This is a genomic window from Paraburkholderia fungorum, assembly GCF_046027605.1.
In the GTDB taxonomy this organism is placed as follows: domain Bacteria; phylum Pseudomonadota; class Gammaproteobacteria; order Burkholderiales; family Burkholderiaceae; genus Paraburkholderia; species Paraburkholderia fungorum_F.
The window spans coordinates 1-82,431 of record NZ_JAQQEF010000033.1 but is presented as its reverse complement, the minus strand read 5'-3'; the positions used below and the strand labels follow the sequence as shown (position 1 = coordinate 82,431).

The following is an 82,431-nucleotide window of genomic DNA, read 5'->3' as shown; positions in this document are numbered from 1 at the left end:
TACGCGCACGGTCTGACGCACGTTCAGCGCGTTGCCGAAGCCCGTGTCGGCATCGACGATCAGCGGCAGCGCGACCGCGTCGCGAATCCGCGCGCAATGCTCGGCGACTTCGGCAAGGCCGATGAAGCCGAGATCGGGCAGCCCAAGCGACATGTTGGTGACGCCCGCGCCCGTGATGTAGATCGCTTCGAAGCCGGCGTCTTCAATTACGCGCGCGCTCATTGCGTTGAAGGCGCCCGGCACGAGCAGGCCCTGGCGTTGGTTGACCTTGGCGCGGAAGGCGGCGCGGCGGTTGGCGGATGTGCTCATGAGACTGTCTCCAGAGAGGAAGTGGTTGATAGAACGCCGAGGTGATTTTGCAGGAAGCGTGCCATTTGCCGGCTTGCTAGGTTTGCGTCGAATAATCAAAAGCTTAGTCTGGTAAAGAGCGTTGCCGCGCTTCATGGCAGAATGACGGCATGTTCCGTGAAACGTTTCATGGAACGTTTCAACTGCGGGCGGAGCGTCCCAGTGTCCATTTTCACGTCATCGCTTGCGAATTCTAATTCTGGCCGCCCAGGCGTCGCCCTGGTCAGTATCAGCCGGTTGCAATCGCTTTGCGAGGCCGTCGTACCGCGTTATACCGGGCGGACCAGGTTCTTTTCCGTTCGCGAGGGCTATGGCGCCGCCGTCACGGCCCTGCAGGCCTATGTCGACGCCGGCTCGGTGGATGTCGTGCTGGCCGCCGGATCGAACGGTGCCTACCTGCGCGACAACCTGAGCGTGCCGGTGGTCATGGCCAAGGTGAACGGCTTCGACGTGCTGAGCGCGATCACCCGCATCACGACGGCCTGGCCCGGCGCGCAGATCGGTCTGGTCCTGCACGAAACCATCTCGCGCGAACTCGCCGACCTGAATGCATGGCTGAATGTCGGCCTGAAACAGCGCGCCTACCGCTCGATCGACGAAGTGCGGCGCGCCGTCGGCAACCTCGCGGCTGAAGGCTGCAGCGTGATCATCGGCCCCGGGATGGCCTGCGATTTCGCCCAGCAGGCCGGTCTGGAGATTGTCTTTCTGTACTCGCTGGGCGCCGTCGAAGAAGCCGTCGAGCGCTCGGTCGAGCTGGCGCGCGTGAGCCGCCAGAAGGAGTCGAAGCGGGTTCGCCTGAATACGATCGTCGCTCATCTGCGCGACGGCGTGGCCGCCTTCGACGACGCCGGCCGACTCGAGGCGGTCAATCCGGCAATGCTAGATCTGCTCGGCCTCGAGCGCGAACAGGGCGTCCCGGCGCAATTGACGCGCGCCATCGGGCCATTGCTGCGCGGGACGCTCGAGCATGACATGCCGGTCGAAGAACGTATCGAGCAGATCGGCGGGCGCGCGCTGATCGTCAACTGTGTGCCGATCGTCGAGCAGGGCTTGCGTTCGGGCTCCGTGGTCACGGTGCAGGACGCGCTGGTCGCGCAGCGGATCGACCGCTCGCTGCGTACCAGCCAGCGGCCGAAGCATCTGGTCGCGCGGCACCAGCTGGGCGATCTGGTGGGCAATTCGGCGGCGCTCGAGCGGGTGCGGCGGCTCGCGCGCGCGGGCGCGCCTCACGATGCCACCGTGCGATTGAGCGGCGAAAGCAGCACGGGCAAGGAACTGGTCGCGCAGGGCATCCACAATGCCAGCCGGCGCCGCGGCAATCCGTTTGTCGCCTTCAATTGCGCGGCCTTGCCTGAAGGCCTGATCGAAAGCGAATTGTTTGGTCATGAGGAGGGCGCATTCACCGGCGCGCGCCGGGGCGGCAAGCCCGGCCTCTTCGAGGTTGCCCACACGGGGACGATCTTCCTCGACGAAGTCGGCGAGATGCCGGCGGCGCTGCAAAGCCGGCGGCTGCGGGTGCTGCAGGAGCGCGAAGTCATGAAATTCGGCTCGGGGCGCGCGACCCCTGTCGACGTAAGGGTAATTGCCGCCACCCATCGCGATCTGCACGCGCTGGTCGAGCTGGGCGTGTTTCGCGCGGACCTGTATTTTCGTTTGAATTTGCTTCAGATAGAATTACCGCCGCTGCGCGAAAGACGTGGCGATGGCGCGCCGCTGGCGCCGCACCTGTTGAACCGCAGCGCGCTCCAGTATGGGCTGTCGGGTGCCGCGCTGGAGCGGGTGCTGGCCTTCCTTGCGCCCTTGTTCGAGCAGTATGCGTGGCCCGGCAATGTGCGGGAGCTGGAAAATCTGCTGGCGCGCGCCGCGATTTATCTGAGCGATTCGGACAGCGAAGGCTGGCAGGATCTGCAGGTGGTCTTTCCGGAATTCGGGCGGATGCAGCAGAAGGAGGCTTTGAAAGGGCCAGTTGCAACGGCACCTGCGACCGCTGACACAGCCGATCGCACGCCACCCACCCGCGAGGACGCGCTACGCGTGCTCGAACAGACTGGCGGCAATCGCGCCGCAGCAAGCCGGGCACTGGGAATCGGTCACACGACCTTGTGGCGGCTCCTGAAGGACTGATGCGGTGCAATAGTCATCGGTCGGTGAATAAATAGCGTCAAACTATCGCTATCATTAAAACACTCTGCTTTACCTATTAAGCAGTGTCTGACATACTGACTCCACTTTCCAACCACTTCGAAAGAGGACTCAGTAAATGCCGATCATCAATAGTCAAGTCAAACCGTTTAAGGCACAGGCTTATCACAATGGCGATTTCCAGACCATCACTGAAGAAAGCCTGAAGGGCAAGTGGTCGGTTTTCGTTTTCTACCCGGCTGACTTTACGTTTGTTTGCCCGACTGAACTGGGTGACCTGGCCGATCGTTACGCCGAATTCAAGAAGCTTGGCGTGGAAATCTACAGCGTCTCGACCGATACGCACTTCACGCACAAGGCATGGCACGACACGTCGGACACGATCCAGAAGATCAAGTACCCGATGATCGCTGACCCGACCCTGGCAATCTCGCGCAATTTCGACGTGCTGATCGAAGAAGAAGGTCTGGCACTGCGCGGCACGTTCGTGATCAATCCGGAAGGCGAGATCAAGCTGGCCGAAATTCACGACAACGGCATCGGCCGTGACGCTGGCGAACTGCTGCGCAAGGTGCAAGCTGCGCAATACATCGCGGCTCACCCGGGTGAAGTTTGCCCCGCCAAGTGGACGCCGGGCGCAGAAACGCTGACCCCATCGCTCGACCTGATCGGCAAGATCTAAGGTCTAAAAGCCTCTAGCAGTAGGCGCCTCACGGCGCACCGCCGTGCGGACCGCTTCTTACAGCGGTTCGCGCGTCCCCGGGCTGCGCGCCTCCTATCCGGATGCGTGCGGCGGCCGGGACCCAACACCCTCGCCACGGAATCGGAAGCCATGCTGGACGCCAATCTCAAGACTCAATTGAAAACCTACCTCGAAAAGGTTAGCAGGCCTATCGAGATCGTCGCCTCGCTGGACGACAGCGCGAAATCGCAAGAGCTGCTGGCATTGCTGAACGATATCGCGACGTTGTCGGAACGCGTCACTGTGCTCGAACGCCGCGGCGACGCAGAGCGCAAGCCGTCGTTCTCGATCGGCGAGCCGGGCAAGGAAGCGGGCATCCGCTTCGCCGGCATCCCGATGGGCCATGAATTCACGTCGCTCGTCCTCGCGCTTTTGCAGGTCGGTGGCCACCCGGTCAAACTCGAAGATGCGGTGATCGAACAGATCCGCAATCTCGACGGCGACTATCAATTCGAAACGTATTTTTCGCTGTCATGCCAGAACTGCCCGGAAGTCGTCCAGGCACTGAACGTGATGGCGCTGATCAACCCGCGCATCCGCCACGTGGCGATCGACGGCGCATTGTTCCAGAACGAAGTCGAAGCGCGCCAGATCATGGCGGTACCGACGATGTTCATGAACGGCGAAGTGTTCGGCCAGGGCCGTAGCGGTGTGAAGGAAATCCTCGCCAAGCTCGACACCAACGCCGGTGCGCGTGCGGCCAAGGAACTGGAAAAGAAGCCGGTGTTCGATACGCTGATCGTCGGCGGCGGCCCTGCGGGCGCGGCTGCGGCGATTTACTCGGCGCGCAAGGGGATTGCCACGGGTGTCGTGGCGGAACGCTTCGGCGGCCAGGTGCTCGACACGCTGGCGATCGAGAACTTCGTCTCCGTGACCGAAACCGAAGGGCCGAAGTTCGCCACGGCGCTCGAACAGCACGTGAAGAGCTACGAAGTCGACATCATGGACGTGCAACGCGCTGAAGCGCTGATCCCGGGCCGCATCAACGAAGTGCGTCTGGCAAACGGCGCGGTGCTCAAGGCCAGAACCATCATTCTGGCGACGGGCGCCCGCTGGCGCGAAATCAACGTGCCGGGCGAGCGCGAATACCGTAACCACGGCGTGGCGTACTGCCCGCATTGCGATGGCCCGCTGTTCAAGGGCAAGCGCGTTGCGGTGATCGGCGGCGGCAACTCGGGCGTGGAAGCGGCAATCGACCTCGCGGGTATCGTGCGTGAAGTGACGCTGTTCGAATTCGGCGCGCAACTGCGTGCCGACGAAGTGCTGCAACGCAAGCTGCGTAGCCTCGCCAATGTGACGATCGTCACGCAGGCACAAACCACGGAAATCACCGGCGACGGCAAGAAGGTCAACGGTCTGGTCTATAAAGACCTGCGTTCGGGCGAAACGAAGAGCATCGAGCTCGAGGGTGTGTTCGTGCAGATCGGTCTCGTGCCGAACACCGAATGGTTGAAGGGCACGGTCGAGTTGTCGAAGCACGGCGAGATCGTTGTCGATGCACGCGGCGCAACGTCGGTGCCGGGCGTGTTCGCCGCCGGCGACGTGACCACGGTGCCGTTCAAGCAGATCGTGATTGCAGTGGGTGAGGGCGCGAAGGCATCGCTCTCCGCGTTCGATCACCTGATCCGTAATAGCGACGCGGACGAAGTGGTGAGCGAAGCAGAGGCTGAAGCAACAGTCTGATGATTTTGTTTGAGTAGTAGACGGCGGCCTTCGGGCCGCCGTTTTTTTTGTCAGTTTTTGTCAGATACGCTCCCGTATCAATGCGGATCTGGTCTTCTGGTCGGGCCGGTCGACTGCAAAAAACCTAACGGGAAGTGCACCGTAACAGGCTGACAAACACCCGTTTCATTCACTCGCTCCAACCACGCTACGCGCGCTGGCGTAGCGAACCTTTTGTTTGGAGTCCTTCACCTACGCCAATTCCTTGGCAATCCCACCCGCCAGACCCTATAAATCTGGGAGTCGGGCAAGGTCTCGCCGGCATGCGCACCGGCTGGCAAGCGTAACGCCTGCTACCGCCGGGCGACATAAAACAGGGAGGGAGACAATGGCAACGTCGCAAGCGGCCCCCGCTCGGTGGGTCGACGGTAAGCGCTATCTGTGGCTGCTCGGTGCGCTCACCATCACCTTGCCGCTGCACGCCGCCAATCTGGCGTTGCAGACCGGCTGGCCGATTTTCTGGTGGTTCGGGCCCATTTTCGTGTTTGGCATTATTCCCGTGCTCGACTATCTGATTGGTGACGATCCGGGTAATCCGCCCGAAGAGGTCGTCCCCACGCTCGAACGGGAACGCTACTATCGTCGCGTGGTGTACCTGGCCACCTTCATCGAATATGTTTCGTTTTTCGGCGCGCTGTGGATTGTCGGCACGCATTCCCTCAGGTGGTACGACTATCTAGGCTTTGCGCTCTCGCTGGGGGCGGCGACTGGCGTCTCGATCAATACGGCGCACGAGCTCGGCCACAAGACCGATGGCTTCGAACGATGGCTCGCCAAGGTCACGCTGGCGCCGGTCGCGTACGGTCATTTTTTCGTCGAACATAATCGAGGCCATCATGTGCGGGTGGCGACGCCGCCGGATCCGGCGAGCGCGCGCTACGGCGAATCGTTCTGGCGTTTTCTGCCACGCACGGTGTTCGGCAGCATCGCATCGGCGTGGCGCCTCGAAAAGCAGCGGCTCGAACGCCTCGGCAAATCGCCCTGGACATGGCGCAATGAAGTCCTGCACGCGTGGGCCATGACTGTCGTGCTGTGGGGCGCGATGATCGCGCTGTTCGGCAAGACGGTGATTCCGTTTCTGCTGATTCAGGCTGCGTACGGCGCCTCGCTGCTCGAGGTGGTCAATTATCTGGAGCACTATGGGCTCGGTCGCAAGCAACTCGGGAACGGCCGTTATGAGCGCTGCCAGCCGCAGCATTCGTGGAACAGCAATCGCATCGTAACCAATCTGTTCCTGTATCAGCTGCAACGTCACGCGGACCATCATGCGAATCCGACGCGCTCTTACCAGGCGCTCCGTCATTTGGATGGCGCGCCGCAATTGCCCTCCGGTTACGCGACCATGATCATGCTCGCGTATGTGCCGCCACTCTGGTTTCGCGTGATGAACCCACGCGTGGTCGCGCATTATCAAGGCAATATGGCGCAGTCGAATATCCGGCCGGCAATTCGTGAACGCGTGTTGGCGCGGTTCGCTGGCTAGTACGGAGTGCTTCATGTAAGAAAATCCGCCTGGCGACTGCCTGGCGGATTTTTTTGCGCTCCCGCGCAGTCCGGCAGCATGGATTGACAAGTCGGCGCAACGCGTTCGAGGGCGTATCGAACGCTCGCAGTAGAGCCTTAACGACGGTCGATCGAGTACCGGCCCGCGCCTGTCACGCACAGTAGCAGCAGTCCACCCATGATGCTGATGTTCTTGTAGAAGTTGATCATGTTCGCGTATTGCATTGCACCCGTCATGTTCCAGTAGTGGTGGCCGATGATCGCCGCACCCAGCGTATAGAGTGCCAGCAGCAGCGCGAGCGGCCGCGTATAGAAGCCCACCAGCAACGCAATGCCCACCACAAACTCCATCACGACGGCTATGACTGCCGACAACTCAGGCACCGGCGCCCCGCTCGACGTCATGTAAGCGACGGTGCCGGAAAAGCCGGTTAGTTTCGACCAGCCGAACATCACGAACAGCACCATCAACAGGATGCGGGCGACGAGAATGACTGTGTCTTTCTGGTTTTCAAACAGTGTATAGCGCATGATTTTTCTCGGTAGATTAGGAAGGGCGCGGCACGCCGCAAGACTTCGCGGCGTGCCGCGCTCAAGGCGGCCAGATCGACAGGATCAAGCCGCTTAAGCCCACAACTCCGACATTTCGATGTTACGCAAATCGAACACCAACACCTCCGCGTCGTGACCTTGCGTGAAGGTCAGGGCTTCTTCGCCGCGGACCCGCGCGCCGTCACCTTCGCCAAGTTCGACACCGTTCACCGTGACGCTGCCGCGCGCCACATGGATATAAGCATAGCGATTGCTGGCCAGTTCGAGGCGCGCGGTTTCGTCACCGTCGAAGAGACCGGCATAAACCCGCGCATCCTGTTGCAGCACCAGCGAGTCTTGCGCGCCGTCCGGTGACATCACGAGCCGCAAGACGCCGCGCTTCTGATCCGCGCCAAAGTGGCGTTGCTGATAGCGCGGCGCGGTGCCTTTCTGCGCCGGCGCAATCCAGATTTGCATGAAGTGCACCGAGTCGCTCTTCGAATGGTTGTATTCGCTATGTGCGACCCCGGTTCCCGCGCTCATCAACTGGATGTCGCCAGGCACGATCACCGAGCCGGTGCCCATGGTGTCCTTATGCTCGAGCGCGCCTTCCAGCACGTACGAAAAGATCTCCATGTCACGGTGCGGGTGCTTGCCGAAACCTTGCGCCGGAGCGACACGGTCGTCGTTGATCACGAGCAGGTCGGAAAAACCGTTCTGCTTCGGATCGTGGTAGTTCGCGAAGGAAAACGTATGACGCGAGCTGAGCCAGCCGTGCTCCGCGCGGCCGCGTTGATTGGCGTGTCTGATATCGAGCATCGTATTTCTCCTTGGGTTCTGTTGTGCGATCCGGCCAGATGTTTGTCCGCGATCCATGAATGACAGTGTAGGTCAATCTGGATGCGTATAATCTCTGCTTAAACGGAAACACTGTCTCGTTGGAGTGGACAATACGATGCAAATCGATGATATGCGGATCTTTGTCGCTACGGTCGACGCCCATAACTTCACCGCGGCGGCGAAGCGGCTGGCGCTGTCGAAGCAGTTCGTCAGCCGGCGCGTGATGGCGCTCGAAGAGTCGCTCGGTGTGCAGCTGCTGATCCGCAATACCCGCAAGCTGGCCGTGACCGAGCTCGGTCAGGAGTTTTACGAGCGTGCCAAACGGATTCTCAGCGAGGTGGAAGACGCCGAACAGGCGATGTCGCTGCGGCGCGCCGGGCCGCGTGGGCTGTTGCGGGTCAGTGCGCCGATGTCATTCGGGATGATGCATCTATCGCCGTTGATAGCGAACTTTTTACGCGAGCATGACGATGTGCGCTTCGATATGGAGTTGAGCGATCGCACCGTCGACGTGGTGGGCGAGGGGTTCGATATGGCGATCCGGATCGGCACGTTGCCGGATTCCACGCTGATCGCGCAGAAGCTTGGCGACGTCAGAATGGTGGCGTGTTGTAGTCCGGGGTATGTGCGGCGGCGTGGCGCGCCGCGTCATCCTGCTGAGCTCGCGCGGCATTCGTGTTTGCTGTATGGGCATGGTGGGGTTGTGAGTTGGGATTTTGTTGTTGATGGGGTTTCGAAAGGGTTTGAGGTGGAGGGGCCGCTGCGGGCGAATAATGGGGAGTTGATTCGTGATGCGGCAGTAGCTGGGTTAGGGATTGTTCGGCTTCCTGATTTTATTGTTGCTGAGGCGCTGGCTGGTGGTCAGCTTGTGACCGTGTTGGAGGAGTTTTTGCCAATGGCAGTTACCGTTTATGCGGTTTATCCGCAGCATCGGCAGAGTTCTGTGGCGGTGAGGGTTTTTGTGGAGTTTTTGAGGGAGGGGTTGGGGGGGTGATTGTTTTTTTGCCTACGGCGTTGGACTTTGCTTGATCTGGATTTTGGCCTGTCCTTGATTTCTTAGTGGTCTATTAGTGTTGCCCCTGTGCGGGGCGGCACTTACTTTCTTTGCCGCCGCAAAGAAAGCTAAGCAAAGAAAGCGGCTCAACCCGCCAGCTCATAAGCGGGGCCCCCGCACAGCCGCGGTAGTGGTGCATCTGGAATCCGTGTTCTCGCACATTTGGCGCAAGTGACAAAGGGCTCATACTTCCCGCCTCGCACTTCGTGCTCTTCAGAACGGATCATCGGAAAGACCGGCTGTCGCCTATCTGTGCCCTCGCACATTCGGCGTGAGTGACAAAGGGCTCATACCTCTCGCCTCGCACTTCGTGCTCGCCGGAACGGATCATCGGGGGGGGGGCGGCGTGGGCGCCGCTTCGCTTTAGCCGTTCCGGAATATGAAGCTGTAGCCATTCAGCGCGGGGACGCCGCCCAGGTGCGCGTACAACACGCGTGAGCCCTCCGCGAATTCGCCGTTTCTCACCTTGTCAATCATGCCGTGCATCGATTTGCCCTCGTAGACCGGGTCGGTCAATACGCCCTCCAACCGCGCGCAGAGACGAATCGCCTCCAATGTCCCCGCGTTCGGCAACCCGTATTCCGGACCGCCATAGCGCTCGTCCAACACCACATCCTCGCCCGTGATGTCGCGGCCAAGGTCGACCTTTTCCGCCGTCTGTTTCGCGATTCGGATGATCTGGTCGCGCGTTTGCCCCGGTTTCGCTGATGCGTCGATCCCAATCACGCGCTCGGCACGCCCGTCAGCAGCGAAACCCACCACCATGCCGGCTTGCGTGCTGCCCGTCACAGAGCACACCACGATGTAGTCGAATTTGAAGCCCAACTCGGCTTCCTGCTGGCGAACTTCCTCCGCGAAACCCACGAATCCCAAGCCGCCCAGCGGATGGTCGGAGCAGCCGGCCGGGATCGCGTACGGCTTGCCGCCCGTCGCTCGCACGCTCTCCAATGCGTCCTCCCAACTCTTGCGAAAACCAATGTCAAAGCCGTCGGCAACCAGCCGGACGTCAGCGCCCAGAATGCGCGACATCTGAATGTTGCCGACGCGGTCGTACACGGCGTCCGAATAATTCACCCAGTTCTCCTGCACCAGCACACACCTCATCCCCAGATGCGCAGCAACAGCCGCCACCTGACGGGTCTGGTTCGACTGGATACCCCCAATCGACACCAACGTGTCACAACCCTGCGCCAATGCCTCGGGAATCAGATACTCAAGCTTGCGCGTCTTGTTGCCCCCGAACGCAAAGCCGCTGTTGCAGTCCTCGCGCTTCGCATACAGATGCACCTTGCCCCCCAAATGCTCGCTCAAACGCTTCAGCGGCTGGATCGGCGTCGGACCAAAAGTCAGCGGGTAACGAGGGAATCGTTGCAGGTTCATGGCAGCTCCGAGTGGTGGATTCAACGCGAGCAGGAAGTCGTCGCGCTAAACAAATGGTAGGGAAAAGCGGTCGAAATGAGCTTGCAAAGAAAGTCCATTCGACATAATTTGGAAACTCCATACCTCACCAAGGCTTAATAAAAAGCCAAGCGGAAGCCAATGAACGCAATAAAAGTTCGTGTTGTTCCGGCGGCGGCACCCGGAAAGACCGGAAAGGCTGGAAAGACCGGAAGAACCGCGAGAGCCGCTAGAGCCGTAGCGACAACAGCCACCGCAACCGCCGTAGCCGAGCCGCTTCACATGCTCGATCGCATCGACCGGGCGATCTTGCGTCAGCTGCAAACCGATGCGTCGATTTCGAACGTCGCGCTCGCGGCCAAAGTCAAACTGAGCGCGCCGGCCTGTTTGCGGCGCGTCGAGCGCTTGAAAGAGTCCGGCCTGATCCGCGGCGTCGTCGCGTTGATCGACCCGAAGGCGGCGGGGGCGGGCATGCTGGTCATCATCGGCGTGGTGCTGGATCGATCCACGCCGGAGTCGTTTGCCGAGTTCGAGAAAGCGGCGCAGAAAGTGGCGGGGTGCATGGAGTGCCACGTCGTCACCGGCGAGTTCGACTATTTCATGACGATCCGCACTCGCGATAGCGACAGCTTCAATCGTCTGCACGCGGAGCAGTTGCTGTATCTGCCGGGCGTCCGGCAAATCCGCTCATTCATGGTGCTCAAGGAGATCCTGTCGACCACGAAGTTTCCGTTGTAATCGCCGCCGTCGTATAAAAAAGACGCGCATGCTGTCATAAATCCCCCGGCTGGCCGACTCAATGTCGAGACCACTCGCGGGCGGTGCATCAGCGCCAGAACGGGTGAACGGTGCGGACTTTCCGGGACGATCATCATGACTTGCAACAGACGGTTATTCTTCAGGTTAATCGGCGCGGCGTCGCTCGTCGGCAGTACCGCGACCTGGCGCACGGCAGGCGCGGCGGAGATGGGCGCGGCGGCGGCCTACGAAGTGGCGCACAGCGACGCCGAGTGGCACAAGCTGCTCACGGACGCGCAATACCGCGTGCTGCGCGAAGCCGGCACGGAGCGGCCGTTCAGCAGCCCGCTAAACGACGAGCACCGTGACGGCACATTCGCGTGCGCGGGCTGCGCATTGCCGCTGTTTTCATCGAAGACGAAGTTCGATAGCCGCACCGGCTGGCCGAGTTTCTGGCAGCCGCTGGATCATGCGGTCATCACGCATACCGACAAGTCGTTCGGCATGACGCGTGACGAAGTACTATGCCGGCGTTGCGGCGGCCATCTGGGTCACGTATTCGACGACGGCCCCAAGCCGACCGGCCTGCGCTATTGCATGAACGGCCTCGCTTTAACTTTTACGCCCGCAGCGCGCGGGACGAGTTGATCGAATCGGGACGGACATCATGAACATCGAGAAACGCATCATCGGCAAACCGGCCCGCTCGCGAGTGGCCGCTGTCGCGCTTTCAGTGGGGCTCGGTGCGCTGGCGCTGCTGCTGGCGCAGCGCATGGCGTTTTCGTCGGAGACCGGGGTGGTCATTGCACCGCCCGCGCTCGATGAACCGATCTCAGCCACGACCGCGCACGAAGAAACCGCCGTGTTCGCGGGCGGCTGCTTCTGGGGCGTGCAGGGCGTGTTCCAGCACGTGCGGGGCGTCACCAGGGCGGTGTCGGGTTATTCGGGCGGCCAGCGCGACACCGCGCAGTACGAGACCGTCAGCGGCGGCGACACCGGCCATGCTGAATCCGTGCAGGTCACGTTCGATCCGGCCAAGGTCACTTACGGGCAGTTGTTGCAGATCTATTTCTCGGTGATTCAGGACCCAACCGAGTTGAACCGCCAAGGGCCGGATAGCGGCACGCAATACCGTTCAGCGGTGTTTCCGCTGAATGACACGCAGCGTCATGTCGCGCAAAGCTATATCGCCCAACTCGAGAAGGCACATGCTTTCGCCGCGCCGATCGTCACGAAGACGGAGCCGTTCAAAGGTTTCTACCCCGCTGAGTTCTACCATCAGAATTACCTGACACTGCATCCCAACTCCGCGTATATCGCCCTCTACGACGTCCCGAAAGTCGCCAACCTGAAGCGGCTGTTTCCGAATCTCTATCGCGAGAAGCCTGTGCTAGTCGAAGCGGCGCAGTAAGACCCGATTTTTGTGCCTGTATTCTGCCTGTCATTGCCGCCGCGGCGAGCTTGTCCTCGCCGTTGGTTCGTCCTTAGGTTTTACCGTCCGAGCTGCCGCTCCAGCGACCAGGCCCGCATTTTGCACAGGGTCGTGCGTCGGCAAATCTTTCGCACGTCGCTGTTCATACAAAAGCCCAATTTACGGGGTGGCATCAGCTTCGAATAGTGCGTTTTGCCGGGAATGCGTGTTGTCTGCTGAAAAAATTACACACCGTGCGTGGCAGTGTGGCGGTCGTCCCGATGCTTTTAATCCATCTGGACACTCGGGCGAGACATAAACCCTTCGCGATAGGCGAGAACGGAGGCTTCTGGTGTTGAACAGCCGTAGAAAGCGGATCGGCGAGATCCGCAATAAACAAACAAGCATCGCGGCAACTTCTCTGGTCGTCGCGACCATCGGCGGAATTGCCGCTTTACCGCATTCGGCTCTAGCCCAGACACCTTCGCCATTGGGCGAATGGCAGTACTCTGTGGGCATTCCGCTGCAAAAGATGTGGCAGCCGACTATTCCGGACTGGCAGGTGCGCGTCGGCGCGGCGACGTCGTTCCAGCCGCGTTATGAGGGCTCCGACCGTTATCACCTGATGGCCGGTCCGAGCATCGACGTGCGCTACAAGGACCTCTTCTTCTTTTCGAGCGGCGAGGGCCTCGGTGTCAACTTCGCGCAGGGGCAGAACTGGCGCGCGAGTCTCGCGGCGGTCTACGACCTCGGACGCCGCGCTCACGACGATGCGCAGGAACTGAATGGCATGGGCAACATCAATCCGGCGCCGGGCCTCAAACTCTCCGGCGAATATGTCGTGTCGAAGGATTTCCCGCTGGTGTTGCGTGCCGACGTGCGACGCTACTTCGGCGGATCGAATGGCTGGATCGGCGATCTGGGCGCTTATATGCCGATGCCGGGCAGCACCAAAAATTTCTTCTGGTTTGCCGGGCCGAACGTGTCGCTCGCTGACTCCAACTACATGAACAGCTGGTACGGCGTGAATCAGAATCAGGCGGCGCACTCGCAATACTCGCAGTACCACGCGAGCGCCGGCTTCAAGTCGGTGGGCTTCGGCATTAGCGCAGTGTGGCTGTTCGACAAGCACTGGTTTGCCACCGCGGACGGCGCATTTGAACAACTCGTGGGCGGTGCTGGCAATAGTCCGCTTACACACACACGCGCCACCGGTGTGGCCGATATCTCCATTAACTATCGCTTCTGATACAGCGTTTTCGCATCTGAGAGCGTATGAAGCAAAGGCGTGCCATTGCGGCGCGCCATAATAACGTGCGCTGGAGGACTCGCGCGAGATCCTGCTCAGGTTAATTCGCGGGAACATGGTTTGCTGCTTTCTTCTGATGCGTTAGACCGGATATTCCCCCCGGCGCGCCCGAATGCAAGGAGCACATCCCCATGGCAGGTAAAACGAATCCGCAGAAGCCCGCAGCGAAGCCTGCGCAGGCCAACGATCCGAAATCGAAGGATCTCGATCAGTTTCGAGTCTCTCCGGAAGGTCAGGCGCTGAGAACCAACCAGGGCGTGAAAATCGCCGACAACCAGAACACCCTGCGCGCGGGTCCGCGCGGTCCCTCACTGCTTGAAGATTTCATCATGCGTGAGAAGATCACGCACTTCGACCATGAACGGATCCCTGAGCGGATTGTGCATGCACGCGGCTCGGCGGCGCATGGCGTATTTCAGGTGTACGAGTCGATGCGCGAGTACACCAAGGCCGCGTTCCTGCAGGACCCGAACGAGCAGACGCCGGTCTATGTACGTTTCTCGACGGTGCAGGGCCCGCGCGGCTCGGCCGATACGGTGCGCGACGTGCGCGGCTTCGCGGTGAAGTTCTACACGCAGGAAGGTAATTACGATCTGGTCGGCAACAACATGCCGGTGTTTTTCATTCAGGACGCCATCAAGTTTCCCGACTTCGTGCATGCGGTAAAGCCGGAGGCGCCGAATGAAATGCCGACTGGCGGCTCCGCGCACGATACCTTCTGGGACTTCGTGTCGCTCGTGCCCGAGTCCGCGCATATGGTGCTGTGGACCATGTCCGACCGCGCGATTCCGCGCAGCCTGCGCACCATGGAAGGCTTCGGCATTCATACGTTCCGCTTCGTGAATGCAGAAGGCAAGGCGCGTTTCGTCAAATTTCACTGGCGTCCGGTGCTGGGCTCGTACTCGCTGCTATGGGACGAGGCGCAGAAACTCGCCGGCAAAGACCCGGATTTCCATCGGCGTGATCTGTGGGAGGCGATCGAACGGGGCGACTTCCCCGAATTCGAACTGGGCGTGCAGATCGTTGAGGAAGCCGACGAGCATAAGTTCGATTTCGACCTGCTCGATCCGACCAAACTGATTCCGGAAGAAGTGGTGCCGGTGAAGATCATCGGCAAGATGACGCTCAATCGCAATCCGGACAACTTCTTCGCCGAGACCGAACAGGTCGCGTTCCATCCGGGCCACATCGTGCCGGGTCTGGATTTCTCGAACGATCCTCTCTTGCAAGGGCGTTTGTTCTCGTACACCGACACGCAGATCAGCCGCCTTGGCGGGCCGAACTTCCACGAGATTCCGATCAACCGCCCGGTGTGCCCGTTCAATAACAATCAGCGCGATGCGATGCATCGCCAGGCAATCAATGTCGGGCAGGCCTCGTATGAGCCGAATTCGGTGAGCGGCGGCTGGCCGAAGGAAACGGATCCGGCACCTTCGGATGGAGGGTTCGAGAGCTATCAGGAGCGCGTGGAGGGCACCAAGATTCGGGTGCGCAGCGACTCGTTCGCCGATCATTTTTCGCAGGCCGCGCTGTTTTACAACAGCATGTCCCAGCCCGAGAAAGATCATATCGCCGCCGCGTATCAGTTCGAACTTGGCAAGGTCACCAAGCCGGAGATTCGCGCGCGCGTGGTGAACGAGATTATCGCCAACTTCGATGCGGGGCTTGCAGCGAAGGTTGCCGAAGGACTAGGCTTGCCCGCCCCGAAGAAAGGCACGGCCAAGCTCACGGGAACAAAGGCGTCGCCGGCGCTGAGTCTGCTCAATCGCGTGAAGCCCGGCATCAAGACCCGCAAGATCGCCTTGCTGGCCGCGCCCGGTTCCGATGGCCCGGCCATCAGGAAGCTGCAACAGGCGCTGAAAGGCGAGGGCGCGGCGCCGATGCTAATTGCACCGACGCTTGCCGCCATCGACGGCATGGCGCCGGACGCAACCATTGCCGGCTTGCCGTCGATCATGTTCGACGCGGTGATCGTGGTGGGCGGCGAAGCGGGTGCGAAGACGCTGGCGAAATCGGGCGATGCGCGGCACTTTGTGCTTGAAGCGTTCAAGCATCTGAAGGCGCTTGCGGCGATCGGCGCGGGCCGCGAGGTGCTGGCTGCGGCCCACTTGCCGGACCATGCGGACGGCGTGGTCAGCGGCGACGACAAGCAGGCGGCCGATGTGCTGAAGAACTTCATCAAGGTGGCAGAGCAGCATCGCGTGTGGTCGCGTGCCGCGCAGGCGGAGACGGTGCCGGCGTAATGACGGCATGACTCGCGTATCAGGTTTGGCTGGGCATGGCGGCTCTTCAAGCAGCCGCATTGCTTAAGCGGAACTGGCCGGTGCGAACCGGCCAGTTTTTTACGTGCTGAAATGACGAGACCGAAGGTTACGGATTGACTCGCATCTCATGCAGCCGATGGGTATTCTTCGGTGCCGCGGCAGCGGAAGCCGCGGCTGCCGACACGCCAGCGGGACCTTCAGGAATATCGCTGGGCCGCGAGGCCTGCGCGGTTTGCGGATAGAGCACGAGGAGGACGCGCAGCACGCCATTGGTCCAACCGAAGCCATCTTGCAGCGGATACTCGCCGCCGCCCGCGGCGACACCCGGCGTGGCCGCATCGACGTCGTACTTCTCGACCAGTTTGCCGGTGTGCTGATAGTAGGAGACGTTGGTCCTGATCCAGCGCGTGGCGATGGTCTGCGCGAGGACCGGTTCGCTATAGCGGCGCAAGCCGATTACTGCCAGATATTGCAGAGGTGCCCAACCGTTCGGCGCATCCCATTGCTGACCACTGTTCACCTGCGTGGTGGCGAGCCCGCCGGGGCGCAGCAATTCGCGCTGCACGGTGGCGGCAACGGTCTTCGCCTGTTGGCGGCTCGCTACACCCGTGTACAACGGATAGACCGTGGCGGCGGTGAGGCGATGCGCGAGTGTGCGATGCACGAAGTCATAGTCTCCGAACGCTTGCAGTTTGGGGTCCCACAGCACGCGCCGGATGGCGTCTGCTCGCGTGGCGGCGCGCTGCTCCAGATTTTCCGCATGCGTGACATCACCGCGCAGACGGTATGCTTTTGCCAGCGTGCGTTCCAGATCGACCAGCAGGCAATTCAGGTCCACGGGCACGATCGAGGTCACGTCGAGGGTGGCGAGCGCCTTGCCGTCCGCGAACCATCGCGAGCTGAAATCCCAACCGGTCTCGCCGCCCGCGCGCAGATTGCGCCACAGATCGGCCGAGTCGCGTTGAGGCGTTTGCTGTGCGGTAGCAACATCTTCGCGATACGACTCGTCACGGGGCGCCGCGCGTTCGTCCCAATAGCGGTTGAGCAGCGTGCCGTCCGCGAGGCGCACCACATGCCGGCTCGCCTGGCCTGCCGGAAGACCGTCGCTGCCATCCATCCAGTAGGCGTATTCGCGCTGCAATTCAGGCAGGTATTGCGCATAGACACCGTCACCGTCTTTCTCGGCGACAAGGCGCACCATTTGCGCGAAGAACGGCGGCTGCGAGCGGCTTAGATAGTAGGTGCGATTACCGTTTGGAATATGGCCATACCGATCGATCAGGGTCGCGAAGTTTTTCAGTTCATCGACGACGAGCGCGTGTTGTCCGCTTTGTTCCAGACCGAGCATGATGAAGTACGAATCCCAGTAATAGATCTCATCGAAGCGATCGCCTGGCACGATGTACGCGTAGGGCAACGGCAACAGTGATGACCAAGGGCTTGCCGTTGCATCCGGTTCCCGGCGCAGGACATTCCAGAGCGTATCGATATGACTGACCACATCCTGATCCGGATCGGAGACGTAGGCCTTTGATGTGCGAGTGGGGAGCACAAAATTACGCTTTACGAAATCACCAAGACTGAAATTAGCCTGCACCTTTGCGGCCTCATAGGCAGCTGCGATCTGCGCGGGCGGCGAAAGCGGCACCATATCGGCGAAGGTTTTGCTGTCAGGATAGAGATGAGCGAGTTCGACATCGCGATACAGCGTGGGGTATTGCTCGGACGGCGGCACGGCCACGACGGGCGACGCTTGCGTGGGGGGCGCCACGTGCATGGCGGCGCTCGCGATGCCCCCGCCGACGCTTGGCGCATCAATCGGCTGACCGGCCCCTACAAAAGACGCGTGCCACAGGAGCGTCGCGACGAGTGCGGTACGAAGGCGAGAGCGAGAGAGGGCGGCGAGGGTGGGATAGGTCATCGGCGACAAGAGGGAGTGGAGACGTGAATGATGAAGGACAGCTATTCCTCTCACGATTGACTCGGTTAGCAACGCAAGGTTGCGCCAATTGCACGCCCCATGCAAACAAGGCCGCCCTTCTTCCTGATGATCCATTCTGGCGAGCACATAGTGCGAGGCGGGAAGTATGACGGCCTTGTCACCCGGGCCGAATGTGCGAGAACACCGATTCCAGATGCACCACTACCGCGACTGTGCGGGGGGCCCGCTTATGAGCTGGCGGGTTGAGCCGCTTTCTTTGCTTGGCTTTCTTTGCGGCGGCAAAGAAAGTAAGTGCCGCCCCGCACAGGGGCAACACTAATAGACCAATATCAATTCAAGGAAAGGCCAAAAACCCAGATCAAAGAAAACCCCAAAAACCCAAACACAGAAAAAGCCCCTCATGCAATGAGGAAAACAAACCAAACCCGCGCCCAGCATGGGTCCCCCACCTTCAAAAACCTCAAAACAAGGACCCCATCCTGTATGATTACGCCCGTCGCCCAGCGACCAAAACAGCCGTCATCGAATACCCGAAAAAAATTCCGACCCCCACGCCGAAGACAGAAAAAATGACCGCATCCCAGGCCGTCGATCAGAACCGTTTTCGCAGCATCATTCGCCGCAACATCGCACTGCCTTTAGGCGTTGGCCTCGTCACGATGGCTGTATTCGTCGGCCTGATCGCATACCTGGTTTCAACCATGAACTGGGCGGAGCATTCCGAACGCGTCATCGGCCAGGCGAACGAAATGCTGCGTCTCGCGGTCGACCGCGAGTCCTCGATGCGTGGCTTCCTGATCACGGGCAACGAAAGCTTCCTCGCGCCGTACGAAACCGGCGGCCCCAACTTCAAGGCACAGATCGAGGGGCTCCAGGAACTGGTCTCCGACAATCCCCCGCAAGTCGAAAAACTCAAGCAGATCGAAGCGATCCAGCAACGCTGGACCAATATCGCCGAAGCCCTGATCGACGCACGTCGCCGGAATCAGGACTACGAAAGCGCGGTAGCGAGCAATCGCGGCAAGACTGAATTCGACGAAACCCGCCGCGAATTCGGTGAATTTCTCGACGTCGAGTTGCGTCTGCGCCAGGAGCGCGCCGAGGCGACGCGCCGCGTCACCACCACCCTGGTCAGCGTGTTCCTGCTTTTCAGTCTGAGCGTGAGCGGCCTGCTCGCCTGGGTGGGGCGCCGCGAACTGATGGGTCTGTCGGCCACCTACGACGGCGTGTTGCGCAAACAGGCCGAACAGACCGACATATTGCAGGAGCAAGTGTGGTTGCGCTCCGGCCAGCGCCTGCTTGCCGAAAAGGTCGTTGGCCGGGCGACGCCGCAACTGGTCGGCCGCGCGATGCTCGACTTCCTCGCGCAATATCTCGACGCGGCCGTCGGTGCGCTCTATGTGCGGGACAAACAGCACGGCACGTTACAGCGCATCGCCACCTATGGGTTCAGCCGTGAGAGCGAGCAGGCTACCGCGCGCAACGTCGAGGAATCGGAAACCTTGATCGGCCAGGCATCGGTCTCACGCCGCCTGCTGGTGCTGCGCGATGTGCCGGATAACTACGTCCAAGTGGTTTCCGCCACGGGCAGAAGTGCGCCGAAGAACCTGCTGATCATGCCGATCGAAAACGACGGCCAGGTCAATGGCGTCGTCGAACTCGGCTTTATCCGCCAGTTGACGGCGCGTGATCAGGAGTTCATGAATCTGATCAGCAACAGCATGGGCGATTTCGTCGAAGCGGCACTGTATCGCGAACGTCTGCAAGATGCGCTGGTCGAGACGCAACAGTTGAACGAAGAGCTTCAGGTTCAACAGGAAGAACTGCGCGTCTCCAACGATGGCCTGGAAGAACGCGGCCGCGCGCTGATGGAGTCGCAAACGCGCCTCGAGGCGCAGCAGGCCGAACTGGAGCAGACCAACGTACAGCTCGAGGAATATGCCCAGCGTCTCGAGCGGCAGAAGTCGGACCTGCTGCGCGCGCAGGACGATCTCGCCGCCAACGCAGAGCGCCTCGAGCAGTCGAGCCGCTACAAGTCCGAGTTCCTCGCGAACATGTCGCATGAATTGCGTACGCCGCTGAACAGTTCGTTGATTCTCGCGAAGCTGTTGCAGCAGAACCGCTCCGGCAATCTGAACGAAGAGCAGGTGCGCTACGCGGAAACGATTCACGCGTCGAACAGCGATTTGCTGGTGCTGATCAACGACATTCTCGATTTGTCGAAGGTCGAGGCGGGACAGGTCACGGTCGAACTCGAAACGGTATCGGTCGATGCAACGCTGCAGTCGTTACAGGAAATGTTCAGGCCGATGGCCGCGGCGAAGCACTTGAGCCTTGCCTTCGACCGTCTGCCAGGCACGCCCGACACGTTCATTACCGACGGCCAGCGGGTCACGCAGATTCTGCGTAACCTGCTCTCGAACGCCGTGAAGTTCACCGAACACGGCGAAGTGGCGCTGTCGGCCGCGCCGGCTGAAGACAATATGCTGCGCATCGACGTGCGCGATTCGGGCATCGGCATTCCCGCGGACAAGCTGGAAATGATCTTTGAAGCATTCCAGCAAGCCGACGGTTCCACCAGCCGCCAGTACGGCGGCAGTGGTTTGGGCCTGTCCATTTCACGCGAGTTTTCCCGTCTGCTCGGCGGCCGGATTACGGTATCCAGCGAAGTGGGCAAGGGCAGTGTGTTCACGCTCTGGTTGCCGCTCGACGCCGAGGCGGCGTTGGCGGGCAGCCGCAATGTGCAAACGCCGGCGCCAGCGTTTGCGCAGAATCAGGCGGCGGCAGCTGTAGCAAGCCCGGTCCGGGCGGCGCCGGAGCCGCTGCTGGCGCGCACCCCTGCGAGCGGTGCCCAACCGGCCGTCATAACGGCCGCCAACGGCTTGTCCGAGGGGAATGCACCCGAAGCCACCAGTGGCCCGATCGCCGACGACCGCGACAACCGCACGCGTGCCGGCCGGCTGATCGTCGCCATTGAAGACGATCTCGCCTTTGCCGAAATCCTGCGCGACCTGACGCACGAGCTCGATTTCGATTTCGTCCACGCCAGCAGCGCCGCCACCGGCCTCGCGCTGGTGCGCGACATGTGCCCGGCCGCGGTGCTGCTCGACGTCGGCTTACCGGACCGCTCCGGCCTGACCGTGCTGGAGTGGCTGAAGAACGATCCGCTCACGCGCCACGTCCCGATCCATATCGTTTCAGCCACCGATCATGCCGACAAGGCGCTGCACCTCGGCGCCATTGGCTATACGCTCAAGCCGACCGCGCGCAGCACGATGGAAGCCGCGATCCGCCGTCTCGAAGCGCGCCTGCAACAGCGCCTCAAGCGCGTGCTGGTGATCGAGGACGACGCGCCGATGCGCGAAAGCATCCGCGCGTTGCTGCAAAACGAAAACACCGAGATCGTTGCGGTCGCAACCTTGGCGGCGGCGCTCGAGTATCTGGCGAAGTTCACCTTCGATTGCGTGGTGACCGACCTCGCGCTGCCCGACGGCACCGGCTACGATCTGCTCGAACAGCTAGCCGCGAACACCGCGCATGCCGCGCTGCCGGTGATCGTCTACACGGGCCGCATGCTGTCCGACGAGGAAGAGCACCGGCTGCGCCGCTATTCGAAATCGATCATCATCAAGGGGGCGAAGTCGCCCGAACGTCTGCTCGATGAAGTCACGCTATTTCTGCATAGCGTGGAGTCGTCGCTGGCGCCCGAGCAGCAGCGCATGCTGCGCACCGTGCGGCAGCGCGACAATGCCTTCGAGGGCCGCACTATCCTGCTCGCCGAAGACGACGTGCGCAATATCTTCGCGCTCTCTCACGTCCTGGAGCCGCTCGGCGCGAAACTGGAGATTGCGCGCAACGGGCGCGAAGCGCTCGAGGCACTGGAAAACGGTCCTGAAGTACATTTGATCCTGATGGATATCATGATGCCGGAGATGGACGGTTTGACGGCAATGGGCGAGATCCGCCGCAATCCGCGTTTTGCGCATCTGCCGATCATTGCGCTGACCGCCAAGGCGATGGCGAACGACCGCACCCGTTGCCTCGAAGCCGGCGCCGACGATTACGTGTCCAAGCCGATCGACGTGGACAAGCTGGTTTCGCTGTGCCGCGTGTGGTTGCGGCAACGGTAGTCGGGAAACAGGAACACGACGCAGGAACACGATGAGCCAGTCCGAGTTTGACGTGCCGCAGCGCATCAGCGATTTCGACATCGAGTTGAAATTACTGCTGGAGGCGATTTACCTCAAGTACCAGCACGATTTCCGGCATTACGCGATGTCGTCGCTGCGCCGCCGCCTGTCGCAGGCGCTCGAGGAGTTCGGGCTGGGGACGCTGTCGCAGTTGCAGGACCGCATCATGCGTAATGGCGACGAGTTTTCGCGGCTGTTCCAGTATCTGACGGTGCAGGTCAGCGACATGTTTCGCGATCCGTCGTATTTTCTCGCGCTGCGCGAACATGTGCTGCCGCGTCTGCGCACCTATCCGTCGATCAAGGTATGGGTGGCGGGGTGCAGCACGGGCGAGGAATTATGGTCGCTGAAAATTCTCTTCGACGAAGAGGGGTTGACCGAACGCACGCTGTTTTACGCCACCGACATCAACCCTGACGCGTTGGCGCGCGCCGAGTCCGGCATCTATGCGCTCGACCGGATTCAGGGCTTCACGCAGAATTATCTGGCGGCCGGCGGCAAGCGGTCGTTATCGGATTACTATCATGCGGCGTATGGCGGCGCGCGTTTCGCGGGCTCGCTGAAGGATCGCGTTGTTTTCGCCGACCATAGCCTGTCTACTGACGAAGTCTTTCTCGAGGCGCACCTGGTGTCGTGCCGCAACGTGCTGATCTATTTCGATCGCGGCTTGCAGGATCGTGCGCTGGGTCTGTTTGAAAACGCGTTGGTGCGGCGCGGTTTTCTCGGCTTGGGCAGCAAGGAAAGTTTGCGTTTTTCCAACCATTACGAAGCGTTCGACGAGTTCCGTCCGAGCGAACGCATTTATCAGAAGCGCTAACACGGTCATCATGTCCCGTTCAATCGCCACGCCAGCCGCCGAATCCCAGCCGGGTGCTGCCGAAGCACGCGGCTTCGAGCTCGTGGTGATCGGCGGCTCGGCCGGCGGCATCGAAGTGTTGAACGTGCTGCTTGGCGCGCTGCCCGCGAGCTTTGCGCCGGCGGTGATGATCGTCACCCACCTGCCGCCGGATTCGCCGAGCTACCTGGTGCAGGCGTTCGCGCATCGCTGCGCGTTGCCCGTGCTCGAACCCGACGCGGGCGAGCAGATCATGCCGGGCCGCGTGCATGTCGCGCCGCCCGGCTATCACATGCTGGTGGAAGTGGACCGCACCGTCGCGCTTTCGACCGATGCCGCCGTGCGTTTTTCGCGGCCGTCGATCGATGTGCTGTTCGATTCCGCGGCTTCGGTTTATGGCGAGCGTTTGCTGGCAATTCTGCTCTCCGGCGCCAACGACGACGGCGCGCGCGGCATGAAGCGCGTGCGGGCGTTAGGTGGCACCGCCTGGGTGCAGGCGCCCGACAGCGCCAGTTCTCCAGAAATGCCGCGCGCCGCGATTGAACGCGGTGCGGCGGATCATATTTATTCTCCCAAAACCATGGCCCGGCGGCTTGCAGCATTGCCGGCCTCTCTCTGACCCGATGCCATGACGAACTCACCTGTGAACATCCTGATCGTCGACGACATCGTCCACAACATTACCGCGCTTGAAGCTTTGCTGGCGCGGCCGGACCTTGCCGTGCTGGTGGCGGACTCGGGCACTGCGGCGCTCGATCTGCTGCTCAAGCACGAGGTGGCGCTGGCGATTCTCGATGTCAACATGCCGGGCATGAACGGCTTCGAACTGGCTGCGTTGATGCGCGGCAGCCCGCGCACTTCGCATGTGCCGATCATCTTTCTGACCGCGACGGCGCAGGATGCATCGCGCACGTTTCGTGGCTACGAGGCTGGCGCGGTCGATTTCCTTTATAAGCCGTTCGATCCGCGGATTCTGCAATCCAAGGTCGATGTATTTGTGCAACTGGAGCAGCAGAAGCGCCAGCTTGCGGCGCAGCTCGTCACGACGCGGCAGATGCTCGAAGCCAACGAGATGTTGATGGCGGTGCTGAGTCACGATTTGCGCACGCCGCTCGGCGCGGTGCTGGCGTCGGCGGAATATCTGATGCGCACCGCGGCCGACGATCAATCGATGACGGTGGCGACGCGCGTGAAGAACAGTTCGCTGCGCATGGCGCGGATGGTGGATCAGTTGCTCAATCTTGCGCGCCTGCAAGGTGGCCGGTTGCCGTTGCAGCCGCGCTCGATCGAATTGGGGACATTGTGCAGATCGGTGATCGATGAGTTTGCTTCGCGGGAGAACGGCAAGCGGATCGTGTTTGCGAGCCGGGGGAACACTGCGGGCGCGTGGGATACGGATCTGGTTTGGCAGGCGGTGTCGAATCTGGTGAGTAATGCGTTGCATCATGGCGAGCAGGGCGGGGATATTGGTGTCGAGGTGGATGGGGACTCTGTCGAGTCCGTGCGGTTGAAGGTTGCTAATCGCGGGACGATTCCGGCTGAGGTGTTTCCACATCTGTTCAAGGCGTTCGGGCCGAATAGCAGTGGGGCGCGTTCGCGGGAGGGGTTGGGGCTTGGGTTGCATATCGTGCAGGAGATTGCCCGCATGCACGGCGGGAGTGTCAGTGTTAGTTCTGATGAGGTTGTTGGTACGGTTTTTGTTATTGAATTACCGAGGATGGTGACGTTGGTGAGGGGGTCTTTTACTGGAAGGTAAGGTTTTTGCCTACGGCGTTGGCCTTTCCTTGATCTGACTCTTTGGCTTTTGATTGAATTTGGCCTTTCCTTGAATTGATATTGGTCTATTAGTGTTGCCCCTGTGCGGGGCGGCACTTACTTTCTTTGCCGCCGCAAAGAAAGCTAAGCAAAGAAAGCGGCTCAACCCGCCAGCTCATAAGCGGGCCCCCCGCACAGTCGCGGTAGTGGTGCATCTGGAATCGGTGTTCTCGCACATTCGGCGTGAGTGACCAAGCAGTCATACTTCCCGCCTCGCACTGCGTGCTCGCCGGAAGGGTTCATCAGAAGCATTGCGCTTCGTCTGGATCCGTTGGGACCATCGGCTTCGCCTCGGCGAAGCACCCAGTTATCCTAAAGATTCGCGTTGCTAGCGAATGAAAGTGCGAAAAAGCCGGCGCAAATGACTGCGCATGAATAGCGCTTCGGCGCGCGCAGCGCCGCCGGAAGTATGACGCCCTTGTCACTCACGTCGAATATGCGAGAGCACGGATTCCAGATGCACCACTACCGTGACTGTGCGGGGGACCCGCTTATGAGCTGGCGGGGTGAGCGGCTTTCTTTGCTTATCTTTCTTTGCCGCGGCAAAGAAAGTAAGTGCCGCCCCGCACAGGGGCAACACTAATAGACCAATATCAGTTCAAGGAAAGGCCAAAATCAATCAAAAGCCAAAGAGCCAGTTCAAGGAAAGGCCAAAATCAAACACAATCGAACGCCAAAGAGCCAATTCAGGGAAAGACCAACGCCGTAGGCAAACAGACAAACAAGCGCCGCGCAGGCAAACGGACCAAACAAAGAGCACCGCCAACGCAGCCCCCGGCAAAGACACTCGCAGCCCCCGGCAAAAACACCCCATTGTGCTACGCTACCAAAACTCAAACCCCGGCGGCGCCCCTGCCGCCCTCATCCCATCATCATGCGTTCCTGGCGCATACCCACCACGCCGCCCCGCAGCGGGCAAATCAACACATCACGTGTGACCGACCTCGTCATGTCGATTTCACATGCAGACCCGGACGCGCTCGCCGCAAGCATTCTGAAAACCGTCGGCGACGCACTCCCCATCTCACAGTGCACCATCTTCGCCTACGAATTCGACGCGCGGCCGCGCACCGTCTCCGCCGCCGACCATCGTGGCGGCCGCTTTCTCCGTGATGTCGCCGAACGCTACGCCACGCACTTCCATGCGCTCGACGGCAACCGCGCTATCATCGGCCGCCCGCAGGCGAAACACCCGCATCAGGCATTGATGCTGCACCAGCAGCACAGCGAAGAGATCGAGAACGAAGCCTACCGCGCCGCGTGTTATGCGCAGCCCAATGTCTCCGACCGGCTATCGTTGCTTCTGCAACCCATGCAAAGCGTCTGGCTGTCGATCAATCTGTATCGCGACAGTGCCAATGGCATATTTCAGCCACGCGAACTCGAACACGTGGAAAACATGGCGCATCTGTTCGCGCACGCCGCGAAATCCCATTACGCCATCAACGGGCAGCACCAGCAAGGCACGGCAGCCGCGATGCTGGCACGCGTCAGGCGCGCCTGTCCGGCCCTTACGCCGCGCGAGATCGACGTGCTGCGCGGCACGCTCGAAGGTGCCAACGCCGCCGAGATCGCCGATCAGATGGGTGTCAAGGCCACCAGCGTCACTACGTATCAGAAGCGCGCTTACGCACGCTTGGGTATCTCCAGTCAGCGCCAGTTGTTCGCGCTATGTCTGCTGCCTGAGCAGTCTTGATTCAGCGCGCTTCGTCCGCCCGTCGGCTTGCGTTTCCCTATCCCAGCGCTTCAGCCACGGCATGAGGAATTCCGCGAATCCATCCGCGGGCGGCGACAGCGCACGCTCGGTCGAGCGATACACGCAAACTTCGCGGATCGTTTCAGGGTCGACGATCCGCTTCATCACCAGCCCGAAGGTCCGCGCGAGCGGCGCGACATAGGCGGGCGCGAGCGTCACGGCAAGCCCCTGTGAAGCCACGCCGAACGCCGTTGTCACGTTGTCCACCACGTCCACCGGAATGATGCGCGCCTCCACCGGCAGATTAGCCAGCATCTGCTCCACCGCGCGCTCGTGATCGCGGCCAGTGGCAACAATCGGCACGTCGCGCACATGCTGCCATTGCACCCGGCGCCGCGCGTTCAACGGATGCGTCGGCGCACACCACATCACCCACGGGCTCGCGAACGCCGGATCGCAACGCACCCGCGTGCCGCTCTGACGATCCGGACCGATCGCGAGATCCACGTCGCCGCTTTCCACGCGCTCCACCAGTTGTTCGACCACGGTGTCGACGATGCGCACAACCACCTTCGGTTTGTCGCGTGCATATTCGGCGATAGCCGCCGGCAGCGCGGTCGCCGCGAGCACCAGCGGCGCGCCGACTCGCACGATGCCGGCCGCGCGATTGCGAATGTCGTCGGCGGATTGGGCGGCGGCGCGCACATAGCGCAGCACGGATTCCGCCGATGACAGAAAATCCTGTCCCGCACTCGACAGATTGACGCGCCGCGTGGTCCGGTCGAAGAGCCGAAAGCCCAGTTCCGTTTCCAGTTCGGCCAGCAACTGGCTGACCGCCGACGAGCTCAGCCCGAGCCGTTCCGCCGCCGCGCCGATACTGTGCAGATCGACGATGGCGAGAAAGGCTTCGAACTGACGGATGGTGACGCGTGTGAGTGGCATCCGGCGATTCTAAAGAAAAACTTACTAATCGTGAAAAATCGATTGATTGTAAGTGACGCGCCATTGGCCGACACTCGTCCTCATCGACGCGAAGGTGGAAACCCGCTTAGACTTCCGTCTCGCCCACGCGGCTAACGCAAGCCTGGAGAGTGCGGACCTGCAACAGCCCGTATGCCGGGCGCACGCCGGCCACAATCCAGCCCCATGCCGGGCTCCACGCAAGGAATCGCCATGTTCGACCACATTCCCGCCTATCCGGGCGACCCAATACTGAGCCTGAACGAGGATTTTCAACTCGATCCGCGGCCCAACAAAGTCAACCTGAGCATCGGCATCTATTTCGACGACGCCGGCAAGTTGCCCGTGATGGACGCCGTACGCCGCGCCGAAACCACGTTGCTCGATTCAATCGGCCCGCGCTCTTACCTGCCGATGGCGGGTCTGCCGCTCTATCGCGACGCAGCCCAGGCGCTGGTATTCGGCGCCGGCCACGAAGCGCGCGCCGCAGGCCGGATCGCGACCTTGCAGACCATCGGCGGCTCGGGCGCGCTCAAAGTCGGCGCGGATTTTCTGAAGCGCTATTTCCCGGGGTCGCAGATCTGGATCAGCGATCCGAGCTGGGAAAACCATCGCGTGGTGTTCGAAGGCGCGGGCCTCACGGTCAACACCTATCCCTACTACGACGAACTCACCGGCGGCTTGCGTTTCGGCGACATGATCGAAACGATCGGCCGCTTGCCAGAACAAAGCATCGTGCTGCTGCACGCGTGCTGCCACAATCCCACCGGCGTCGATCTGAGCCCGGCGCAATGGGCCGAACTCGTGCCGGTATTGCAGCGCCGCAAACTGATCGCTTTTGTCGACATGGCTTACCAAGGTTTTGGTGCGGGCCTGGAAGAAGACGCCACCTGTGTGCGCCTGCTCGCCGATGCGGGTGTGCCGCTGATCGCCGCCAACTCGTTCTCGAAGAATTTCTCGCTGTACGGCGAGCGCTGCGGTGCGTTGAGCGTGGTGTGCAAAGACAAGGAAGAGGCGGCTCGCGTGCTCGGTCAATTGATGTCGACGGTGCGCTCCAACTACAGCAATCCGCCGACGCATGGCGCGCGCCTCGTGGCCAATGTGCTGTCGGACACGTCGCTGCGCGCAGCATGGGAGGCGGAACTCGCCACCATGCGCGAACGGATTCTCGCCATGCGCGGCACAATTCACGCAGGCCTGGCCGGCCGCGTCGATGAAGTGATGCGCGCGCGTTACGTCGCGCAGCGTGGCATGTTCACGTACACAGGTTTGAGCGAAGCCCAGGTCGAGCGGTTGCGCAGCGAATACGCCGTGTATGTGCTGCGTTCGGGGCGTATGTGCGTCGCCGGATTGAACGCACGCAACGCAGGCTATGTGGCTTCGTCGATCGCGGCGGTGGTAGCGGGCGCATAACGGCTGATGTTCGCCACCATCCGACGATAACGAACTTAGCGAACTTAACCCACGTAACCAACGGCAGCGAACTATAACAATGGAGACCCTGATGACGACACTTGAACAGCAACCGGCAAGTCCGCCGAAATCCGCCGCGATGCATCCCGACGAATGGCAGGCGCGCGTGCAGCTCGCCGCGGCCTATCGCATCTTCGACATGCTTGGCTGGACCGAGATGATCTACAACCACATCACATTGCGCGTGCCGGCGAGCGTGAGCGGCGGCGAGCGGCATTTCCTGATCAATCCATTCGGCCTGCACTACAGTGAAGTGACGGCAAGCAATCTGGTGAAGATCGACGCGCAAGGGCGCGTGCTCGACAACTCGCCGTATCCGGTGAATCCCGCGGGTTTCGTCGTGCATGCCGCGATTCACGAAGGGCTCGCCGACGCGCACTGCGTGATGCACACGCACACCACGGCCGGCGTCGCGGTGGCCTGCCTCGAGAACGGTCTGGAGCAAACCAACTTCTATAGCGCGCAGTTGCACGATCGCATCGCGTATCACGACTTCGAAGGCATCACGGTGCATGCGGAAGAAGGGCCGCGTCTGCTCGACCATATCGGCAACCGGCAGGCGGTGATCTTGCGCAACCACGGCCTGCTTGCATGGGGCCACACGTTGCCGCAGACTTTCGCTATCTTGTGGACGCTCAACCGCGCGTGCGAAATCCAGATGGCCACGTTCTCAATGGGCCGCGCACGGCCGGTGCCGGAAGAGGTGGCGATCCGTTGCTCGCGCGATTCGTTGCAGTTCGATCCGCGTCACGGTGCGGGTCAGGATGTATTCGATGCCTTAGTGCGGCGCGTGGATCGGATCGATGCGAGCTATAAGGATTAACGCGGGAACCAATGCAAGGATCGAATCGATGAAAGTAGCAATTTACGGTGCAGGCGCGATCGGCGGCTGGATAGGCGTGAAGCTTGCGCAGGCCGGTCACGGGGTCAGCGTGGTGGCGCGCGGCGCCACGCTCGACGCGTTGCGGCAACACGGCTTACGTTTGATCGAAGACGGCGTGACGCACACCGCGAGGGTGAACGCGAGCGAAGAGCCGGCGGAGCTCGGCGTGCAGGACCTCGTCGTGGTGGCGGTCAAGGGCCCGGCCATGGCGTCGGTGGCCGCGCATATCGCGCCGCTGCTGAACCCGCAGACAATCGTGCTGACTGCCATGAACGGCGTGCCGTGGTGGTTCTGCGACGGGCTCGGCCGTGATTTCGCGGGCCAGCGTTTGAAGTCGATCGATCCTGAAGGCGCGATCGCCGCCGCGATTCCGACCGCGCAGGCAGTGGGTTGCGTCGTGCATGCGAGTTGTCTGGTCGAAGCGCCGGGCGTCATCAGGCATCATCAGGGCAACGGGTTGATCATCGGCGAGGCGTCAGGGCAGCCGAGCGAACGCGTCAACGCGCTCACCGCCACGTTCGCCGCAGCGGGCTTCAACGCCTCGGTGTCGGAGCAGATCCAGCGCGACGTCTGGTACAAGCTGTGGGGCAACATGACGATGAATCCTGTCAGCGCCATCACCGGCGCGACCACCGATCGGATTCTCAGCGACGAACTGGTGCGCAACTTCGTGACGAGCATCATGCTGGAGGCGAAGGAGATCGGCGCGCGTTTCGGTATTCCAATCGAACAGGCGCCGGACGATCGCAATGAGGTCACACTCAAACTCGGCGCGATGAAAACCTCGATGCTGCAGGACGTGCAGGCGGGCAAGCCGGTGGAACTCGACGCGCTGGTCGCCGCGGTGCGTGAGCTGGGGCAGCTTACCGATGTGCCGACGCCCTATACGGACGCGTTGCTCGGCCTCGCACGTCTGCATGCGAGCACGTTGGGGCTGTACCCGCAACAGTGAAGCTTGCGCGTTACGCGGTCACGGCGGTAGAGGCCGGCAGCCTCGCCGCCTCGATCAGCGACAACGCCCGCTCTGTATCGCCGATCTCCGTCATCGAAAGCAGCGCAAGGCGCGCCAGATACAAGGGCGCCTGCGCTTCGCCTTCGGCGGTCAGTGTCTTGCAGAGCGTCGTGTAGACGAGGTCGAGTTCGCTATCGGTCATGGTGTGGGTTCCTCTTGCATCAATTCGTCAGACTGGCCGTCACGGCGCTTTGCACGTTGGCCGCGCTGCCTTTGCGCCAGCGGGCGAGCACATGTCCATCCGGCCGGATCAGATAGACGGTGCCCGGCGCCGCGTCGAGCATCTCGTGCAAGCGGCCCGCCGGATCGACCACATGCGCGCTGGCAGGGCGCGGCGCATCGCCGCTGATCAGCGTGACTGCCTTGAACGGAATGCTATGTTCGCCAAGCGCGTGGTGCAGTTGCTGCCATGCGTCGTCTTGTGCCGTGTCCGCACCGAAGCGTAGTGCGGTGAAGCAGGGCCCAAGCAGATCGGTGAGATGAATATCGACGGCTGCACCCTCGCAAACCCGTCGCAGGCGGCACTCCGGCAATACCGTGCCTGGTGCCGGACCTTTGGCGAACGTGCCTGACGCCACCGCTGCGATCCAGTTGAGCGGCGACTTCACATACGCAATTGCATGCGTCTGCCGCGGATTGATCAGCGGCCGCACGGCGGCGTGACGCTCGGCAAGTCCTAACACGGCCTTGCGCATCAGATCGAATGCGAACGAGGGCGGCGCCATGAATTCCGTGCTCTTCATCCCGTAGCTCAGGTTTTCACGCGCGGCGAAAACGCGTTCGTCGCTGTAGCTGTCGAGCAGGCGCTCCGAGGCGATGCCGTTGACCACGCAAGCGAGTTTCCAGCCGAGATTATCGGCGTCGTCGATGCCGGAATTCGCGCCGCGCACGCCGAAAATCGGCACGAGATGCGCGGCATCGCCCGCGAACAGCACCGAGCCGTGGCGATAGCGCTCGAGCGTCAATGCATTGGCCTTGTAGACGGTAATCCAGATCGGCGTCCATTCGCCTGTTTCACCCATCGAGTCGAGCACGCTCTGCACGCGCGGCATCACGTTGTCAGGCTGGATCGCGGCCTCCGGGTCTTCATCGTCGCGAAGCTGGTAGTCGATGCGCCACACGTTGTCGGGCTGCTTGTGCACCAGTACCGTCGAGCCGGGATTGGAGGGCGGATCGAAATAGGCGAGACGCTCGGTGGCGCGCTCGCTCTTCAGTTCGATATCGACGATCACGTAGCGGCCTTCGTACGTGGTGCCGGTGAGTTTAAGGCCGAGCGCTTCACGAATCGTGCTGCGGCCGCCGTCGCACGCGACGACCCAGTCCGCGTGCATGGTCCAGGCGGTGTCGGCGGTGCGCAGGTCCAAGGTAGCGCCGGTTGCACCATGCGCGGCATGCTGCTCGATGCCGGTCACGCGGGTTTGCCAGCAGATCTCGATCAGATCGGCGTGCTGTTCCACTTCGTCGAGCAGCAGCTGTTCGATCTGGTATTGCGCGATGTTGATCATCGGCGGCAGCGATTGCTCGTCGTCCTGATGCATCGTGAAGCGGAACACTTCGGCGTCGCGGTAGAAGCTGCGGCCGCCCGTCCATGGCAAGCCCTTTTGCAGGAAGCCGTGCACGGCGCCGAGGCGCTTGAAAATCTCCAGGCTGCGCCGGGAAATGCAGATCGCGCGGCTGCCGGTGCACACGCCGTCGTCGGCCTCGATCAGCACCGAGCGCACGCCCTGGCGAGCCAGCGCGAGCGCCAGCGTCGTGCCTACCGGCCCGCCGCCGACAATGGCGACGGTGCGCCGCACCGGGTCGCGGCCGTCGATCAGCGGCGGCACCACGCCCGCATAGTGACGAGGCGTGAACGGATAGGGTTTGAAGCTGCGGCTCATGCGTGTCTCCTGGATCTTCGATGCCGGTGGATTGCCCGCCGCGGCCTGAGTGCGCTCTGGAAGCGGTGCGAATCGATAGCTGAAGTATGGAGGAGGGGCGGCGCGCGGCTGTCCTCATTTTGGGTACATGAAGCTCAGTCAGCCCCGGCCGCATGCGAAGGCTGCCGCGCGTGCTGCATGCTTGCGCCCAGCTGGCATTCCTCGATCATCGCGCGGAACGTCGGCGCCGTATGCGAAGCACCGGTCGCGCCCATCTCCGGAGCGCCCTCCGGTGCGCCGCCCACGCCCACCACCAGGGTCGCCCTGGGCCGCCATTCCCGCGTGCGCCGCAGCATATTGCGCAGATACGGCGGCGAGTCCGGCGCGTCGAGCGAGATGATGCAGATGATCGGCGCGTCCTTGAAGCTCGGTTCGTCGGCACGCGCGCTGCGATAACCGGAGTGCGTCGCCATCATCGGTGTGAGCCCCTGGCGTCCAAGCAATTGCACGGCGATCGCGGTGGTGACCTCGTCGAATGCGCCGCGTCCGGGCACGCACAGCACCGACGTCCTGTCGGTCTCATGGCGCGCCTGCTGGCGTGCCGGGAGGTCGCTCTCATGGCGCTCCGAAAGATCGGCCGAGGCCGAAGCCAGCAGCGCCTCGGCGGCGTCGGCCGAGTCAGTGCGCGACAGGCGGTCCGGGAGCCCGTCGGCGATCTCCAGGTTTTCGACGATGTCGACCAGCGCGTCGTTGATCCGCGCTAACTGGTCGGGCATCAACACGCCGCGCATCGCGTCGTTGCGCGCGAGCTTGAGGCCTTCGAGCGCGACCTTGTCGTAGTAATCGATCAGCGACATCTCGCGCAGCAGGCGCTCGGCCTGCACGATGGCTTCATGCGGATCGTCCGCCAGAAGCCTTTGATAGAAATTTTGCGCGGGCGTGAGGGCGGGCTGGTCGCCCAGCAGTACCGTGAGAAAGTTCAGACGATCGGCGTAGCGGCCCAGCGTGACGACGCACAGCGTGAGCGGCGTGGAGAGCACGAGCCCGATCGGCCCCCACAGCCAGCTCCAGAAAATCGCCGCCACCACCACCGCGAGCGGTGACAGACCCGAGCGATGGCCGTATAGCAGCGGCTCGGCGATCTGCCCGGCCACCACATCGACGACGATAAACAGGATCAGCGTATAGACCGCCATGGTCCATTGAGGCTGGATGGCGGCGGCGAGAAACACGGCAAGAATCGCGGCGATCCAGATGCCGATGTACGGCACGAAGCGCAATAACGCGGCAATCACGCCGAACAGCAGCGCCCCCGGCACGCCGATGATCGCCAGACCAATCGCGATGATGCCTCCCGCGCTGAGATTCACGCCAAGTTGCGCGACGAAATAGCGGCTCAGCCGCACGGCGGCGTCGTTAATCGCGGTGGTAGTGCGGTGCAGATCGCGCGAACCGAAAAGACTGATCAAACGGTCGCGCAGATCCTCGCGCTGAAGCAAGATGAAGATCGTCACGACCAGCACGATAAAGGTCGTCTCGATCGGCGCAATCGCCGGTGATAGCGCGCGCTGCGCAAGTTGCATCGGCGTGGGCGAAGGCTCGTGGACTTCGACAGGCTGCGGCACGGCGGGCGCATTGCGCGCCGCGCGTCCAGTGGGGCGCGGTGGGTTCGGCTTGGTTGGCGCGACCCGTTGCAGCGTGGCGGCGGCGCGGCTCATCAGTGAATCGGCCCGCCCCACGGTTTTCTCCTGCACGGTCTCGATCTTCTGCTCGATCGCCACCTGATACTGCGGCAGATCGCCGGCCAGTTGCACCAGTTGCGCCCCAATCAAGCCACCCACGGCCAGCAGGGTGGCGAGGGCGAACAGCACCGCGATAAAGATCGACGGCAATTGACCCATGTGCAAGCGCCGCAATGCCTGCACCAGCGGGGCGAGCAAGAAGCTGAGCAGCACGGACAGCGTGATCGGGATCAATACCGCACGGCCGAAATACAGCGCGCATACCACCACCACGCCGGTAATCACCGACGCCAAGCCGTGCAGGCTGGGCGTGCCTGGCGGGTATACGCGGTTCGGCCGTCCATGCGGCGGTAACGATATTTTCATGAGCACACTTTTCGAGGTTGACGCTGTCGCTTCCATGAGGGGCGCGGGAATGGAAGGGCGGCTGAGACTAGCGCCAGAGCAAGTCATATGCCTGGATTGTAGGCGCTTTGACGCGCGGCGAACCAGCCCCTTAGCCGATGTGCAAACGCAGCAGCTCGAACAGCTGCGAACTCGCATACAGCAGCAGGCCGATAAAGCCGCCCACGATCGTGCCGTTGATGCGGATGTACTGCAAATCCTTGCCGATGTTCAGCTCGATTTGCCGGGACATGTCGCGCGCGTCCCAGTTCTTCACTGTATCGCTGATGTGGCGAGTGAGGAACTGGGCGAAATCCGGCGCCATGGCGCGCGCCGCTTCTTCCAGATGGTCGTTCAACGACTGACGCAGCGCGGGGTCGTGCGCCAGTTCGCGGCCCACCCATTGGCCCATCGCCATCACTCTGGCGTGCAGCGCCGATTCGCTGCTTTGCAGATCGCGCTTGAGCCATGCGCGCAATCCGCCCCACATGTCCTTCACATACGTGCTGAGCGCGTCGCCTTCCACCAGATACCGCTTCAGTTCCTCGCCTTTTTGCAGGAACGCCGGATCGGTCTTGAGTTTGCCGATCAGCTTCTGCGCGGCGTCGTCGAATTTCTGGCGCAGTTGATGGGTGGGATTCTCGCTGATCTGCTCGAGCATCCGGTTCACCGCCTTGGCGATCGCCTCGGCGCCTTTTTCGCCGAGCCACGCCGACGGCAGGATTTTTTCCATCTTCGGATATTCGCTCTTCACCCACTCGACGATGCGCTCCGCGATAAACTCGCGCGCCTGCGGTTCACGCAACAGCGCCACGACCTGTTCGATGCCGGCGTCGAGCAGTTCCTGGTGACGGCCGTCTTTGGTGAGCGTGTCGAGAATCGCGCCCATGGATTGCGACAGATCGACTTTGGCCAGCACGTCGCGCAGTGCGTCTTTAATGAAGACCTGGATGCGCACGTCGTCGGTCAGTTCGAGAATGCCGCCCGTCAGCTTGACGACATAGTCGCCCAGACGCGCGGTGTTGGCCGGCGTGGTCAGCCACGCGGTGATGCTTTGTGCCGGATCGTGTTTCTGGATCAGGCCGACCAGCGACGGTACGTCCAGAAACTTGTCCTGCACGAATACCGCGAGGTTGTCGGCGATCTTGTGCTTGTTCTTCGGAATGATCGCGGTGTGCGCGGAGACAATGGGGATCGGCACGCGGCGAAACAGTGCGACCACGGCGAACCAGTCGGCTAGCGCGCCGACCATGGCGGCCTCGGCCACCGCCTTGATGCCGTCCACCCAGATGCCGCGCGGCATGAAGGCAGTCACGACGAAAACGCAGGCGGCGGCCGCCAACAGCAGCAACGGCGTGCGCTTGGCTTGCTTCAGTTCGGTTTCTTTGTTCATCGGCAGCAGGGCGGAGGCGTTCAGGTCGATTGAAATGTGCGGTGCGATTGGCATGCTCGTCCAGAAACGCGAGTGTAGCGCCGCTGTTCCGGCATGGGGTCCGGCTTTGGCCATTCCTTGATCCGCCGCGCGGTAACATCTGCGGTTAGACTGCGTGGCGATGCTTGAACGAGCGCTGCATGCGCGCTGAAAGACGATGCAATTGAACGGAATGGAGGCACATTGATCAGGTTTCTGCACACTGCGGATTGGCAGATCGGCACGCAATTCGGCCAGTTCGAGCCGGACGAAGCCGCGCATCTCGCGGAAGCACGCTTTGAAACCGTGCGCCGGCTCGCCGAGGAAGCGGCGGCGCGCCAGGTCGACGCCGTGCTGGTTGCCGGCGACGTATTCGACCTGCAGACCGTATCGGACACGGTGATCCGCCGTTTGTTCGGCGCGCTGCAAGCCTTCCCGGGCCCGTGGATCATGCTGCCCGGCAATCACGACGCCGCGCTGGTCGAGAGCGTGTGGACCCGTGCGCAGCGGCTGAACTGCATTGCGCCCAACGTGCGGGTGGTGCTCGAACCCGGCGTGGTGACGCTCGACGCCTGCAAGGCCGCATTGCTTTGCGCGCCGCTCACGCAACGTATCACCTACGACGACACAACCGGCTTCTTCGACACCACACCGACGCCGCCCGGCTATCACCGCATCGGGCTCGCGCATGGCAGCGTGAGCGGGATCCTGCAGGAGGGCATCGATTCGTCGAACCCGATCGCGCCGACGCGTGCCGCGAGCGCCCGTCTGGACTATCTCGCGCTGGGCGACTGGCACGGCCATTTGCGTGTGGACGAGCGCACCTGGTATGCCGGCACACACGAGCAGGACCGGTTCCGCGCCAACGATCCCGGCTTCATGCTCGACGTCACGCTGACTGAGCCAGGCGCCGCGCCGCTAGTCGAAGCGGTGCGAGTCGGCAAATATCAATGGCATCGCTGGGAAGAAACGATCTCCGTGCCGACCGATGTGGATTCGCTCAAGCTGCGCCTCGCCGCGTTGGGCAGTCACGACGTGTTGCGGGTCACCGTCGGCGGCACGAGCGCCTTGGCCGAGGCGCAAGCGCTTCACGTCGCGGTGGAAGAAACCCGCGCGCGGGTGCGTGCGCTACGCGTCGATCTGAGTGGCCTGCAAGTGCTGCCCACCGCCGACGATCTCGCCGAACTCGGCGCGCAAAGCGGCTATCTGGCGAAAGTGGTCGCGCGCTTGCGCGGCCTGCAGGAGGACCCGCAGTCCGACCCGCAACAGGTCAAACGCGCGGCGGAGGCTTTATTATTGCTGGCGCGTTTTCAGCGTGAACTGCCGCGCGAAGCGAGGTCCGCATGAAGCTGGAAAGCATCGCGATTCAGGAGTTCAAGCAGTTCACCGACCGGCTCGTTATCGGCGATCTGCAGCCCGGGCTCAATCTGTTCACCGGCCCGAACGAGGCCGGCAAGAGCACGATCGCCGAAGCTGTGCGGGCGGTGTTCCTCGAACGCTACAAGGCTTCGCATCTGAAAGACCTGTTGCCATGGGGCAAGGCGAGCGGACAACCGTCGGTTGAAGTGACGTTCGATATGGATGGCACGGCGTGCCGGCTGTCGAAGCAGTTCGTCACGCGCCAGCGCTGCGAGCTGAAGATCGGCCAGGCGGTATTCGGCGAGGATGAAGCGGAAGACAAGCTCGCTGCGCTGCTTGGCTTTTCGCGTGCCGCGCGTGGTCCGTTGAAGGCTGAAAATGCAGGCGTTCCCGGTTTGTTGTGGGTGCAACAAGGTGGCACGCAGGAAGTACGCGACTCCACCGGACACGCGGCGCAGTATCTGCGCGATGCCTTGTCGCAACTGTCGGGCGGTCATGAATCGGCGGGTGAGGATGCGCTGATCGCGGCGGTGCAGCGCGAGCTTCGGCAACTGCTCACGGCGCGTACGCAAAAGTCCACCGGACCGTTAGCCGAGGCCGAACAGAGCCTGGCGGCATTGATTGTCGAACGCGACGATCTGGAGCGGCAGCGTCAGCAGTTCGACGAGAATATCGCGCGCCTTGCCACGCAGCAGGAAGCTTTCGAGGATGCGCAGCGCAAGCGTCCCTGGGCGCTTCACGAGCAGAAGGCCGTAGAGGCGCAGCAACGCGCGGATGCCGCGGCGGAGCTCGAGCGCAGTCTTCAGGGGCTCGCGCAGTCGTTGAAATTGAGCGATGCGGAACTGGCGCTCTCGGTGCAGCAGGAGCAGGCCGCAACGGAGCTGGAAGCGGCCGTCGCTCGCGAGCGGCAGCAACTCGATGCCGCGCGAGCCGATGTGTCGGCGCTTCAGAACGAACATGCGCAGACGCAGGCGCGTGTGGCGCAATTCGAACAGATATACGCCGATGCGAGCCGCGCGCAGGAACTGGCGAACGCTGCCGTCACCGTGGGTGATTTGCGGAGTCAGATTGCGCTTCACCGCACCGAGCGCGAGCGGCTGGAGGCGTCGATCAAGGCCGCGGGCAAGGCGAACGAGGCCGTGCTTGAAGCGACGCGCGCGGCGGCCCTGCTTGAAATCGACGGGGCGCAACTGAAGCGGCTCCAATCGCTCGATGCGGAGTTGACCGTGCTGCGCGCGCGGACTGAAGCGGCGATGACGCGCATCGAGTATCGCTTGAACGGGGCGATTACCGTCGGCGATACGGAGGTGAGCGGCGAGGGTGTACTGCGGCTCGACGAGGAGAAGCGGATCGGCCTTGGCGCGCTCGGTGAATTGCGGGTGATTCCGGGCGTGTCCGATCTGTCCGCGCAACTGTCTGAGCTGGCGTCGCTCGAAACCCGGCATGCGCAGTTGGTGCAGACGCTTGGCGTTGCTTCACTGGGTGAGGCTGAGGCCAGGCACGAGCAGTGGAAGGCACTCGTCGCGCAGCAGAAAAGTCAGGCGAAGATACTCGAGGTGCATGCGCCCCAGGGTATCGACGCGCTGCGGGCGGCGCTGGCTTCGGCGGATGCACGATTGCAATCGGCCAATGGACGGCTTGCGGCTTTGCCCGATGTGTCCGCCGCGGCTCCGCTCGACGAGGCGCGCCGCAACGCCGAGATCGCGCGCGATGCGCTGGACGCCGCCAGGACAGTCCTCACGCAAGCCGCCGAAAAGCGCTCGACCGCCACGGCCACGACGGAATCGCTCGCCGCGCAGTTGCAGCGCAAGGAAGCGCAGTTGAGCGACGCAGCGTTCTGCCGCAACCGCGCACAGTGGCAGACGAAAATCGTCGAACAGCGTGTGCAGGTTGAGGCGTTGAAGAAACAGCTCGAGGGCCGCGAGCGCGAGTTGGAAGCCGCGCGTCTGGACGATCCGGCGGCTGAGGCAAAGCGCTATCGAGCGTCGGCGGAACTCGCGCGCAACGAGCAGCACGAACGGCAAGTGCGGATCGCGCAGTTGCGCAGTCAGCTCGAGACGGTGGGGGCATCCGGCCTCGGCGAGCGTCTTGCGGTGGTCAACGCAGCGGTCGAGCAAGCCACGCGCCGCAAGGACGAACTCAGCTTGCGCGCGAGTGCGTTGAGCTTGCTGGACGAAGTGCTCGTCGACGAACGCGATGCAGCGGTGGCGCAGTTGCGCGCGCCCTTGACCGAGCGGCTTGGGCACTACCTGAAGCGGATTTTCCCGCAGTCGACGCTCGCGCTCGGCGACGATCTGAGCCCCGCGACGCTGGATCGTTATGGCCGTGCGGATACGCTCGATGCGTTGAGCTTCGGTACGCGCGAACAGCTCGGCATTTTGACGCGGCTAGCCTATGCGGATCTTTTGAAAGCATCGGGCCGCCCCACCTTGCTGATGCTCGACGACGCCGCCGTGCATACCGATGCGGCGCGGCGCGAGGCGATCAAGCGCGCACTGATCGATGCGGCCACGCGACACCAGATCCTCGTGTTCACATGCCATCCTGAGCTTTGGGACGATCTGGGGGTGAGGCAGCGGGCGATCGATGATTTGAAGGTGGCGGCTTAGGGGCTTGAGGGCCTTGGAACGGATTGATTTCGATGAATGACTCGGGGATATCATGACTCAACTCTATCGCGGCATGGATCAAGTGGCGCTGCGCGCGGCCTACGACAACGTAGCGGCGGTGGCCGACGTCGCCGAACGCATGCTCGGGTTTCAGACGCGCAGCGCGGCGTTGTATGCCGCTGTGCCATGCCGGCGTGATGTCGCGTACGGCTCTCAGCCACGGCAACGTTTCGACTGGTTTCCTTGCGGCAGGCCTGACGCGCCAATTTTCGTATTCATTCACGGCGGCTACTGGCAGGCGCGCAGCAAGGAGGATTTTGCGTTCGTCGCGAGTGGGCCGCTGGGGTGCGGCTTTAATGTCGTACTCGCGGAATACACGTTGGCGCCGCAGGCGTCGATGACGCAGATCGTCGGTGAAATCGATGCGCTGCTGGCGGCGCTGGCGGCCGATCGCGATGGGCTCGGCACGCGGGGCCCTGTTTGCCTGGCAGGGCATTCCGCGGGCGGGCAGTTGAGCGCGCTTTATCGCACGCATGAGTCTGTGGTGCACGCCATGCCGATCAGCGCCCTGGTGGACCTGGAGCCGATTGCGATGTCGTGGCTCAACGAGAAGCTGCAGCTCACGCAAGCAGAGATCGATGCTTATAGCCCGATGCGGCACATCGGCAAAGGTGTGCCGATGACGGTCAGCGTCGGCACAGCCGAGTTGGCGGAACTGGTTCGGCATTCGGAGGAATATGCGGCGGCGTGCAGGCAAGCGGGTGAGCAGGTCGAGTTTGTGGCGCTCGCCGGGTGCAATCACTTTACGGTTCTTGAGGACCTTGCGCGAGCGGACGGGGAGCAGATGAGGGCGTTGGTGAAGGGAATGGGGCGACTGTGAGCAGCGTGCTCACTCATACCAGCGCGGCGTATAAACCCACTCGCCACCGTCGATGCCATTAGCAAACCCCCGCGTCGTCGATGACCCCACGATCACCATCGTCCGCATGTCCACATCCGACGCTCGCAATTCGCCGAGTGTGGTCGTTCGCAGGGTGCTGCCTGGTCTGCCGATATCGCGGCCGAGCACCACCTTCGTGGCTGCGGCGCGGTATTCCCGCACAATGTCCAGTGCCTTGTCCAACTGCCAGGGCCGTGCGCGAGAGATCGGGTTGTAGAAAGCCATCACCAGGTCTGCTTCGGCCGCATGCTTGAGGCGCTTCTCGATGATGGTCCACGGTTTCAGATTGTCGGATAACGACAGCATGCAGAAGTCGTGGCCCAACGGTGCACCGGCTTGCGCGGCGGTCGCCATTGCGGCGGACACGCCTGGCACGATCGACAACTCGACGGCATGCCAGGCCGCATTCGGCTGCGCGTTATCGAGCGCCTCGAGCACCGCGGCCGCCATCGCAAACACACCGGGGTCGCCCGACGACACCATCACCACCGAACGTCCCGTGCTCGCTAACTCGAACGCGTGACGCGCGCGCTGCATCTCCTCACGATTATCCGTGCCGTCTACGCGTTGATCCGCGCGAAACGGGCCTGCCATTTTCACGTAGGTTTCGTAGCCCAGAATATCGGTGGCTTCGTTTAATGCTGTCCGGGCAGCGGGCACCATCAGGTCAGCGCTGCCGGGACCGAGGCCGATCACCGTCAGGCGGCCACGTGGTCGGCCGATTGTGTCCGGATCGATGGCCAAGGCTGCCAATGCTAGCGCGACCCCTCCGTCTGCGTCATCGTGCAGCGTTTGATAAGCGACGCGCAGCGCGGCATGCAGCAAATTGCTCGGCGGCTCGCCGTCTTCCGGGCGCGGCTGAGCAAAACGCAGCGGCACGTTCAGACGGGCAGCGACATCAGCGAGCGCCGGATCCGCCATGTGTTCAGAAGAAGCCAGCAACGCGGCGAGAGAAAGCGTGGCGAGACCCTGGGCGTCCAATGCCTGGCGCACGCGAGCTGCTATCTGTTCGCCGGATTCCGTGCGCACCGTCACCGCCGCGACCACGCTCCGCGGATGAATCACCAACTCATCATCACGCCCACGCGAGGCGCGCGGCGTCACGCGAATCGCGAGACGCGCCGAATCAGAGCGCGGCAGTTGCGCATCGTCGAGCCACGGCGCTTCGCCTTCAATCCGCGTGCTTTCTCCGGCTAGCAGATCCGACACGAAGCGCTTACCTTGCACGATATCGGCAAGCGCATAGCCTTCAGGCGGATTGAGCACACACGTGCCAAAGCGCAGTTCTCCGCTCGTCGTAATCGCTGGCGACACACCCAACACAGCCGCAATCTCACGCGCGATCACGTTGACACCTGCAAGGCCGCCGAGCAACGGCACGACCGCGCTGCCATCTTCGGCAACCGCCAAGACCGGTGGCTCGACGCCCTTGTTCGACAGCAACGGCCCAACGCATCGAATCACAATCCCGGCGGCGCACAGCGCGACGATCGGCGTGCCGCGCGAATACAGCTCACGCAAGTGCGCGCCGAGCTCGGTATACGCGACGTCAGCCTCGACTCGCCCCCGCAACGCATGCACCTCGCAACCGGCATACAGCGCCTGAATACGTCGTGCGGTTTCCAGCGCGCCCGCACCGAGAATCACGATCGCAGGCGGCGTCATCCTTGCCATTTTTCCCCCGGCACGACGAGCAGCGAAAAATACGGCGAAGCCATCGGATTGACCTCGGCGAGCGGCACGATGCGTTGATTGCCCATCGTTGCGCGCTCAACGTAAAGCGCACGATGCGCGAGTCCCAGTTCGCCGAGCACGCGCCGCACCTTATCGAAATTGCGGCCGAGTTTCATGATGACGGCAGCGTCGGCATCGGCAAGACGCCGGCGCAATTCGTCCTCGGGCAAGACGCCGGAGAGCACCGACAAACTCTGATTGCGATACACCAGCGGCGCACCGAGTACCGCCGCGCCACCGAGCATCGAGCACACGCCGGGCACGACCTCGGCCTCGAAGCGGGGCGCGAGCCGGTCGTGCAAGTACATATACGAGCCGTAGAAAAACGGATCGCCTTCGCAAATCACCGCGACGTCGCGGCCCGCGTCCAGGTGACCCGCGACGATTTGCGCGGCGGTGTCGTAGAAGTCGGCGATGATCGCTTCATACGAAAGCGGCGGCTCGAGCGCTTCGGTGGTGACGGGATAAACGAGCGGCAGATGCTGCTGGGCGTCATGCAAATGCGCTTCGATGATGCTGAACGCGTTGCCCTTCTTACCCTTCGCAACGAAATACGCGACCACGTGTGCCCCTTTCAACAAACGCAGCGCTTTTAGCGTGATGAGTTCGGGGTCGCCAGGGCCGACGCCCAGTCCGAATAAACGTCCCTGCACGGTCATTTACTCGACCTCCGTCGCCAGCGCATTCACCGCGGCGGCGGCCATCGCGCTGCCGCCGCGTCGACCGTGAACCACGACGTAGGGCACACCGCGGCTGTCATCGGCAAGCAGCGCTTTCGATTCGGCCGCGCCGACGAAACCGACCGGAAAGCCAAGGATCAGCGCAGGCTTCGGCGCGCCGGCATCGAGCATGTCGAGCAAATGAAAGAGCGCGGTCGGCGCGTTGCCGATCACGACCACGCTGCCTGGCAGATGCGGCCGCCACAATTCGAGCGCGGCGGCCGAGCGGGTGTTGCCAAGTTCGCGCGCGAGCGCGGGCACGTCCTGACGCGTGAGCGTGCAGATCACCGCGTTGTTCGCGGGCAGTCGCGCGCGCGTGATGCCTTGCGCCACCATGCCGGCATCGCACAGGATCGGCGCACCTTGTGCGAGGGCCGTGCGGCCCGCCGCGCCTGCACCTTCAGAGAACTGCAGGTCTTCAATGACGTCGACCATGCCGCAGGCGTGAATCACGCGCACCGCGAGTTTCTCGAGGTCGGCGGGAATGCGCGAGAGATTGGCCTCCGCACGTATCGTCGCGAAGGATTGGCGATAGATCTCCTGACCGTCGCGAATGTAATCAAGCATCTGAAGGGCTCCGGGCCGGGTGTGCCAATGAGTCGAGCATGTCGGCGGCCTGTTCGATCGTGAGGTGGCGCGCGACGCACGAGCCGAAACCCGGCTGGCCGTCGCGTCGATAAAGGTCGTAGATGCCGGCCGCGGCGGCCAGCAGGGTGTACGGCGCGCAATGCGCGGCGGCGCACGAGCGCGGACAGCCGCTCAGATGGATCTCGACGCCATTGGGCAAGCGATCCGCTAGAAGCAGCGCGTCGGCTTTGGTATCGGCGAGGCCTTTTACGCAGCCTGTTGAACCGGCGCAGGCGATCAAGTGTGTGATGGGCTGCGCGGGATCGCAGGCAAGGCCTAGCGCGACCATTTCAGCGAGCACGGCGGGCGCGGCATGGGCGGCGATATCGGGTAGCAACACGCTTTGCCAGGGCGTGATGCGTAGCGTGCCGTTGCCTTGCTGTTGCGAGAGCGTGGCGAGGCCGCGCAGGGTCGCTGCGTCGAGGCGTCCGAGTGGGGGTTGGCCGCCTACGTGCAGCGTGCCCACCACGCGCTGGGCGTGCGCGCCGAGTCGCAGGGAGGCATCGGCAGGCGTGGCGCGTTGCCAGTTTGCAAGCGACGTGTCGTGTGACAGCGGGAAATCGACATACGTTTGAGCGTGCTGCAATACGGTGTCGATCGAATGTGCGGTAAGCACGTGACGCATGCGCGTGGCATCGGCGGCTGCCAGATCGAGGAACGTATGCAGCAATGCGCGGACCAGGGCGGCGACTTGCGAAGGCAGCACGGTTGCAACGGCGCCGGTATTCGCGTTCGCCATCACAGGCGGACAACCCGCCAAACCAAACACAAATCGCACACCGTCTCCAGCTTGCGTGGCCGCCAGCCAGACATCATGCGGATGATCGAGCCTCGCAAGGCGCTCACCCCCGTCGAGCAACAACGCGAATTTCGGCGACAGCGCCGCGAAACGCGCATCGCTTTGCAGCAGCGCGAGAAGCTCGGCGCAAAGCGGTCTCGTGTCGAACAGCGCGAACGGATCACGCCCGGCTGCGGGGCTGATCATGACGTTGCGCACGTCGTCGGCGGCCGAAGCCAGTTGCAGATTCGAAAAGGCATGCCGCAAGTCCGCCGACCGTGCCGTTGAAGCGGCCGCTCCACTCACCGTCGATTCGACGGCCGCATCCGCTGCACCCGATGTCGGCATCGGCGTCGGCGTCGACATCGGCCCGAGCCCCGCATCGACCAGCGCCGCGATCAGCGCCGCCTCATGTCCGCCGCGCACGCCACGCACCTGCAGATTCGCGCGATTGGTCAGCTCCACCACCCCAGCCGCATGGCGCTCGCTCACATCCGCGATCACCGCCGCCTGCGCCGCGCTCAGCTCGCCGCCGGGCAATTTGATCCGGCAAATCCCGCCATCGCGCGCAGCGACGATGCGCAGCAGCCCCGGGCACGCCGAGGGCCGCAGCGCGAAGGCCGCGTCGGGCAAAACAGTGGAGGGCGAAACTTGCTTCAAGACGGACACCGGGTTGAGCGTCGCGCGATGGCCCGAGCGCCGCCCAGCGGGCATTGCTGCGGCATCGGTACACCCCGCCCGATGGTGGCTGGCACGAACAGTCTGGCCGGCAGGTCTCCTGGCTGGCAGGTCATGGTCCGCCGCTGCCTTCCCGGTCGAACCAGTGGCGCGGAGCGCAGGCGGACTCGCTGCATACAGTTGCGGGGGCAGCCACAGTGGCACTGTGTTCCCTCTTCGGCCCCGAAGGGCACCGGCGGCTGTATTATGCCTTTTTTCGAACAGCACAACGAGGCTGGACGCTTTGATCGGCGTGGCACAGCGCACTATTTGAAGATACAGAACAAGGATGGATGCATGCCGGCGTGGCTGACCGTGGTGGGCATAGGCGATGACGGCTTCGCCGGCTTGGGGCGGGCCGCGCGGCGTGCTTTGCTGGAGGCGTCGGTGGTCTACGGCGGCGAACGGCATCTGGCGATGCTGCCCGCGCGTCTCGCCGCGCGCCGTGCGGCATGGCCGCGGCCGTTCGATCTGACGCCTTTGCTGGCCGAGCGTAGCGGCTCTGTGTGTGTGCTGGCGAGTGGTGACCCGATGCTATTCGGCGTCGGCGCGACGCTGGCGCGGCAGTTGCCGGCGGGCGAGTTGCGGGTGCTGCCCGCGCCGTCGTCGGTGTCGCTGGCGGCCGCGCGGCTTGGCTGGCCGTTGCAGGATGTCGCGACCGTTTCGCTGGTCGGCCGGCCCTTGCCGATACTGAACGCTCATCTGCACGAGGGCGCGCGTGTCTTCGTGTTGAGCGCCGATGGGCGCACGCCCGCGGCGCTGGCTGAACTGCTGAATGCGCGCGGTTTCGGCGCGACCCGAATGACGGTGCTCGAACATCTGGGCGGCGAACTGGAGCGGTGTATCGATGGCCGCGCGGATCAGTGGTCCGCGGCCGAAGCAGCGGCGCTGAACCTGATCGCACTCGAATGCCGGGCCACGGAAGGCGCGCCGCGTTTGCCGTTGACCTCCGGCTTGCCCGATGACGCGTTTCGCCATGATGGTCAATTGACCAAACGCGACGTGCGCGCGATCACGCTGGCGCGTCTCGCGCCGACGCCGGGCGAATTGTTATGGGATGTCGGCGCGGGCAGCGGCTCGATCGGCATCGAATGGATGCGCGCGCACCGGACTTGCCGCGCGATCGCGATCGAAGGGCATGCGGAACGGCAGCGTTTCATCGAACACAATCGCGATGCGTTGGGCGTGCCGGGCTTGCAGCTGGTGGCCGGCCGCGCGCCGGATGCGCTGGAAGGATTGGCGGCGCCGGATGCCGTGTTCATCGGCGGCGGTGTGACGGTGCCGGGCGTGCTCGAAACGTGCTGGGCGCGTCTGCGTGACGGCGGGCGGCTGGTCGCGAATGCGGTCACGTTGCAGGGCGAGGCGGCGCTCGTGGCGTGGCGGGCGCAGCATGGCGGCACGCTGAGCCGCATCGCGCTGGCCGACGCACAGCCGCTCGGCGGCTTCGATACGTGGCGTCAGGCGCTGCCGATCACGTTGCTGGATGTCACGAAGCCGGGCGATTCCCCGCCCCAAACGTAATGCGCGAAGAAACGCCCGAACAACCCGCGCCGCTGCGTAGCGGCTACACCACCGGCAGTTGCGCCACCGCGACGTCGCTCGCGGCCGCGCGTCTGTTGCTCGCGGGTATCGTCAGCGAGGTCGCGGAGATCGTGTTGCCGAAGGGCCAGCACGTGCCGATGCCGCTGGTGTTTTGCCGCCTCACTGCGGACGGCGCGGAAGCCGGCACCGTGAAAGACGCAGGCGATGACCCCGACGTGACCCACGGCGCGATCGTCTTCGCCCACGTGCGCCTGCGTGCCGAGCCGGGCGTGATATTTCGGGCGGGGCCGGGCGTCGGCACGGTCACGCGCGCCGGCCTTACGCTGCCGGTCGGCGAACCGGCGATCAATCCCGTGCCGCGCCGGATGATGACCGACCATCTGGCCGCGCTCGCGGATGAACATGAGTACAGCGGCGGTTTCGAAGTGACGATCGGCGTCGAAGGCGGCGAAGCACTCGCCCTGAAGACGATGAACCCGCGCCTGGGCATCCTCGGTGGCTTGTCGATTCTCGGCACCACCGGCATCGTGCGGCCGTTCTCGTGCTCGGCCTACATCGCGTCGATTCATCAGGGCATCGACGTCGCGCGTGCCAACGGTTACGTGCATCTCGCGGCCTGCACCGGCAACGCGAGCGAAGACGCGATGCGCGCGCATTATGGTCTGCCGGATATCGCGCTAATCGAAATGGGCGACTTCGTCGGCGCGGTGCTCAAGCATATGAAGCGCGCGCCGGTCGAGCGCCTGAGCGTGTGCGGCGGCTTCGGCAAACTCAGCAAGCTGGCCGCCGGGCACCTCGACCTGCATAGCCGCAATTCGAGCATCGATCTGGAGCGCCTTGCAGCGTGGGCCGCCGGGCAGGGCGCCGACGCTGCCTTGCAGGCGGCGATCCTCGCCGCCAATACGAGCCAGCAGGCCGTCGCGTTGGCGCACGCGCGACACGTGCCGCTCGGCGATATCGTCTGCCGGCACGCGCTCGCTGTCGCGCGCGAGATCGTGCCGCCGCAGGTCGCGGTCGAAATGTTCGCGATCGACCGCCAGGGCAATCTGATCGGAGTCGCGCGATGACGCGGATCCTGCTGCTCGGTGGCACCGGCGACGCGTTGCGGATCGCAAGACAGCTCGACCCCGAGCACGTGTACAGTCTCGCGGGCCTCGGTAAGGTGCCGGACGATCTCTCATGCGCCGTACGCGTGGGCGGCTTCGGCGGTGGCGAAGGCATGGCGCGCTATATCGGGGACGAACGTATCGGCCTTGTGATCGATGCAACGCATCCGTACGCCGCGCGGATTAGCGCGAATGCGGCGAAAGCGAGCGCCGCCGCGCGCGTGCCGTGCTGGGCGCTGCGTCGCGCGGGATGGCTGCCGCAAGCCGGTGACGACTGGCGCATGGTCGACGCCTGGGCCGAACTCACGGCCACGCTCGCATCGTTCGGGCGGCCGCTGTTCACGCTCGGCCGCGAACCGCTCGCGCATCTCGACGAGATCCCGCCGCAGCAGTTCTGGACGATACGCTGCCTGGAAGCACACGAGACCCATCCACGTGCGCGCATTCTGGCGGCACGCGGCCCCTTCACGCTCGAAGGCGAGCGAGCGCTGTTCAGCACCGAAGCATTCGATGTGGTCGTCAGCAAAAACAGTGGCGGCAGCGCGACAGAAGCGAAACTCGAGGTCGCGCGCGAACGCGGTTTGCCGGTCGTGATGCTGCGGCGGCCTGATTTGCCCGCAGTCGATCGTGAGTTTGCAAACGTGGCCGACTTGATGGAAGCATTGCGAGGGCAACGCTTAAGTTAAATGGCCCATGCATGACATGCCGGCCGAACGAACCTGGAGTATGGAATGACGGTGTTTTTTATCGGCGCGGGTCCCGGCGACCCGGAACTGATCACAGTGAAAGGGCAGCGCCTCGTGCGTGCTTGCCCGGTGATCCTGTACGCCGGCTCGCTGGTGCCGGCCGCTGTGCTGGAAGGGCATGGCGCGGAGCAGGTCGTGAATACCGCCGAGCTCGACCTCGATCAGATCGTCGCATTACTCAAAGCGGCCCACGACAAAGGCCAGGACGTGGCGCGCGTGCATTCCGGCGACCCGTCGTTGTATGGCGCGATCGGCGAGCAGATCCGCAGGCTTCGCGAACTCGGCATTCCCTACGAGATCGTGCCCGGCGTGACGGCGACCGCGGCGTGCGCGGCGGCGCTCGGTTGCGAGCTCACGTTGCCCGATATTTCGCAGACGCTGATCCTCACGCGCTTCGCCAGCAAAACGACCATGCCCGAAGGCGAACAACTCGCCGACCTCGCGAGACACCGCGCGACCATGGCCATTCACCTCGGCGTTCGCCATCTCGCGCGTATCGTCGATGAACTGCGGCCGCATTACGGCGGCGCTTGTCCGATCGCGGTGATCTACCGCGCGAGCTGGCCGGATGAAGAAAAGATCACGGGTACGCTCGACGATATCGTCGGGAAAGTGCAGTCCACCCACATCGAGCGGACCGCGCTGATTCTGGTGGGACACGTGCTCGCTGCAGAAGGATTCGCGGAGTCGACGTTATATGCGAAGGGCGGCTGAGGCAATTCGGGTGGGCCGCGATTTCAGGTAAACGGCACGGACGGCCGGTTCTACAAATGCGACTCGATCGGGAGGATGGACATGAACCAGATGTGCGGCCATTGCGGCGCGCGTCCCGGCAAACTTCGCAAGCTCTGCACCATCTCCCGGCAATGAGGCCGCTATCCTGGCGCCATGATGAAGCCCGGCACCGCATGATCCCCATCCACAAGGACTGACTATGTTTCGATTGATGTGTGCCGCCCTCGCATGTGCGGTGGCGTTGTTGTGGGCGGGCGCCGCCGTGCCGGCCGATCATGTGTCCTGGCATGCAGGAGAGGGCGTGCGTGTGTTTCATCCCGCCGTGGCCCGTCATTGGCGCGGGGCCCGGACCCAGGCGCTGGTGGCGAGCATCTGGTATCCGGCCGATCCGGCATTGCCGGAGGCCGCGCATGACCTCGGCGCGCCCGGTCATCCGTTGTTTCGCGGGCATCCGGCCGTGCTGGGCGCGCCGCTGTCCAGCGCACGCGCAACCTATCCGCTGCTCGTGCTGTCGCACGGTACCGGCGGCACCGCGGACAGCCTCGACTGGCTGGCCTCGGCGCTTGCCGCCGAAGGCTATATCGTGGCGGGCGCTAATCATCCGGGTAACAACGCGACTGAGCCGATGACCCGCGATGGCTTCATGCTCTGGTGGGAACGCGCCACGGACGCCAGCGAAGTGCTCGACGGCGTGCTCGCCGACCCGATGCTGGGTCCGCATGTCGACCGGGACCGGATCGGCGCCGTGGGTTTCTCGCTCGGTGGTTATACGGTGCTTGAACTGGCGGGCGCGCGAACCAATCTGGCGGCGTTCGAGCGCTTTTGCGCGTCACCGCAGGCCGACGCGATCTGTCATCCGCCTGAGGCCGCAAGAATTCACGAGGATCCCAACGCGCCTGCCTTGACGCTCGCCACGCTCTCGCCGGAGACGAAGGCCTCACGGGCACGCGCGGGCGCGTCGTACCGGGACCCGCGCATCAAGGCGGTCTTTGCGATCGCGCCGGCGCTGGGCGAGGCGTTCGATAGCGCGTCATTCGCGGACGTCAGCATTCCCGTTTCGCTGGTGGCGGGCGAGGCCGACGTGACTGCGCCCGTGGCCACCAACATTCACCGTATCGCGGGTTTGCTGCCGAAGGCCCGCGTCACGATGGTGCCGGGCGCGTCGCACTACACCTTTCTCGACACCTGCCTGCCCGAGGTGGTCGAGCGCCTTGCCGGCATCTGCAAAGACAATCCGGGCGTGGACCGCGATGCGATCCACGCGCAGACCGCTCAACGAGCGGTCGACTTCTTCGCGGCCACGCTGCCCGCGAGCGGCCCGTAGCGAAACGCCAAAGCTCAATCTTCAAGCGGCGCGAGCGCTTCAAGCGGCATCTGCTTGTCCGCGCCAATGTTGATCGCCGGCACGAACCCCAGCAGCGCGACCACAAAAATCGCAATCACAAAGATCGCAATGAAGGTCAGGTGCAGCGACTGATGCAACACCATGCGGATCATGTCGCTATCGGCAAGACTCGTTACCTTATTCTGCAGCAGGGCTTTCAGCTGGTCCGACGTGACCACGGCGACGCCCTTCGAGTGACTGAGCCCGAAGTTGAGCACCGCGCCGAACACCGTCGCGCCCAGCGTGCTGCCGAGATTGCGCGAAAACAGATTCGATGCGGTAGCGCTGCCGCGCTCATCCATCTTGACGATCTCCTGGATCAGCATCAGCGAACTGACGCTCGCCGTGCCCATGCCGAAGCCCATGATGAGCGAACCGAACGCCGCCACGAGCGGCGAGCCGCCGGGCTGCAGGAACAGCAGAAGCACCGCGCCGAGCGGCACGAAGGCGCTGCCGCCGATCAGGATGCGCCGCAGGCCGAGGCGATGCAGGGATTTCGCCGCGAACGTCGCGCCCGTCGGCCAGCCCACCATCATCATCGTGAGCGCCAGACCGGCGACCACGGGCGAGCGGTGCAGCACGCCCTGAACATACATCGGCAGGAAGGTGGTGGCGCCCATCAGGATCATGCCGGACAGCACGGTTGAGGCATTGCACGCGGCGATCGGCCGGCGGCTCCACAGGGCGAACGAGATCATCGGCTCAGTCGCGCGGCGCTCCTGAAATACGAACGCCAGCAGGCACAGCATGAACGCACCGCCCGCGAGCGATGCCTTGACGAGGTCGTCGTCGCCGGCATAAGTCAGCGCCATCATCAATGCGGCGATCGCCGCCATGAACAGCGCCGCGCCCGCGAAGTCGATCGACGGACGCGCATGCCGCTCCGATTCGCGCAGGAACGCAATGAAGCCCGCCGCGGACGCGAGACCGATCGGCACGTTCATCCAGAAGATCCACGCCCATGACAGGTTGTGAATGATGAAGCCGCCGACCATCGGTCCGATCACCGCGGAAATGGCCCACACGCTGGCAAGATAGCCTTGCACCTTGCCGCGTTCGCGCGCCGGGTAGAGATCGGCGACGATGGTCAGCGTGACCGGCTGGATCGCACCCGCCCCGACACCTTGAATCAGGCGGAACACGATCATGGCGGGCATCGACCAGGCGAAGCCGGCCAGCACCGAGCCGAGCAGAAAGATCGCGATGCCGGCCAGCATGACGGGCTTGCGCCCATACAGGTCGGCGAGTTTGCCGAACACCACGGTCATCGCGGTTTGCGTCAGCAGGAACGAGGAAAAGACCCAGCTATAGAGATGTAGATCGCCGAGTTGCGCGACGATCTGTGGCATGGCGGTGGAAACGATGGTGGCTTCGATGGCGACCATTGCCATCGAAGCCATGACCGCGGCAATGATGAGAGGACGCGACGATTGGGGGCTGCGGGACATGGGGCGGTAAGATTAGTATGTTGGAGGCGTCTGACGGCGTGGCAGATGACATGCACGCCGACGCATAAGCGCGGCCGCCCGAAGGCGGCCGATCACGAGTATGCACCTTGTGGAGAATGTGCGCTGAACGAAAAGCCGTTATAGCGAGGTGATGGCGAAGCCAGAACGGCTTGGCACAGCCTTTGCGCGCTCAGTGTTACTTTCGACAAATGGAGGGTCATTATGAGGATCGAATTCACCGGACGCCGTGAAGTGGTGGCAGCGGCGCGCGTCGCCTTCGAAGCCAATGTCGATGGAGCAGACGTCTGGTGCAGCGTGTCGCTGGACGCGCTGAACGACCATTTCGGCAACGAAGGACCATCGGCCCACAATCTGGTCGGTACCTTCGAGGCAAACCGCGCGCGGATTGAAAATGCTACCCGGCGGGTCCTCGAAAAAAACGGGGGACAATCCGTGGAGCTCGAAACCGGAGATTTCAACTGAGTTGCAATCTGATGCCCGCACGGTTTCGCTGTGCGAGCGGGAGAGTCAGCCCCGGTCACGAACAGTCGGGGCTTTTTTTGTTTCGCCGTGGGTATGAAGGACGATTCGCGGGCGTACAGTTTGTGCTTCAGGATCGGCGTCGCCCAACGATGGATGAGACCAGCGAGGCTGCGGTATAGTCGCGCCAACCGATCGCAGACACGCCTTGGACTTTGCCGCTGGGCCGGCCGCCTGAGGCTTTGATTATCCGGAGAACGTTGTGCAGGACATCATTGAAGGATTCATCCGCTTTCAACGCGAAGTCTTCCCGCAGCAGAGCGCCTTGTTCAAACGTTTGTCGACGGCGCAAAGTCCGGGTGCGCTGTTCGTGACCTGCTCGGACAGCCGTGTCGTTCCCGAATTGCTGACCCAGGTAGAGCCCGGCTCGCTGTTCGTGATCCGCAATGCGGGCAACATCGTGCCGTCTTATGGCCCGGAGCCGGGCGGCGTTTCGGCCACCGTCGAATATGCGGTGGCCGTGCTGGGCGTGCGGGATATCGTGATTTGCGGTCACTCCAATTGCGGGGCGATGACAGCGATCTGCACGTGCATGAACCTCGACCATCTGCCGGCCGTGGCGGGTTGGCTCCGCCACGCAGACGCGGCGCGAGCGATCAATGCGTCGCGGACTTACCAGTCCGATGCGGAGCGTCTCGACGCTCTGGTCAAAGACAACGTGTTGGCGCAGCTCGCGAACATTCGCACGCATCCGTCGGTGGCCGTGGGTCTCGCGAAAAAAACACTGCGGCTGCATGGCTGGATTTTCAATATCGAAAGCGGCGCGATGCTTGCACTTGACGGACGTACTGGGGAGTTTTTGCCGTTGGTGGAGAACACTGAAATTTATGCTGTTTGATGTGGCGCCGGGGTGTGCCGGCCAGGAGTGCCGCTGGAGTGTGACGCTTCGGTGCGCCGCCTGGATATGCCGCTTGAGTGTGACGCTCAGCTGGCAAAGCAGCGAAACGCCAGGCTGATACGCGGGCCGGTTATATCGGCCAGCTTGGGGATGCCGTGTTCATGCGTGAATTGCGACGCATAGCTCATGACGATGCAACTGCCTGGCTCCAGCTCCACATGCACGATCCGGCCAGGACCCGCCTTCGGGCGAATCGACATGCGGCGGCTCGCGCCGAGCGAGACGACGGCAATCGGCTGGGCCGGCAGCAGCTTTTCTGTCTTGTCGCTATGAAGCGCGACACTATCGTTGCCGTCGCGATAGAGATTGAGACCGACGCGATTGAACGGCGCGCCGAGCAGTGAGCGGACGGCTTCAAATGCTTCGGCGAGCGGCGCAGGCAGGTCGTCGGACTCGCGGGAGAAAGTGGCGAGCAGACGTGGAACGGCCACCTCCCGGTCGTACATCATGCGCTGCCGGCTCAACCACCCGACATTTTCAAGCGCCTGATCGAACCACTTTTGCGCCGTGAGTGCCGGAATCGACTCAGGTAAATAGCGAATCCCGCCTTGCTCGTCATTGACGAGGCGTACCGGCTCGGGGGCAAACAGGCCTTGCTGGGACACCATGACTCAAACCTTGGAGAGCGACGGCCCGGGCACGAATCGCGGGGCCGTCCAGATGGACCATTATACTGTGTTTTTATACAGTGTTTTGGGTTGCGCCGCGAATGTCCACCGGACAAAACCCATGAACCGCAAACCAGTACGTGTTCTGTTGGCCGCCGTCTGCATGACCACGGCGCTTTCGGCTTGTGTGCAAACAGGCGGCGGTTCGTCAAACGCTGGTGCGCCTCCTCCAGTGACTAGCGGCAAAGCTGCGTCGCAGTCGGACATCAATCTGTCAACGGCAGTCCGGCAAGCGCTCGATAAGGCCCCAGGCTTCAATGTGTCGGGCGTGTTCGTGCGCGCACAGGACGGCGCGGTGATCTTGACCGGCACGGTGCACAGCGCCGATCAGATCAGGCAGGCGGAGCAGATCGCGCGAACCGTGCCGGGTGTGCTTGTCGTGGTGAACAAGCTCACGCTCTGGCACGGCGGCAACGGCTGACCCCGTGCTTGGCGGCTAGGCAGAGAGCGCGGACACGCTCTCCGGGCGCCATGCTGAACTGTTGGCCGCGGTCTTTGAGTCGATTGCGCGAGGATCCGCAGGCATAATCCGTTTTTCGATTACGCCGCCCTTTCATCGGGGGCAAAAACCCTACAGACGCGTGCCGCCTGGCACGTGTCCAGGAAAATTCATGCCGCCCATCACCGCTGTCCGGAGTGCAGCCGTGCCGTTGCGCAGCGTCGCGCTGATTCTGGTTTCGATGTTCTGCTTTGCGCTCGTCGATGCCCTGGCGAAATCCGTGGCGCTCGCTTATCCGGCCAATGAAGTGACATTCTTCCGGATGCTGTTCGGCCTGTTGCCCGCCGTGGCGGTTTGCCTGCGCGGCAAGCCGCTCCTCGAACGTTTCAGGCATATGGATCTGCGTGGACAGACCTTGCGTGCGTTGACGTTGCTCGGTGCTTCGGGGCTGTTTTTTGCAGGGCTGCCCTACGTGCCGCTCAGCGAAGCCGTGGCGATTGTTTATTCGGAAACTTTGCTGGTGATCGTTCTTGCACCGCTCCTTCTGAAGGAAACGCTCAAGCCACGCGATGCGCTTGCCGCCGCCATTGGCTTTGTCGGAGTACTTTTCGTGGTGCGCCCGGACGGTTCGCACTCGAGTTGGCTGGGTCCGGTTTTGCTGATTTCGAGCGCGTTTTTTGGCGCGTTATCGATCATCCAGATCAAGCGGATTCGCGCCACCGACGATTCGCGTACCACGGTGTTGTATTTCACGATGATCGGCACGATCGTCACCGGCGCGTCGTTATTTTTCGCGTGGCGCCCGCCTTCCATCGAGGCGCTCGGCGTGATGGCATTGCTCGGCGGATTCGCCACGGCAGGGCAGTTGCTGATGACGATGGCGTTTCGACAGGCCGACGCCGCCGCGCTCGCGCCGTATAACTACACGAGCATCGTGTGGGCCGCGCTGTTCGGCTATATCGTTTGGGGCGAGACGATCGGCAGCACGGCGCTGCTCGGTATTGCGTTGATCGTTGGAAGCTCGATTGTGGTTGCCGTGCGCGGCAAGCAGAGCGAGGGGCCGCTTGTTTAGGCGCATGGTTTTGCCGAATGCGAACCCGTTCGACATTGCTTCGGAGTTCCAAAAAATCGTCGTAGGAATGGCGGGGTCAGCAGGCTGGCTTTTTCGGACAACACGCCCCGCGCGAGCGGACGAATCGAACTTTCGAGGCTATAAATAGCAAATAGCAGGCATCCGCCTTGCACTCTTATTCGTACGTGACTGTACCGGCCCGAACTCGCGGTCGTTGCGGCGGCATCGATTGATGGATTCGCTGTGAACCCTCTGATGAATTCGGGCACGTTTTGCGATCTCGCGAACGCGCAGGGTCACGAATTGAGAGGGAGACGTCATGGTTAGCGAACCCAGGAAGATAGTTCTCACGAGCCTGTTTGTCGGCGCGGTTGCGATCGCGGCTTATATTTCGCAGTCGGACAAAAGCTGGTTGTCGTCGGACGATCTCGGCCTGGAACGCGACAGTGGGGCGACTCATCAGCCACGCAGCGACACCATGACCGGTTCGGTGAGTTCCGGACCGGTTGCTGGACGAAGCGGTTCGGCGGCGGCAATTGCCGGTGATCTCGAGGCGGCGCGCAATAGTCTGCAGCGCAACGATCTTGCCTCCGCGCAGGCGCAACTGGACGCGGTGCGTGCGGCACACCGGGACGACGATCAGGTTCTCGCGCTGCAGCGCGAAGTGGAGGCGCGCGCGGAGTTAGTGCAGCACGCGCCAGTACCCGCGCAAGGGGAGACGCTGGCGCTGCAAGGATCGAAATCGGCACGATCGTCGATGGCGTCTTCTGGGAAAAGCGGCCGCTCGCATGAAGGTTATGTCGCGAAGCGTGAACACTCGAATCGTGCATCCAGTGACGCGAAAACCCGGCGTGGGACTCAAACGGCAGGAGCCGCTATGGGCGCCGCTAGCCCTTCGCAACGCAGAGCGAGTGGTGCCGGCGCACCTGTTGTCGCCGGTTCGTCATCTGTTGGGCTGGCTGAGGTGAAGGTCGTCTCGAACGGCACCAGTGCGGCTGCTGCGTCTCAGGCGACACAGGCACAGGCGCAGGCAACACAGGCGCAGGCAACACAGGCGCAGGCAACACAGGCGTTACAACCGGTACCGCCAGCACGGCCGACATCTACGCTGCCGCCAGGCTGGCAAGCCGAGCTGACCGCACCTGCCGTGGTGCCATCGCCATCATCGTCATCCTCTTCATCGTCGCCTCAGATTGTGTCTTCCGCCGGTACGCAGTTGAAATCGGAGGGCGGCCCGAAAACACGCGCACAGGTCCGCGCGGAAATCGCCCGTGCCCGCGCCGATGGCAGCCTTCCCGCGTTCGGCAATCCGGATCCCGCTGGACCCGGCGGTGCGCCGAGCCTGACTACGGCGCCGCGTCCGTGAAGTGGCGCAGACCGCCGCTTATCGCAGCGACGCAGCAAGCTGCGCAGACAAGGCGGTTAGGGCAGCGACGCAGCGAGCCGCGCAGACCCACGCTTATCGCAACGCCGCAGCAAGCCGCGCAAAAGTAGGCTCGTCCGTGCGATCGAACGCAAGAGGCGTAACCGACACCCGTCCGGACGCCACCACGGCTGTTTCGCTATCGGCGTCGTTCGCGCGTGTGCCGCGTTGAAACCGCAACCAGTGATAAGCGATACCGCGTGGATCGACTTGCGGCAGCACCTCGATATCCTCGACGAGTCCGACCCCCTGTTTGCTCGGCGTGAGCGGACCCGCGCTGGCGCTGTCGACGTCGGGGAAATTGATGTTCAGGCAGGTGGGCGCATCGTGTCCGATCGCGAGCAACTGGCGGATCACGCCAGGCGCGAGGGCGCGCGCGGTGTCCCAGCGGACCTTGTCGCGGTTGCTGAAAGTCTGGCTCAATGCAAACGACGGCAACCCAAGCAACAGGCCCGTCATCGCGGCGCCGACTGTGCCCGAGAACATCGTCTCGACGCCGAGATTGCCGCCACGATTGATGCCGGACAGAATCAGCGTAGGCGGCGCGTCGCGCATCAGATGCCGTACACCCATCACGACGCAATCGCCCGGCGTACCCGCTACGCCAAAACGCCGCTCGCCCTGGCGGCTCACGCGCAGCGGCGAATGCAGACTGATGGAATGCGATGTGCCGCTCTGATCGTGCTCGGGTGCGACTACCCAGACTTCGTGGGCGAGCTCGGCGGCAACCGCTTCGAGCACGGCGAGACCGGGCGCGTCGATACCGTCGTCGTTGGTCAACAGTACCCGCGGCACTTTGGATTCATAGGCAGACATCGCAACACGCTCCTCTCGATAGGTAAGTGAAGTCTTATTATCCGGCTAATGAGCAGCGGGTGTAGCGACGCGGGCAGTGGCAGGGGGAACACATGAGACACGCCTTCACCAGGGCGTGGAGATGCGAGGAGTACCGCGCGCGTTGCACCCATAATGGCCGCCCGAACACAAAACGGAAACGCGCTCATTGTGTACCATGCAGACTGCTTCACGCTTCGCACGCTTCGTGTGTTTAGTGCCCGCTGCGGGCGTGCTTCTTGGCCGCGTCGGGCTTTCTTTCCGCTGGACTGCGTGACGAGTGACGAGTGTCATCGAATCCGAACCGCCCACCATCCACCCTGTGCCGGATGAACTGACATGCAGATAGAGCCGTTTCAGATTGCTGTGCCCGAGGCTGACCTCGACGATCTTCGCCGGCGAATTCGTGCAACGCGCTGGGCACCGGCAACGCCGTCGCCGGCCTGGCAGCAAGGCGCCGATTCCGCGTGGCTGCGCGAACTCGCGCAGTACTGGGCCGATCGTTTCGATTGGCGCGAGGCTGAGCGCAAGCTGAATCTGCAACCGCAATTTCTCGCCGAAGTCGAGGGGCAGCGCGTGCACTTCGTGCATCGTCGTGGCGTGGGCCCGGTGTCTTATCCGCTGGTGATCACGCATGGCTGGCCGGGCTCGTTTTTCGAGTTCCACGCGTTGCTCGACCGGCTGTGCGACCCGGCTGCGTTCGGTTGCGATCCGGCCGATGCATTCGACGTCGTCGTTCCTTCGCTGCCCGGCTTCGCGTTCTCGCAGGCGCCCGTCGAGCCCGGGACATCCGCGTTTCAGGTGGCGGATCTATGGGCCTCGTTAATGCGTGGCCTCGGCTATGAGCATTTCGGTGCCCAGGGCGGCGATCTGGGCGCCGGCGTCTCCATCGCGCTCGCGGCTCGGCATCATGACGTGGTCGACGGCATTCATCTCAACTTCTTGCCCAGTTCATACGAGCCCGCCAACGGCGCCGCGCAGACACCGCTCACGTCCGAGGAGGAAAGCTATCTGCAAGAAAAGAACGAATGGGCAGCGCTCGAGGGCGGCTATGCCCACATGCACGCCACAAAACCGCAGACCGTGGCCGCCTCGCTGAACGATTCGCCAGTGGGACTCGCCGCCTGGATCGGCGAGAAGTTTCGCGCGTGGAGCGACTGCGACGGCGACATCGAGCGGGTATTTTCGAAAGACGAATTGCTCACCAACATTTCGCTCTACTGGCACACGCAGAGTGCCGGCACGGCGATGCAAATGTATTGGGAAAACCGCTTGCAGCCCATGCGCTTTGCCGACGGGCAACGCATCGTGCCGCCGGTGGGGTTCGCCCGTTTTCCAAAGGAAATCAATCATCCGCCGCGCACGTGGCTCGAGCGGACCTTCAACGTCGCGCAATGGACCGACATGCCGGGCGGCGGCCATTTTGCCGCGATGGAAAAGCCTGATTTGCTCGCCGCCGAGATTCGCAAGTTTTTCAGAAAGTTGCGGCGCTAGGCGCGCCGGCGCAACTGCGCCGAGGCACGTGGTGCCGCTTCGAGATCGCGCCACGTGCCGCGTGCCGCGCATCGATACCGGCTGCCATTCCGAACTCAAACATCAAATATAGTCAGGACGCATTGCGGCGACCCCGCAGCCGCGTATGATCAGCGGTCGTTAACGCACTCGCTTTCTCGCCAGTCAACCTGCGCAGCGCCGTCGACTCGCCAGGATCCGATGCGCCATGAAATGCCCGATCCCGGTGCGCGTCTGATCCGCAAGGACAGACATTCGCGTTCATGGGACAACCGGAACCACGCGGCGCGCGGGACCTGAAACGCAATGCGTCTCAGCGCAGGCTCTGCGGGAAAGCAAAAAACAATGCAGAAAATGAAGGCCATTACGCGGCGTGTCGTCTACTTCACGCGCGATCCTTCGCCGGCGCTATTGGCGAGTTTCGCGGCGCGCGATTGGGCGGTCGAAGTCGCCGGCTCGGTTCGTGAGGTCCGGCAACTCGTGGATGACGGCTCGCTGGCGGGCGGCCTCGTCGACCTGTCGAGCATATTCAAGGCTCGCGACGCCCGCGACATTGCCGCGTTACAAGCGTGCCTCGCGATGCCGAATATCGGCTGGGTGGCGATGACCGTGACGCCGGAACTCGATGACGCAGCCCTACGCAGGCTGGTACGGGACTACTGCTTCGACTACGTAACACTCCCCGCCGCGAGCGCCAGAATTGTCGATACGGTCGGCCATGCGTGCGGCATGATCTCGCTCGGCGAGCCGGTCTTTGTCGATACGTCCTCGGCGGAAGGCGAGATGATCGGCACCTGCGAGGCCATGCTCGCGCTATTCCGCTCGATCCGCAAAGTCGCGACAAACGACGCGCCGGTCTTCGTCTCCGGTGAATCGGGGACGGGCAAAGAGCTGACGGCGGCGGCGATTCATGCGCGCTCGCCGCGTCGTGGCGCGCCATTCGTCGCCATCAACTGCGGGGCGATTCCGCCGCAGCTGTTGCAGTCGGAGCTGTTCGGCTACGAGCGCGGCGCCTTCACGGGGGCGAGCCAACGCAGAATAGGGCGCGTCGAAGCCGCGCACGGCGGCACACTGTTTCTCGATGAAATCGGCGATCTGCCGTTCGAGAGTCAGGCGAGCCTGCTGCGTTTTCTGCAGGAAAGCACCATCGACCGCCTGGGTGGCACGGGTTCGATCGATGTCGACGTGCGCATCATCTCGGCCACCCACGTCGACATGGAGGCCGCGATCGAAGCCGGGCGCTTTCGTGCGGACCTGTACCACCGGTTGTGCGTGTTGAGGATCGACGAGCCGCCGCTTCGCGCGCGCGGCAAGGATATTGAACTGCTCGCCCTGTACACGCTGGACCGCTACAGGAAAGATGCGAGCCGCCGGCTATACGGCTTTTCCGCCGACGCGATCGCAGCGATGCATCAATACAACTGGCCCGGCAACGTGCGGGAGCTGATCAACCGGGTTCGTCGTGCGATCGTGATGTCGGAGGGGCGCACGATTAGCGCGGGCGATCTCGAACTGTCGGGTTATGTCGCGACCACGCCCGTGACGCTTGCCCAGGCACGCGAGACAGCGGAGCGCCAGGCCATCGAACTCGCGCTGCTGCGCCACCGCGGGCGCCCCGGCGACGCCGCGCGCGAACTCAGCATTTCACGCGCGACGCTGTACCGTTTGCTCATCACGCATGGCATGCGGTACAGCGAAGACAGCGCGGCCGAAGGTTGACGCGAAAATCGCACGCGGTGCTCAGGTAACTTGTTCGCTCAACGGTAAAACACGCATTTTGTCGCGTACTTCCGACCGGCCGAAAGCCGAATGACGGCAGCTGCGTTGCGTCGCGCTGACTTTTGGCGGAAAGGCAATGCAAGGACGTGAAACGATAGGTCATACCTGATACCTGCGCCCCGGCTCATCCGACTCCATCGCCGCAGATCAGCACACCCGGTTCGAGCGTGACGCCATGAAGGCGCGAGCCGCGGCATGACGGCAGCACCCCTCGCACGAGCGTCTGGCTTGCCCCACGAAAGGACATGTGGATCGATCCGTGAACAATAACGGCAGCGCTGGAAAAAGCGAACCGTCTCTCACGCCTTGTGAGGAACAACGTGAATCTTTTTCCCTGCACGCTGGTTTATGTGGATGTCGATGCGAGTCCGGGTCCCAACTCGACGAATCGCGATCCGCTCTCGTACGTGAATCAGGCGATCTGCCTGAACAACAGCTTGCGGCAGGTTGGCATGCCGACGCTGACCATCATGACCAACGCGCCGGCGCTAGTCGCGCAACGGCTCGAAAGCGTGACGCCGGAACGCCGGCCCGCGCTGATGACATTGAATGCGCGAATCGAGTTGCCGAAGAACACGCCGTTCTACGCCGCGCATTTCAAGCTGGACCTGATGGACCAGATGGCGGATTCGCTGCCCGCCGACACCATGCTCCTGCTACTCGACGCCGACATGGTCGCGCTACTTCCGCTCAACCACGATCTGATTGAGCGCTGTGCTGAAGCAGGGCTCGGTGCGTTCGATATTTCGGATCAGGTGTTTCCGCCGTACGGCAGCGAACGTGTGGTGGCGGACCTCGAAATCGTGGCGGACAGGCGGCTCAGAAATCCGCGCTGGTACGGTGGCGAGTTTCTTCTGGCGACGCCCGCCGCATTGCGCCGGCTGGTGCCGTGCGCGCGCGCCAGTTACGCGCGCTATATCACCGAAATCGAGCGCTTGAGACATCATGGCGATGAAGCGTTCATTTCGGCGGCACTCAATGTACTGGCCGACGAAGGGCAGGCTCTGATCGAGGTGGGCGCGTATCAGGCCGTCGGGCGCCATTGGCCCGGCAACAATTATCGCGACGTGCGCTGGTTTCGCTGTTGTTCGTTCGTCCATTTGCCCGGCGGCAAGGCGCTGCTGGAAAAGGAGGCGCGTTTTGTCGACTTTGTGCCGGACCGGTTCTGGCGCCGTATGCGCGTGGCGCATCTGCGAGGCCGCGTGCGCCATGCGTTGAAACGCATCGCGCGGATGCTGAGTGTGGAACGTCTCGCGATGCTGTCTGCTTGCGCGTTGCGTAGCGAAAAGAGCTAGCCGTTCATGCCTCGGCTCATGACGAGTGCGAAGCCGCGCGGCGTGGCGGCACGAGCGTGCGTTCGCCGGCTTCCCCGCCAACCCACGCCGGGCCGCTCACATTTTCACGTCGATGCGCCCATATATCCCGTCCGCTTCATCATTAGGCCCCGCAGCAAAAAACAGCGTGTTGACCGGCTGATTATCGAGCCCGTTGCCGAACGCGATACCCCAAAGCCCCGGTTGTACGAACGAGGTTCCATTCGACAGATTGACAGTGCCGAGGGATTGCCCGCTTGCCGGATCGAAGGCGTTGATCGTACCGTCGCCGAAATTGCCGATCAGCACGTCGCCGCTGAAGCGGCCGAAGTTGCCAGGCGCCTGTGCGACGCCCCACGGTGCGTTCAGCGGACCGGCCGAAGCAAAGCGCTGCATCAGATTGCCGGCCGTATCGAATACGTCGACGAAGCCGAGTCCGGCACCGTCGAGATTGTCGTGCGCGTCTGCGTCCTGTTTGGCGTAGGTCACGAAGAGTTTTGCGCCGATCGCCTGAATGCCGAACGGCGCAAAGCCGGCCGGCAGCGAGGCGTCCTGAAACTTGCCGGGCATCGAGACCTTCGCGAAGTTCTTGTCGAACACGTCGATCTTGTTGTTGTGGAAGTCGGTTGCATAAAGAAAGTTCGCCGCGCCATTACTGGCGAGCGCGAGCCCCTTATAGACAGCGCCGCCGCTGCCGTCGTCGAACATGACGATCGCGGTCGTGAGAGCGACCGCCGGCGCCCACGCGGTGATCGTGCCCCCTTCGCCAGAAAAGATAAAGGCACCCACGCCGGTCTTGCCACTCTGAGTGACCGTGAAATCCGTCGTGCCGTTGAACACGATGCCGGTCGGATTCGCCGGACCGCCTGTTCCATTCGGGATGCTGACGATCAGGGATTGCGGCACACCGTTGCCGTCATAGAGCGTCGCGACTGAGGTCGCGTTGTCGGCGACCCAGACAAAGCCCTTGGGATTGAACGCGATGCCCCAGGCGTTTTTCAGATTCGCGTCGGTGTGGGGTGCGGAGACGGCACCGTCGGAGACCAGCGCGGTCGTGATGAACGACTGCGAATTAATCGACCCGCCGCCGCCGCAGGCGACAAGACCCGTTAGCGCCATGCCAGTCACGACGCCGCCCAATGCTTTAAGCACAGACTTCATGACCGCACCTCTCTCTTGACTGATGGTGATAGCGGTTATTGAACGTGCGGCGTCGAGCGTTTATTCCTTTGCCGGTAAAAAAATTTGTTCTGAAGCGCCCAGGCTGGCGCGTTCATTTAGAGAACGCGCCAGGCCGTGACGGTTGGGTTCTGCAGATTCGGTATCGTCTGGTGGCGCGTACTGAGGCGCCACTCACAGGGAGTCGTGGTGGCCATTGTCGGCGTGCTCGCGGCGGTGCAATGAAAGGGCGTAAGTGATGCCGGAGATTGCCATTATCGGTGCGGGATTCATCGGCCTCGCGAGCGCTGCGGCATTGATGCGCGACGGCCATCGAGTCACGTTGTTCGATCCGGCCGGGGTGGGGCAGGGTGCGTCGTTCGGCAACGCCGGGACCTTCGCGCACTATGCCTGTATTCCGGTCAACAACCCATCCGTGTACCGCGATTTGCCACGCTTTCTGCTCTCGAACGAGAGCCCGTTCAGATTGCGCTGGGGGTATCTGCCCCTCTTGCACCATGGCTTGCGCGTTTCATGATGAGTTCGCTGCCGCGCCGTTACGAAGCAAGCGCCGGTGCGCTTGCCGCGTTGCTCGATCGCGCGCAGGAGGGCGCCAAACAATGCCGCGATCCCGTCCCGCTCGATGCGCTCGCTAGGCATGAACGCGCAACTGTTCGGCGCCGGCGCGCTGAAGAGCAATGCTTTCCTGCAGATCCCCGGCACGGCGGGTGACGGTACCCAGGATCTGGAGCCCGGCCCGGCGCTCGATAAGCTGCCCGCCGCGCAGGCGTTCGGCAAGCGCTGCGTCTATGACGGCGGGAAAAATCCGTAATACCGGGAATGGTTAAGCGTCCGCCTCGCCATTGAGATCGGGATTGTTCAGCGCGAGTTCGTGAACCCACTCGCTGAACACCCGCACGCACATGCTCAGCCGACGCTGCGGATACAGCAAGGAAAGCGGCATAGGCGGGCACGGATAACCGCGGAGAATTTCACGTAACGCGCCAGTGCGAAGCGCCTGCGCAGCCATGAAGCGTGGCGTCTGGATCAAGCCCAGTCCTTCGATCGCGGACATCACGTACACGAGGCCGTCGTTGACCGCGAGGATGCCATTCACCGGCTTTCGAATCAGCGCGCCGTCCACTTTGAACTCGAATGGATAGACACGTCCCGCGCGTGCGGAAAAATAATTGACGGCACGATGGCGGTCGAGATCATCGGGCGTGACGGGCTCGCCCATCTGCTCGAGATAGGCAGGCGCGGCGCAGATGCACATGCGCACGCTGCCGATCGTCCGCGCGACGAGATTGGAATCGTCGAGCGTGCCGATCCGTATCACGCAATCGACGCCTTCCTGCACGAGATCGACGTTGCGGTCGGCCAGCCCCAGCTTCACGGTGATGTCGGGGTAGCGCGCATTGAATTCACGCATCACGGGCAGCAACACGTTGGCGGCAAATGTGGCGGAGGTGTCGACCCGAATCGTGCCGCGCGGATTTTGCAGCTTGTTCGATAGCGCGGATTCGGCGTCGGAAACCTCGGCGAGAATGCGTGTGCAGTACTCGTAGTAGAGCGCGCCGTCGTCGGTAACCCGCACGCTGCGCGTCGTGCGATTCAGCAGGCGTACCCCCAGATGGCTCTCCAGATTCTGCACCAGGGTCGATACCGACGCACGCGGCATCTCCAGCGAATCGGCCGCCTTCGAGAAGCTCGATGCATCGACGACACGCTTGAATACCGCCATGCCTTGAAGAATGTCCATACGGGGTTGCTCTTTCGAATATGACCGATCCGCAGTCTAGAACGGACTGGCGACGGGCCGCAAACAGAACGCCACGCGGGCATCGCCGTTCATGAAAAATCTTGACACCGTTCCGGTTACGGAGTCGGCAAACGTAGCAAACTGACCGGTGCATCGGATCGAATTCAACTCATGGAAGGCGCACGCCTCGCGTCGTCACGCGCACTGCCGAATTGCCGTATCGTGCAGAGTCACAGTACTCCTTGCAAATCGAGGGCACGCCATGGCACTTCCGTCGAACCACACTGGCCGGCGTTACGGCAGACGTCTTTTTTTACGCGCCGCGGGCAGCGCCGCAATCGGGCTGCCTGTTTCGCTTGCGTTGCCGCATCTCACCCCGGCACAAGCTCAGTCCCAAACACAAGCTGAAGCTACCACGACGCCGCCGCCGCGCATGGCGCAACGCGTGATTCCCTCGACAGGCGAACGCCTGCCCGTGGTCGGCTGCGGCACGTGGCGCACCTTCGATGTCGGCAACGACGCCGCCGCGCAGTCGCAACTTGCCGACGTGTTGCGGATTCTGTTCGAAGCAGGCGGCTCGGCAATCGATTCGTCGCCGATGTACGGCTCATCGGAAGCGGTCGCGGGGGAATTGCTGACCCGGCTCGACGCGCACAAGAAAGCCTTCGTTGCCACTAAAGTCTGGACCGAAGGGCGGGAAGCCGGCATCGCGCAGATGGAAGAATCGCTGCGCCGCTTCCAGCAACCGCGTATCGATCTGATGCAAGTTCACAACCTGCTCGACTGGCGCACCCAACTCGCCACACTGCGCGACTGGAAAGCACACGGCCGGATTCGTTATATCGGCATCACGCACTACACGTCCAGTGCATTCGGCGAGGTCGCAGCCGTGATGCGCAGTGAAAAACCCGACTTCGTGCAGATCAACTACGCCGCGGACGATCGTGACGCGGAGCAGCGCATCCTGCCGCTTGCGGCGGAGTTGGGCATCGGTGTCGTGGTCAATCAACCTTTCGGTGGCGGCGGTCTGCTTGCGCGTGTCGGCAAGCAACCACTCCCTGGCTGGGCTGCCGAAATGGGCTGCACGAGCTGGGCGCAAGTCCTGCTCAAATTCGTCCTCGCACAACCGGCGGTGACGGTGGTAATCCCGGGAACCGGGCGTCCGCAATACATGGCTGACAACGTTCGAGCGGGGTCCGGTCCGCTGCCTGACAAAGCGATGTGCGCGCGAATCGTCTCGGCGGTGAAGGGCTGAGCCCACACCAATTTAATTTTCTCCAGGTGAACTCAACGGCTAGTTAATTTCTGGAAGTGCATTGCGTGTCTTTTGCCTGCCTTATCACACTCCGCACCGCAATAAAATAAAGTTTCTCGTAGAAGTACACATTCGTCCCGTGTCCGGAGTATTAACCCAATCTTAACCCGATTGATTACTTGATCCATTCGATCTGCATACGCCGTGAGCTAATTCAGGAAAGTTTGTGAAAGGAAGTTGACACGATAACGTTTGCCAAACTAGGCTACGCACTGTCGCAAAAAAACTGGCCTGTTCCTTTGCACCTGCCCGGAGACGCAGGTAAGCCGCTGCTTTGCCCGGTCAGTCAAACGACCGTACAAGAGGGCAAAAGAACGGCTCACGTCGCAATTTTGAAAGTTTTGTAATTATCGAGTCGAGTAATTCGAAAATCAGCCACAAGTGCTGAGGCAGTAACAGGCCCCTATATTCTCGCTAGCAATCCGGCGCTAGTGCGGGAGACCTTTTTCGCTGAAAAGCAAAGAAACACAGCTTAAGCACTCATCGCACTTTCTTTATGCCGATTTTGTCAGTCGAGGATTAACCATGCGTATAAATTTCCGATTGCAGATACAGTGCCTGGCGCTAGCCGGCATAATGGCTCTGGCGGGCTGCGGCGGTTCAGATGGTTCGCCATCGCTGTCGAGCAAGGCCGCCCAGGCCCCCGCGGCCGCCTCCGAGGTGGCGCTCGCGCCCCCTGCCGCGCCGATCGTTGCGGACACATCGATCAATAAGAGCGTGCCGCCGGTCGAATTGCCCGACACGGTCACACCGATCAACTACAAGCTGTGGTTTCGGCCAAACCCCGCGCTCTCGTCATTTGACGGCCGGGCGGACGTCCAGATCAAGGTGCTGAAGGCCGTTAATGCAATCACGATTGCCGGGCACCGCATCAAGTTCACGAACGGCACGATCACGCTGCAGCCAGGCAACATCCCACTGATCGCCACGCCGCAGGACGATGGCGATTTCTACCAGCTTCGGCCTGTGAGCGGGCAGATTGCCGCCGGCAACTACTCGCTGCACATGGAGTGGAGCGGCATCATCAACTTCAAGACCTATGACGATCCGGTTGCCAAAACCGGCGGCAGTTGCGGCGACGATCCCTATCCGGGTTGCTCCGCGGCCGAGGGGGTATTCCGCGTCGACCTGAAGTCGACCGACGGCACCACGAGCGGCGCGATTCTCACGCAGGGCGAATCGAACCTCGCGCGTCAATGGTTCCCGGGCTGGGATGAACCGGCTTTCCGGCCCACCTACGAGGTGAGCGCGGAAGTCCCGCAGAACTGGAACGTGGTCTCGAACGCGGCGGAGCGGCCGGCGGTGAATGTGGACAGCGGCTACAAGCTGGTGTCGTTCGAAAAGACGCCGCCGATGCCTTCGTATCTGCTCTTCTTCGGCGGCGGTCAGTTCGACATGCTCGAAGACGACTTCGCGAGCCCGCTGCCCGACGGCAAGGGTCTGCATCTGCGCATCTTCACGCCGCCCGGCATGCGTGACTGGGCGAAACCGGCCATGCAGCAGACGAAGCAGGCGCTCGACTACTACTATCGCTACACCGGCATTCCCTTACCGCTTACGAAGTTCGACACGATCGCCGCGAACGACGCGTTCAAGGAACAGAAGGACCTGAACTTCGGCGGGATGGAGAACTGGGGCGCGATTCTCGAATTCGCCGACGACATTCTGCCCGCGCCGGGCACCACCATGTCCGACTATGGCGTGACGGTGCTGACCCATGAAGCCGCGCACCAGTGGTTCGGCGATCTGGTCACGCTCGACTGGTGGGACGACGTATGGCTGAACGAATCGTTCGCGACGTTCTTCGAAAACAAGACCAAGGTGCGTTTCTTCCCGGACCGCTTCAGCTGGGTCGACGACGTGAAGAACAAGTACGCGGTGATCAATGCCGATCTGAAATCCACCGCGTTCCCGGTGCAGCCGAACTTCAACGGCTGGGCCTCGAACGACTTCGTGCTGAGCGCGAGCGCCTTTACATACGACAAGGGCGGCCATGTGCTGAAGATGCTGGAGAACTATCTCGGCGAAGACGTATTGCGCAAGGGCTTGCAGTCGTATCTGGCGGACTATTCCCTTGGCAACGGCACGCCGAAACGCTTGTGGGACGAACTGGCCAAGGCAAGCGGCGAGCCGATGGTCGCGATCGGCGACAGTTTCGTGCGGCAAACCGGCGTGCCTTTGCTTTCGCTCGACACGCAATGCGATCTGACCACCAATCAGACCGTGGTCACGCTGAAACAGTCACCGTTCCCGAATCAGAACCAGTACCCCGGCACGCAGTGGACGATTCCGCTGACACTCGCGTACGGCGACGGACTGAGCTTGCGCAAGACGATTGCGATGAAGGACACGCAAACGCAGGTGCGTTTGAACGGCTGTTCCGCGGTGCTGGCGGATCCGAGCGGTCTCGACTACTACGTGACGAACTACAGCAACAACGCGTGGAGTCAGTTGCTGGCGCAGGGCAATGCGTTGAAGGATCCGGTTCTGCTGACCAGTCTGCAACTCGAGGCGAAGCTGCTGGTGAAGAACGGTCTGGCGGATCCGTCGCGTGCAAGCAGCATTGGTTCGCTTAGCCCGTCTGCCGCGCCGCTCGCACGTCAATTGTTGATGACCGCGCCGACGACACAGTCGCTGCGTCCGACGATCCGGTATCAAGGCAAGTTGAAGCAGAAGCCGCAAGCGCAGCAAGCGCAGTAGGCCCGGTTCGGTTAGCGGCATTGCGCCGAACTGAACCGTAGTAAAGGGGCAGCGCCGTGGCCCGCATCTTGAGGGATGCGGGCCGCGGCATGTCCGCATGCATCGGCTGCACGAGCCGTAACTGTTGATCGCCCAGCAGAGTTCCAGCGGAACGATGAGGTCGACACCGCCGTTGGCTCACGCCGAACGCAGCCGGCGCTCGAACCAATTGCGCAACAGACCCGCCAGAAGCGCGCCAACCAGCACGACAAGGTAAAGCGTGACGAGACTGTGACGCCACGTATCGAGTGCAATCTGGTGCGCCAGCAGTGTGGAATCGGGCGCGGGGAGAACAGCATGCATGGCGACAATAGCTTGCTTCATCCGCAGAAAACCCGCGGCGGATAGCAAGGGCAAAAGAATGAGGAAAGCTAGCAGAATGGGTCTCGCGCGTTGCGCCGCCGGATAGTGGCGCAAGCGAAACCACACGCCGAGGCAGCCATGAATCCAGCCCGGCGCGAGCAGTGCAAGTTGCAAGCCTTGCGTGCCGCTCACGATCAGCGATACCACGATCCGTTCGTAGTTCGGCTCGAAGCCGTACATCGACGCCGCGAGGCGCGTTGCCACCGCATGCCGGATCAGCAGCAGAGGCAGGCTGAGTCCGGCCCACAGGCGGATCCATTCGGCAGGCGGAAGCGTCCAGTGGCGGCGCCCGTAAATCGTGCGTACGGCCAGCACGAAATGGAGAAGGGCCGAACCGTACAGCGCGATTGTTCCAGGCGCGCTATGCCAGATCCACAGCGCGAACGTGAGCCCGCGCCCGGCAAGATCGAGCGACCAGATGCCGAGTGCGTGATTGACCAGGTGCAGAAATAGATAAATCAGCAGCACCACGCCCGATCCGAGTTGCAGGCGGCGTAAAGGGGGTTGCACGTCTTCCTCCGTTAATACCCTATGTTCAGAGCGTTTGTTTCAGACGCCGCGGTTGAGCGAATTCGCGCAGGGCGGCGTCGGCGGACTGGTCTCATCCGCGCGACGCAGCCGTTCCGGCGCGCTTCTGACTGTCACTTTGTTGCACCGTGCCTTGACGCACTGCTTCGGCAAAGCGCTGCAATGCGGATAGCGAGCCGCACACGCTCTGGTACTCCTCACGGCCGATCCTGCCTTCGAGGATGACCGCCATGCCCGACGCGCGGGCCATGTCGATGATGTCCATGGTGTTTCTCCTTTCAGTTTCCTCGTCTGCATGACTGCGAGCGCAGCGCGGCTATTCCCACATTGATCCTGACGCGAGACGTATATGCCTGAGTCGCGGGACTCATTGGCCGAGGCTATTTTTCCGCGCCTGGAATAAAACCTGGGGCACGGCAGTCTTGCTCATGAACCGAGTCGCGATCCCCGCGGGATGACCCCGGGGTTGCTCGCGAATCCTTATCGTGAGGTCAACATGTCGTCACATCATTCATCCGATCCTGCCTTTGACCCTGCCTTCAACCGGGCGCGCCGCGGGGCACTGAAATGTCTCGCCTTCGGCGGCGTAGGCACAGTGTTCGTCCTTGCCGGTGGCATTCTCACGCCTGTGGAGCTGGCCCTCGCGGCCGATGCGAAATCCTCGTCGACGATCACGGGTGTGCCGCTTTTCCTGCAGATCAGCGACTCGCATATTGGCTTCAATAAAGAGGCCAACCCGGACGTCGCAGGCACGCTCAAGCAGACGATCGACTACGTCAACGCCATGCCCGTCAAGCCCGCACTGACAATCCACACGGGCGACATCACGCATCTTTCCAAGCCGGCGGAGTTCGATCTCGCGGCTCAGTTGATGTCGGGTCTGAATATCACGGAGCTGCACACCGTGCCCGGCGAGCACGACGTAACGGACGGCCCGGGAACCGAATATTTCAGCCGCTTCGGCAAGGCGTCGGACAACAAGGGGTATTACAGCTTCGACCATAACGGCGTGCACTTCGTCGCGCTCGTCAACGTCATGCATTTCAAGCCGAATGGTTTGGGTGGCCTCGGCGACGAGCAACTCGCCTGGCTCGAAAATGACCTGAAAGGCCGCTCGTCCAGCACGCCGATCGTCGTGTTTGCGCACATGCCGATGTGGACCATCTACGAACCGTGGGGGTGGGGCACGGGCGATGCCGGTCAGGCAATGAGCTATCTGAAACGCTTCGGCTCGGTGACCGTCCTGAACGGTCATATTCACCAGATCGTGTCGAAGGTGGAAGGCAACATCACTTTCCATACCGCGCGCTCGACGGCCTATCCCCAGCCGACCGCCGGCAATGGCCCCGGCCCTGGGCCGCTCACGGTAGCGAGCGATCAGCTTCCCAAAATGCTCGGGGTGACCAGCATCAAGGTTGTGCGTCATCCGCTCCATGCGACGCTGGCCGATACGACACTCGTCTGATTCAGGTTTTTTATTTTGTTATTGGAGATCAGTTATGCAAACTAGTGCAATTCGCCGCGCCCTCTTTGTGCTGCTCGGCAGCTCGATGCTCATCGCGGCGTCGGCCGGCATGTCCGTTGCACGGGCAGAGACGCCCAGCGCCGTGGTCATCAAGAACTTCATGTTTTCGCCGATGGCGCTCACAGTCAAAACCGGCGCGACGGTGACGTGGAAAAATCTCGACGGCGAGCCGCACACCGTCGTGAACGACGCGGGTATGTTTCGCTCCGCCGCGCTCGATCAGAACGATACGTTCCAGTTCAAGTTCGACAAGCCGGGCGTATATAAGGTGTTTTGCGGCATCCACCCGAATATGAAGGAAACCATCACCGTGCAGTAGGTTTTCTTTAAGCGGGCGCTCAAACCGTCACAACGACTTTCCCGAACTGTCCGTTAGTCTCCAGATAGCGATGTGCATCCACCATTTCGTCGAACGTGAAAGTGCGGGCGATCACAGGCTTGAACGCGCCGCTTTCAAAACCCTTCAACACGTATTCGACAGCTGTCTTTTGACGCTTCGGATCGCCGCTTGTCAGCCAGATGTTGTGCGCTTTTACGGTGAGCATTTTAGCGATCATGTCCAGTACGGGCAGTGGTGTGACCTCATCGCTCAACGCGCCGTAGATGTAAGCGATGCCCTGAAACGACAGCGTTGCAATCAGCTTTGCGAAGGTCGGCCCGCCCACCGGGTCGAACGCGACGCGCGCGCCTTTGCCGGCGGTGATGCGCATCACCTCGGCGACCAGGTCGGTTTCTTCCGTGGCGATGACATGGGCGGCGCCGGCGCCGAGCAGCTGCTCACGCTTGCCCGACGTGCGAGTCAGTGCAATGGAGGTCGCGCCCGCGTAGTTGGCGATCTGGATCGCCGCCAGTCCGACGCTGCTGGAGGCGGCGGGAACGATGACGAAATCGCCGCGGGTCACCTTGGCGTCTTCGATCAGCGCGCCATAGGCTGTCACGAACATCATCCACACCGAGGCCGCCTCGGCGAACGAAAGCGACTCGGGATGCTTCACGACCGCGTAGTCTGGTACGAGGATGACTTCGCCATACGTGAAGTACTCGTTCATCGAGAAGGACGGCATGACGTTGACCTTGTCGCCGGGCGCGACACCCTGAACTTCGGCGCCCACCGCGTCGACGATGCCAGCGGCTTCATAGCCCAGTCCGGCTGGAAATTTGACGGGTTCGATGTACGCGTCGTTGCGCCACATCGACTCGGCGCGGTTGATGCCAATGGCCTCGACCTTGATGCGAACCTCATGCGGACCAGGCGCCGCGACAGGCGTTTCGACGAATTCGAGCACTTCAGGCCGACCGGCCTTTGCGAACATGATGGTGCGTGACATGAAAATCTCCGGGGTTGGCAGCATGGTTGCAGCGAGGCGACGGCGCATTGAGTCGCACGGTCGCGGGGATTTCTACAGTAGACGAATAAACCGGGAAAACCGAGTAATGCTTTTCTTCGCGGCGTCAGAAGGTGGGTGCACGTAACACATAAGTGGCAGCTAGTGCTTCGGCACACTAAGGCTGGTCCGAATTCGACGAAGTGTGGCGGCTGAATGCGAGGAGGTCCGCACCGTTTCCTCGGGCGTGTTTGTTGCATGCCAGATAGCGATCAGCGCATGCTCACATCACCATCCCGGCCCGGCGTACAACGTAACCTGCAAGCCTTCCCGGCACCACTCGTCGATGCACGCGGCGTTGAATTTTTTACCAGCTTTTATCAATGCACACACGGCTCGCAAAGCTGCCGTTTAAAGCGCAGCATTACCGTATCGTCGCTACCCGGCGCGCGGGTTAAATGTTCAGAGAACTCCAGAACGGCCGCTGAATCGTGTGATTAAAGTCTGCCGACCTGTCAGACGTAAGGATTCCGGAGAGTAGTGCGATGTTCAACGATACCGATTTACCAAGATCTGCTGCAGCGCATCCGGATGCCAGCGATGACGCTGGTGTCGAGCCGTCGGCCGAGGCGCCCCCCGTACGATTCGGACGTCTTGCGCTGTGGGTCGCGGCGGCCAGCGCGCTGACCTTTGGCGTGGTGGGAACGGTCGCTTACAGCGTCTGGTTCAATCACGATCAGCAGGCGTATGCCGACGCCATGGCGCGCGCACGCCAGGCGCTCGGGACAACTGCGCTAGCGGCGACCGCACCGGCATCCGCGAAATTGATTGCGCCCGCAAGGATGGCGACTTACGCGGCAGCGCCACGTCAGCCGGCAACGGCGGCCATGGCGGCAACGCAGGCATCACCGGAGGAAGAAGGAAAACAGCAAGCCTCCTGGTCGGGTCCGGTCACGCCTTTTTCTCTGCCCGCGGATCGCCAAGCCAGCGTGGCGCGCGCAACGCCCGCCGTGGCCGCATCTTCCGTCCCTGCCGTTCACCGCGCAGCGCCCCCTTCCAACGTTGCTGCGCAGCAGCAGCCGGCCGCCAGTCGAGCGGGCAGGGATGCGCGTCTCGCGCAACAGGATCGCCGCTCTTCTTCGACAGCCAATGCCAGGCAGAAAGGCAGCCTGTTCGCCCGAATGGGTTCGTTCTTTCGTCGCGTAAGTTATCGCCAGCATGGCTCCGGAAGCCGGCAAGACATCTATTCCCATCCCTGAGCGCGCGCGGACGCCGCGCGCCGCTCGTGGGCGCGCTCTCGCGATCCGCTTCAGGCCCGGTCCGGCTGCCATCGCCGCCGCCGCGCTGGTGTGTCTGCTGATTGGCCTCTCATACCTTGCGCTGCAAATCCGGGCGATCTTTTCCGATCAACTGAAACAGGAATATGCGGAGCTCGTTCTCGACGCGGTCGAACGGGCGGAAGGCGCCCGGAGCGTGGTCGGCATCTGGCAGCAATTGCCAGACGCCACAGCAACGCATGCCGCCGGATATCGTCAAGCGCGCACCGAACTCGCCCATCGCCTCACGTCACTCGCGGCGCTGGTGAATGCGAGTCCGTCGGCGGCGCCGCATGTGTCTTCACCGGCGCCGACAGCCGATGCCGATCTGCGCGACACCGCTGCCTGGCTCACTACCGTGTCGACCTGGTGGCGTGCGCAGCGCGACGCTGCCAGCGCCGATGCACGCGCGCGAATTGCCTATGTCGCGCACATGCTGATCGCGTCGGCGGCGTTGCTGTTCTGCATGCTGATTACCGCGCTGGGGATGTATGCCAAACGGAATCGCTTGCTCGCGGGCCAGTCGCGCGAATTCGAGCAGGCGGCGTTGCATGACGCGATGACCGGCTTGCCGAACCGGCGCAAGCTATTTGCCACGCTCGATGCGTCGGCGGCGAAATCGCTCGCGGGCGGGGCGCCTCGCAATATCGCGGTGTTGTATGTCGACCTGGATGGCTTCAAGCAGCTCAACGACTCACTCGGCCACCGCGTTGGCGATGAATTTCTGATTGCGGTTTCGAAGCGCTTTCGCGAGTCGGTGCGTAAAGTCGATGTCGTCGCGCGGATCGGCGGCGATGAATTCGCCGTGCTGGTCCGGGAATTTTCGACCAATGTAGAGCTGGGCGAAATTGCCCGGCGACTGATTGACTGTGTGGTTCAAACGGACGGGGAGATGGGCAACGGGCTGGTTCGTGCCAGCATCGGCATTGCCAGTTTCCCCGATCCCGTCGGCGATTACCATGGCCTCGTGAGCGCGGCCGATGAAGCGATGTACCGGGTCAAGCGCAGCGGCAAGAACAGTTACGCGTTCGCTGAGCCGGCGAGCTGATCCATGCGCTTAATGGTGCCGACGCTATAACGTTCCTGCCTTGCGGGTTTCCAGATTCAACTTACGGTGCGACAGTTCCTCGATCATCTCGAGGCGCAATTCATCGGTCATGTTTTTCCATCCGCGAATTTCGTCGCGTGTGCGTAGACACCCGATGCACATGCCGGTATCTCCGTCGATTTTGCAGACGTCAATGCAAGGAGAAGGCACTGTCGCAAGCGGCGCATTGGGGCCGCCGGATTGACCTTGCTTTTTATCGGAGGTGTCTAGCGAGACGGGGTCTTGTTTTGCACCAGACGCGGCGCTTTCCAGGTCACTCATATTCGAATCCGGTCAATTTGAATTGGCTGTGAGCGACGTCGATAAGCTGTTCGGTCGCGCGCGCCAGGATAGGCCGCGGGAGTATAGCAAGCGGCTGAACAAACGCCCGGCCGGGGCGCAAACTCACGCGTCGATTAGTTTCGTGTTAAAAATTCGAGGCATCGCCGATGCGGAGAAAGCGCGTTGGCGGATGGCAATCGTTCGAAACTCATCCACTGCGGAAAGGGCAATGTCCAGATATTCCTTGATTGATGCCGTGCGACGTACGAGCCCGCGGGGATGGATGAGCGCTGTTCTGACGGTAACCCTGGCGGCCTGTGCGCAGCTGCCGCCGACGGCAAATCAGGTCGCGGATCACACTGCCCATCAAGATTCGTATCAGGCGCCCGCGGCAAATGCGGCAAATGCATCAAGCGCAGCAAGCGCCGCACGCCCCGCCGACGGGCCGCTGCCGGTTCCGCCTAACCTCATTGCATTGATGCAGCCAGCGGGCCAGAAGCGTCTGATAACCACCCCCCATAACCAGTCGTACTGGCCGCTTTCGGAGTATTTCGAAACACAGCGCAACGAAGCCTACTGTTCGGTCGCGACCTCGGTAATGGCGCTCAACGCATTGGGTATTCGCCGTCCCGAGTCGACGCAGTACCCGGATTTCCCATACTTCTCCCAGGCGGATTTCTTTCGCAGCGTCGATCCGCAGCTGGCCAACGCCGCGCGGGTATCGAAGGAGGGCATGACGCTCGACCAGCTCAGCGCGGTCCTGGGTGCGTTTCCTGTCGAGGTGAGGAAATTCCACGCCGCCGATCTGACGCTCGCCCAGTTTCGCGATCTGATTCGCGACACGACCGGCCACAGTGACCGCTTTGCGTTATTGAACTTCAGGCGGGTGGAGATCGGTGAAACCGGCGGAGGTCACTGGTCGCCGCTTGCCGCCTACGACACCGCGAGCGATAGTGCGCTGCTTCTCGATGTGGCGCGCTACAAGTATCCGGCGGTGTGGGTGCCGCTCACGCAACTGTACGCAGCAGCCCAGGCGGTCGATAACGTGAGCGGACTTTCACGCGGCATTGTGGTCGTCGGCACGCGAGCGAACTGACGGACGGCTTTCAAGACGTGGTGGTCTCGCCTACCAGCGTCGGCGGCAGAGTGGTTGAGCGCGCATCAATCGTCCTCGTTACGCCATTCGGTGAGCCCCTCTCGCGTGTTCAGTTCGATGAACGAGGGTAGCGCGCGCAGCCCGCGAATATAGCGCGCAAGATGCAGCCAACCCATTGCGGCGCGCGGCATGTTGCGGGTCCAACGCATCAGCATGACGGCGAGAAAATCGACGGTGCTGAGCGTGCCGCCGACCAGACAATCACGGCCGTCGGCGAGATCGGCGTCGAGCCGCTCACAGGCTTCTTCGATACGGCGCCGCGCGAGTGCCCGGACTGCTTCGGCGCCGGCAGGGTCGCCGTCGACGTCCGCGTAAAACCAGTCGCGCATGCCGGGCAGCAGCGTGTTAGCCAGATAGATCATGCGTTCCAGCCACGCCGCGCGGTCGGCCGAGCCGGGCGCAGGCGCGAGTGCGGCTTCGGGATGCCGCTCGGCCAGCAGCATCAGCAACGCGGCCGATTCGTGGCGCGGCATGCCGTCGACTATCAGCGTGGGAACGCGGCCTGACGGATTGAGCCGCAGATATTCAGGGTTTCGCTGATTGCCGGCGTCGATGTCGACGAGATGGGCCTCGAACGGGATGCCCATTTCTATCATCATCCAATGAACCGCCATGCTTGCCGCGCCCGGTGAGTAGTAAAGAACGTAGCTCATTGATTCGCTCCGCGTGCTGGTTGGATTTCATCGGCTTGATTCGGGCGTAGTCTAGCGCGATTCGTGAGCGCTGCAGAGGCGCAAGATGCGCGCAAATTGGATGACATGTGCCGCTTGAGGTGGAGCGTCCGAGCCTTGCTGGCTATCACCACTACGAACATTCGTGGCTGGTCGGCCTGTTGGCAATGGCCATATGCTGCGCCGAGGGCCGATGGCCCATCAATCTCAAAGGTGAAGCAACGCGATGTGTGCACTCGACCGGCGGACTTTGCTGAAAGGCGCGCTTGCCGCGCCGTTGCTGAGCGCTGGGTTGCGCTCGCCGACCCACGCACAAGCTGCATCGACCGTGACAACGGCAGCGGCGATGCGGCCAACGCAACGCCGCGTGCGCCCAGGCGACCCGTCATGGCCGTCAGCGCGCGCCTGGCAAGATCTGAACCGGGCCGTGGAGGGCCGCTTGAGCCCCGTTAGATCGCCATTGGCGAGTTGCGCCGAAACGCCTGCGAGTGCCGCTTGCACGGAAGTCTTCGGGCGCCTGAAAAATCCCTACTACATCGGCGACACGCCGGCGCTGACGCAGACCTCTGGATGGCTCGACGCGTGGACGTCGGCGCCCAGCGCTTACGTCGTGGCCGCGGCGAACGCGCAGGACGTCGCGCGCACGGTCGACTTCGCCCGCGAGCATCGCCTGCGGCTCGTGGTGAAAGGCGGCGGTCACAGCTACCAGGGCACGTCGAATGCAGCAGACTCGCTGCTGATCTGGACGCGGTCCATGCGAGACATCACCTTACACGACGCATTCGTGCCGGCGGGATGCGAAGGGCGCCTGAAACCGGAAGCCGCGGTGACGGTAGGCGCCGGCGCCCTGTGGGGCCACGTGTACGAAGCCGTCAGTACGCAAGGCGGCCGCTACGTGCAAGGCGGCGGCTGCCTGACCGTGGGCGTTGCCGGACTCGTACAGGGCGGCGGTTTCGGCAGTTTTTCGAAGCAATTCGGCACCGCTGCGGCGAGCTTGCTCGAGGCCGAAGTCGTCACCGCCGACGGCGTGGTACGAATCGCGAATGCGTGCTCGCACCCCGATCTCTTCTGGGGATTGAAGGGCGGCGGTGGCGGCAGCCTCGGTGTCGTCACGCGGCTGACGTTACGCACGCACGAACTGCCCGGCCGGGTCGGCGTGGTACGCGCGACCGTGAAAGCAGCGTCGGATGCTGCATTCCAGGCATTGCTCGGGGCGTTTGTCGGCTTCAGCGCCGAGAACCTGGTGAGCGAGCATTGGGGCGAAACGGTCGCTTTTCACCCCGACAATTCATTGGGTATTTCGATGCTGTTTCAGGGCATCAACCGTGACGAGGCCGTACGCATCTGGCAACCGTTCTTTGCGTGGATCGCGGACCCCGCCAACGGCTGCACGACAACTCCGCCGCAAGTGCTGGATGTCGCCGCGCGACGCTTCTGGGACAGAGAATTCATGATGCAGCACCTGCCCAGCGTGCTCAAGACGGACGACCGTCCGGGCGCTCCGGCCGCGAACGTCTTCTGGGCGGACAACTTCGTCGAAGCGGGTCAGTTCCTGTACGGCTACACGTCGACGTGGTTGCCTGCCGCGTTGTTGACGCCGGCGCAGCGGGGCCGTCTGATCGACGCGTTGTTCCAGACCACGCGTCAATGGACGGTTTCGTTCCACTTCAACAAAGGGCTGGCTGGCGCTCCCGCCGAGGCCTTGAGCGCGACCAGGGACACGCCGATGAACCCGGCGGTGCTCGACGCTTTCGCGCTCGCCATCATTGCCGGCGAGGGCGCGCCGGCTTTTCCCGGCATGACGGGCCACGAACCGGACGAAGCAAAAGGACGCCGGTACGCCACCAGAATCACCCAGGCGACACAGGCCTTGCGTGCCGTCGTCCCCAACGCGGGGACGTATTTATCCGAGAGCAATTTCTTCGAAGGCGACTGGCAGCAAGCGAACTGGGGCAGCAACTATGCGCGTCTCGCGGCCGTGAAGCGTCAATACGATTCCGACGGCCTGTTCTTCGTTCATCACGGCGTGAGCTCGGAAATGTGGAGCGCCGATGGGTTCACGAGAGTGAAAAGCGCGGACGATTGAATCACGCCGCAGGTCCTCAACGTTATCCGGCAACCACGCTAGGCACTCCGCGCCATCTCCCCCACGCCTGCGTTAAAGCTCTCATCCGGGCGTGCTCTGCGCGTCCCGCCGGAAACTGCAGGGCGTGCTCGGGCCGGCGTCTTGCGAACGCGAGCATCGTGCAGGACCGGCCGCGCGTCGACCAGATCCGCGTACAGCGCGAGATAGTTCGACGTCGACGCTCCCCAGCCGAAGTCACGGCTCATCGCATTGCGTTGCAACGCATGCCATGACGACGGTTGCATGAACGTGTCCAATGCGCGTCCGATCGCATAGATGACGTCGCCTGTGCTCTCGCCGTTGAACAGGAAACCGGTCGCGAGATCGATGCCCCGGCGTTCGTGCGGCGCATAGTCGATGATCGTATCGGCGAGACCGCCCACGCGTGACGCCACCGGAATCGTGCCGTAGCGCATTGCATAGAGTTGCGTGAGTCCGCACGGCTCGAAGCGGCTGCCGTGCAACAGGATGTCCGCGCCCGCATGCAACATGTGCGCGCGCCGCTCGTCGTAGCCGATCTGCACGCCCACCCGACCGGGCCACGCGGCGGCCAGTGCCTGGAGTGCCTGTTCGAGTCCGGGCTCGCCTTGACCGAGAATCGCAAACTGCAGACGCGGATGCCGTTCTAGCAGGTCAGGCAGCGCCCGCACCACGACATCAGCGAGTTTTTGCTCTGTCAGACGGCTGCCGATGGCGACCAGCGGCGCGAACGGATCGCGCGTCAGGCCGAAGGCCTGCTGGAGTTCGCGCTTGCAGGCCTGCTTGCCGGCGGTGTCGTCGACGGAATAGGGGCGCGCGATGAGCGGATCGGATGCCGGATTCCAGCTCGTCGTGTCGATGCCGTTGACGATGCCGGAGAGCTTGCTGGCTTGCGCCTGGAGAACGCCTTCCATGCCGTGGCCGAAGCGCGGAGTCAGAATCTCGCGTGCATAGCGCTGGCTGACGGTGGTGACGCGATCGGCGTGCACGATGCCGGCTTTCATCATGCTGAGCGAGCCGTAGAACTCGATGCTGCGGTCATCGGACAGTGCCGGCGCCAGCAATTCGGGCGGCACGCCGATCCAGCCGCCCATCGTGAGTGGGTGGTTGCCCTGAAATGCCAGGTTGTGAATCGTGAAGACGCTTTTTGCGGCGACGCCCGCGAGGCGCATATACAGCGGCGTGAGTCCTGCATGCCAATCGTGCGCGTGCACGATGTCGGGGCGCTTCACGCCGCGCACGCCGCGCGCGACGCGGGTGGCCGCTGCCGCGAGCGATGCGAAGCGGGTGAGATTGTCGAGGTAGTCGCGTCCTTGCGGATCGCGGTAGAGGCCTTGGCGCGCGAACAGGTGGTCCATCTGCAGCAGCAGCACGGGAAGGCCGGTGTCGGGCATCTGGGCGCGCAGCAGTTTGGCGTCGCCGCCGGGCAGGCCGGTCATACGGGCCACGGGAGTGACGCCGACGGCGCGCTCGAGGGCGGCCGGATACGCGGGCATCAGGATCGATACGTCGACGCCGGCTTCGCGCAGGGCGGCGGCATAGGCACTGACCATGTCGCCGAGGCCGCCAGATTTGGCGAGGGGCAAAGCTTCGGAAGCGACAAGAAGAACGTTGAGCGACAAGATGGCCCCCAAGGGATCAGTTTTTTTGCACTTGGACAGTGCGGTTGGAGTTCGCTAGCGCGAGGCTTCAGCAAGGGGTGTGCCTGAGGGTTGGGTTTTTGCCGCTGGCTGGTGGGGGGGTGTTGTGCTGTGGCACGGTGGCTGGTTTGGGGCGATGGCCCTTGCCGGGAGGGAGGGGGTTTTTTTCACTTGTATGTAGATTTGACTTTTTGGGGTTGTTTTTTGCCTACGGTGTTGGGGTTTGCTTGAGCTGGTTGCTCGTGCGGCGCTTGTTTGGTCTGTGCTTTTATGGCGTTGGCCTTTCCTTGATTTGTTATTGGATTATTAGTGTTGCCCCTGTGCGGGGCGGCAC

The 82,431-nt window shown here is 62.6% G+C and carries 67 protein-coding genes, 2 pseudogenes and 1 riboswitch; of the genes and pseudogenes, 44 read left to right on the top strand and 25 right to left on the bottom strand.

Translation table 11 applies throughout. The annotated features are described in order from the left end of the window. Positions 1 to 309, bottom strand: a 309-nt coding sequence (locus PQR53_RS34280; RefSeq protein ID WP_408464308.1) for an isocitrate lyase/phosphoenolpyruvate mutase family protein, incomplete at its 3' end; no start/stop codon positions are given. 168 nt (positions 310 to 477) lie between these two features. On the opposite strand from PQR53_RS34280, the gene prpR reads away from it, so the two are divergent. From prpR to PQR53_RS34260, 4 genes are all read left to right on the top strand, one after another. Further along, positions 478 to 2,472, top strand: a complete 1,995-nt coding sequence (gene prpR / locus PQR53_RS34275; protein WP_408464306.1) for a propionate catabolism operon regulatory protein PrpR — start codon at positions 478 to 480, stop codon at positions 2,470 to 2,472. A gap of 136 nt (positions 2,473 to 2,608) precedes the next feature. Then, positions 2,609 to 3,172: an alkyl hydroperoxide reductase subunit C gene (ahpC, locus tag PQR53_RS34270; protein ID WP_408274556.1), complete on the top strand. Its 564-nt coding sequence runs from the start codon at positions 2,609 to 2,611 to the stop codon at positions 3,170 to 3,172. 150 nt (positions 3,173 to 3,322) lie between these two features. Then, a complete protein-coding gene (gene ahpF, locus PQR53_RS34265) occupies positions 3,323 to 4,915 on the top strand; it encodes an alkyl hydroperoxide reductase subunit F (RefSeq protein WP_408464304.1) in 1,593 nt (530 codons plus the stop codon). Between the two features lie 367 nt (positions 4,916 to 5,282). Further along, on the top strand, positions 5,283 to 6,437 hold the full coding sequence (locus PQR53_RS34260) for an alkane 1-monooxygenase (RefSeq protein WP_408464302.1): 1,155 nt from the start codon (positions 5,283 to 5,285) through the stop codon (positions 6,435 to 6,437). Between the two features lie 137 nt (positions 6,438 to 6,574). On the opposite strand, the gene PQR53_RS34255 is transcribed toward PQR53_RS34260, so the two are convergent. Further along, positions 6,575 to 6,988: a DoxX family protein gene (locus PQR53_RS34255; RefSeq protein ID WP_408464300.1), complete on the bottom strand. Its 414-nt coding sequence runs from the start codon at positions 6,986 to 6,988 to the stop codon at positions 6,575 to 6,577. Positions 6,989 to 7,081: 93 nt separating this feature from the next. Further along, entirely contained in the window at positions 7,082 to 7,807 is a 726-nt protein-coding gene (locus PQR53_RS34250) for a pirin family protein (protein ID WP_408464298.1), read from the bottom strand. 136 nt (positions 7,808 to 7,943) lie between these two features. On the opposite strand from PQR53_RS34250, the gene PQR53_RS34245 reads away from it, so the two are divergent. Next, the gene (locus tag PQR53_RS34245) at positions 7,944 to 8,822 is read left to right on the top strand and encodes a LysR family transcriptional regulator (RefSeq protein ID WP_408464296.1); all 879 of its coding nucleotides are present in this window, start codon (positions 7,944 to 7,946) and stop codon (positions 8,820 to 8,822) included. Between the two features lie 423 nt (positions 8,823 to 9,245). Here PQR53_RS34245 and PQR53_RS34240 read toward each other — a convergent pair whose 3' ends face one another. Then, positions 9,246 to 10,262, bottom strand: coding sequence for a 1-aminocyclopropane-1-carboxylate deaminase (locus PQR53_RS34240; protein ID WP_408464294.1), 1,017 nt, complete (start codon positions 10,260 to 10,262; stop codon positions 9,246 to 9,248). 300 nt (positions 10,263 to 10,562) lie between these two features. Here PQR53_RS34240 and PQR53_RS34235 point away from each other — a divergent pair, with 300 nt between their 5' ends. From PQR53_RS34235 to katE, 5 genes are all read left to right on the top strand, one after another. Further along, a complete protein-coding gene (locus PQR53_RS34235) occupies positions 10,563 to 11,018 on the top strand; it encodes an Lrp/AsnC family transcriptional regulator (RefSeq protein WP_408464292.1) in 456 nt (151 codons plus the stop codon). Between the two features lie 135 nt (positions 11,019 to 11,153). Beyond that, entirely contained in the window at positions 11,154 to 11,666 is a 513-nt protein-coding gene (gene msrB / locus PQR53_RS34230; protein WP_408464290.1) for a peptide-methionine (R)-S-oxide reductase MsrB, read from the top strand. A gap of 19 nt (positions 11,667 to 11,685) precedes the next feature. Next, positions 11,686 to 12,429: a peptide-methionine (S)-S-oxide reductase MsrA gene (gene msrA, locus PQR53_RS34225; RefSeq protein WP_408464289.1), complete on the top strand. Its 744-nt coding sequence runs from the start codon at positions 11,686 to 11,688 to the stop codon at positions 12,427 to 12,429. Positions 12,430 to 12,781: 352 nt separating this feature from the next. After that, complete coding sequence (locus tag PQR53_RS34220) at positions 12,782 to 13,678, top strand: MipA/OmpV family protein (protein ID WP_408464287.1); 897 nt, start codon at positions 12,782 to 12,784, stop codon at positions 13,676 to 13,678. Positions 13,679 to 13,830: 152 nt separating this feature from the next. Then, complete coding sequence (gene katE / locus PQR53_RS34215) at positions 13,831 to 15,981, top strand: catalase HPII (RefSeq protein WP_408464318.1); 2,151 nt, start codon at positions 13,831 to 13,833, stop codon at positions 15,979 to 15,981. Between the two features lie 127 nt (positions 15,982 to 16,108). On the opposite strand, the gene treF is transcribed toward katE, so the two are convergent. Continuing rightward, the gene (gene treF / locus PQR53_RS34210) at positions 16,109 to 17,923 is read right to left on the bottom strand and encodes an alpha,alpha-trehalase TreF (protein ID WP_408464285.1); all 1,815 of its coding nucleotides are present in this window, start codon (positions 17,921 to 17,923) and stop codon (positions 16,109 to 16,111) included. A 590-nt stretch (positions 17,924 to 18,513) separates the two neighbouring features. Here treF and PQR53_RS34205 point away from each other — a divergent pair. The 5 genes from PQR53_RS34205 (at position 18,514) to PQR53_RS34185 (ending at position 26,480) form a co-directional block, all read left to right on the top strand. Further along, on the top strand, positions 18,514 to 22,074 hold the full coding sequence (locus tag PQR53_RS34205) for a response regulator (protein WP_408464283.1): 3,561 nt from the start codon (positions 18,514 to 18,516) through the stop codon (positions 22,072 to 22,074). Positions 22,075 to 22,105: 31 nt separating this feature from the next. Next, a complete protein-coding gene (locus PQR53_RS34200; RefSeq protein ID WP_408464281.1) occupies positions 22,106 to 22,951 on the top strand; it encodes a CheR family methyltransferase in 846 nt (281 codons plus the stop codon). Between the two features lie 10 nt (positions 22,952 to 22,961). Further along, the gene (locus PQR53_RS34195) at positions 22,962 to 23,588 is read left to right on the top strand and encodes a chemotaxis protein CheB (protein ID WP_408464279.1); all 627 of its coding nucleotides are present in this window, start codon (positions 22,962 to 22,964) and stop codon (positions 23,586 to 23,588) included. A gap of 9 nt (positions 23,589 to 23,597) precedes the next feature. Beyond that, positions 23,598 to 24,725: a hybrid sensor histidine kinase/response regulator gene (locus PQR53_RS34190; RefSeq protein WP_408464277.1), complete on the top strand. Its 1,128-nt coding sequence runs from the start codon at positions 23,598 to 23,600 to the stop codon at positions 24,723 to 24,725. 933 nt (positions 24,726 to 25,658) lie between these two features. Then, the gene (locus tag PQR53_RS34185; RefSeq protein ID WP_408464275.1) at positions 25,659 to 26,480 is read left to right on the top strand and encodes a helix-turn-helix transcriptional regulator; all 822 of its coding nucleotides are present in this window, start codon (positions 25,659 to 25,661) and stop codon (positions 26,478 to 26,480) included. On the opposite strand, the gene PQR53_RS34180 is transcribed toward PQR53_RS34185, so the two are convergent. After that, positions 26,454 to 27,422 (bottom strand): LysR family transcriptional regulator, encoded by a 969-nt coding sequence (locus PQR53_RS34180; protein ID WP_408464273.1) that lies wholly within the window; start codon positions 27,420 to 27,422, stop codon positions 26,454 to 26,456. The genes PQR53_RS34185 and PQR53_RS34180 overlap by 27 nt on opposite strands. Before the next feature lie 231 nt (positions 27,423 to 27,653). On the opposite strand from PQR53_RS34180, the gene PQR53_RS34175 reads away from it, so the two are divergent. The 3 genes from PQR53_RS34175 (at position 27,654) to PQR53_RS34165 (ending at position 30,748) form a co-directional block, all read left to right on the top strand. After that, entirely contained in the window at positions 27,654 to 28,853 is a 1,200-nt protein-coding gene (locus tag PQR53_RS34175; protein ID WP_408464271.1) for an amino acid aminotransferase, read from the top strand. Positions 28,854 to 28,944: 91 nt separating this feature from the next. Continuing rightward, positions 28,945 to 29,736, top strand: a complete 792-nt coding sequence (locus PQR53_RS34170) for a class II aldolase/adducin family protein (protein WP_408464269.1) — start codon at positions 28,945 to 28,947, stop codon at positions 29,734 to 29,736. 28 nt (positions 29,737 to 29,764) lie between these two features. Continuing rightward, complete coding sequence (locus PQR53_RS34165; protein WP_408464267.1) at positions 29,765 to 30,748, top strand: 2-dehydropantoate 2-reductase; 984 nt, start codon at positions 29,765 to 29,767, stop codon at positions 30,746 to 30,748. 10 nt (positions 30,749 to 30,758) lie between these two features. On the opposite strand, the gene PQR53_RS34160 is transcribed toward PQR53_RS34165, so the two are convergent. From PQR53_RS34160 to PQR53_RS34145, 4 genes are all read right to left on the bottom strand, one after another. Beyond that, the gene (locus PQR53_RS34160) at positions 30,759 to 30,950 is read right to left on the bottom strand and encodes a hypothetical protein (protein ID WP_408464265.1); all 192 of its coding nucleotides are present in this window, start codon (positions 30,948 to 30,950) and stop codon (positions 30,759 to 30,761) included. A 19-nt stretch (positions 30,951 to 30,969) separates the two neighbouring features. Beyond that, a complete protein-coding gene (locus PQR53_RS34155; protein WP_408464263.1) occupies positions 30,970 to 32,688 on the bottom strand; it encodes an FAD-dependent oxidoreductase in 1,719 nt (572 codons plus the stop codon). 134 nt (positions 32,689 to 32,822) lie between these two features. Continuing rightward, positions 32,823 to 34,775 carry an AI-2E family transporter gene (locus PQR53_RS34150; protein WP_408464261.1) on the bottom strand — a complete coding sequence of 651 codons (1,953 nt, stop codon included), beginning with the start codon at positions 34,773 to 34,775 and terminating at the stop codon, positions 32,823 to 32,825. A gap of 130 nt (positions 34,776 to 34,905) precedes the next feature. After that, positions 34,906 to 36,186 (bottom strand): DUF445 domain-containing protein, encoded by a 1,281-nt coding sequence (locus tag PQR53_RS34145; RefSeq protein ID WP_408464316.1) that lies wholly within the window; start codon positions 36,184 to 36,186, stop codon positions 34,906 to 34,908. A gap of 222 nt (positions 36,187 to 36,408) precedes the next feature. Here PQR53_RS34145 and PQR53_RS34140 point away from each other — a divergent pair, with 222 nt between their 5' ends. From PQR53_RS34140 to PQR53_RS34130, 3 genes are read left to right on the top strand one after another with little or no spacing between them, the layout of a single operon-like run. Further along, a complete protein-coding gene (locus tag PQR53_RS34140) occupies positions 36,409 to 37,551 on the top strand; it encodes a metallophosphoesterase family protein (protein ID WP_408464259.1) in 1,143 nt (380 codons plus the stop codon). Continuing rightward, complete coding sequence (locus tag PQR53_RS34135) at positions 37,548 to 40,172, top strand: AAA family ATPase (protein WP_408464257.1); 2,625 nt, start codon at positions 37,548 to 37,550, stop codon at positions 40,170 to 40,172. Before PQR53_RS34140 ends, PQR53_RS34135 begins: the two co-directional genes overlap by 4 nt. A gap of 52 nt (positions 40,173 to 40,224) precedes the next feature. After that, on the top strand, positions 40,225 to 41,052 hold the full coding sequence (locus PQR53_RS34130; protein ID WP_408464255.1) for an alpha/beta hydrolase: 828 nt from the start codon (positions 40,225 to 40,227) through the stop codon (positions 41,050 to 41,052). 9 nt (positions 41,053 to 41,061) lie between these two features. Here the strand turns inward: PQR53_RS34130 and cobJ are convergent, their stop codons facing one another. From cobJ to cobG, 4 genes are read right to left on the bottom strand one after another with little or no spacing between them, the layout of a single operon-like run. Continuing rightward, positions 41,062 to 42,777, bottom strand: coding sequence for a precorrin-3B C(17)-methyltransferase (gene cobJ, locus PQR53_RS34125; RefSeq protein ID WP_408464314.1), 1,716 nt, complete (start codon positions 42,775 to 42,777; stop codon positions 41,062 to 41,064). Further along, a complete protein-coding gene (locus PQR53_RS34120; protein ID WP_408464253.1) occupies positions 42,774 to 43,505 on the bottom strand; it encodes a precorrin-2 C(20)-methyltransferase in 732 nt (243 codons plus the stop codon). The genes cobJ and PQR53_RS34120 overlap by 4 nt, the downstream gene beginning before the upstream one ends. After that, complete coding sequence (locus PQR53_RS34115) at positions 43,506 to 44,132, bottom strand: precorrin-8X methylmutase (protein ID WP_408464251.1); 627 nt, start codon at positions 44,130 to 44,132, stop codon at positions 43,506 to 43,508. It lies immediately after the preceding gene. After that, complete coding sequence (cobG, locus tag PQR53_RS34110) at positions 44,125 to 45,639, bottom strand: precorrin-3B synthase (RefSeq protein WP_408464312.1); 1,515 nt, start codon at positions 45,637 to 45,639, stop codon at positions 44,125 to 44,127. Before cobG ends, PQR53_RS34115 begins: the two co-directional genes overlap by 8 nt. A gap of 82 nt (positions 45,640 to 45,721) precedes the next feature. After that, positions 45,722 to 45,900: riboswitch (cobalamin riboswitch) on the bottom strand. An 84-nt stretch (positions 45,901 to 45,984) separates the two neighbouring features. Here cobG and cbiE point away from each other — a divergent pair. The 5 genes from cbiE to PQR53_RS34085 all read left to right on the top strand — a co-directional run bounded on the left by cbiE (position 45,985) and on the right by PQR53_RS34085 (position 51,140). Continuing rightward, positions 45,985 to 47,208, top strand: a complete 1,224-nt coding sequence (cbiE, locus tag PQR53_RS34105; RefSeq protein WP_408464249.1) for a precorrin-6y C5,15-methyltransferase (decarboxylating) subunit CbiE — start codon at positions 45,985 to 45,987, stop codon at positions 47,206 to 47,208. Then, complete coding sequence (locus PQR53_RS34100) at positions 47,208 to 48,296, top strand: cobalt-precorrin-5B (C(1))-methyltransferase (protein ID WP_408464247.1); 1,089 nt, start codon at positions 47,208 to 47,210, stop codon at positions 48,294 to 48,296. The genes cbiE and PQR53_RS34100 overlap by 1 nt, the downstream gene beginning before the upstream one ends. Continuing rightward, entirely contained in the window at positions 48,293 to 49,021 is a 729-nt protein-coding gene (locus tag PQR53_RS34095) for a cobalt-precorrin-6A reductase (protein ID WP_408464245.1), read from the top strand. The genes PQR53_RS34100 and PQR53_RS34095 overlap by 4 nt, the downstream gene beginning before the upstream one ends. Positions 49,022 to 49,066: 45 nt before the next feature. Next, positions 49,067 to 49,795 (top strand): precorrin-4 C(11)-methyltransferase, encoded by a 729-nt coding sequence (gene cobM / locus PQR53_RS34090; protein ID WP_408464243.1) that lies wholly within the window; start codon positions 49,067 to 49,069, stop codon positions 49,793 to 49,795. A gap of 220 nt (positions 49,796 to 50,015) precedes the next feature. After that, positions 50,016 to 51,140 (top strand): alpha/beta hydrolase family protein, encoded by a 1,125-nt coding sequence (locus tag PQR53_RS34085; RefSeq protein WP_408464241.1) that lies wholly within the window; start codon positions 50,016 to 50,018, stop codon positions 51,138 to 51,140. Positions 51,141 to 51,154: 14 nt separating this feature from the next. On the opposite strand, the gene PQR53_RS34080 is transcribed toward PQR53_RS34085, so the two are convergent. Continuing rightward, positions 51,155 to 52,648, bottom strand: coding sequence for an MDR family MFS transporter (locus PQR53_RS34080; protein WP_408464239.1), 1,494 nt, complete (start codon positions 52,646 to 52,648; stop codon positions 51,155 to 51,157). Between the two features lie 222 nt (positions 52,649 to 52,870). Here PQR53_RS34080 and PQR53_RS34075 point away from each other — a divergent pair, with 222 nt between their 5' ends. Together PQR53_RS34075 and PQR53_RS34070 are read left to right on the top strand one after the other, a co-directional pair. After that, the gene (locus PQR53_RS34075; RefSeq protein ID WP_169490214.1) at positions 52,871 to 53,131 is read left to right on the top strand and encodes a DUF1488 family protein; all 261 of its coding nucleotides are present in this window, start codon (positions 52,871 to 52,873) and stop codon (positions 53,129 to 53,131) included. Positions 53,132 to 53,390: 259 nt separating this feature from the next. After that, positions 53,391 to 54,026 (top strand): carbonic anhydrase, encoded by a 636-nt coding sequence (locus tag PQR53_RS34070; protein WP_408464237.1) that lies wholly within the window; start codon positions 53,391 to 53,393, stop codon positions 54,024 to 54,026. Between the two features lie 86 nt (positions 54,027 to 54,112). Here PQR53_RS34070 and PQR53_RS34065 read toward each other — a convergent pair whose 3' ends face one another. Next, complete coding sequence (locus PQR53_RS34065; protein WP_408464235.1) at positions 54,113 to 54,694, bottom strand: alpha-ketoglutarate-dependent dioxygenase AlkB family protein; 582 nt, start codon at positions 54,692 to 54,694, stop codon at positions 54,113 to 54,115. A 121-nt stretch (positions 54,695 to 54,815) separates the two neighbouring features. Between PQR53_RS34065 and PQR53_RS34060 the strand changes: the two genes are divergently transcribed. The 3 genes from PQR53_RS34060 (at position 54,816) to PQR53_RS34050 (ending at position 57,631) form a co-directional block, all read left to right on the top strand. Then, entirely contained in the window at positions 54,816 to 55,175 is a 360-nt protein-coding gene (locus PQR53_RS34060; protein ID WP_408464233.1) for a BON domain-containing protein, read from the top strand. 190 nt (positions 55,176 to 55,365) lie between these two features. Further along, positions 55,366 to 56,265, top strand: coding sequence for a DMT family transporter (locus PQR53_RS34055; protein ID WP_408464231.1), 900 nt, complete (start codon positions 55,366 to 55,368; stop codon positions 56,263 to 56,265). A gap of 319 nt (positions 56,266 to 56,584) precedes the next feature. Further along, positions 56,585 to 57,631, top strand: coding sequence for a DUF4148 domain-containing protein (locus PQR53_RS34050; RefSeq protein ID WP_408464229.1), 1,047 nt, complete (start codon positions 56,585 to 56,587; stop codon positions 57,629 to 57,631). Between the two features lie 93 nt (positions 57,632 to 57,724). Here the strand turns inward: PQR53_RS34050 and surE are convergent, their stop codons facing one another. Then, positions 57,725 to 58,504, bottom strand: a complete 780-nt coding sequence (gene surE / locus PQR53_RS34045; protein WP_408464227.1) for a 5'/3'-nucleotidase SurE — start codon at positions 58,502 to 58,504, stop codon at positions 57,725 to 57,727. Between the two features lie 357 nt (positions 58,505 to 58,861). Between surE and PQR53_RS34040 the strand changes: the two genes are divergently transcribed. The 3 genes from PQR53_RS34040 to PQR53_RS34030 all read left to right on the top strand — a co-directional run bounded on the left by PQR53_RS34040 (position 58,862) and on the right by PQR53_RS34030 (position 63,108). Then, positions 58,862 to 60,016 carry an epoxide hydrolase family protein gene (locus PQR53_RS34040; RefSeq protein ID WP_408464226.1) on the top strand — a complete coding sequence of 385 codons (1,155 nt, stop codon included), beginning with the start codon at positions 58,862 to 58,864 and terminating at the stop codon, positions 60,014 to 60,016. 372 nt (positions 60,017 to 60,388) lie between these two features. Further along, positions 60,389 to 61,753 carry a sigma-54 dependent transcriptional regulator gene (locus PQR53_RS34035; RefSeq protein ID WP_408464310.1) on the top strand — a complete coding sequence of 455 codons (1,365 nt, stop codon included), beginning with the start codon at positions 60,389 to 60,391 and terminating at the stop codon, positions 61,751 to 61,753. 380 nt (positions 61,754 to 62,133) lie between these two features. Continuing rightward, on the top strand, positions 62,134 to 63,108 hold the full coding sequence (locus PQR53_RS34030) for a hypothetical protein (protein ID WP_408464224.1): 975 nt from the start codon (positions 62,134 to 62,136) through the stop codon (positions 63,106 to 63,108). A gap of 96 nt (positions 63,109 to 63,204) precedes the next feature. On the opposite strand, the gene PQR53_RS34025 is transcribed toward PQR53_RS34030, so the two are convergent. After that, positions 63,205 to 64,287, bottom strand: coding sequence for a TIGR03118 family protein (locus tag PQR53_RS34025; RefSeq protein WP_408464222.1), 1,083 nt, complete (start codon positions 64,285 to 64,287; stop codon positions 63,205 to 63,207). Between the two features lie 256 nt (positions 64,288 to 64,543). Here PQR53_RS34025 and PQR53_RS34020 point away from each other — a divergent pair. Next, positions 64,544 to 64,896: pseudogene (locus PQR53_RS34020) on the top strand (FAD-dependent oxidoreductase); the annotation flags it as partial. A 25-nt stretch (positions 64,897 to 64,921) separates the two neighbouring features. Beyond that, positions 64,922 to 65,086, top strand: a pseudogene (locus PQR53_RS34015) (branched-chain amino acid ABC transporter substrate-binding protein); the annotation flags it as partial. Between the two features lie 42 nt (positions 65,087 to 65,128). Here the strand turns inward: PQR53_RS34015 and PQR53_RS34010 are convergent. Next, complete coding sequence (locus PQR53_RS34010; protein WP_408464220.1) at positions 65,129 to 66,046, bottom strand: LysR family transcriptional regulator; 918 nt, start codon at positions 66,044 to 66,046, stop codon at positions 65,129 to 65,131. A 262-nt stretch (positions 66,047 to 66,308) separates the two neighbouring features. On the opposite strand from PQR53_RS34010, the gene PQR53_RS34005 reads away from it, so the two are divergent. Then, positions 66,309 to 67,301, top strand: coding sequence for an aldo/keto reductase (locus PQR53_RS34005; RefSeq protein ID WP_408464218.1), 993 nt, complete (start codon positions 66,309 to 66,311; stop codon positions 67,299 to 67,301). 585 nt (positions 67,302 to 67,886) lie between these two features. Further along, positions 67,887 to 70,061 (top strand): M1 family metallopeptidase, encoded by a 2,175-nt coding sequence (locus tag PQR53_RS34000; RefSeq protein ID WP_408464216.1) that lies wholly within the window; start codon positions 67,887 to 67,889, stop codon positions 70,059 to 70,061. A gap of 177 nt (positions 70,062 to 70,238) precedes the next feature. Here PQR53_RS34000 and PQR53_RS33995 read toward each other — a convergent pair whose 3' ends face one another. Beyond that, the gene (locus PQR53_RS33995) at positions 70,239 to 70,973 is read right to left on the bottom strand and encodes a hypothetical protein (protein ID WP_408464214.1); all 735 of its coding nucleotides are present in this window, start codon (positions 70,971 to 70,973) and stop codon (positions 70,239 to 70,241) included. Positions 70,974 to 71,064: 91 nt separating this feature from the next. Then, the gene (locus PQR53_RS33990; RefSeq protein ID WP_408464212.1) at positions 71,065 to 71,256 is read right to left on the bottom strand and encodes a hypothetical protein; all 192 of its coding nucleotides are present in this window, start codon (positions 71,254 to 71,256) and stop codon (positions 71,065 to 71,067) included. A gap of 231 nt (positions 71,257 to 71,487) precedes the next feature. Here PQR53_RS33990 and PQR53_RS33985 point away from each other — a divergent pair, with 231 nt between their 5' ends. Together PQR53_RS33985 and PQR53_RS33980 are read left to right on the top strand one after the other, a co-directional pair. Continuing rightward, positions 71,488 to 72,456 (top strand): metallophosphoesterase family protein, encoded by a 969-nt coding sequence (locus PQR53_RS33985; RefSeq protein ID WP_408464210.1) that lies wholly within the window; start codon positions 71,488 to 71,490, stop codon positions 72,454 to 72,456. Between the two features lie 34 nt (positions 72,457 to 72,490). After that, a complete protein-coding gene (locus tag PQR53_RS33980) occupies positions 72,491 to 72,835 on the top strand; it encodes a cupredoxin domain-containing protein (RefSeq protein ID WP_408464208.1) in 345 nt (114 codons plus the stop codon). A gap of 19 nt (positions 72,836 to 72,854) precedes the next feature. On the opposite strand, the gene PQR53_RS33975 is transcribed toward PQR53_RS33980, so the two are convergent. Continuing rightward, positions 72,855 to 73,844 (bottom strand): zinc-dependent alcohol dehydrogenase family protein, encoded by a 990-nt coding sequence (locus tag PQR53_RS33975; RefSeq protein WP_408464206.1) that lies wholly within the window; start codon positions 73,842 to 73,844, stop codon positions 72,855 to 72,857. Between the two features lie 542 nt (positions 73,845 to 74,386). Between PQR53_RS33975 and PQR53_RS33970 the strand changes: the two genes are divergently transcribed. Together PQR53_RS33970 and PQR53_RS33965 are read left to right on the top strand one after the other, a co-directional pair. Then, positions 74,387 to 75,100 (top strand): hypothetical protein, encoded by a 714-nt coding sequence (locus PQR53_RS33970; protein WP_408464204.1) that lies wholly within the window; start codon positions 74,387 to 74,389, stop codon positions 75,098 to 75,100. Then, positions 75,060 to 76,205 (top strand): diguanylate cyclase, encoded by a 1,146-nt coding sequence (locus tag PQR53_RS33965; RefSeq protein WP_408464202.1) that lies wholly within the window; start codon positions 75,060 to 75,062, stop codon positions 76,203 to 76,205. Before PQR53_RS33970 ends, PQR53_RS33965 begins: the two co-directional genes overlap by 41 nt. 24 nt (positions 76,206 to 76,229) lie before the next feature. On the opposite strand, the gene PQR53_RS33960 is transcribed toward PQR53_RS33965, so the two are convergent. After that, positions 76,230 to 76,526 (bottom strand): DUF1289 domain-containing protein, encoded by a 297-nt coding sequence (locus PQR53_RS33960; protein ID WP_408464200.1) that lies wholly within the window; start codon positions 76,524 to 76,526, stop codon positions 76,230 to 76,232. Between the two features lie 283 nt (positions 76,527 to 76,809). On the opposite strand from PQR53_RS33960, the gene PQR53_RS33955 reads away from it, so the two are divergent. Then, the gene (locus tag PQR53_RS33955) at positions 76,810 to 77,622 is read left to right on the top strand and encodes a phytochelatin synthase family protein (protein WP_408464198.1); all 813 of its coding nucleotides are present in this window, start codon (positions 76,810 to 76,812) and stop codon (positions 77,620 to 77,622) included. A 65-nt stretch (positions 77,623 to 77,687) separates the two neighbouring features. Here PQR53_RS33955 and PQR53_RS33950 read toward each other — a convergent pair whose 3' ends face one another. Continuing rightward, on the bottom strand, positions 77,688 to 78,335 hold the full coding sequence (locus tag PQR53_RS33950; RefSeq protein ID WP_408464196.1) for a glutathione S-transferase family protein: 648 nt from the start codon (positions 78,333 to 78,335) through the stop codon (positions 77,688 to 77,690). Between the two features lie 457 nt (positions 78,336 to 78,792). Between PQR53_RS33950 and PQR53_RS33945 the strand changes: the two genes are divergently transcribed. After that, complete coding sequence (locus tag PQR53_RS33945) at positions 78,793 to 80,439, top strand: FAD-binding oxidoreductase (protein ID WP_408464194.1); 1,647 nt, start codon at positions 78,793 to 78,795, stop codon at positions 80,437 to 80,439. Positions 80,440 to 80,477: 38 nt separating this feature from the next. Here PQR53_RS33945 and glgA read toward each other — a convergent pair whose 3' ends face one another. Then, positions 80,478 to 82,079, bottom strand: a complete 1,602-nt coding sequence (gene glgA / locus PQR53_RS33940) for a glycogen synthase GlgA (protein ID WP_408464192.1) — start codon at positions 82,077 to 82,079, stop codon at positions 80,478 to 80,480. Positions 82,080 to 82,431 lie beyond the last annotated feature (352 nt).

Coding starts and splice junctions, on each gene's coding strand:
- prpR (WP_408464306.1), top strand. CDS start 478: ATGGAACGTTTCAACTGCGGGCGGAGCGTCCCAGTGTCCATTTTCACG.
- ahpC (WP_408274556.1), top strand. CDS start 2,609: ATGCCGATCATCAATAGTCAAGTCAAACCGTTTAAGGCACAGGCTTAT.
- ahpF (WP_408464304.1), top strand. CDS start 3,323: ATGCTGGACGCCAATCTCAAGACTCAATTGAAAACCTACCTCGAAAAG.
- PQR53_RS34260 (WP_408464302.1), top strand. CDS start 5,283: ATGGCAACGTCGCAAGCGGCCCCCGCTCGGTGGGTCGACGGTAAGCGC.
- PQR53_RS34255 (WP_408464300.1), bottom strand. CDS start 6,988: ATGCGCTATACACTGTTTGAAAACCAGAAAGACACAGTCATTCTCGTC.
- PQR53_RS34250 (WP_408464298.1), bottom strand. CDS start 7,807: ATGCTCGATATCAGACACGCCAATCAACGCGGCCGCGCGGAGCACGGC.
- PQR53_RS34245 (WP_408464296.1), top strand. CDS start 7,944: ATGCAAATCGATGATATGCGGATCTTTGTCGCTACGGTCGACGCCCAT.
- PQR53_RS34240 (WP_408464294.1), bottom strand. CDS start 10,262: ATGAACCTGCAACGATTCCCTCGTTACCCGCTGACTTTTGGTCCGACG.
- PQR53_RS34235 (WP_408464292.1), top strand. CDS start 10,563: ATGCTCGATCGCATCGACCGGGCGATCTTGCGTCAGCTGCAAACCGAT.
- msrB (WP_408464290.1), top strand. CDS start 11,154: ATGACTTGCAACAGACGGTTATTCTTCAGGTTAATCGGCGCGGCGTCG.
- msrA (WP_408464289.1), top strand. CDS start 11,686: ATGAACATCGAGAAACGCATCATCGGCAAACCGGCCCGCTCGCGAGTG.
- treF (WP_408464285.1), bottom strand. CDS start 17,923: ATGACCTATCCCACCCTCGCCGCCCTCTCTCGCTCTCGCCTTCGTACC.
- PQR53_RS34205 (WP_408464283.1), top strand. CDS start 18,514: ATGACCGCATCCCAGGCCGTCGATCAGAACCGTTTTCGCAGCATCATT.
- PQR53_RS34200 (WP_408464281.1), top strand. CDS start 22,106: ATGAGCCAGTCCGAGTTTGACGTGCCGCAGCGCATCAGCGATTTCGAC.
- PQR53_RS34195 (WP_408464279.1), top strand. CDS start 22,962: ATGTCCCGTTCAATCGCCACGCCAGCCGCCGAATCCCAGCCGGGTGCT.
- PQR53_RS34190 (WP_408464277.1), top strand. CDS start 23,598: ATGACGAACTCACCTGTGAACATCCTGATCGTCGACGACATCGTCCAC.
- PQR53_RS34185 (WP_408464275.1), top strand. CDS start 25,659: ATGCGTTCCTGGCGCATACCCACCACGCCGCCCCGCAGCGGGCAAATC.
- PQR53_RS34180 (WP_408464273.1), bottom strand. CDS start 27,422: ATGCCACTCACACGCGTCACCATCCGTCAGTTCGAAGCCTTTCTCGCC.
- PQR53_RS34175 (WP_408464271.1), top strand. CDS start 27,654: ATGTTCGACCACATTCCCGCCTATCCGGGCGACCCAATACTGAGCCTG.
- PQR53_RS34170 (WP_408464269.1), top strand. CDS start 28,945: ATGACGACACTTGAACAGCAACCGGCAAGTCCGCCGAAATCCGCCGCG.
- PQR53_RS34165 (WP_408464267.1), top strand. CDS start 29,765: ATGAAAGTAGCAATTTACGGTGCAGGCGCGATCGGCGGCTGGATAGGC.
- PQR53_RS34160 (WP_408464265.1), bottom strand. CDS start 30,950: ATGACCGATAGCGAACTCGACCTCGTCTACACGACGCTCTGCAAGACA.
- PQR53_RS34155 (WP_408464263.1), bottom strand. CDS start 32,688: ATGAGCCGCAGCTTCAAACCCTATCCGTTCACGCCTCGTCACTATGCG.
- PQR53_RS34150 (WP_408464261.1), bottom strand. CDS start 34,775: ATGAAAATATCGTTACCGCCGCATGGACGGCCGAACCGCGTATACCCG.
- PQR53_RS34145 (WP_408464316.1), bottom strand. CDS start 36,186: ATGAACAAAGAAACCGAACTGAAGCAAGCCAAGCGCACGCCGTTGCTG.
- PQR53_RS34135 (WP_408464257.1), top strand. CDS start 37,548: ATGAAGCTGGAAAGCATCGCGATTCAGGAGTTCAAGCAGTTCACCGAC.
- PQR53_RS34130 (WP_408464255.1), top strand. CDS start 40,225: ATGACTCAACTCTATCGCGGCATGGATCAAGTGGCGCTGCGCGCGGCC.
- cobJ (WP_408464314.1), bottom strand. CDS start 42,777: ATGACGCCGCCTGCGATCGTGATTCTCGGTGCGGGCGCGCTGGAAACC.
- PQR53_RS34120 (WP_408464253.1), bottom strand. CDS start 43,505: ATGACCGTGCAGGGACGTTTATTCGGACTGGGCGTCGGCCCTGGCGAC.
- PQR53_RS34115 (WP_408464251.1), bottom strand. CDS start 44,132: ATGCTTGATTACATTCGCGACGGTCAGGAGATCTATCGCCAATCCTTC.
- cbiE (WP_408464249.1), top strand. CDS start 45,985: ATGCCGGCGTGGCTGACCGTGGTGGGCATAGGCGATGACGGCTTCGCC.
- PQR53_RS34100 (WP_408464247.1), top strand. CDS start 47,208: ATGCGCGAAGAAACGCCCGAACAACCCGCGCCGCTGCGTAGCGGCTAC.
- PQR53_RS34095 (WP_408464245.1), top strand. CDS start 48,293: ATGACGCGGATCCTGCTGCTCGGTGGCACCGGCGACGCGTTGCGGATC.
- cobM (WP_408464243.1), top strand. CDS start 49,067: ATGACGGTGTTTTTTATCGGCGCGGGTCCCGGCGACCCGGAACTGATC.
- PQR53_RS34085 (WP_408464241.1), top strand. CDS start 50,016: ATGTTTCGATTGATGTGTGCCGCCCTCGCATGTGCGGTGGCGTTGTTG.
- PQR53_RS34080 (WP_408464239.1), bottom strand. CDS start 52,648: ATGTCCCGCAGCCCCCAATCGTCGCGTCCTCTCATCATTGCCGCGGTC.
- PQR53_RS34075 (WP_169490214.1), top strand. CDS start 52,871: ATGAGGATCGAATTCACCGGACGCCGTGAAGTGGTGGCAGCGGCGCGC.
- PQR53_RS34065 (WP_408464235.1), bottom strand. CDS start 54,694: ATGGTGTCCCAGCAAGGCCTGTTTGCCCCCGAGCCGGTACGCCTCGTC.
- PQR53_RS34060 (WP_408464233.1), top strand. CDS start 54,816: ATGAACCGCAAACCAGTACGTGTTCTGTTGGCCGCCGTCTGCATGACC.
- PQR53_RS34055 (WP_408464231.1), top strand. CDS start 55,366: ATGCCGCCCATCACCGCTGTCCGGAGTGCAGCCGTGCCGTTGCGCAGC.
- PQR53_RS34050 (WP_408464229.1), top strand. CDS start 56,585: ATGGTTAGCGAACCCAGGAAGATAGTTCTCACGAGCCTGTTTGTCGGC.
- surE (WP_408464227.1), bottom strand. CDS start 58,504: ATGTCTGCCTATGAATCCAAAGTGCCGCGGGTACTGTTGACCAACGAC.
- PQR53_RS34040 (WP_408464226.1), top strand. CDS start 58,862: ATGCAGATAGAGCCGTTTCAGATTGCTGTGCCCGAGGCTGACCTCGAC.
- PQR53_RS34035 (WP_408464310.1), top strand. CDS start 60,389: ATGAAGGCCATTACGCGGCGTGTCGTCTACTTCACGCGCGATCCTTCG.
- PQR53_RS34025 (WP_408464222.1), bottom strand. CDS start 64,287: ATGAAGTCTGTGCTTAAAGCATTGGGCGGCGTCGTGACTGGCATGGCG.
- PQR53_RS34010 (WP_408464220.1), bottom strand. CDS start 66,046: ATGGACATTCTTCAAGGCATGGCGGTATTCAAGCGTGTCGTCGATGCA.
- PQR53_RS34005 (WP_408464218.1), top strand. CDS start 66,309: ATGGCACTTCCGTCGAACCACACTGGCCGGCGTTACGGCAGACGTCTT.
- PQR53_RS34000 (WP_408464216.1), top strand. CDS start 67,887: ATGCGTATAAATTTCCGATTGCAGATACAGTGCCTGGCGCTAGCCGGC.
- PQR53_RS33990 (WP_408464212.1), bottom strand. CDS start 71,256: ATGGACATCATCGACATGGCCCGCGCGTCGGGCATGGCGGTCATCCTC.
- PQR53_RS33985 (WP_408464210.1), top strand. CDS start 71,488: ATGTCGTCACATCATTCATCCGATCCTGCCTTTGACCCTGCCTTCAAC.
- PQR53_RS33980 (WP_408464208.1), top strand. CDS start 72,491: ATGCAAACTAGTGCAATTCGCCGCGCCCTCTTTGTGCTGCTCGGCAGC.
- PQR53_RS33975 (WP_408464206.1), bottom strand. CDS start 73,844: ATGTCACGCACCATCATGTTCGCAAAGGCCGGTCGGCCTGAAGTGCTC.
- PQR53_RS33970 (WP_408464204.1), top strand. CDS start 74,387: ATGTTCAACGATACCGATTTACCAAGATCTGCTGCAGCGCATCCGGAT.
- PQR53_RS33965 (WP_408464202.1), top strand. CDS start 75,060: ATGGCTCCGGAAGCCGGCAAGACATCTATTCCCATCCCTGAGCGCGCG.
- PQR53_RS33960 (WP_408464200.1), bottom strand. CDS start 76,526: ATGAGTGACCTGGAAAGCGCCGCGTCTGGTGCAAAACAAGACCCCGTC.
- PQR53_RS33955 (WP_408464198.1), top strand. CDS start 76,810: ATGAGCGCTGTTCTGACGGTAACCCTGGCGGCCTGTGCGCAGCTGCCG.
- PQR53_RS33950 (WP_408464196.1), bottom strand. CDS start 78,335: ATGAGCTACGTTCTTTACTACTCACCGGGCGCGGCAAGCATGGCGGTT.